Origin of the sequence: Thiocapsa rosea (assembly GCF_003634315.1) — a bacterium.
Lineage (GTDB): Bacteria > Pseudomonadota > Gammaproteobacteria > Chromatiales > Chromatiaceae > Thiocapsa > Thiocapsa rosea.
Genome location: NZ_RBXL01000001.1, coordinates 342,404 through 457,746, shown reverse-complemented (window position 1 = coordinate 457,746; position 115,343 = coordinate 342,404). Strand labels below are relative to the sequence as shown.

Annotated in this window: 89 protein-coding genes and 2 pseudogenes (2 of these 91 running past the window's edge); 51 read left to right on the top strand and 40 right to left on the bottom strand. The window is 63.8% G+C overall.

The features are described from left to right. The 7 genes from BDD21_RS01990 to BDD21_RS01960 form a co-directional block, all read left to right on the top strand. Positions 1 to 96 carry the end of a helix-turn-helix domain-containing protein gene (locus BDD21_RS01990; protein WP_120795714.1) on the top strand. Its footprint begins 186 nt before the window's first position, so the window shows 96 of its 282 coding nt (coding positions 187–282); its start codon lies beyond the left edge, outside the window; its stop codon occupies positions 94 to 96. After that, entirely contained in the window at positions 93 to 2,108 is a 2,016-nt protein-coding gene (gene hyfB, locus BDD21_RS01985; protein WP_120795713.1) for a hydrogenase 4 subunit B, read from the top strand. Before BDD21_RS01990 ends, hyfB begins: the two co-directional genes overlap by 4 nt. A gap of 252 nt (positions 2,109 to 2,360) precedes the next feature. Beyond that, a complete protein-coding gene (locus tag BDD21_RS01980) occupies positions 2,361 to 3,326 on the top strand; it encodes a respiratory chain complex I subunit 1 family protein (RefSeq protein ID WP_120795712.1) in 966 nt (321 codons plus the stop codon). Next, positions 3,323 to 4,021 (top strand): formate hydrogenlyase, encoded by a 699-nt coding sequence (locus BDD21_RS01975; RefSeq protein WP_120795711.1) that lies wholly within the window; start codon positions 3,323 to 3,325, stop codon positions 4,019 to 4,021. Before BDD21_RS01980 ends, BDD21_RS01975 begins: the two co-directional genes overlap by 4 nt. After that, the gene (locus BDD21_RS01970) at positions 4,018 to 5,514 is read left to right on the top strand and encodes a hydrogenase 4 subunit F (RefSeq protein ID WP_120795710.1); all 1,497 of its coding nucleotides are present in this window, start codon (positions 4,018 to 4,020) and stop codon (positions 5,512 to 5,514) included. The genes BDD21_RS01975 and BDD21_RS01970 overlap by 4 nt, the downstream gene beginning before the upstream one ends. Continuing rightward, positions 5,511 to 7,145: a hydrogenase large subunit gene (locus BDD21_RS01965; RefSeq protein WP_120795709.1), complete on the top strand. Its 1,635-nt coding sequence runs from the start codon at positions 5,511 to 5,513 to the stop codon at positions 7,143 to 7,145. The genes BDD21_RS01970 and BDD21_RS01965 overlap by 4 nt, the downstream gene beginning before the upstream one ends. Before the next feature lie 192 nt (positions 7,146 to 7,337). Then, positions 7,338 to 7,862: an NADH-quinone oxidoreductase subunit B family protein gene (locus BDD21_RS01960; RefSeq protein WP_120795708.1), complete on the top strand. Its 525-nt coding sequence runs from the start codon at positions 7,338 to 7,340 to the stop codon at positions 7,860 to 7,862. Between the two features lie 216 nt (positions 7,863 to 8,078). Here the strand turns inward: BDD21_RS01960 and BDD21_RS01955 are convergent, their stop codons facing one another. Beyond that, positions 8,079 to 8,540 carry a hypothetical protein gene (locus BDD21_RS01955; RefSeq protein WP_211334957.1) on the bottom strand — a complete coding sequence of 154 codons (462 nt, stop codon included), beginning with the start codon at positions 8,538 to 8,540 and terminating at the stop codon, positions 8,079 to 8,081. A 477-nt stretch (positions 8,541 to 9,017) separates the two neighbouring features. Here BDD21_RS01955 and BDD21_RS01950 point away from each other — a divergent pair, with 477 nt between their 5' ends. From BDD21_RS01950 to BDD21_RS01915, 8 genes are all read left to right on the top strand, one after another. Then, complete coding sequence (locus tag BDD21_RS01950) at positions 9,018 to 9,695, top strand: heavy metal response regulator transcription factor (protein ID WP_120795707.1); 678 nt, start codon at positions 9,018 to 9,020, stop codon at positions 9,693 to 9,695. Beyond that, positions 9,695 to 11,176 carry a heavy metal sensor histidine kinase gene (locus tag BDD21_RS01945; RefSeq protein ID WP_120795706.1) on the top strand — a complete coding sequence of 494 codons (1,482 nt, stop codon included), beginning with the start codon at positions 9,695 to 9,697 and terminating at the stop codon, positions 11,174 to 11,176. The genes BDD21_RS01950 and BDD21_RS01945 overlap by 1 nt, the downstream gene beginning before the upstream one ends. Positions 11,177 to 11,523: 347 nt before the next feature. Then, the gene (hsdR, locus tag BDD21_RS01940; RefSeq protein WP_120795705.1) at positions 11,524 to 13,896 is read left to right on the top strand and encodes an EcoAI/FtnUII family type I restriction enzme subunit R; all 2,373 of its coding nucleotides are present in this window, start codon (positions 11,524 to 11,526) and stop codon (positions 13,894 to 13,896) included. 26 nt (positions 13,897 to 13,922) lie between these two features. Beyond that, positions 13,923 to 14,336, top strand: a complete 414-nt coding sequence (locus tag BDD21_RS01935; RefSeq protein ID WP_245969361.1) for a four helix bundle protein — start codon at positions 13,923 to 13,925, stop codon at positions 14,334 to 14,336. Positions 14,337 to 14,460: 124 nt separating this feature from the next. Then, positions 14,461 to 15,930 carry a type I restriction-modification system subunit M gene (locus BDD21_RS01930; protein WP_120795704.1) on the top strand — a complete coding sequence of 490 codons (1,470 nt, stop codon included), beginning with the start codon at positions 14,461 to 14,463 and terminating at the stop codon, positions 15,928 to 15,930. A gap of 86 nt (positions 15,931 to 16,016) precedes the next feature. Next, a complete protein-coding gene (locus BDD21_RS01925; protein ID WP_120795703.1) occupies positions 16,017 to 17,177 on the top strand; it encodes a PDDEXK nuclease domain-containing protein in 1,161 nt (386 codons plus the stop codon). A gap of 3 nt (positions 17,178 to 17,180) precedes the next feature. After that, positions 17,181 to 18,701: a restriction endonuclease subunit S gene (locus tag BDD21_RS01920; protein ID WP_120795702.1), complete on the top strand. Its 1,521-nt coding sequence runs from the start codon at positions 17,181 to 17,183 to the stop codon at positions 18,699 to 18,701. A gap of 3 nt (positions 18,702 to 18,704) precedes the next feature. Then, complete coding sequence (locus BDD21_RS01915) at positions 18,705 to 18,905, top strand: hypothetical protein (protein ID WP_120795701.1); 201 nt, start codon at positions 18,705 to 18,707, stop codon at positions 18,903 to 18,905. Positions 18,906 to 18,911: 6 nt separating this feature from the next. On the opposite strand, the gene BDD21_RS01910 is transcribed toward BDD21_RS01915, so the two are convergent. Both BDD21_RS01910 and BDD21_RS01905 read right to left on the bottom strand, forming a co-directional pair. Continuing rightward, positions 18,912 to 22,073, bottom strand: a complete 3,162-nt coding sequence (locus tag BDD21_RS01910) for an efflux RND transporter permease subunit (RefSeq protein WP_120795700.1) — start codon at positions 22,071 to 22,073, stop codon at positions 18,912 to 18,914. Positions 22,074 to 22,082: 9 nt separating this feature from the next. Continuing rightward, positions 22,083 to 23,855, bottom strand: coding sequence for an efflux RND transporter periplasmic adaptor subunit (locus tag BDD21_RS01905; protein ID WP_147430966.1), 1,773 nt, complete (start codon positions 23,853 to 23,855; stop codon positions 22,083 to 22,085). A 477-nt stretch (positions 23,856 to 24,332) separates the two neighbouring features. Between BDD21_RS01905 and BDD21_RS01900 the strand changes: the two genes are divergently transcribed. After that, positions 24,333 to 24,644 carry a hypothetical protein gene (locus BDD21_RS01900; protein WP_120795698.1) on the top strand — a complete coding sequence of 104 codons (312 nt, stop codon included), beginning with the start codon at positions 24,333 to 24,335 and terminating at the stop codon, positions 24,642 to 24,644. Between the two features lie 104 nt (positions 24,645 to 24,748). On the opposite strand, the gene BDD21_RS27685 is transcribed toward BDD21_RS01900, so the two are convergent. After that, positions 24,749 to 25,051, bottom strand: a complete 303-nt coding sequence (locus BDD21_RS27685; protein WP_170164666.1) for a hypothetical protein — start codon at positions 25,049 to 25,051, stop codon at positions 24,749 to 24,751. Positions 25,052 to 25,263: 212 nt separating this feature from the next. Here BDD21_RS27685 and BDD21_RS01890 point away from each other — a divergent pair, with 212 nt between their 5' ends. Then, positions 25,264 to 25,575: a hypothetical protein gene (locus BDD21_RS01890; RefSeq protein WP_147430964.1), complete on the top strand. Its 312-nt coding sequence runs from the start codon at positions 25,264 to 25,266 to the stop codon at positions 25,573 to 25,575. 107 nt (positions 25,576 to 25,682) lie between these two features. Beyond that, a complete protein-coding gene (locus tag BDD21_RS01885; RefSeq protein WP_147430963.1) occupies positions 25,683 to 26,117 on the top strand; it encodes a hypothetical protein in 435 nt (144 codons plus the stop codon). 168 nt (positions 26,118 to 26,285) lie between these two features. Here the strand turns inward: BDD21_RS01885 and uvrA are convergent, their stop codons facing one another. Together uvrA and BDD21_RS01875 are read right to left on the bottom strand one after the other, a co-directional pair. Continuing rightward, the gene (gene uvrA / locus BDD21_RS01880) at positions 26,286 to 31,928 is read right to left on the bottom strand and encodes an excinuclease ABC subunit UvrA (RefSeq protein WP_120795694.1); all 5,643 of its coding nucleotides are present in this window, start codon (positions 31,926 to 31,928) and stop codon (positions 26,286 to 26,288) included. A gap of 89 nt (positions 31,929 to 32,017) precedes the next feature. After that, complete coding sequence (locus BDD21_RS01875; protein WP_120795693.1) at positions 32,018 to 33,127, bottom strand: GGDEF domain-containing protein; 1,110 nt, start codon at positions 33,125 to 33,127, stop codon at positions 32,018 to 32,020. 325 nt (positions 33,128 to 33,452) lie between these two features. Here BDD21_RS01875 and BDD21_RS27680 point away from each other — a divergent pair, with 325 nt between their 5' ends. Beyond that, a complete protein-coding gene (locus tag BDD21_RS27680; RefSeq protein WP_170164665.1) occupies positions 33,453 to 33,614 on the top strand; it encodes a hypothetical protein in 162 nt (53 codons plus the stop codon). Positions 33,615 to 33,809: 195 nt separating this feature from the next. On the opposite strand, the gene BDD21_RS01870 is transcribed toward BDD21_RS27680, so the two are convergent. Continuing rightward, positions 33,810 to 35,420 carry an AlbA family DNA-binding domain-containing protein gene (locus BDD21_RS01870; protein WP_120795692.1) on the bottom strand — a complete coding sequence of 537 codons (1,611 nt, stop codon included), beginning with the start codon at positions 35,418 to 35,420 and terminating at the stop codon, positions 33,810 to 33,812. Between the two features lie 182 nt (positions 35,421 to 35,602). Here BDD21_RS01870 and BDD21_RS01865 point away from each other — a divergent pair, with 182 nt between their 5' ends. Continuing rightward, complete coding sequence (locus BDD21_RS01865; RefSeq protein ID WP_120799693.1) at positions 35,603 to 36,070, top strand: PH domain-containing protein; 468 nt, start codon at positions 35,603 to 35,605, stop codon at positions 36,068 to 36,070. A gap of 153 nt (positions 36,071 to 36,223) precedes the next feature. Here the strand turns inward: BDD21_RS01865 and BDD21_RS01860 are convergent, their stop codons facing one another. Continuing rightward, positions 36,224 to 37,720 (bottom strand): leucyl aminopeptidase, encoded by a 1,497-nt coding sequence (locus tag BDD21_RS01860; protein ID WP_120795691.1) that lies wholly within the window; start codon positions 37,718 to 37,720, stop codon positions 36,224 to 36,226. A gap of 178 nt (positions 37,721 to 37,898) precedes the next feature. Here BDD21_RS01860 and lptG point away from each other — a divergent pair, with 178 nt between their 5' ends. Beyond that, positions 37,899 to 38,963: an LPS export ABC transporter permease LptG gene (lptG, locus tag BDD21_RS01855; RefSeq protein WP_120795690.1), complete on the top strand. Its 1,065-nt coding sequence runs from the start codon at positions 37,899 to 37,901 to the stop codon at positions 38,961 to 38,963. Positions 38,964 to 39,130: 167 nt separating this feature from the next. Here lptG and BDD21_RS01850 read toward each other — a convergent pair whose 3' ends face one another. After that, on the bottom strand, positions 39,131 to 39,595 hold the full coding sequence (locus tag BDD21_RS01850) for an RDD family protein (protein WP_120795689.1): 465 nt from the start codon (positions 39,593 to 39,595) through the stop codon (positions 39,131 to 39,133). Between the two features lie 304 nt (positions 39,596 to 39,899). Between BDD21_RS01850 and BDD21_RS01845 the strand changes: the two genes are divergently transcribed. The 4 genes and pseudogenes from BDD21_RS01845 to BDD21_RS01830 all read left to right on the top strand — a co-directional run bounded on the left by BDD21_RS01845 (position 39,900) and on the right by BDD21_RS01830 (position 45,787). Further along, positions 39,900 to 42,500: a PAS domain-containing sensor histidine kinase gene (locus BDD21_RS01845; protein WP_120795688.1), complete on the top strand. Its 2,601-nt coding sequence runs from the start codon at positions 39,900 to 39,902 to the stop codon at positions 42,498 to 42,500. Then, a complete protein-coding gene (gene fixJ, locus BDD21_RS01840; RefSeq protein ID WP_120795687.1) occupies positions 42,497 to 43,123 on the top strand; it encodes a response regulator FixJ in 627 nt (208 codons plus the stop codon). The genes BDD21_RS01845 and fixJ overlap by 4 nt, the downstream gene beginning before the upstream one ends. A gap of 128 nt (positions 43,124 to 43,251) precedes the next feature. Continuing rightward, positions 43,252 to 44,235: an aldolase catalytic domain-containing protein gene (locus BDD21_RS01835; RefSeq protein ID WP_120795686.1), complete on the top strand. Its 984-nt coding sequence runs from the start codon at positions 43,252 to 43,254 to the stop codon at positions 44,233 to 44,235. A gap of 263 nt (positions 44,236 to 44,498) precedes the next feature. After that, positions 44,499 to 45,787, top strand: a pseudogene (locus BDD21_RS01830) (citrate synthase). A gap of 54 nt (positions 45,788 to 45,841) precedes the next feature. Here the strand turns inward: BDD21_RS01830 and BDD21_RS01825 are convergent. After that, a complete protein-coding gene (locus BDD21_RS01825; RefSeq protein ID WP_120795685.1) occupies positions 45,842 to 46,285 on the bottom strand; it encodes a DUF7931 domain-containing protein in 444 nt (147 codons plus the stop codon). Positions 46,286 to 46,794: 509 nt separating this feature from the next. Between BDD21_RS01825 and BDD21_RS01820 the strand changes: the two genes are divergently transcribed. Further along, entirely contained in the window at positions 46,795 to 47,376 is a 582-nt protein-coding gene (locus tag BDD21_RS01820; protein ID WP_120795684.1) for an OmpA family protein, read from the top strand. 223 nt (positions 47,377 to 47,599) lie between these two features. On the opposite strand, the gene purB is transcribed toward BDD21_RS01820, so the two are convergent. From purB to mnmA, 4 genes are all read right to left on the bottom strand, one after another. After that, entirely contained in the window at positions 47,600 to 48,967 is a 1,368-nt protein-coding gene (purB, locus tag BDD21_RS01815) for an adenylosuccinate lyase (RefSeq protein ID WP_120795683.1), read from the bottom strand. 10 nt (positions 48,968 to 48,977) lie between these two features. Continuing rightward, positions 48,978 to 51,641, bottom strand: coding sequence for an aconitate hydratase AcnA (acnA, locus tag BDD21_RS01810; RefSeq protein WP_120795682.1), 2,664 nt, complete (start codon positions 51,639 to 51,641; stop codon positions 48,978 to 48,980). A gap of 332 nt (positions 51,642 to 51,973) precedes the next feature. Beyond that, positions 51,974 to 52,621: a high frequency lysogenization protein HflD gene (gene hflD, locus BDD21_RS01805; protein ID WP_170164664.1), complete on the bottom strand. Its 648-nt coding sequence runs from the start codon at positions 52,619 to 52,621 to the stop codon at positions 51,974 to 51,976. Between the two features lie 81 nt (positions 52,622 to 52,702). Further along, entirely contained in the window at positions 52,703 to 53,815 is a 1,113-nt protein-coding gene (mnmA, locus tag BDD21_RS01800; RefSeq protein ID WP_120799692.1) for a tRNA 2-thiouridine(34) synthase MnmA, read from the bottom strand. Between the two features lie 129 nt (positions 53,816 to 53,944). On the opposite strand from mnmA, the gene icd reads away from it, so the two are divergent. Further along, on the top strand, positions 53,945 to 55,204 hold the full coding sequence (icd, locus tag BDD21_RS01795; protein WP_120795680.1) for an NADP-dependent isocitrate dehydrogenase: 1,260 nt from the start codon (positions 53,945 to 53,947) through the stop codon (positions 55,202 to 55,204). Between the two features lie 126 nt (positions 55,205 to 55,330). Here the strand turns inward: icd and cspD are convergent, their stop codons facing one another. Beyond that, the gene (gene cspD, locus BDD21_RS01790; protein WP_007193300.1) at positions 55,331 to 55,537 is read right to left on the bottom strand and encodes a cold shock domain-containing protein CspD; all 207 of its coding nucleotides are present in this window, start codon (positions 55,535 to 55,537) and stop codon (positions 55,331 to 55,333) included. 301 nt (positions 55,538 to 55,838) lie between these two features. On the opposite strand from cspD, the gene clpS reads away from it, so the two are divergent. Continuing rightward, positions 55,839 to 56,162: an ATP-dependent Clp protease adapter ClpS gene (gene clpS / locus BDD21_RS01785; protein WP_120795679.1), complete on the top strand. Its 324-nt coding sequence runs from the start codon at positions 55,839 to 55,841 to the stop codon at positions 56,160 to 56,162. Positions 56,163 to 56,228: 66 nt separating this feature from the next. Continuing rightward, positions 56,229 to 58,490 carry an ATP-dependent Clp protease ATP-binding subunit ClpA gene (gene clpA, locus BDD21_RS01780; RefSeq protein WP_120795678.1) on the top strand — a complete coding sequence of 754 codons (2,262 nt, stop codon included), beginning with the start codon at positions 56,229 to 56,231 and terminating at the stop codon, positions 58,488 to 58,490. Between the two features lie 212 nt (positions 58,491 to 58,702). On the opposite strand, the gene infA is transcribed toward clpA, so the two are convergent. The 6 genes from infA to BDD21_RS01750 all read right to left on the bottom strand — a co-directional run bounded on the left by infA (position 58,703) and on the right by BDD21_RS01750 (position 64,381). Next, complete coding sequence (gene infA / locus BDD21_RS01775) at positions 58,703 to 58,921, bottom strand: translation initiation factor IF-1 (RefSeq protein ID WP_007193303.1); 219 nt, start codon at positions 58,919 to 58,921, stop codon at positions 58,703 to 58,705. Positions 58,922 to 59,136: 215 nt separating this feature from the next. After that, positions 59,137 to 59,895: an arginyltransferase gene (locus tag BDD21_RS01770; protein ID WP_120795677.1), complete on the bottom strand. Its 759-nt coding sequence runs from the start codon at positions 59,893 to 59,895 to the stop codon at positions 59,137 to 59,139. Continuing rightward, positions 59,892 to 60,632 (bottom strand): leucyl/phenylalanyl-tRNA--protein transferase, encoded by a 741-nt coding sequence (gene aat / locus BDD21_RS01765; RefSeq protein WP_120795676.1) that lies wholly within the window; start codon positions 60,630 to 60,632, stop codon positions 59,892 to 59,894. Before aat ends, BDD21_RS01770 begins: the two co-directional genes overlap by 4 nt. After that, on the bottom strand, positions 60,629 to 61,813 hold the full coding sequence (locus tag BDD21_RS01760; protein ID WP_170164663.1) for a GNAT family N-acetyltransferase: 1,185 nt from the start codon (positions 61,811 to 61,813) through the stop codon (positions 60,629 to 60,631). Before BDD21_RS01760 ends, aat begins: the two co-directional genes overlap by 4 nt. A gap of 83 nt (positions 61,814 to 61,896) precedes the next feature. After that, on the bottom strand, positions 61,897 to 62,862 hold the full coding sequence (gene trxB, locus BDD21_RS01755) for a thioredoxin-disulfide reductase (RefSeq protein ID WP_120795674.1): 966 nt from the start codon (positions 62,860 to 62,862) through the stop codon (positions 61,897 to 61,899). Positions 62,863 to 63,124: 262 nt separating this feature from the next. Next, positions 63,125 to 64,381 (bottom strand): cation:proton antiporter, encoded by a 1,257-nt coding sequence (locus tag BDD21_RS01750; RefSeq protein WP_120795673.1) that lies wholly within the window; start codon positions 64,379 to 64,381, stop codon positions 63,125 to 63,127. Between the two features lie 368 nt (positions 64,382 to 64,749). Between BDD21_RS01750 and BDD21_RS01745 the strand changes: the two genes are divergently transcribed. The 9 genes from BDD21_RS01745 to BDD21_RS01705 all read left to right on the top strand — a co-directional run bounded on the left by BDD21_RS01745 (position 64,750) and on the right by BDD21_RS01705 (position 73,345). Next, positions 64,750 to 65,211, top strand: coding sequence for a C40 family peptidase (locus tag BDD21_RS01745; RefSeq protein WP_170164662.1), 462 nt, complete (start codon positions 64,750 to 64,752; stop codon positions 65,209 to 65,211). Positions 65,212 to 65,338: 127 nt separating this feature from the next. Next, positions 65,339 to 65,707, top strand: a complete 369-nt coding sequence (locus BDD21_RS01740) for a high-potential iron-sulfur protein (RefSeq protein ID WP_120799690.1) — start codon at positions 65,339 to 65,341, stop codon at positions 65,705 to 65,707. Positions 65,708 to 65,920: 213 nt separating this feature from the next. Next, positions 65,921 to 66,775, top strand: a complete 855-nt coding sequence (locus BDD21_RS01735) for a hypothetical protein (protein WP_245969360.1) — start codon at positions 65,921 to 65,923, stop codon at positions 66,773 to 66,775. A gap of 196 nt (positions 66,776 to 66,971) precedes the next feature. Beyond that, complete coding sequence (rlmE, locus tag BDD21_RS01730; protein ID WP_120795672.1) at positions 66,972 to 67,592, top strand: 23S rRNA (uridine(2552)-2'-O)-methyltransferase RlmE; 621 nt, start codon at positions 66,972 to 66,974, stop codon at positions 67,590 to 67,592. A gap of 83 nt (positions 67,593 to 67,675) precedes the next feature. Next, positions 67,676 to 69,604 carry an ATP-dependent zinc metalloprotease FtsH gene (gene ftsH, locus BDD21_RS01725; protein WP_120795671.1) on the top strand — a complete coding sequence of 643 codons (1,929 nt, stop codon included), beginning with the start codon at positions 67,676 to 67,678 and terminating at the stop codon, positions 69,602 to 69,604. 14 nt (positions 69,605 to 69,618) lie between these two features. Then, the gene (gene glmM / locus BDD21_RS01720; RefSeq protein WP_120795670.1) at positions 69,619 to 70,983 is read left to right on the top strand and encodes a phosphoglucosamine mutase; all 1,365 of its coding nucleotides are present in this window, start codon (positions 69,619 to 69,621) and stop codon (positions 70,981 to 70,983) included. Next, positions 70,980 to 72,365: a sodium-dependent transporter gene (locus BDD21_RS01715; protein ID WP_120799688.1), complete on the top strand. Its 1,386-nt coding sequence runs from the start codon at positions 70,980 to 70,982 to the stop codon at positions 72,363 to 72,365. Before glmM ends, BDD21_RS01715 begins: the two co-directional genes overlap by 4 nt. Before the next feature lie 223 nt (positions 72,366 to 72,588). Next, positions 72,589 to 73,023 carry a type II toxin-antitoxin system RatA family toxin gene (locus BDD21_RS01710; RefSeq protein ID WP_007193316.1) on the top strand — a complete coding sequence of 145 codons (435 nt, stop codon included), beginning with the start codon at positions 72,589 to 72,591 and terminating at the stop codon, positions 73,021 to 73,023. Beyond that, on the top strand, positions 73,016 to 73,345 hold the full coding sequence (locus BDD21_RS01705) for an RnfH family protein (RefSeq protein ID WP_120795669.1): 330 nt from the start codon (positions 73,016 to 73,018) through the stop codon (positions 73,343 to 73,345). Before BDD21_RS01710 ends, BDD21_RS01705 begins: the two co-directional genes overlap by 8 nt. Positions 73,346 to 73,419: 74 nt before the next feature. On the opposite strand, the gene BDD21_RS01700 is transcribed toward BDD21_RS01705, so the two are convergent. Beyond that, entirely contained in the window at positions 73,420 to 73,914 is a 495-nt protein-coding gene (locus tag BDD21_RS01700) for an outer membrane protein assembly factor BamE (RefSeq protein ID WP_170164661.1), read from the bottom strand. A 141-nt stretch (positions 73,915 to 74,055) separates the two neighbouring features. On the opposite strand from BDD21_RS01700, the gene fur reads away from it, so the two are divergent. Further along, complete coding sequence (fur, locus tag BDD21_RS01695) at positions 74,056 to 74,478, top strand: ferric iron uptake transcriptional regulator (RefSeq protein WP_120795667.1); 423 nt, start codon at positions 74,056 to 74,058, stop codon at positions 74,476 to 74,478. A gap of 34 nt (positions 74,479 to 74,512) precedes the next feature. Here fur and BDD21_RS01690 read toward each other — a convergent pair whose 3' ends face one another. The 18 genes from BDD21_RS01690 to BDD21_RS01610 all read right to left on the bottom strand — a co-directional run bounded on the left by BDD21_RS01690 (position 74,513) and on the right by BDD21_RS01610 (position 106,957). Beyond that, complete coding sequence (locus BDD21_RS01690; RefSeq protein WP_147430959.1) at positions 74,513 to 76,957, bottom strand: hypothetical protein; 2,445 nt, start codon at positions 76,955 to 76,957, stop codon at positions 74,513 to 74,515. 225 nt (positions 76,958 to 77,182) lie between these two features. After that, positions 77,183 to 78,217: a rhamnan synthesis F family protein gene (locus BDD21_RS01685; protein ID WP_170164660.1), complete on the bottom strand. Its 1,035-nt coding sequence runs from the start codon at positions 78,215 to 78,217 to the stop codon at positions 77,183 to 77,185. A 31-nt stretch (positions 78,218 to 78,248) separates the two neighbouring features. Continuing rightward, a complete protein-coding gene (locus BDD21_RS01680) occupies positions 78,249 to 80,348 on the bottom strand; it encodes a class I SAM-dependent methyltransferase (protein ID WP_170164659.1) in 2,100 nt (699 codons plus the stop codon). Positions 80,349 to 80,478: 130 nt separating this feature from the next. Further along, entirely contained in the window at positions 80,479 to 82,680 is a 2,202-nt protein-coding gene (locus BDD21_RS01675) for a S8 family peptidase (RefSeq protein ID WP_170164658.1), read from the bottom strand. Positions 82,681 to 83,200: 520 nt separating this feature from the next. Then, a complete protein-coding gene (gene mfd / locus BDD21_RS01670; protein ID WP_120799687.1) occupies positions 83,201 to 86,689 on the bottom strand; it encodes a transcription-repair coupling factor in 3,489 nt (1,162 codons plus the stop codon). 101 nt (positions 86,690 to 86,790) lie between these two features. Continuing rightward, positions 86,791 to 89,877: a hypothetical protein gene (locus BDD21_RS01665; RefSeq protein WP_147430958.1), complete on the bottom strand. Its 3,087-nt coding sequence runs from the start codon at positions 89,875 to 89,877 to the stop codon at positions 86,791 to 86,793. A gap of 314 nt (positions 89,878 to 90,191) precedes the next feature. Beyond that, positions 90,192 to 92,552: a patatin-like phospholipase family protein gene (locus tag BDD21_RS01660; protein WP_147430956.1), complete on the bottom strand. Its 2,361-nt coding sequence runs from the start codon at positions 92,550 to 92,552 to the stop codon at positions 90,192 to 90,194. Between the two features lie 50 nt (positions 92,553 to 92,602). Continuing rightward, on the bottom strand, positions 92,603 to 93,427 hold the full coding sequence (locus tag BDD21_RS01655) for a lipase family protein (RefSeq protein WP_120795660.1): 825 nt from the start codon (positions 93,425 to 93,427) through the stop codon (positions 92,603 to 92,605). Positions 93,428 to 93,526: 99 nt separating this feature from the next. Then, positions 93,527 to 94,324, bottom strand: a complete 798-nt coding sequence (locus BDD21_RS01650; RefSeq protein ID WP_120795659.1) for a hypothetical protein — start codon at positions 94,322 to 94,324, stop codon at positions 93,527 to 93,529. Between the two features lie 117 nt (positions 94,325 to 94,441). Further along, entirely contained in the window at positions 94,442 to 95,932 is a 1,491-nt protein-coding gene (locus BDD21_RS01645; protein ID WP_120799686.1) for a c-type cytochrome, read from the bottom strand. Between the two features lie 27 nt (positions 95,933 to 95,959). Continuing rightward, complete coding sequence (locus tag BDD21_RS01640; protein ID WP_120795658.1) at positions 95,960 to 97,492, bottom strand: c-type cytochrome; 1,533 nt, start codon at positions 97,490 to 97,492, stop codon at positions 95,960 to 95,962. 62 nt (positions 97,493 to 97,554) lie between these two features. Then, on the bottom strand, positions 97,555 to 99,459 hold the full coding sequence (locus BDD21_RS01635; RefSeq protein WP_120795657.1) for a GMC family oxidoreductase: 1,905 nt from the start codon (positions 99,457 to 99,459) through the stop codon (positions 97,555 to 97,557). Positions 99,460 to 99,513: 54 nt separating this feature from the next. Beyond that, positions 99,514 to 101,901 (bottom strand): hypothetical protein, encoded by a 2,388-nt coding sequence (locus BDD21_RS01630; RefSeq protein WP_211334955.1) that lies wholly within the window; start codon positions 101,899 to 101,901, stop codon positions 99,514 to 99,516. An 80-nt stretch (positions 101,902 to 101,981) separates the two neighbouring features. After that, positions 101,982 to 102,134 (bottom strand): hypothetical protein, encoded by a 153-nt coding sequence (locus tag BDD21_RS27675; RefSeq protein WP_170164657.1) that lies wholly within the window; start codon positions 102,132 to 102,134, stop codon positions 101,982 to 101,984. Between the two features lie 50 nt (positions 102,135 to 102,184). Beyond that, on the bottom strand, positions 102,185 to 103,510 hold the full coding sequence (locus BDD21_RS01625) for an NADH:flavin oxidoreductase (RefSeq protein WP_120795656.1): 1,326 nt from the start codon (positions 103,508 to 103,510) through the stop codon (positions 102,185 to 102,187). A gap of 95 nt (positions 103,511 to 103,605) precedes the next feature. Next, the gene (locus BDD21_RS01620; protein WP_120795655.1) at positions 103,606 to 103,863 is read right to left on the bottom strand and encodes a hypothetical protein; all 258 of its coding nucleotides are present in this window, start codon (positions 103,861 to 103,863) and stop codon (positions 103,606 to 103,608) included. A 399-nt stretch (positions 103,864 to 104,262) separates the two neighbouring features. Beyond that, positions 104,263 to 105,264, bottom strand: a complete 1,002-nt coding sequence (locus tag BDD21_RS01615; protein ID WP_120795654.1) for a sigma-54 interaction domain-containing protein — start codon at positions 105,262 to 105,264, stop codon at positions 104,263 to 104,265. 604 nt (positions 105,265 to 105,868) lie between these two features. Beyond that, positions 105,869 to 106,957 (bottom strand): class I SAM-dependent methyltransferase, encoded by a 1,089-nt coding sequence (locus BDD21_RS01610; RefSeq protein ID WP_120795653.1) that lies wholly within the window; start codon positions 106,955 to 106,957, stop codon positions 105,869 to 105,871. A 206-nt stretch (positions 106,958 to 107,163) separates the two neighbouring features. Between BDD21_RS01610 and BDD21_RS01605 the strand changes: the two genes are divergently transcribed. The 12 genes and pseudogenes from BDD21_RS01605 to BDD21_RS01550 all read left to right on the top strand — a co-directional run. Next, entirely contained in the window at positions 107,164 to 108,189 is a 1,026-nt protein-coding gene (locus BDD21_RS01605; protein ID WP_245969359.1) for a GlxA family transcriptional regulator, read from the top strand. 353 nt (positions 108,190 to 108,542) lie between these two features. Continuing rightward, positions 108,543 to 108,926, top strand: a complete 384-nt coding sequence (locus BDD21_RS01600; RefSeq protein WP_120795651.1) for a VOC family protein — start codon at positions 108,543 to 108,545, stop codon at positions 108,924 to 108,926. A gap of 10 nt (positions 108,927 to 108,936) precedes the next feature. After that, a complete protein-coding gene (locus BDD21_RS01595; RefSeq protein WP_120795650.1) occupies positions 108,937 to 109,293 on the top strand; it encodes a YciI family protein in 357 nt (118 codons plus the stop codon). Positions 109,294 to 109,347: 54 nt separating this feature from the next. Then, positions 109,348 to 109,695 (top strand): annotated as a pseudogene (locus tag BDD21_RS01590) (SRPBCC domain-containing protein); the annotation flags it as partial. A gap of 10 nt (positions 109,696 to 109,705) precedes the next feature. Then, the gene (locus BDD21_RS01585) at positions 109,706 to 109,915 is read left to right on the top strand and encodes an N-acetyltransferase (RefSeq protein ID WP_425470275.1); all 210 of its coding nucleotides are present in this window, start codon (positions 109,706 to 109,708) and stop codon (positions 109,913 to 109,915) included. 60 nt (positions 109,916 to 109,975) lie between these two features. Further along, entirely contained in the window at positions 109,976 to 110,224 is a 249-nt protein-coding gene (locus BDD21_RS01580; protein WP_211334954.1) for a VOC family protein, read from the top strand. A 51-nt stretch (positions 110,225 to 110,275) separates the two neighbouring features. Continuing rightward, on the top strand, positions 110,276 to 110,893 hold the full coding sequence (locus tag BDD21_RS01575; protein ID WP_120795649.1) for a dihydrofolate reductase family protein: 618 nt from the start codon (positions 110,276 to 110,278) through the stop codon (positions 110,891 to 110,893). Next, positions 110,890 to 111,255 (top strand): DUF1428 domain-containing protein, encoded by a 366-nt coding sequence (locus BDD21_RS01570; RefSeq protein WP_120795648.1) that lies wholly within the window; start codon positions 110,890 to 110,892, stop codon positions 111,253 to 111,255. Before BDD21_RS01575 ends, BDD21_RS01570 begins: the two co-directional genes overlap by 4 nt. Continuing rightward, positions 111,252 to 112,619 carry an RNA polymerase sigma factor gene (locus BDD21_RS01565; RefSeq protein ID WP_120795647.1) on the top strand — a complete coding sequence of 456 codons (1,368 nt, stop codon included), beginning with the start codon at positions 111,252 to 111,254 and terminating at the stop codon, positions 112,617 to 112,619. Before BDD21_RS01570 ends, BDD21_RS01565 begins: the two co-directional genes overlap by 4 nt. 491 nt (positions 112,620 to 113,110) lie before the next feature. Next, a complete protein-coding gene (locus BDD21_RS27670) occupies positions 113,111 to 114,658 on the top strand; it encodes a sensor histidine kinase (RefSeq protein ID WP_170164656.1) in 1,548 nt (515 codons plus the stop codon). Next, complete coding sequence (locus tag BDD21_RS01555) at positions 114,655 to 115,089, top strand: response regulator (protein WP_120795646.1); 435 nt, start codon at positions 114,655 to 114,657, stop codon at positions 115,087 to 115,089. Before BDD21_RS27670 ends, BDD21_RS01555 begins: the two co-directional genes overlap by 4 nt. 16 nt (positions 115,090 to 115,105) lie before the next feature. Beyond that, positions 115,106 to 115,343: the 5' portion of a putative bifunctional diguanylate cyclase/phosphodiesterase gene (locus tag BDD21_RS01550; RefSeq protein ID WP_120795645.1), read on the top strand. The gene runs 1,877 nt beyond the window's last position; only the first 238 of its 2,115 coding nucleotides appear in the window; the start codon lies at positions 115,106 to 115,108; the stop codon falls past the right edge of the window.

Sequence of the window (115,343 nt, the reverse complement as noted above, 5' to 3'; positions counted from 1 at the left end):
CTGATCGGCGAGGGCCAGGTCAGCGCAGGCGGCGGGCGCGGGGTCCGGCTCAAGCAGACCAACTCCGAGGCGACCGGCACCGACGCGACCTCATGAGGATCGAGATCGCCTTGTCCATCGCCGGACTCGCGGTGGTGCTGGCCCTCGGATCGGCCGCCGTCTCGCTTCTGGCGGTACGCTTCCCCAAGGTGGTGCGCTTCGCGGCGATGCCGTTGACAGGTCTCTGCGGTCTGGCGGCGATCGTCGCGGGACTGGGCGCCTTGTTGTCGGGCGGCGTGGCGACGGCGACCTTGCCCTTGGGCCTGCCCTGGCTGCCCTGGCATGTGCGCATCGATGCGCTTGCCGGGTTCTTCCTGCTGCTGTTCGGTTTGGTGACCAGCGCGATCGGGCTCTACGGGCCGGCCTACGTGCGCGGGCTCGAGCAGGGCCGCGATTCGCTGGTCGCGCTCGGCGGCTTCACCGGGCTCTTCCTGGCCGGGATGCTCCTGGTGGTCCTGGCCGACGACGCCTTCCTATTTATGATCGCCTGGGAGGTCATGTCTCTGGCGTCCTACTTCCTGGTCGCCTTTCAGCATGAGCAGGCGGCCAACCGACGCGCGGCCTTTCTCTATCTCCTGATGGCCCATGTCGGTGGCCTGAGCATCCTGCTCGGGTTCGGGGTGCTGGCCTCCTTCGGCGACGGTTTCGCCTTCGCGTCCATGCGCGCTGCCGAGCTGTCGCCGATGTGGGCCAGCGTGGCGTTCGGGTTGTGCTTTCTCGGCTTCGGCATGAAGGCCGGTTTGGTGCCGCTGCATGCCTGGCTGCCCGAGGCACATCCGGCCGCGCCCTCGTACATCTCGGCCCTGATGTCCGGCGTCATGCTCAAGGTGGCGGTCTATGGCTTCATCCGTCTGGTGTTCGATCTGATCGGCGATGTCCAGTGGACCTGGGGGATGGCGGTGCTGGCGATCGGCAGCCTCTCGGCGCTCACGGGAGCGCTCTTTGCGCTGATGCAGACCGATCTGAAACGTCTACTCGCCTATTCATCCGTCGAGAACCTGGGCATCGTCTTCATCGCTCTGGGGTTGGCGCTGATCTTCATCGGCACAGGCCATCCGCTGCCGGGTGCGCTCGCCTTCGTCGCAGCACTCTATCACGCGCTCAATCATGCCCTCTTCAAGGGCCTGCTCTTTCTCGGCGCCGGCTCCATCCTGCACAGCACCCACGAGCGTGATCTCGAGCAAATGGGCGGCCTGCTGCGGCGCATGCCCTGGACGGGCTTCTTCTTCCTGATCGGTTGTCTGTCGATCGCCGCGCTGCCACCCTTCAACGGCTTCGTCTCCGAGTGGCTGACCTTCCAGGCCGCCCTGCAGGCTTGGCAGCTCGAGAGCGGTGTTATGCGCAGCCTCATCCCGATCGCCACCGCCGTGCTGGCGCTCACGGGCGCCCTGGTGGCGGCGACCTTCGTAAAGGTTTACGGCATCGCTTTCCTCGGTCAGGCGCGCAGTCGGCATGTGCGCCGCGCCCGGCCCGGTCCCTGGGGGATCCGCGCCGGGCAGGGTGTGCTCGCGGCGCTTTGTGTTCTGCTCGGTCTCTTTCCGACCCTGGTCATCAATCTGATCGATGCCGTTCCGCGCCAGCTTCTCGGTGGCGGGCTGCCCGACGCGGGCAGTCGAGGCTGGCTCTGGCTGGTGCCGAATGCGTTTGAAACGGCCAGCTACAGTGCGCCTCTGGTGACCGTGCTCCTCATCGCGATCGCCGTTCTGGTGGTCTGGAGCCTGCACCGTGTCGGCGTGCGCCGGGTGCGGCGCTGCGATGCCTGGGACTGCGGTTTCGCACCGCCGACGGCGCGGATGCAATATACGGCGACCGCCTTCGCCCAACCGGTACGGCGGGTCTTCGCCTTGCTGTTCCGGGTCGAGGAGGCGCAGGTGGCACGCGAAGACGGCGGGACGCGCTATCAGATCAAGATCGGCGACCGCAGTTGGGACGCGCTCTATCTGCCCCTGGCACGTCTGGTCGAGGCCGCCGCGCGCCGCGTGGTCCGTCTGCAGTCGGGCAATGTCCGCGTCTATCTCGGGTGGACCCTGGTGACCTTGCTGGTCTTGCTGTGGATCGTCTCCGCATGACCGGCCTCGTGGTTAGATCCACTAGGCGTCGGGTTTTCGGCTTTACGTTCGGTAAAGGACCGATTCAAGTCAATTAAAACAACTCGACGCGTGAAACGCGTGAACCCCTTTGCCACTTTATCGTTGTCGTTCTCGTAATCGACAACGACAACGACAACGACAACGACAACGATTGGATTCGGTGGTCACCTCACTCACCACTCACCACTCACCACTCACCACTCACCACTCTAAGATAAAACGCTGAACCCGATGGCCGAGATTCTAACCCCGTCCGCCTGGCTGCTCGCCTTCGTGCAGGCGCTCCTGTTTCCGGCGCTCGCCCCGCTCCTGGTGGGCTGGGTCCGCAAGGTCAAGGCGCGCCTGCAGAACCGGCGCGGGGCCTCGGTCTTTCAGCCCTATCGCGAGCTGCGCAAGCTGCTCTTCAAGGAGGCACGGGTTGCCCATACCGCTTCGCCCCTGTTTCGCGCCGCACCTTCCGTGGTCTTCGTCGCCACCTGGCTGGCGGCGGCGACGGTGCCGCTTCTGACCATCGATCTGCCGACCGCGGTGGTGGCCGACATCATCGTGCTTGCCGGGCTACTGGCGCTGGCACGCGTCTTCCTCGCCCTTGCCGGCATGGACGTGGGCACCGCCTTCGGCGGCATGGGCGCCTCGCGCGAGATGATGATCTCCGCCTTGGCCGAGCCGGCGATGCTGATGGCGGTCTTCACCCTGGCCATGACGGCCCACAGCACCAATCTCGGAAGCCTCATCGCCCATCATCTCGGCGATGCCTTCGTCCTGCGCCCCTCCTATCTCTTTGCCTTTGCAGGACTGACGCTGGTGGCGCTCGCCGAGACCGGCCGTATCCCGGTCGACAATCCGACGACTCACTTGGAGCTGACCATGGTCCACGAGGCCATGGTGCTCGAATACTCGGGTCGGCATCTGGCCCTGATGGAGTGGGCCGCTCAGATCAAGCTTCTGCTCTACGGTGTGCTGGTCGCCAACATCTTCTTTCCCTGGGGGATCGCGACGGACCCGGCACCCGCGTCGCTGGCGATCGGGTTGGGTGCCATCCTGCTCAAGCTGGCGGTGCTCGGGGCTGCCCTGGCGGTGGCCGAGACGGTCCTCGCGAAGATGCGACTCTTCCGTGTCCCGGCCTTTCTGAATCTCGCCCTGCTGCTGGCCCTGCTCGGGCTCTTGAGCCATGTGATCCTGGAGGTAGGGGCATGAACCTCCCGGCGTTGCCGCTGCTGCAACAGTTGGTGGTCCTGCTGGCTGCCCTGGTCCTTTTTCTTTCCTTCGTCCTGCTGGCGCAGAGTCGGCTGGTTTCGGCGATCCATGCCTTCGCCTGGCAGGGCGCCCTGGTCGCCGCGGTGACCGCGGTGGTGGCCCTGAGCGGCGAGGTCCATCATCTGTATTTCTCGGCCGGATTGACGCTGATCCTCAAGGCGTTGGTGATCCCTGCAATGCTCCATCGGCAGGTCCGCGGACTGGCGCTGGAGCGTCACACCGAGGCCCTGCAGCGTCCGACCCTGGCCATCATCGCGGCGGTCGGCCTGGTGATCTTCAGCTCCTGGCTGGTGCTGCCGATGGTGGCCGAGGAGCTGGCCTTCACGCGCAACATTCTCGCCATCAGCCTCGCGGTGGTCCTGATCGGCTTCCTCATGATGGTCGTCCGCCAACAGGCAGTCGCCCAGGTGCTGGGGTTCATGTCGATCGAGAACGGGCTCTTCCTTGCCGCCGTCTCGGCCACCGGCGGCATGCCCCTGATCGTCGAGCTGGGCGTCGCCTTCGATGTCCTGGTCGCTATGGTCCTGTTCGGGGTCTTCTTCTTTCAGATCCGCGAGAGCATCGACTCGCTGGACGTGGATCGGCTCAATCGGCTGAGCGAGACGGCGGAGATGGCGGGGGAGGAGCGTCCGTGACTGCACTCCTGCTCACACTGCTGGCGCCTTTGCTGGGTGCGCTCGCGCTGGCACTGGTCCGGCCGCCCGCCGTGGGCGGCTGGCTGAACCTCGCCGTCTCGGCGCTTACGCTTACCGCCGCCGGCTGGTTGGCCTGGTTGGTGGCCATCGATGGCGAGGTCTTCGGCCAGCTGATCGGCATCGGTTTTCGGGTCGATGCCTTCAACGTCTATCTGGTGGCCTTGACTGCCTTCGTCGGTTTGACCACGTCGATCTTCTCGCGGCCCTACATGCGCCATGTCCGTGCCGAGGGCCGGGTCTATCTCGGCGGCATGCGGGTTTATCACAGCATGTATCAGACCTTCATGCTGACCATGCTGACGGCGCTCACCACCGACAACCTCGGTGTCCTCTGGGTCGCGGTCGAGGGCGCGACACTCGCCACCGTTCTGCTCGTCTCGCTCTACCGCACGCCCGAGGCGATCGAGGCGGCCTGGAAGTATTTCATCCTCTGCGGTGTGGGCATCGCGCTGGCCCTGTTCGGCACCGTGCTGACCTATTTCGCGGCCCAGCATATCGACTTCGGCGCGCTCGCCGAGCCCGGCGCCGGTCTGATCTGGAGCAGTCTCTACACCCATGCCGCAGCGCTCGACCCCACCGTCATGCGCATCGCCTTTGTCTTCCTGCTGGTCGGCTACGGCACCAAGGTCGGTCTGGTGCCCATGCACCAGTGGCTGCCGGACGCCCACTCCGAGGGGCCGACGCCCATGTCCGCCGTGCTCTCCGGGCTGCTGCTGAACGTCGCGCTCTATGCCCTGGTGCGTTTCAAGATGCTGGTCGACGGCTCGCTCGCGGCGACCGCATCGCCGCACCTGGCGGGGGCTTTGCTGATGGGCTTCGGGCTGGTCTCCTTCACGGTCGCCGGGCTTTTCCTGCATCGCCAGCGCGACATCAAGCGCCTGTTCAGCTACTCATCCATCGAGCACATGGGGCTCATGACCTTCGCGTTCGGGCTCGGCGGCCCGCTCGCCACCTTCGGTGCGCTGCTGCACATGCTGGTGCATTCGCTCACCAAGTCGGCCATCTTCGTCACCGTCGGTCATGCCGCGCATATCGCCGGGAGTCAGGGGATCGAGAAAATCCGCGGTCTCATCCGCACCCAGCCGGCGGTCGGCTGGTCGCTGCTGATCGGCGTGGCCGCCATCGCCGGCTTCCCGCCGTTCGGGGTCTTCACCAGCGAGTTCCTGCTGCTCACCGCCACCATGCAGGCGCAGCCCTGGCTGACGCTGCCGCTGGTGACCGGCCTGGCCATCGCCTTCGCGGGGCTCTTCCGGCATCTGCACCCGATGGTCTACGGCACCCCTCCCGAGGGCCAGCAGCCCGTCAAGGCCAATATGATCCCGGTCGTCGTGCATCTGGGGCTGGTGCTCTGGCTGGGGCTCGCGATCCCCGGCTTCCTTGCGCAATGGCTGAACCGGGCGACGCAACTCATCACGGGGGAAAGTCTGCTGTGAGCCGCTTCGACTGGTTGTCCGAGTATCTGGCCCGGCTCGACGACGATCATCTGATCGCCCGACACGGTGACACTCGCGTCCTGGCCCCGGCCCATCGACTGGAACTCGATGCCGAGGACTGGGGGCCGGCAGGTCGAATCGCCGCAGCGATGGGGCTAAGGCACGCAGGTGTTTGGGCCGATCCCCTCGGGCCCGACCCAATGCAGAGAGGGGCCGAGAACGGGACCGAGATCGAAGGTCCGGCCATCCGCGTCCAGGCGTGCCTGGAGCAGGGCGGCGACTATCTGATCCTGCACACCCTGGTGCCGCAGACGCGGCCGGTTCTGGGCTCGCACACCCCGGCCTATCCGGGTGTGGATCGCCTGGAGCGCCACGCCCAAGATCTGACCGGCGTGCGCTTTCTCCGGCACCCGGATGAGCGTCGCTGGACCCGCCACCAAGCCTGGTCGGCCGACGAGCATCCCCTGCGCCAGGATTTCCCGATCGACGGGCGACGCGAGGGGCGCACCCCGGCCGATGTCGACTACCCCTTCACCCGTATCCAGGGCAGCGGCGTCTACGAGATCCCGGTCGGACCCGTCCATGCCGGCATCATCGAGCCCGGACACTTCCGCTTCCAAGCCGCCGGCGAGGACGTCCTGCGTCTGGAGGAGCGGCTCGGCTATGTCCATCGCGGGATCGAGAAGCTCGCCGTCGGGCGCGATCCGCAGAGTCTGATGCGACTCGCCGGGCGCGTCTCGGGTGATTCGACCGTCGCCCACGCCTGGGCCGCCGCTCAGGCGATGGAACGCGCTGCCGGCTGCGAGCCGCCGCCGCGCGCGACGAGCCTGCGCGCCATCCTGGCCGAGCGCGAGCGTATCGCCAACCATCTCGGCGATATCGGCGCCATCTGCAATGATGTCGGTTTCGCTTTCGCCCACGTCCAATGCGCCCGGTTGCGCGAACAGTGGCAGCGCCGCAGCGCCGCGCTCTTCGGTCATCGCCTGATGATGAACACGCTGGTTCCCGGCGGCGTCGCCCAAGACCTCTCGGAGACGGCCTTCCGCGAGCTACGTCTGGACCATGCGGCTCTGCACAAGGCGATCGAGCCTCTTTTCGATATCGTCGATGATCATCCGTCGCTCGACGACCGGCTGATCGGCACCGGCATCCTCGCGCACGCCGACGCGCGCGCGCTCGGCTGTACCGGCTATGTGGGCAAGGCCAGCGGACTGACGTTCGATGTCCGTCGCGACAGCCCCTATGCGCCGTACGACCAGGTGACGGTCGACAGCCCGGAGGAGACCGCAGGCGACGTCGCCGCCCGGGTTCGGGTGCGCATGAAGGAGGTCCGCGCAAGTCTCTGGATGCTCGACCGCCTGCTCGATGCCCTGCCGGAGGGCGAGATCGCAGCACCCTTCGCGCTACCGGAGGAGGGCGCCATGGGCCTGGGACTGATCGAAGGCTGGCGCGGGGAAATCCTCTGCTTCGTGCGCTTCGCCTCAGAGGGCCGGATCGCCCGCTACTTCCCGCGCGACCCGAGCTGGTTCACCTGGCCGGCTCTGGAGCGCCTGATCCACGGCAACATCGTTCCCGACTTTCCGGTGTGCAATAAGTCGGTTAATGGGTCGTATGCGGGGGTGGATCTCTGAACCGCGCCACCCGACGACAGGCGCGGGTCGTTGCTCGGCTCGACCTCGCGGCCATCAACGAACGCCGGAGCGGGCGCGGTTCAGGATATTTAAAGCTTTTTTTCTGAACCGCGTCAGGCAGAGGGCTTATGGGTATCTTCGGCATCGCGGCTTCCGATTAACCTCTCGAATCACGACGAGACGCGGTTCAACATGTTCCGAATTCTTAAGCAATCCTTTCGCACCGGTGTCGTCACCGAGGCCGTGCCGGTCCACGACGATGCCGAGCTGGAACGGCTCGGCATCGAGGTGCGCCGACAGATCGATGCGCGCTTTGGCGGCAGCCTCGCCATCCGCCAGGTCGACGCGGGCTCCTGCAACGGCTGCGAGTTGGAGATCCATGCGCTCAACAACCCCTTTTACGATGTGGAGCGCTTCGGCATCCACTTCGTCGCCTCGCCCCGCCATGCCGATGCGCTGCTCGTCACCGGTCCGGTCTCGCGGCATATGGAGACCGCGCTGCGCCGCACTTGGCGCGCCACCCCGTCACCCAAATTCGTCATCGCTGCCGGCATCTGCGCCTGCGACGGCGGCGAGATCGGGGTCTCGTATGCCTCCTGCGGGGCGGTCGAGAACGTCATCCCGGTCGACATCAAGATCCCCGGCTGCCCGCTGACGCCGCTCGATCTGCTGACCGGACTGCTCGGCGCCTTGGCGAGCGATGACGACAAGCGCTGATCGGATCCGCCCGACTCGACCTAAACCGCGTCCAGAGCGAGATACTGATTTTCGAGTGGGCTCGCCGTTTGGTTCGTCCACAACCTTTTGCGGGCATGCGGTTTAAAACCATCCATTTTTTAATCTCTTAAACCGCGCCGGCTCCAGCGCTCGTCAAGTCTCCCGGGGCCAATCCCATCCAAAAACATCGCATACCGCGCGAGGCGCGGTTTAATTTCAATGATGGTGAGCATGATCGTTGCTGTCGGCCGGTGCGGCGTCGGTTGCGGAATGCACCTGTCCCGCTTGGGCGCCCGGTGTGAAGCGCGCCTGCCAGGTTTGTCCGTCCGGGAAGGTCAGTGAAACGACGGCCTTCATGTCCGGCTGTTTTTCGAACGCACCCTCGCCTGCGAGTCGGTTGGAATCGACCGGTTCGAGCGCGATCGTTGTCCGCCCGCCGCTCATCAAGATGACGTTGCCGCCGACGCCCTCGCTCGGCACGGGCGCGTCGCCGTGATCGGTGAGAAAGACGCTCACGGCGTTCTCGCCCAGCACCAGCTCGAAGTGATAAGGCCCGGCCATGCGCACCTGACCGCCGTTGGGGGACTCCATTGCGTCCAGGGTGGCGTCGTCATGGGCGAGAGCGAGTGTGGGAGCGGCGAGGGCGAGGGCGAGCAGGACGGTCGTCGTTGTCTTCATGGGTGCCTCCTTGGTTTTAAACCGCGCCCAGCACGGTCTAAGATGTCTTTGGATGGGGTCGGTGACGAGCCGGCGCGTCGAATCGGCGCCCGAGGACGCGATTGCTGTCAGATCGCCCGACCGGCCCGGATTCGAGAAATCGCCCCCAATTCTCCGTCGCGGCGCTGACTCCCTCCTGACTGCATCATGACAATCGCGTCATCCTTGTCGCCGCACAAGGTTTCGAGCGGGTTAACCTAAATCCGGCATTTGGAAACGCAAAGGCGCAAAGGACGCAAAGGTCTTCAGTGCCTTGGTTCAATGACGCTATTCACCCATAGGGTGAACGTCGTGCGCATTGCAGTTTCTTGTTTTCGTTGCGTCCTTTGTGCCTTTGCGTTTTAACTGCTCTTTTTAGGGTTAAGGAACTCGCACCCGCACCCGCGCCAGCACACGCGCACGTCGGTCGAGGGCAACGAGAAGAAGAGGGGGGGAGCGATGAAGATCCTGATCGTCGAGGACGAGCCCAAGACGGGCGATTATCTGCGCCAGGGACTGACCGAGGCGGGCTTCGTCGTCGACCTGGCGCGCGACGGCTTCGACGGTCTGCATCTGGCCGCCGGCGGGGACTATGACCTGGTGATCCTCGACGTCATGCTGCCGGGTCTCGACGGCTGGCAAGTCCTCTGCGGCGTGCGGCGCAAGGATGCGGACCTACCCGTGCTGTTCCTCACGGCGCGCGACCAGGTGGACGACCGTGTGAAGGGCCTGGAGCTCGGTGCCGACGACTATCTGATCAAGCCCTTTGCCTTCGCCGAGCTGTTGGCGCGGGTGCGGACCCTCTTGCGGCGCGGCCGGGCGGCGAGCGAGCCGACCGTCCTGCGCGTGGCCGATCTGGAGCTGGACCTGTTGCGCCGTCGCGTGCTGCGCGGCGGTCGCCGGATCGAGCTGACGGCCAAGGAATATGCCCTGCTGGAATTGTTCATGCGCCGTCGCGGGGAGGTCTTGCCGCGTTCGCTCATCGCCTCCTCGGTGTGGGACATGAACTTCGACAGCGATACCAACGTGGTCGATGTCGCCGTCCGCCGGCTGCGTCTGAAGGTCGACGAGGGATTCGAGCCCCGTTTGATCCAGACTGTGCGCGGCATGGGCTACGTGCTGGAGACGCCGCAGTGATGGCGCCTTCTCTCACCGTCCGGTTGAGCCTCTTATTCGCGGTCTCGACCGTGGCCCTGCTGCTCGGCCTGGGATGGACCTTGGAGCGCGCGGTCGCGCTGCATTTCCGCGAGCTCGATCACCACGAGATCGCCGGCAAGCTCGCCCTGGTGCGCAACCTGCTCGGCAAGGCCACGACCCCCGCGGCACTGGCGAGCCTGCCCGCGGACTTGGATGCCGCGCTGGTCGGCCATCCGGGATTGGCGCTGCGTGTCCGGGCGCCCGACGGCAGTTTCCGCTTCGTCAGTGCGCGCGGGCAGCTTCCTCCCGAGACCGCGTCGGCGCGCAGCGGTCCGGGGGACCCGGACGACATCCTCTGGGTCCGCTGGGACGATGGCGCGCGCGCTTTTCGCGGGCTGATCGCCCGCGTTCCTGTCGGGGTGCCTGCGCAGACGCGGGACGCGACGACGGCTGGAATTGCCGAGCCGCCGCCCGATACTGTCGACATCGGCCTCGACATCAGCCATCACCAAGCCTTCATGGCCGAATTTCGGCGCATCCTGGTGCTGGCCATGCTGCTGGCCGCGGCGGCTGCCGCCGCCTTGGGGTGGGCCGTCACGCACGCCGGCCTGCGCCCGCTGCGACGCATCACGGCCTTGGCCGCGGACCTGGATGCGAGCCGGCTCGGTGCACGCCTGCCCGAGACCCGGGTGCCGGCCGAGATCAAGTCGTTGGTGGTCGCCTTCAACGCCATGCTCGCGCGGCTGCAGGACAGCTTCCAGCGCCTGTCGGACGTCTCCGCGGACATCGCCCACGAGCTGCGTACACCCATCTCCAATCTCACGCTCCAGACCCAGGTCGCGCTCAACGCCGCACGCGATGCCGAGCAGTATCGCGAGGTGCTGTATTCCAGCCTCGAAGAGTACGAGCGCATGGGCCAGATGATCGGCGACATGCTCTTCCTCGCCCGGGCGGACCACGGCCTGCTGCACCCGACCGCCGAAGCCCTGGACCTCGCAACCCAGGTGCGAGACCTGTTCGACTATTTCGATGCCTGGGCCGAGGAGCGCGGCGTCACGCTCGTCTTGACCGGCGCCGCTTGCGCGCAGGCCGACCCTTTGATGTTGCGTCGGGCCTTGAGCAACCTGCTGAGCAACGCCATCCGCCATACAGGTGCGGGGCAGCCGGTGCGCGTGCAACTCGAAGACGACGGGCGTCACGCGCGGATCCTCGTCGAGAACCCCGGGCCACCCATCCCGCCGGAACAGGCGGCACGTCTCTTCGAGCGCTTCTACCGCGCCGATGCGTCCCGCGGCCGTCGGGGCGACACGGCAGGATCCGGCACCGGGCTCGGTCTGGCCATCGTCAAGTCCATCGTCGAGGCTCACGGCGGTGCCGTCGAGGCGAGCTCCCGCGCGGGCTGGACACGATTTACCGTGATGTTGCCCGTCGCACGCCTGCGCTTCGCCGAGACGGCGCCGGCCCCCGGAAAATTAACGTGAAGGGGGTCGCCAGGGGCATGACGGTTCGCGCACGCTGGTATGCCGTCGCGCGTTCGGAAAACGGCAGCGCGATGAGAAAACAAGCCATGAACACCTTCATCGTCAGAGCCCAAGGTGTTGCGTTAGGTCCCTGCCCCTGTTGCTGTCGTCGAATATCCACGATCCGCACGTGTTCCGCCGGAGATTCATCATCCCGAACCGCGCGGCCACGGGCTCCCCCTTCTTCACCGAGTTGCGTACACTGCCGCCCGAGCTGCCGGTACAAGGTTGGGCTCGCATTCTCACGAATCCCAGCCCGGCTCCGCACCCCCGCGCTCCGTGAATCCAACAGGGAAGCTCATACGGGCATGAACAAGAAGGCGCTGACCGAAGCAGACATTCGCACCAAGTTCATTACGCCCGCGCTGGTCGGTGCGAACGGGGACAAGTGGGACCTCCTGACTCAGGTGCGCGAGGAGGTCTACTTCACCAGAGGCCGGGTCATCGTTCGCGGGAAGACGGTGAAGCGTGGCGTAGCCAGACGCGCCGACTACATCCTCGTCTATAGGCCCAACATCCCGCTCGCCCTTATCGAGGCGAAGGACAACAACCACGCCGCCGGCGACGGTATGCAGCAGGCGCTGGACTGCGCGGAAACCCTCGATATCCCCTTTGTCTACAGCTCCAACGGCGACGCCTTTCTGGAGCACGACCGCACGGTGTCCACCGGGCCCGTGACCCGCGAAATCCCCCTCGACCAATTCCCCACCCCGGCCGAGCTCTGGGCGCGCTACTGCAAGGCCAAGGGGTTGGTCGCGGAAGAGCAGGCCGTCGCGGTCCAAGACTACTTCGACGACGGCTCCGGCAAGGCACCCCGCTATTACCAGCGCATCGCCATCAACCGCACCGTGGAGGCCATTGCCCGCGGCGCGAGCCGCATCCTGTTGGTCATGGCCACGGGTACGGGTACGGGCAAGACCTACACCGCCTTTCAGATTATCTGGCGGCTGTGGCGGTCAGGCGCCAAGAAACGCATCCTCTTTTTGGTGGACCGCAACATCCTGGCCGACCAGACCAAGACCAACGACTTCAAGCCGTTCGGTCAAGCCATGACCAAGATTACCAACCGCACGGTGGACAAGGCATTCGAGATCTATCTCTGCCTCTATCAAGCGGTGACCGGGACCGAGGAAGAGCAAAACATTTACACGCAGTTCTCCCCGGATTTCTTCGATCTGGTCTTCGTGGACGAGTGTCATCGGGGCAGTGCCGCGGACGATGCCGCCTGGCGCAAGGTGCTCGACTACTTCTCCACGGCGACCCAGATCGGGATGACGGCGACCCCCAAGGAGACCAAAGATGTCTCGAACATCGACTACTTCGGCGAGCCCATCTACACCTACTCGTTGCGGCAGGGCATCTCGGATGGCTTTCTCGCGCCCTACAAGGTTGTCCGCATCGGGCTTGATCGGGATCTCGACGGCTGGCGCCCGGAATCCGGGCAAACCGACAGGTTCGGTCATGCCATCGAGGACCGCGAATACAACGACAGCGACTACGACAAGAACCTCGTCCTCGACCAACGTACCACCCTGGTCGCCGCCAAGATCACCGAGTTCCTGAAGGCGACCGATCGCTTCGCCAAGACCATCGTCTTCTGCCAGAACATCGACCATGCGGAGCGCATGCGTCAGGCCCTGGTCAACGCCAACCCGGACCTGGCCGCGGCCAACAGCAAGTACATCATGCGCATCACCGGCGACAACGACGAGGGCAAGGCCCAACTCGACAACTTCATCGACCCGGAATCCACCTTTCCGGTCATCGCCGTGACCTCCCAGCTCATGTCCACCGGTGTGGATGCCCAGACCTGCCACCTGATCGTGCTCGACAAACGCATCAACTCCATGACCGAGTTCAAGCAGATCATCGGCCGCGGCACCCGCATCAACGAGGACTACAACAAGCTGTATTTCACCATCATGGATTTCCGCCGGGCGACCGCGCTGTTCGCCGATCCGGACTTCGACGGCGATCCCGTGCAGATCTACGAGCCAGGTCCCGATCAGCCGCCCATCCCGCCGGACGATGAGCCGCAGGAAGGGGAAGGAGAGGCCGGCGGGGAGGGCGACGCTGATCCGTTCGGCGGCAATCAAGACCCGTCCGGCCCCGGCGTCACGCGCTACTACGTGGACGACGTCGAGGTCCGTGTCGTCACGGAGCGGGTGCAGTACCTGGATGCGGACGGCAAGCTCATCACCGAGTCCTTGCGGGACTACTCCCGCAAGACCCTGCGCAAGACCTACGCCTCCCTGGACGCCTTCCTCAACGCCTGGAACGACGCCGACCGCAAGCAGGTCATCCTGGATGAGCTTGCCACCCAAGGCGTGTTTCTCGACGAGCTGGCCGAGCAGGTCGGCCGCGACTACGACGCCTTCGATCTCGTCTGCCACGTCGCCTTCGACCAACCGCCCCTGACGCGACAGGAACGGGCCGAGAAGGTGCGCAAACGCAACGTCTTCGGCACCTATGGCGACCAGGCCCGCGCCGTACTCGATGCCCTGCTCCAGAAATACGCCGATGCCGGCATCCGCAGTGTCGAGTCCCTGGACATCCTCAAGGTCGACCCGCTGCCCACCCTGGGCACCCCCGTGGAGATCGTCAAACTCTTCGGCGGCAAGAGCAAGTATTTGGCGGCGGTGCGGACGTTGGAGAACGCGCTTTATTTGGCTGCAGCCTAATAAGGATGAAGGATGAAGGATGAAGGATGAAATCCGAGTTCAATTCTCCTTCATTCTTCATCCTTCATACTTCAAAAAGGTGTTTGAAGATGACTGACGCTGAGGACTTGCGGGGTCGGACGAAGGCGTTTGCGCTGCGGGTGATTGTCATGTATTCCGCCTTGTCGAGGCGTGATCCGGCGCAGGTGTTGGGGCGCCAGGTCTTGCGCTCCGCGACATCCGTAGGTGCCAATTATCGGGAGGCGCAACGTGGGCGCTCCAAGGCCGAGTTCATTGCCAAGATTGGAGACTGCCTCAAAGAGCTAGACGAAACCGCGTATTGGTTAGCGCTTCTCGAAGAAGCGGCCATCGTTCCTGCTGCAAAACTCGTGGCTCTCCGGGACGAATGCAATCAACTCCTCGCCATCTTCACCGCAATCTCAAAGAAAGCAAAGGGTTAAGGGTTAATTATGAAGTATGAAGTATGGAGGATGAACTAAGAGTCAACCCCGAACTTCATCCTCCCCATCATCCTTCATAATTCAACCTTCAACCTTTCCCCATCAACCTTCATCCTTCATCCCCATGCCGAATGTTTCGAATCTCGTCAAAACCATCCAGGACATCATGCGCAAGGACGCCGGCACCTACGGCGACGCCCAGCGGCTTGAACAACTCGGCTGGATGTTCTTCCTCAAGATCTTCGACGACCGTGAGAAGGAGCTGGAACTGCTGCGCGACGACTACCGCTCGCCGCTACCCGAGCGGCTGCGCTGGTCCAGTTGGGCGGCGGACGACGAGGGCATCACCGGCGACGCACTGCTCGACTTCGTCAACAACAGCCTGCTGCCGAGGCTCAAGGCCCTGACCGGTGGCGGAGACAAGATCGCCGGGCTCATCCGCATGAGCTTCGAGGATGCCAATAACTACATGAAGAACGGCACCTTGATGCGCCAGGTGATCAACAAGATCAACGGCATCGACTTCAACGCCTCCGATGACCGGCACCTGTTCGGCGACATCTACGAGAAGCTGCTGAAGGATCTGCAGTCCGCCGGCAACGCCGGCGAGTTCTACACCCCACGCGCCGTCACCCAGTTCATCGTCGAGCAGGTCAATCCCCGCCTCGGCGAGACCATCCTCGACCCCGCCTGCGGCACCGGCGGCTTTCTCGTCTGCACCATCGAGCACCTGCGCAAACAGGCCAAGACCGAGGCCGACGAACGCAGCATCCAGGACTGCTTCGCCGGCATCGAGAAGAAGCACCTGCCGCATGTGCTGTGCATGACCAATCTGCTCCTGCACGGCATCGACGTGCCGTCCAACGTCCGCCACGACAACACCCTGGCTCGTCCCCTGCGCGACTGGGGGCCGAAGGAACGGGTGGATCTCATCGTCACCAATCCGCCCTTCGGCGGCATGGAGGAGGACGGCATCGAGGCCAACTTCCCCGCCGAGTTCCGCACCCGCGAGACCGCCGACCTCTTTCTCGTACTGCTGATGAAGATCCTCAAGCCCGGTGGCCGCGCCGGACTCGTGCTGCCCGACGGCACCCTCTTCGGCGAAGGTGTGAAGACCCGCATCAAGGAAGCGCTGCTCACCGACTGCAACCTCCACACCATCGTTCGCCTGCCCAACGGTGTCTTCAATCCCTATACCGGCATCCGTACCAACCTGCTCTTCTTCACCAAAGGTGCGCCAACCACCCACGTCTGGTACTACGAGCACCCCTATCCGCCCGGCGCCAAGAGCTACAACAAGGGCAAACCCATCCGGATCGAAGAGTTCGAGGCCGAGCGCGCCTGGTGGGGCGACGAGCAGGACGGCTTCAAGTCCCGCGTGGAAAACGAGCAGGCCTGGCGCGTCTCTATCGACACCATCAAGGCCGGCAACTTCAACCTCGACCTCAAGAACCCGCACAATTCGGACACCGGCCCCGGCGACGTTGACCACCTGCTGCCCGAATACGAAAAGCTCCTCGCCCAGATCGCCGAGACGCGGGCGGCGCTGAGGCGGGAGTTGGAGCGGGCGCTCTGCGGTAAGGATGAAGGTTGAAGGTTGAAGGATGAAATCCGATCTCGCTGCCTCTTCAACCTTCGTCCTTCAACCTTCATCCTTCAACTCATGGAGGCCCTGACGCGATGAACATCCAGGAACTAGCCGACTATCGCGACCTGCTCGGGGACATCAAGGCCCGTGTCCGCCAGGCCCAGCACCGCGCGGCCCTGTCCGCCAATGCCGAGATGATCCGCCTCTATTGGGATATCGGATGCCTGATCGCCGCGCGGCAGGAGCGGGAGGGTTGGGGGGCTGGGGTCATCCCGCGACTAGCCCTGGATCTGAAAAACGAGCTGCCTGAGCAGAAGGGATTTTCAGAACGGAACATCAAGCGGATGCTGCGATTTTTTCGCGAATACCCGAGGTTGCTGCATCCCGCTACCGGTTCAGTGCCGCCGCCTGCGGCACTTTTGCAGAGACTCGACGAGCATGCATCCGCAATTGTGCCGCAGCCTGCGGCACAATTGGGCTCCGCCGAGGCTGACACCGACACGGGCGCAATGCCTGCTGCGCTCGCCTTCGGAATCCCCTGGTTCCATCACGTCATACTCATTGAAAAGATCAAGGATCCGCCGACCCGTCTCTGGTATGCCCGACAGACCCTGGACCAGGGCTGGAGCCGCGAGACGCTGACGGTTCAGATCAAGCAGCGGGCGCACGAGCGTCAAGGCGCCGCCGTGACCAACTTCGCGAGAACATTGCCGAAGATTCATGCCGGCATCGCTCAAGGCTTACTGAAAGACCCCTACCTCTTCGACTTCCTGACGCTGGAAGAGCCTTTCCATGAGCGCGAGCTCGAAACCGGCCTGCTTGCACACATCCAGACCTTTCTGATCGAGCTCGGACGCGGCTTCGCCTTCGTCGGCCGCCAGTATCGGCTGGATGTCAGCGACCGCGAGTTCTATCTCGACCTGCTGTTCTATCACCTCCACCTGCGCTGCTTCGTCGTGGTCGATCTCAAGAAGGGTGATTTCAAGCCCGAATATGCGGGGAAGATGAATTTCTACTGCTCGGTCGTCGATGACCAAGTCCGCCACGAAGATGACGCGCCAACGATCGGACTTATCCTGTGCCAGACGAAAGACCGCATCCTCGCGGAATATGCCCTGCGCGACATCAATAAGCCGATTGGCGTTGCTGACTATGAATTGACTCGGGCGCTGCCGGCGGAATTGGAAAGTAGCTTGCCGAGTATCGAGGATATTGAGGCGGAACTTTCTTTAAGTATGAAGGATGAAGGTTGAAGTATGAACTCAGACCGCGCTGCCCTTTCAAATCTTATCCTTCGACCCTCATCCTTATCCCCCCCTCTTTCATCCCTTATCCTTCAAACGTTCTTCCAGAAGTTCGACATCTTCGTTAACACTCCCCATGCGGTTGCGAAGATGCGGGAGCTGGTGCTGAACCTGGCAGTTACAGGAAGACTGTCAGAAAACACGGATGCGTGGACCGAATCGCCACTCGGAGAAGTCTCGCGGCTTCGCCGTGGTTACGATTTGCCAAAACAATATCGCAAACAGGGATCTGTTCCAATCTTCGCGGCGAACGGTACTGTCGGATTTCATGAAATCCACATGGTGAAGGGGCCTGGCGTTGTGACCGGGCGAAGCGGAAGCATTGGAAAGGTTCACTTCGTTTACGAAGATTTCTGGCCGTTAAACACTGCTCTCTACGTCGAAGATTTTTTTGGCAATTATCCTCAGTTCATAAGCCTGCTCCTTCGATCTCTTCACCTTGACCGTTTCAGCACTGCGACCGCAGTACCGACACTCAATCGGAACGTCGTGCACAAAGAGATCGTGAAAGTTCCACCCCTCGCCGAGCAGAAACGGATCGTGGCGAAGGTGGATGAGTTGATGGCGTTGTGTGATCGGCTGGAGGCGCAGCAGCAGGAACGGGAGACGCGGCACGCCGCGCTCGCCCGCGCGTCGCTGGCCCGTTTTGCCGATGCGCCCACCCCGGCCAACCTCGATTTCCTCTTCCATTCATCCTTCAGCATTAAACCTTCAGACTTACGAAAATCCATCCTCACCCTCGCCGTCCAAGGCAAACTCGTTCCCCAAGACCCCAGCGACATCGCTGTGGAAGATTCGGTCATAGCTGCGCGAAAGAAAGCGGCCTTGACGGATCGCGTGTTAACCGAGTTGGCATCTGATGAAACTCCCTTTGAAGCGCCAGAATCTTGGCGCTGGGTCACGGTTGCGGATGTTGCGGACACTCGGCTCGGAAAAATGCTCGATAAAGAAAAGAACCGAGGAGAAGAGCACCCTTATCTGCGCAACACGAACGTGCATTGGTTTCGCTTTGAGCTCGGAAGCATCAAAACGATGCTCTTCGAGTTTTCAGAACTGGGCGAGTATCGTGTCGAGCCGGGAGACGTGATGATCTGCGAGGGAGGGCACGGGATTGCCCGTTCCGCAGTTTGGAATGGGCAGCTTTCCGGCGTCATGTTTCAGAAAGCGCTCCATCGTGTGCGGCCACTGTCCTGCTTGAACGGGCACTTCCTCACATTCTGCCTTTGGGTCTATGAGCGGGATGGAGTTCTTCAGCGGTATTACACTGGAGCTGGTATCCCGCATTTTACGGGCAAAGCTCTTGCCAAGGTCACCTTTCCACTACCACCCCTCGCCGAACAACGCCGGATCGTGGCTAAAGTGGAGCAACTGATGGCCTTGGTGGACGCGTTGGAAACGCAGCTCGCCGCCTCCCGCGCTACCGCCGCGAATCTCCTTTCCGCCCTCGTCTCCGAACTCACCGCTCAGGTCTGATCGATGCCGATTCGTCCACAACCACACTTTGATCACGAAGGCACCCTTGAAGAGCTCGCGGGCTTCGGCAAGAACAGCCGCTTCGACGTGGTCATCGACAATGAGGATTTCGCGGACATTCAAGTCATCTGCAAACGGGGCACGGATGATGACGTGAGCGACAACAGTATGCCTCGGTTTCAGGCTGGCCACGCGTTCCGGTGACCTTGCCTACCGCGCATCGACCAACCGCAGCACCGGCGCCTGCCCCCAGCGCAGGAACATGACCGGGGTCAGCAGGGTATCGAGCAGCGTCGAAGAGATGAGTCCGCCGAAGATGACGACGGCGACGGGGTAGAGGATCTCTTTGCCGGGCGCCTCGGGGCTCAGCAGCAGTGGTAGGAGCGCGAGGATGGTGGTCAGCGCCGTCATCAGCACCGGGGTCAATCGGTCCAGGCTACCTTCGATGACGGTGGCGGGGCCGAAGGGGCGGCCCTCCAGCGTCATTAGATCCAGATAGCGGTCGATCTTGAGGATGCCGTTGCGCGTGGCGATGCCGGCGAGCGTGATGAAGCCGACCAGGCTGGCGACCGAGAGTGTCTGACCCGCGAGCTGCAGCGCGATGACGCTGCCGACCAGCGCGAGCGGCACGTTGGCCAGAATCATCAGGGACAGGGCGGTCGAGCGATAGCGGCTGTAGAGGACCAGAAAGATCAGTGTCAACGACACCAGCGACAGCAGACCGATCAGCCGGGTGGCCTGCTCTTGGGCCTGAAACTGGCCCTCCAGGCTCAGGAAATAGCCCTCGGGCAGCGGCAGCTCGGCCATCGTTCGGCGCACCTCGGGGATCAGGTTGGCGAGGTTGGTGCCGTCGCTGTTGGCGGAGACGACGATGCGGCGCCGGCCGTTGTCGCGGCTGACCTGATTCGGCCCGTCGGTCTCCTCCACGTCGGCGACGAGGCGCAGCGGGACGTGGCCGCCGGGGGTTTCGATCAAGAGTGCGCGCAGTCCCTCGGGGGTGCGGTCGGCGTCGTCGACACGCAACACCACGCCGATGCGGCGGTTGTCCTCGATGATCTGGGCGACCTCCTTGCCGCCAACCAGGGTGGCGAGCGCATCGTTCACCGCCGCCGGGGTGATGCCGTAGGCGGCGGCGCGGGCATAGTCGACACGCACCTGTGCCTGGGGGATGCGCACCTGTCGCTCGATCTGCAGATCCACCAGGCCGGGGGTGTCGGCAAGTCCTTGGCGTAAGGCCTCGGCGAGCGCGCGCAGGGTGTCCAGATCATCGCCGAAGACCTTGATCGCGATCTGGGCGCGAATGCCCGAGAGCAGATGGTCGAGCCGATGAGCGATCGGCTGGCCCAGGCTGACTGCGGCCGGCAGCGGAGCGAGCCTGGCGCGGAGATCGGCGAGGATCTCTTCGCGTCCGCGCTCCCCGGTCGCACCGGTCGCGGGGACCAGATCCACGTCGATCTCGGAGTAATGCACGCCCTCGGCATGCTCGTCCAGCTCGGCGCGACCGGTGCGCCGGCCGGTCTTGACCACCTCCGGCACCTGTCGGATCAGCGCCTCGGCAAGGGTTCCGACCCGGTTGGATTCGGCGAGCGAGCTGCCCGGGTTGAGCAGGACATTGATTGTCAGGGTGCCCTCGTTGAAGGCGGGTAGAAAGGTCCGCGGAAAGAAGGGCACCGAGGCGGCGGCAATCGCGACCGCCAGCACGGCGGCCCCGAGCAGGAGCCGGGAATGCCGGAACGACCACCCGAGCAGGCGCCGATCCGCCGCCTTGAGTACGCGCACCAGCGCCCCGTCGCCGCGATCCATCAGCCGCGCACGCGGCAGCAGCCAGGAGCAGAGCACCGGGGTCAGGGTGATGGAGACCAGGGTACTGGCGAGGATCGCGACGATATAGGCAATGCCCAAGGGCACGAACAGCCGGCCCTCGATGCCGGGCAGGGCAAACAGGGGCACGAAGACCAGGACGATGATCAGGGTCGAGTACAGGATTGCCGAGCGCACCTCGAGGGTCGCATCGGCGACGATCTTGAGCATGGCGAGTGTGTCCGCGCCCGCGCGCCCGTTCGGCCCGTCATGCGCCGTCTTCGCCCGCCATTCGCGCAGGCGCCGCAGCACGTTCTCGACCCCGACCACGGCGTCGTCCACCAGCTCGCCGATGGCGATGGCCAGCCCGCCCAGGGTCATGGTGTTGACCGAGAGCCCCATCCAATGGAAGACCAGCGCGGTGACCAGCAGCGCGACCGGCAGCGCGGTCAGCGAGATGAAGGTGGTGCGTAGGTTGAGCAGGAAGAGCAGAAGCACGACGGCGACGATGATCGCGGCATCCCGCAGCGCCTCCTGCACGTTGCCGACGGATGCCGCGATGAAATCGGCCTGCCGGAACAGGACCGCGTAATCCAGTGTCCCGGCGGGCAAGGTCTCCCAAAGCGTCTCCAGGGCGCGCTCCACCTCGCGCGTCAGGGTCAAGGTGTCCGCCTGCGGCTGCTTCTGGACCGACAGGATCACCGCCGGGCGACCCTCGAAGCTCGCGTCCCCGCGCTTGACCCGCGCACCCCAGCGCACCTCGGCCACTTGGCGAAGCAACACAGGCGCGCCCTCGCGCTGGGCGACGACGAGGTTGCGCAGATCGTCGAGCCGCGTGGTGCGGGCGAGATTGCGTATGAGGTATTCCTGCGCCTGACGTTCGAGAAAGCCGCCGCTGGTGTTGCGCGCGAAGCCCTGCACCGCGGTCTCGAGCTCGGCGAGCGTGATCTCCAGATCGCCGAGCATCCGCACATCCGGGACCACCTGCGCCTGGCGCACTTCGCCACCGATCGGAATGACCTGGGACACGCCCGGGAGCGTCAGCAGGCGCGGGCGCAGCACCCACTCGGCGAAATCGCGCACCGCCATCGGCGATGTTGTCTCGGTGCCGCCGGCCTTGCTGTCGGCCTCCGAGGCGAAGACCGCCACCAGCATGATCTCGCCCATGATCGAGGTCACCGGGCCCATGTGCGGGGTTACCCCCGGCGGTAGCTCCCCGCCGACCGTGGTGAGCCGCTCGGCGATCTGCTGGCGATTGCGGTAGAGGTCGCTGCCCCAGTCGAACTCGACATAGACGATCGACAGCCCGATGCCGGACACCGAGCGCACCCGCGTCACGCCGGGCAGACCCTTGACCGCTGCCTCGATCGGAAAGGTCACCAGTTGCTCGACCTCTTCCGGCGCCATGCCCTCGGCCTCGGTCATCAGGGTGACCGTCGGCTTGTCCAGCGCCGGGAAGACGTCGATCGGCAGGCCGAGCGCCTGGTAGCTGCCGTAACCGATCAGCACAAGGGCCGCGGCCAGGACCAGCAGCCGTTGCCGCAGACTGGTTTGGATGATCTGTCTGAACACGGGCGGGCCTCAGCGCACCTGACCGAGCAGCGCGGCGCCGTCGGAGACCACCCGGTCCCCGGCTGCGAGCCCGGCGGTCACCACGCTGTCGCCGGCACCCAGCGCCCGGACCCGGACGCGCTGCGGGCGGAAGTGCTCGGGCTGGACATGCACCCAGACCAGCTCGGCGCCGTCCGGGCCGCGCTGGACCGCGGCGCTCGGGATGCGCAGACCCGTGCTGCCGTGGAACATGGTGGCGACCACCGTCAATGGTTGGCGCACGACGAGCTGGTCGGGTGGCCGGGAGGTACCGGGCTTCTCCCCCGGCGGGTCTGGCTCGATCCGGAATTGAATCGGCAGGGCATGGCCGCGCAGCTCGTAGCCGCTGCCGATCGGTGTCAGGCGCAGCAGTCGGCCTTCGGTCGTGGTGGCGCTGGCCGAGGTGAAGTGGGTCGCATGGTCGGTGTCGTAGAGCAGGGCCTCGACGAGCAGACGTTGCGGGTCCACGACCGTAAACAAGGTCTCGCCGCCGGCCACGATCTGGCCCGGCGAGGCGTTGCGCAAGGCCAGCACGCCGCCGACCGCGGCGGTCAGCGGCATCCGCGCGCTGAAGCTGTCGGCGATCGCCCGGCGACGGGCGGTCAGGCTCATGTGCTCGGTCTCGGTCTCTTCCAGCTCCTGGCGCGGGGCGTTGTCGCCGAGCTGGCGCAGGCGGATCAGGTTGCGGGCGAGGTTCTCGATGCGTCCGTCGAGTTCGGCCATCTCCGCCTGCAGATCGGTGCTGTCCACCGCGTCGAGAATCGGCACCAGATAGGCCAGCACCTGACCCTCTCGGATCGAGGCTCCGAGCAGCGGCAGACCATCCTCCGGCAGCTCGATGCGGCCCCGCAGCGGCGCCTGCACCAGCGCACTGGCGTTCGGATCCGGGATCACATGGCCGGACAGGGTGAAGGTGTCCGGCCACTCGCCGGGCTCGGCGGGAGCGGTGCGGATGCCGAGCAGCCGTTGGGTCGGTTTCGGCACGAACAGGGTACCGTCCGGCAGGCGCGCGGCGGCCTGGCCGGCGGCCGACGGACCGGGCGCCGGATCGGGTGTGCCATGGTCGTGTCCCTCGTGGGCGCGGACGGGTCCGACGGCGTCCAGCGCCAGCAGCGTCGTTGCGAGGAGCGCCAGCGTCATCATCGCGGCCGTGGTCGAGGAGGGTGAACCCTTCGGCGGGGTCCTTTGGCCTGATGGCTCGCCTGGTCCGCCGCGGTCCCGGTGGTCGCGCCACAGCAGCAGGGCCAGACTGCACAGGGCCAGCAGCACGACCGCCCCTTGCAGCAGCGGAACGGAGTCATACCAGGCAGGCGATCCGGCGGGAGGCTGGGCATCGATGCCTGGATCGTCCGGCACCTCCAGGGCCCCCAACAGCAGATCCGCCAGCGTCGGCGACTCGATCGTAAAGATCAGGTCATGGCGGCCCGGCTCCGCCAGCGGACCCGGATCGAGTCGGTAGACGCCCTCGCCCTCATGGGTCGCGGTGCCCTGCCAAGCCCCGCTCTCGACCTGCAGGACAGCGTCCTCGATCGGGCGGTTGGTCGCAAACTCATCCAGATAGACCGTCAGTGTCCCGTCTTCGAGTACGGCAACCAGCTCCAGATCCGCGGACTCGGCGCTGACCCGCGGCGCCAGGGTCGCGGTGACCGGTGCCGGCAACGGAGGGCCGTGGTCGTGGCCTTCGTGGGCGGAAACCTCGGTCGTGGTCAGGACAGACAGCACGGTCGCGAGCAGGATCGGGAGGTAGGCCGGGGTTCTCTGCATGTCGTTGTCTCGATGGGCTCCCGAGTCGATGCTGACGAGCAAATCATTTCGGCCACTTCCCCTCGATAGAGGGGGGCGGGGTCGGGGGTCTGCAAGGTGACTGCCGAACCGTCACGCTCCCCGTTGTCTCCGAGAGGCGTAGCCCGCGGGGGAGACCACCGGAGTGCATGGTGGTCGATGTCTCCAGTCAGGACGCTGACGGCGAGATGACAAGGTTGTCATTGAGGCACTGGATCCCTTCCGCCTATTCGTTTTGCCGTCGACCGAAAAACTCACGCCGCACGTTCTTTCCGTTCAGGTCTCGTTCAGGCTGTCTTACGTATTCTGCATCCAACGACGGGATACAGCAGATCTCGTCGCCATAAACCCCTGACGTGAAGGCAGGGCCGATTCGCCGGGAGATACGACAGTGTTCCGAATCTCGCCGAATCCACTCAACCCGTCCGATATGCTTGATCAACCGAAGAGGCTAAACCAATGACCAACACGACCTCCAAGCTCCTTCCCGCCGCTCTTGCTGCCATCCTTGTCACGCTCGGCGGGGTCGCATCCGCACAGACCAACTTCAATACCACGATCCAGGAGGGTCGCATCAATACCAACGATACCTCTCAGCGTGGTGCGTACAACGACAACGCGACCTATCAGGAAGGGAACGACAACGCGAACCGTACCAAGCAGCGCGGGAACGAGAATTGGAACCAGACCGGTCAGTTCGGCAGGATCAATTACAACGAGACCAGCCAAGGGCCTATGTCCGACCGCAGTTCCAAGCAGCGCGATCGTTAATCTGAAGGGCTGTCGAGCCGACACCCCGGCGCGGGTGTCGGCGGCCGGGTCTACTCAACGAATGGTGTCAGCATATGAAAACCTCGATCTTGTCGGTTGGTATCCTACTGTTTTCGCTTGTTCCCTTGGCGCAGGCCGATGCGGGGCGCGACCGGACGCAGGGTCCCTGTTACAGCGTCAATATCCAGAATGACCGTGTCAATCAATCGGATGTTCAGCAGGATTGCGAGATGAACTTTAGTCGAACGGTGCAGGCCGGAAAAGTGAATCGGACGACAACGATCCAAACCGGTGATGTGAACAACAACAAGGTTCGGCAGTATCAATATCAACATCCGCGATATCGGATTTCCGGGGATGGCGATTAGTCTTGGGTGTGGTCGCTGTTCGCGATAGGCGTCGCTCATAAACCCTGACACGTCGATGATCGCAGCGGTAGGGTGAACAAGCGTAGCGCAGTCCGCCAGCGTCGGCGCGGGGCTCGGTGGACTTCGCTCTCGCTCGTCCACCCTACACCGAGGATCATGCGACTGGCGGAATCGCATCGGCCGGGATGGCGGTCGACCTTTGCTGCGGTGAATCGGCCGAGCCTGTTTTTCAACCGAATAAGGTCAAATGAATGTCGAATTCAATCTCCAGACCAATCTCCGTTGTCGCGGTCATGCTGTCGGCTTGCCTGTGCGGTCCGGTCTTGGCGCAGGACAATACCAATACGTCCGTTCAGTCGGGTAAGGTCAACATCAATCACACCCGCCAATGCGGAGACATCAACGACAATGCCACTTATCAAGACGGCAAGGTCAATATCAACACGACCAGGCAGGGCGGCTGCAACGACCGAGGGAGCGGGAAGGGGCAAGCGGGCGGGGCGAAGGCCAATGGCACACACCCGGGTCAAGGACGCTCGGCGCTCGCCGCGCGGGCGCGATAGCACAACACGCGGTGCGCCGGATCGCTGGCGCTCGGGGCACACGACCGAGGTCGGCGCTTCGGGTTGGCGCCTGTCCCTTCTGGTTGACACGCCCGTGGGAGAGACCGATGAAGATCAAACGAATCAGTGCGAGAGGCATGGGCTCGGGGTTGCTTGGCCTGGCTGTTTTATCGATGAGCGTCGTGACGGGATGTGCCGTTGCGCAGACCCACACATCCGGCGGGTCGACGGCGGTGATCCAACAGAGCGGTGGAACCCGTCCGGTCGAGTCGCGGGTCACACGTTATCGCGATGGGCAGACGATCGTCACACAGGACGGCCGCAACACCGATGTCACCATTCAACGCGATAGCGCGGCTGCGGTCTCAGGCACCGATGGACCGCGTGCGACATCGCAGGTGGAACGCTTCGAGCGGTCTTCGAGCCGGGACGGCGTCAGCTCTCGGTTTCCCGCGACCCGGCGAGGTGTCGATGAGGTGCGGGAGACGTCCGTGTCGACTCAGGATGCATTCAAGACGCGGATGCTTGAGCGGATGCGCTGAATGGTGTTGCGCGTAGGATGGGTAGAGCGCAGCGAAACCCATCCTCCCCGCTCAGACACCCAATCCGAGTGGCGGCGCGGCGCGGCGTGGAAAAGATGGGTTTCGCTGCGCTCTACCCATCCTACGTTTTGGTTGTTTTTGAATCGTTCGTTGGGGCCTGACGGACGATCAGCGCCGGAGTGCTTGGGCGGTCGGGAAGTCGCCGGCCTTCGCGACTGTTTCCGGCGTGCCTTCGGCGACGACCCGACCGCCTGCGTCGCCTGCTTCCGGGCCTAGGTCGATGATCCAATCTGCTTCGGTCATAAGATCGACGTTGTGCTCGATGACCAGGACCGAGTGACCGGCGTCGACAAGTCGATGCAGGACGTTGAGTAGGCGTTCGACGTCTGCCATGTGCAGGCCGACGGTCGGCTCGTCGAGGACATAGAGCGTCGGGCGGGCTGCACCTTGATTCGTCGTCGATCGGGCCTTGGTCAGCTCGGTGACCAGCTTGATGCGCTGGGCCTCGCCGCCCGAGAGTGTGGGGCTGGGCTGACCGAGCTGCAAATAGCCGAGTCCGACATCCCGGAGCAGGGCGAGCGGGTGGTGAATGGCGCGGTGTGCGCGAAAGACATCCACCGCCTCGTCGACGCTCAAGCGCAGGACCTGACCGATGTCGAATCCCTGGTAGCGCACCTCGCGGGTCTCGCGATCGAAACGGCTGCCGCCGCAGACCTCGCAGGTCATGCGGACATCCGGCAGGAAGCTCATCTCCAGCTTTTGCACCCCCTGTCCCTCGCAGGCGCTGCAGCGCCCGCCGCTGGTGTTGAAGGAGAAGCGTGCCGGTCCCCAGCCGAGGATGCGGGCCTCCGAGGTGGCGGCGAAGAGGCGGCGGATCGGGTCCCAGAAGCCGACATAGGTGGCCGGGCAGGAGCGCGGTGTCTTGCCGATCGGCGTCTGGTCGACCTCCAGGACGCGCGCGAGGCCCTGCCATCCGGCCAGGCGTTTGCAACCGATCAGGGTGCCTTTGACGGGTCGCGAGCCTGTCTTGCCCTCCTGCGTGAGCAGGTTGCGCAGGCTCTTGACCAGGACCTCGCGCACCAGTGTCGACTTGCCCGATCCCGAGACGCCGGTGATGCAGACCAGCCGGGCGAGCGGGACGCGGACATCAATGTCCTGAAGGTTGTGCCGGCGTGCACCCGAGATCAGGAGCCCGTCGTCGCCCTTGCCGGTCGCGCGGACCGGCCGCGAACGTCCCCGCGCGCGGGCGAGACAGCGCCCGGTGACGGAGGCCGGATCCTGCATCAGCTCCAGCGCGGTGCCGCGGGCGATGATCTCGCCGCCACGCGAGCCGGCGCCCGGTCCCAGGTCGATGACCTCGTCGGCGCGACGGATGGTCTCCTCGTCGTGCTCGACGACCAGGATGGTGTTGCCCTTGGCCTGGAGCCGGTCGAGTCCGTTCAGGAGCAAGCGGTTGTCGCGCGGATGCAGGCCGATGGTCGGCTCATCGAGGATGTAGCAGACACCGCGCAGGTTGGAGCCGAGCTGGGCGGCGAGCCGGATGCGCTGGGCCTCGCCGCCGGAGAGCGTGGGCGCGGCCCGATCCAGGGTCAGATAGCCGAGCCCGACCTCGGCGAGAAAGGCGAGGCGCTCGCGCACCTCGGCAAGCAGGTCGTGGGCGATGGCGGTCTCGCGCGTGTCCAGGTGCAGGCCGGCGACGAAGGCCCCCGCCTGCTCCACGGTCAAAGCCGAGAGATCCGCGATGGAGCGCTCGCGAAAGCGCACCGCGAGCGCCTGCGGGTTGAGACGTGCGCCGCGACAGCTCGGGCAGGGCTGAGACTCGACCGCGTCGGCCTCCTGCCATTGATCCTCTTCGCCCGACTGCTCCCCGTCGAAGTCGCGAAGCTCCAGTCCGGTGCCGAAGCAGTCCCCGCACCAGCCCTGCTTCGAGTTGAAGCTGAAGAGCCGCGGGTCGGGCTCGGGCAGTGCAATCCCGCAGCTCGGGCAGGCGCGTCGGGTCGAGTAGGGCGTCTCGGTGCCCCAGGTCCCGTCGACGACATCCACGACGCGGATCGCGCCCTTGCCGAGATCCAGGGCCTGGTCCAGGAGTGTGAGCAGCGCGTTCTCCTGATCGGGTCGGATCGCGACCTCCCCGACCGGCAGGTCGATGCTGTGCTCGCGATAGCGGTCGAGCCGCGGCCAGTCGCGAGTCTCGACCGGTTCGTCGTCGACCCGCAGGACGAACCAGCCATGCCGGACGGCCCAGTCGGCCAACTCTTTGTAGATACCCTTGCGCGCGATCACCAACGGCGCCATGAGTGCGACGGTTTTGTCCCGGTGATCGCGCCCGATCCGCTCTAGGATGGCGTCTCGGCTCATCGGCTCGATCGGCACGGCGCAGGTCGGGCAGGTCTGGATCCCGAGCCGGACGTAGAGCAGACGCAGATAGTGGTGGATCTCGGTGAGTGTGCCGACCGTGCTCTTGGCGCCGCCGCGACTGGTGCGCTGCTCGATGGCGACGGTGGGTGGGATGCCGAGCACGGCATCGACATCCGGCCGCGCGGCGGGCTGGACGAACTGGCGGGCGTAGGCGTTCAGCGACTCCAAGAACCGACGCTGGCCCTCGGCAAAAAGGATGTCGAAGGCGAGCGTGCTCTTGCCGCTGCCCGAGACGCCGGTGATGACGGTGAAGCTGTCGCGCGCGATCGTGAGGGACAGATCCTTGAGGTTGTGCTCGCGGGCGTGGATGATCTGGATCCCCGCCTGGATCGGGGCGGCAGGCGGCAAATCTGTTGCCACGGAAGGACACGGAAGACACGGAAAAGGACTGTCTTCCACCGACCAGGCCAGTTGAGAGGATCCTCCCGAAAATGCTTCTTCGTTCCGTGTCTTTCCGTGTGTTTCCGTGGCAAAAACCATCTGGGCGTTTAGGATCCGCAGATGCTCGGCCAAGGCCCGCCCCGTATGTCTCGTCGCATGTGCCGCGACCTGCTCGGGCGTGCCGCAGCAGACCAGCTCGCCGCCCGCCTCGCCGCCTTCGGGTCCCAGGTCGATCAGCCAATCCGCCGCGCCGATCAGGTCGAGATTGTGCTCGATGACGAGGAGCGAATGCCCCTTGTCGAGCAGGCGCCGGAAGGCGTTCAGCAGGACCGCGACATCGGCGAAGTGCAGCCCTGTCGTCGGCTCGTCGAGCAGGAAGAGCAGACCGCCGTCGCGCGCCTTGCCCCGGCCTGATTTGGCGAGATGACCGGCGAGCTTGAGCCGCTGGGCCTCGCCGCCCGAGAGTGTGGGAACCGGCTGGCCGAGCCGCAGATAGCCGAGCCCGACCGCGAGCAAGGGCTCCAGCGCCCGTTTCAGATCGGCGTCCTCGGCGAAGCAGACAAGTGCCTCGGTCGCCGTCATCTCCAGCACGTCGGCGATCGAGCGTCCGGGCTCGCCGGGCCGGGCGCCGATCTCGACCTCCAGCACCGGCGCGCGATAGCGCCGGCCGTTGCAGTCCGGACAGCGCAGATAGACATCGGCGAGGAACTGCATCTCCAGATGCTCGTAGCCGTTGCCGCCGCAGGTCGGACAGCGTCCGGTGCCGCTGTTGAAGCTGAAGGTGCCGGCGGTGTAGCCGCGCTCCTTTGCCAGCGGCAGGGCGGCGAAGCGTTTGCGCAGCACGTCGAGCGCGCCGACATAGCTCGCCGGGTTCGAGCGCGAGGTCCGCCCGATGCTGGATTGATCGAGCAGCACGACATCGGCGATCAGGCTGTCTCCGTCGATCCCGGCGTGCTCGCCCGGCGGCTCGTCGGGATGGCCTTTGAGCTGGCAGAGTGCGTTGTAGATGACCTCCTGCACCAGGGTCGACTTGCCGGATCCCGAGACGCCCGTGATCACCGTCAGGCGGTGCAGCGGGATCTCGACATCGATCCCTTTGAGGTTGTGGGCGCGGGCGCCGCGGATGTGGATCCGCGGTCCGTCGGACGCCGGCGGATTGGCCGGGTGGCCGGCGGCGACCTGTCGCCGACCCGCCAGATAGTCGCCGGTGAGTGATCCGGCCGTGCGGATCAGGTCCTTCGGCGGCCCCTCGAAGAGGATGCGCCCGCCTTGCTCGCCGGGTCCGGGGCCGATGTCGATGATCCGGTCGGCGGCCCACATCACCTGCGGGTCGTGCTCGACGACCACCAGCGAGTTGCCCTGGTCGCGCAGGCGCCGAAGGATGGCCACGATCCGGTCCATGTCGCGCGGGTGCAGACCGATGCTGGGCTCGTCCAAGACGAACAGCGCGTTGACCAGTGTGCTGCCGAGCGCCGTGGTCAGGTTGATGCGTTGCACCTCGCCGCCCGAGAGGGTGCGCGATTGGCGGTCCAGGGTCAGATAGCCGAGTCCGACCTCGCAGAGATAGCGCAGGCGCGAGCGGATGCCGTCGATCAGCAGATCCAACGCCGGGTCCAGCGGCAGCGCGTCGCAGAAGTCGCGACAGGCGCTCAAGGGCAGACGCATCAGGTCGTGGATGCACAGACCGGGGAGTGCCTGCCAGGTCGCCTTGTCCATGCCGATGCGTCCGTGCCGGAAGCGGCGCTCGGGCGCCGGGGCTTGATGCATGAGCGCCTGATCGGCGAGCGCCTTGTCCCCGACCCGCCAGTCCAGCGCCTCGTCGGTGAGTCTGGCCCCGTCGCAGGCGGTGCAGACATCGTAGGCGCGGTAGCGCGAGAGCAGCACGCGCACATGCATCTTGTAGCTGCGCCCTTCGAGCCAGGCGAAGAAGCGGCGCAACCCGTACCAGACGCCGGCCTCCCACTCGCCGTCGCCCTCGATGATCCAGGCGCGGTCGGCATCGGTGAGGTCGCGCCAGGGCAGATCGGTCGGGATGCCGCGGCGGTGCGCGAAGCCCATCAGGTCTTCCTGGATCTCGGAATAGCTGTCGGACTGGATGGGTTTGATCGCGCCTTCGAGCAGCGATTTGGACGGGTCCGGGACGACGAGCGACCAGTCGATCCCGATGGTGCGTCCGAAACCCCGACAGGTCGGACAGGCGCCGACGGGCGAGTTGAAGGAGAAGCGGCTCGGTGTCGGATCCGCATAGGCGATGTCGCAGTCGGCGCAGTGCAGATCGGCCGAGAAGCGCCAGGGCGGGCCGGGTTGGCGATCGGCGTCGAGCGGGTAGACCCGAATGCGTCCGTGACCGCGGGCCAGCGCGGTCTCCAGCGCCTCGATGGCGCGACCGCGGTGCTCGGCGGTCAGACGCAGGCGGTCTTGAATCACCTCGATGGCGGTCGCGTCCTCGGATAGGATCCGAACATAGCCCTGCTGGGCGAGCAGTGTTTTGACTGCCTCGACATCCAGGGACGCGGGCACCGGCACGCCGAAGGCGATCGAGACATTTCGGTCAGCGGCCTCGGGGAGTCCGACCAGATACTCCCAAATCCCCTCGGGCGTATCGCGCCGAACCTCGCGACCGCACCCGCGGCAGAACAGCCGGGCAGTGCGCGCAAAGAGGAGCTTCAGGTGATCGTTCAGCTCCGTCATGGTGCCGACGGTCGAGCGCGAGGTGCGCACCGGATTGGTCTGGTCGATGGCGATCGCGGGCGGAATGCCCTCGATGCGGTCGGCGGCGGGTCGATCCATCCGATCGAGGAACTGACGCGCATAGGGCGAGAAGGTCTCGACATAGCGCCGCTGGCCCTCGGCATAGAGTGTGTCGAAGGCGAGCGAGGACTTGCCCGAGCCCGAGACCCCGGTCACGACGATCAGCGCGTTGAGCGGCAGGTCGAGATCGATGTCCTTGAGGTTGTTCTGGCGCACCCCGCGCAGACGGATCAGATCCCGTCGCAGACTTGGTTCTGGCATTGGCGTTTAAACCGCGCTCAGCGCGTGATGTGATGTTCTTGGATGGGATCGGCCCCGGCCGACTTGACGGCGGATGGAGTCGGCGCGGTTTAGCCGAAAGGCTCTCGACGGGTATCCGGATCGTCATGCGGGGCACGGGCCATCTCGGCGATCTCGCTGAAGGCGAAGATGCGGTTGCGTCCGGCGCGTTTGCTCGCATAGAGCGCCTCGTCGGCGCGCACCATGAGGTCGTCGACCTCCGTGGCCATGCTCGGATAGGTGGCATAGCCGATGCTCACGGTTGTGGTCACCGCGTCCTTTCCGGTGTCGATCAGGGTGCTGGCGACCATCATGCGTATCCGCTCGCCGGCCTCGTGCGCTGCCTGCTCCGTGGTATCCGGAAGGAGCAGGATGAACTCGTCGCCGCCGTAGCGCGCGACCAGATCCGCGCTGCGGATGCTCCGACGGATCCCCTCGGCGACGGCGCGGATGACCTGGTTGCCGACGCTGTGGCCATAGCGGTCGTTAACCTCTTTGAGGTTATCCGCGTCCACCATCATGACGCCGAAGGGGCGGTCGCGCAGAACGGCGGCCTGCTTATGGCGCGCGAGGGCGACCGAGAAGGCGCGCATGTTCGGCAGCCCGGTGAGTTCGTCGGTCTCCGAGAGGCGCTGCACGAAGGTGCGCGAAAAACTCATGTCCGAGGCGATCAGCGAGGTGACATAGGCGACCAAGGCGACGGGCGCAAACAGCAGCATCAGGCGGCTGAAGGTCGAATAGGCGAAGAGCTCGGTTCCCGCGGCCGTGTAAGCGGCGAAGAGATAGAAGCTGGCGATGAGGGCCACCTCGAGGAGTGTAATCAGCTTGCCGAGCGTGAGGGCGCTGAAGACGATGACCAGCAGGAAGAGGCTGATCAGCGGGCTGTCGACCTTGCCCGTGTGCCAAACCACGAAGGCCGTGAAGGCCAACATGGCCCAGGTTTCGATCGTGAGCTTCCAGCGTGCCGGTAGTGTGAACAGGTTCAGGTAACGAAAGCCCAGGATGAAGACGGCGAAGACCGCGATCGCGGCGGCGATGCCCAAGGTTTGCTCGACGGGTTCGTCCGGCAGCACCAGATAGACCAGCACGAGCACCAACAAGAGCCACTCGATCTCCGCCAGGGTTCGATTGAATCCCCGCAGCTCGATGGGGTCAGGCAAGGCGACATCCTTCTTCTTCATATCCGAAGGCCCCGGCGATGGCTCGTCTGGTTTTCTATCGTTGCAAGGCATGCATTCTAAGCCGATCCGGAGCGAGCCTTATCGGACGTACGGCACATTGCGTTCGACCGGTCTCGACTCTCGGGTCCGGACCTGCGTGGACGGGTCGAACGGCGGGCGGCGCACCGATTTCCCTGAAAACTCGATTGACATTTCGCATCGCAACGCGTGCGGTCGAGGCTTGTGCTTGACTCGGATGCCCCTAGCTTACGTTAGGCGGGAGAAGCGAGCCGACCGCTCGCCGAATCCCACCTTCCCAACCTGACCCGATCGAGGATTTATGCCCATGTCCATGCGTCTCTCCACCCTCGCCACCGCAGTTCTCCTTGGTGCCATGCTGGTCGCCGGCTCCCTCATGACCGCCCAAGCCGGCGAAGGTTGTACCAAGGACAAGAACAAGGACAGCGGGACCGCAACGGCCTTCCCGACCCAGATCCGGCAGCTCTAATCTCCGAACTGCGTCCGGTGCGATAAAAAGCCGGTCGGGGCGCGATCACTCTCGCCTAGACCGGCAACGTGGCCGAGACCCAGTTCAAAGATCTTTTTTGAGAATCGTTGAACCGCGTCGCTCCGGCATTCCAAAGTTGTCCCGACAGCGACACAAGCGACACCCCGCGCATACCCTCCCAAAACGCGGTTCAAGCTAGAACCGACCTCGTATGTATTTGAGCGCACGGCTGATCGGCAGCTCGATGTTCGACGGACCGTTGCGGATGATGAACAACTCTCGATTCTTGTCATCGTGCAGAAAGGCCGGCGTGTCCGCACGCTCGCACTCGACCGCTCCCACGCGCAGATCGTCCAAATCATAGAGATCGAAGCGCACGAACCGCGCATACTCGGCCCCGATATGGTGGTTCAGCAGGTTTTTGAAGTGCAGTCTGCACTTGTCCTCGTTCTCGAACTTGTCGGCCTCCAAGCCCAGTACAGCTCCGCTGTCCGATACCCCGAGCAACAGAATCCCGCCTTCCGAATTCAGGAAGGCCGCGACGGCCTTCAGCCAAGCCATCTCGATCTCCCGACCCGTGACCTTGCTGTGCAGGTTCATGCGCATGGTGGATTTGAACTCCAGATGCGTGCTTTCGCCCGAGGCGACCAGCTCGCGCAGATCATCCTCGGCGCGACGCCGGTCGATGCTGAGCTTGGGCATGTCGCGCAGTTGGCGATGGTACTTGCGCACCACGAGCGTCGTCATGGCCAGGCTGGCCATCAGGATGCCGAGCACGGTGAGGGCGACGATATGCCACCGGCTCTGGAGGATCGCGAGGGTCTCGGAGACAGGAAGGACAACGCCGGACCAGCCGCCCGAGAGGTCCTCGGTCAGTGGTCTGAAGCCGCCCCACCACTGAACCCCCGAGCTGTTGAAACGGATCAAACCCTGTGACGGTCGGCCCGCCAGGTTCCAGGCCGACACCGCGTCGAACGCCAAGGGGCCGCCGGGTGTGAGATGGGCCGAGAAGAAGCCGCTGGCCCGTTCCGGATCCGGCGTTCGTGCGTCGTCCTCGGGAACATAGACGCCGCCCGCACCGCTGAAGAGAAAACCGCGTCCTTCGGCGGCGACGGCATGTCGCTCGATGCTCTCGACGATGGTCTGGATGGTGACGTCCAAGGCGGTCACCCGCAGCTGTCCCGACTGCATCCAACCCAAAGATGCCGTGAGTCCGGGGACTTGGGTCGACTCGAAGACATAGGGTCGGGTCCAGAGCAGGGTGCCGGGTCGGTCGGCCGCCGCGCTGAACCAGGGGCGTGTGCGCGGGTCGTGCTCGCTTGCCTCGTCGCGCGTCTCCAGCGGACGCAGCTCGGCGTCCCAGCGGGTGACGCGCACCGGCTGTCCCGTCCCGGCTTCCTGCAGTCGGCTCATCCAACCGTCGCCGTCGCGGCGCAGAAAATACTCGGCCCCTTCGGCCGAGGCATCGATCGCGGCTGCGATCTGGCCCATGTGCGCGAGGATCGGGGTCAAGCGTTGATTCAAGGCGCCCTCGTCGGCCGGGGTCAGGCCGGCGGCGACAAGACCGTCGCGAATGATCAGGAGCTGCTGCTCGACCGGCACCAGGAGACCACGAACCTCGTCGCGAACCAGTGCGGTTGCGGCCTCGATGCGGCTTTCGGCCAGATCCTCCTTGATAAGGTTGATCAAGAGGATATTGATGGCCACCAAGAGACCGACGGTCAGGAGCACCAGCAACACGAGGTCGCGAAGCAGCCGCGAGCGGACTGGACCCGAGGAGGTCCGCAACAAGGAGAAGGGTGTCATGGGGGAGGCTTAGGAACGGCTCAAAAATAAGTAAAACAACTCGACATGCGATCGCGCGAAATCTCTCGCTGCTCTGGGTATAGTAACCCCACCCGCACGGGGTGATCTCGTGCTCAGGTCGTGCGGGACGCGGCGACGAGACATGTCGACCGATCCTCCAGGCAAAGAGACAGGAGATGCCGATGTCCGAGATTCATTACGACGCTCATCCCTCGATGTTGCGAATTCGTCCTTTTTCGACCCCATTGATGATCGTCCTGTTGCTGGCGGGGATCCTGTTCGCCGTGATGGGTCCGGCATTGATCCCGGTTCCACTGCCCGAGCCGCTCGATGAGCGGATCGTCAAGATCTCGGGCCTGGTCGTCGCCGGACTCGCCTTGCTGCAGCTGTGCATCTGGTGGTTGGCCACCCGCTCCGACCATCTCGTCATCCGCGACGACGAGCTGGTTTGGACCCATGGTCTTCTCAGCAAGAGCTACACCGAGATCAAGCTGTCTTCGGTGCGTACGGTGCGACTCCATCAAAGCCTCCTGCAACGCATCCTGAATGCCGGCGACATCAAGATCTACACCTCCGGGGACGATCCGGAACTCATCGTCCGCGGCCTGCCGAACCCGAGTCTTCTGCGCGAGCTCATCAAGCGCAACTGAACCGCGTCCACAGTCCATGATGCGGTTCGGGTCGGGTTGGGCGTCGAGGTTACCAACGACGTTGTCCCTGACGCGGTTCAGAATAAAAAATCAACATTCTGAACGGCGTCTCCCGTGTCTATGGTCGATCCACTAACCACTAACCACTAACCACTAACCACTAACGCGCCGGAGCAGGAACTGTGTGAGCAAGGCAACCGGCCGTCCGGTTGCGCCCTTCTCCTTGCCGCTCAGCCAGGAGGTTCCGGCGATATCCAGATGCGCCCAGCGATAGGCCTTGGTGTAGCGCGCGAGGAAGCAGGCAGCGGTGACGGCGCCGGCCTCGCGGCCGCCGACGTTGGCCATGTCGGCGAAGTTGGTGTCGAGCTGCTGCTGGTAGTCGTCCCACAAGGGCATGCGCCAGGCGCGATCGGCGGCGGCTTGGCCGGCCGCGAGGATCTCCTCGGCGAGATGATCATCCGTGGTAAAGAGGCCGGAGGCATGTTTGCCGAGTGCGATCACGCAGGCGCCGGTCAGCGTGGCCAGATCGATCACCAGCTCAGGGTCGAAGCGCTCGCTGTAGGTGAGCGCGTCGCAGAGGATGAGTCGGCCCTCCGCATCCGTGTTGAGGACCTCGATGGTCTGTCCGGACATGCTGGTCACGATGTCGCCGGGTTTGTTGGCGTCGCCGTCGGGCATGTTCTCGGAGGATGGAACGACGCCGACGAGGTTGATCGGCATGCCCAGCTCACAGGCGGCGAGCATGGTCCCGAAGACACCCGCGCCTCCGCACATGTCGTACTTCATCTCGTCCATGTCGGCAGCGGGCTTGATGGAGATGCCGCCGGTGTCGAAGGTCAGGCCCTTGCCGACCAGGACGACCGGCTTGGCGTCGGGCTCGCCGCCGCGGTAGTGCATGACGATCAGCTTGGCCGGCTGGCGGCTCCCGCGCGAGACCGAGAGGAGGGCGCCCATCTTGAGTTCCTCCATGTCGGCCTCTTCGAGGATCTCGGTCTCCAAACGCTCGTAGCGCTCGCCGAGCTCCAGGGCCTTCTCGGCGAGATAGGTCGGGGTGCAGATGTTGCCGGGCAGATTGCCCAGTTCTTTGGAGAGTGCCATGCCGGCTGCGATGGCGCTGCCGTGTCGGATCGCCTGCTCGGCGCTTTGCGCGTCGGCCTTCTCGGAGAGCCAGACGTCGAGCCGCTTCAGCGGCGTCTTGGGTGCCTGTTTGTCGTCTTTTTTGGTCAAGGTGTAGCGATAGGTCTTGTCCTCGGCGGTCGTCACCAGGTCGCGCACGGCGGCGTAGAGGTCGAGGCCGTCGGGACCGAGTTCGGGCAAGGTACAGAGTGCGGCGCCCGCATGGGTCTGCTGGAGTGCAGCCACCGCGCCGATGAGTGCCTTGCGATAGTTGTCGCGCCCGAATTCCTTGTGTTTTCCGCATCCGACGACGAGGACCCGCTCGCTTGCCAGACCGGGCAGGTCGTAGAGCATGAGGGTGCCGCCGAGTCGACCGTCCATGTCGCCCTTCTTCAGCAGCTCGGACAGGCGACCGCCGGTGGCGGTATCGAGCGTGGCGGAGGGTCCGGCGAGCTTGCGCCCCTCGAAGATCCCGATCAGGATACAGGGCGTCTTGAGTTGCGCGATCTCGCCGGTCTTGATTCTGAATTCCATCGTCGGACTCCTGTTGAACGGATCTGGTGCTTTTGATGTCGAACAACGAGTCTACCGGAAGAGACCGCGCGGTCGAAGCCCGTCGGCATGACTGCGCCGCGGGTCCGTCGTGCCGAGCCGGGTCCGCCATCCGCGCGGCCTGCGGCCGCGCCCCGGTCGTGGCGCAAGGCCCGACGCCGTGATCATCCTCGAACGCTATCTTGCGCGTGCCGTCATCGGCGGGACCCTGCTCACGCTCGGGATCCTGCTGCCGCTGCTCGGTTTTTTCATCCTCGCCGACGAGATCGACGCGGTCGGGGTCGATGGTTACGGCCTTGCGGATGCGCTGGTGTTCATGGCGTTGAGCCTGCCGCGCTATGCCTATCAGGTCTTTCCCATCGCGACCCTGATCGGCGCCTTGATCGGCCTCGGGGCCTTGGCGAGTCGCTCGGAGCTGGTGGCGATGCGGGCCGCCGGCTTCTCGGTGGCACGGATCATTCGGGCCGGCCTGCTCGGCGGTGTGCTGTTGGCGGCGCTCGCGGTGTTCGTCGGGGAGGTGATCGCGCCGGTTGCGGAGCAGCGCGGCCTCGAGCTGCGCCGACAAGCGCTCTCGGGCGACGTCACCCAGCAGACCGCCTATGGTTTTTGGGCTATCGACGATCGCGCCTATGTCAACATCCGCGAGATCGCCTCGCCGACGCGCCTGCGCGACATCTTCATCTATCAGTTTGACGCGGATGCGGGCTCCCTGGTCGCGACCCACGCCGCGGGTGCGCGCTACAGCGAGGCCGGTTGGGTGCTGGAAGACATCGCGCGCAGCCGGGTGAGTGCGGCGGGGGTCGAGGTGGAGTGCATGGAGCGGGCGGAATGGAGCTCGATGCTGGATCCTGGGCTGCTCAAGGTCGTGGTCGTGGATCCGAAGGTGCTCCCGGTTTGGGGACTCTACAAATACATCCGCTTCATGACGATCAACAAGCAGGATGCCGGACCCTACGAGGTGGTCTTCTGGGGCAAGGTGTTGCACCCGGTCCTGACGCTTTCGATGATCTTCGTGGCGATTCCGATCATCCTCGGATCGGCGCGCACCACCGGGCTTGGTCCGCGCATCTTCGTCGGTGTCCTGGTCGGTATCCTCTATTATCTGGTCAGCCGCACCTTTGCGTTCGTCGCGCTGCTGTTCGGGTTGAACCCGCTGGTCGCGGCGATCATGCCGCCGCTGTTGTTCATCGCCGGGGCCTTGTTCTTGCTGCGCAGGGTAGGCTAGTGGAGCAGTGCAGAGATTCCGAGACCGTCCGAGGTGGTTTTATGTTGTCGTTGTCGTTGTCGTAGTCGTATTCGATAGTCGATATACGACAACGACAACGACAACGACAACGACAATGACAACGAACCGTCTCGACACATCTGCCGTGCTGCACTAGAGACAGCGCCTCAGGGTTTCTTCCCGGATGGCAGCAGAATCACCAGCCGAGTCTGCGATTGGCGGTCGTGCCAGGCCAGACCGTCACGGTCGATCAGGCTCCACCAGAGGCCGAGTCCGGCCGGCAAGAGGCTCAACACGGCCCATCCGAAGCGCTTGAGCGCATCGCCCTTGTTCAGGTTCTCGCCGTCGTCGCGGATGACGCGAAACCGCCAGGCACGCATGCCGAGGGTCTGGCCGCCATGGGTCCAGAAGTAGACGTAGAACGCGCAGATCACGATCGCCAAATAGATCTGCATGAGGGCCAGATGGATCGGATGCTCGTTCGGCGAGGCACCCGTGAGGCTCGTGTAGGGGATCACGACCAGCATGACGGCGAACATCAGAACGCCGAGCAACAGCACGCTGTCATAGAGCAGTGCCCCGATACGGCGCAGCAGGGAAGGGGTCTTGGCAAGGCTGATGTCGAGGTCCATGGTGTCCTTAAACCGCGCCCGGCGCGGTATGCGATGTTTGTGGATGGGGTCGGCCCCGGCAGACGCCACGATCGCTGGAGTCGGCGCGGTTTAAGATTCTAAAAAACAGATCATTTTAAGCCGCGTCCCTGCCAAGGGTTGTGGATGCGCCAACCGTCGAGTTCACAAGAAGACCGGCATCTCGCTCTGGACGCGGCTTAGGTCTTATGATTTTTCACTGAAACCGCGTCGAGGAAAAGGCGGCCGATAGACTGGAGGCCGGTCCTGACTCAACGTCGGTTTCGTACACTCCGGACGCGGTTTCATGCGGCTCTCCGTCAAATCCATCCTGTTCGTCCTGTTCCGGCGTGTACCCATGCCCGTGATCGCGATCCTGGTCGGGCTTGCCGTGGGACTCGCGGTATGGGGGCTTCTGGATCAGGTGCAGAGCCGTCAGGTCGACAAGATCTTCGAGCAGGAGCTTCAAGCGCAGCTCGACCAGCGTGCACGCGAGAGCCTGATTCGATTCGACCGTTATCTCTCCAACTACGGGGCGACCACGCGCCTGCTGGCCAACCACCGACGCCTTTCGGAATATCTCGAGCCGCTGTTCTGGTTCGAAGACGACACCGCCGTTCCCGTCATCTACAAGGAGTTTCGCCCTCATTGGCTCCCGGATTTCTTCGATCGCGAGGCGCTGAGTCCTCCGAGTCATGTGCTGCTCACCGATCCGCAGGGGCGTGTGCGAGAGGTCTTTCAATCCGGCAACGATCCGTTGCCCGAGGAGATCGCGACCCGGATCCCGACGCGCTTGCTCAACGTGCGGGAGGTACGCTCCGTCATCGAGCGATTCGACGACGGACTCTACTTGCTCAGCAGCGATGCTGTCGAGGATGCCGGCGGTTACGCGATGGGGCATCTGGTGGTGCTGGTGCCCGTGGACGACGCCTTTTTGGCCTCCTCTCAACGCGGCGTCTATGTCGGGCGCGCCGCGGTGGCTTTGGTGGACGGGGCCGATCAGCGGATCATCGCGAGCGTCGACTCCGAGATGCTGGTGCCCGGAAGCCTGCTCTCGGACTGGTCCGAAAGCTACCTGGTCACCTCCCAGTCCATGGCGGAGTACGAGGGTGCCGACTCCAGCGTGCTGTTTGCAACCTTTGTCCCGCATGCCGCGGTGGAGAAGATGTCGCGGCATGTCCGTATCTTCGAGCGCCGCCAGCGCGGGATCGCCGCTGCGGTCTACATCCTGGTCTTTACCGCGGTCATCTATCTGGTGTCGTCGCGACTGAACGCGGTGCTGAAGCGCATGACGCGGTTCTCGCAACGTGCGCTCGGTATTCCGGAGCCCGGGTTCCATCGCGACGGCAACCAATTGCTCTTGCTCGAGGAATGGATCCAACATTTCACGCAACTGGTGCTCAAGGCGCGCGAGGAGATGAGCATCAAGCATCAGGCGGAGATGCGCGAGAGCGAGGCGCTCAAGGCGGCCGTCATGGAGGCGTCTCTGGATGCGATCGTGACGCTCGATCACGGCGGTCGGATCATCGAGCTTAATCCGTCTGCCGAGCGGGTGCTGGGGCTTGATCGCGGCGATGCCTCGGGGACTGTCTTTGCCGAGCGTTTTTTGCCCGAGATCGCACGCCCGGCCTTTCAGCGACTCCTCGACCGCTCGCGCCACCTGCACCGCGAGCCTCAGGGCCGCGGCGAGTTGGTGGCGCTGCGCTCGGACGGCTCGGAGATCCCGGTGGAGATTTCGATCGTGCCGATCGACCTGGAGTCCGAGCGGTTCTACACGCTCTACATCCACGACATTACGGCGCGCAAGCAGGCCGAGCGCGAGATCAAGAGCCTCGCGCGGTTCGCCAGCGAGAGCCCGAACCCGATCCTGCGGGTGACGGGCGACGGCCTGATCGTGTATGCCAATCGAGCCAGTCGACCCTTGTTGCAGGCCTGGGGTGCGGAACCCGGCGAGTGCCTGCCGGAGGATTGGCGCGAGGAGATCGCCGTGGCGCTCGACAGCGGCGAGCCCCAAGAGCGGGAGCAGGAGATCGCGGGACAGGTCTATTCGCTGCTGTTCGCGCCCATTCGGGATCTGGGCTATCTCAACATCTATGCCCGCGACATCACCGCGGTGCGCCGCGCCGAGCAGGAGGCCCGCCAGCATCAGGCCGAGCTGGTGCATGTCTGCCGACTCAGCACCATGGGCGAGATGGCCACCGGCATGGCGCACGAGCTCAATCAGCCGCTCTCGGCGATCGTCAACTATGCCAACGGCTGTTCTCGCCGTCTGCAGAGCGCCTCGTCCAAGACCGAGGACTTGGTCGGCGCCATGGGCCAGATCACGGTGCAGGCGCAGCGCGCAAGCGAGATCATCCGTCGTCTGCGCGCCCTGGTCGGCAAGCAACCGCCGATCCGCACCGACGCCGATCTCAATCATCTGGTGCGCGAGGTGTGCTCCTTTGTCGAGTTCGAGACCACGCGGATGGCACTGCAGATCGAGCTGGATCCGGGCGCACATCCGATCCCCGTCAATGTCGACCTGGTCCAGATCGAGCAGGTGCTGCTGAACCTGGTTCGCAACGCGATCGATGCCCTGCAGGAGTCGCCCGAAGAGCGTCGCCGTCTGTGTATCCGCACCCGGGTGGAGGGGGATCAGGCTATCGTCGAGGTCGAGGATACCGGCCCCGGAATCACCGCGGATCGCATCCTGCATCTCTTCCATCCCTTTTTCACGACCAAGGAGGGCGGCATGGGGATGGGCTTGGCGATCAGCCAGACCATCGTGGAGAATCACGACGGCCGCATCTGGGCCGAATCCGAGCCAGGACAGGGCTCGACCTTTTATGTCTCGCTGCCGCTCGCGCAGGCCGACAGGCCCGACGCGGCGGACGCGGGTAAATCCGAGCTCCTGGAGAGCCTGACATGACCAACGACGCAACCGTCTTCGTCGTCGACGACGACCAAGCCATGCGGACCTCTCTGCAGTGGCTGATTGAATCCACCGGGATGTCGGTCCAGACCTACGAGTCGGCCGATGTCTTTCTCGCGAGCTATTATCCGGGACGTGCGGGCTGTCTTCTGCTCGATGTTCGGATGCCCGGGATGAGCGGCTTGGAGCTTCAAAGCCACCTCGCGCGCGAAGGCTATCGTCTGCCCGTCATCATGATCACCGGACACGGCGATGTTTCGATGGCGGTCAAAGCGATGAAGGCGGGAGCGGTCGACTTCATCGAGAAGCCGTTTCACGACGAAGATCTGCTGCGCAGCATTCGGCGCGCACTCGACTACGACGAGAGACACCGTGCCGACCAGGCGGCACGGGCCGATATCGCGACGCGGCTCGCCGAGCTGACGCCGCGCGAGCACGAGGTCATGGCGATGGTCACGGACGGCAAGTCGAACAAGGATATCGCCGCTGCGCTCGGCGTGAGCGCCAAGACGGTCGAGGCACATCGCGCCCGGGTCATGGAGAAGATGCGGGCCGACTCGCTTGCCGAGCTGGTGCGGATGGCCTTGATCGCCTCGGCGGAGGGTCCGGCGACACGCTGATTGCCGAATTGATCCTTGGGTTGCGCCTTGGGTTGCGTCCGGCTTCGAGTCCGTTGACGGCGGGTTTGCTCAGAAGTCGTCGGAGCCTCAAAATGCCCGATCTTCAATGATTCTCCGGAGCATGTTTGATGTCCGAAAAGGCCCCCTGGATTACCTTCCGACCCGAGCTTAAGGTGCTCGATTGCACCGTTCGCGATGGGGGTCTTGTCAATGCCCACCGCTTCGACGACGCGTTCGTCGCCGCCATCTATGGCGCCTGTGTCGAAGCCGGCATCGACTACATGGAGATCGGCTACAAGAATTCGCCGCGTGTCTTCCCGAAGGACAAGTTCGGTGCTTGGCGCCACTGCGACGAGGCCGATCTGCGTCGCGTCGTCGGCGATCACGATGCCGAGACGACCGGGCTGAAGCTCGCCGCCATGGCCGATGCGGGCAAGAGCGACTGGCAGACCCAGCTCATCCCCGCAAGCGACAGTGTGCTCTCGATGATCCGCGTCGCCTTCTACGCCCATCAGGTGTCCGAGGCGGTCGATATGATCCGCCATGCCACCGAGCTCGGCTACGAGACAACCGCGAACCTGATGGCGGTCTCCAACATCAGCGAGACCGAGATCGATACCGTGCTCGAGGCCATCGCCGAGACGCCGGCCAGCACCATGGTGATCGTCGACAGCTTCGGCTATCTCTACCGCGAGCAGATCGACCGGCTCTACCGCAAGTACACCGCCGCACTCGAAGGCACCGGCAAGGAGATCGGCATCCATGCCCACAATAATCTCCAATTGGCCTTCGCCAACACCATCGAGGCCATCATCCTGGGCTGCAACCGGGTCGACGCGACGATCTTCGGCTTCGGCCGCGGCGCCGGGAACTGCCATACCGAGCTGCTGCTCGGTTTTCTGCGCAATCCGAAATTCAACGTTCGCCCTATCATCGAGGTCATCCAGAACCGGATGCTGCCGCTGCGCAAGGAGTTGGACTGGGGGCCGTCCGTTCCCTACAACATCACCGGGCAGCTCAATCAACACCCGCGCTCCGCAATCGAGTGGCGCGAGGGCGCGACGCCGGATGACTATTTGACGTTTTACGATAAGGTCGTTTCGGAGATTTGATGGTTGCTCGCGGGCAGCCTCCAGCCTCCAGCCTCCAGCCTTCAGCCTTCAGCCTTCAGGGAACGGATGAAGCCTGATAGCTAACAGCTAACAGCTAACAGCTAACAGCTAACAGCAGGAGGCAAGAGGCAGGAGGCAGGAGGCAGGAGGCAGGAAGCAGGAAGCAGGAGGCAGGAAGCAGGAGGCAGGAGGCAGGAGGCAGGAGGCATGACAAGCCCGAACACCGATCCGCATGAATTCCCCCTCAACCCTTGGAGACTGTCATGTCCAACGAAGCGACCTTGACCGTGGGCGACGCGACCTATCGTTTCCCGATCATCGAGGGAACGGAGGGGGAGCGCGCAATCGACATCCGAAACCTGCGCGCGGAAACGGGCTTGATCACCCTTGATCCGGGGTACGGCAATACCGGGAGTTGCCAAAGCGCCATTACCTTTATCGATGGCGAGCAGGGGATCCTGCGCTACCGAGGTATCCCGATCGAGCAGTTCGAGGCGGCGCCGAACTTCGTCGAGGTGGCCTGGCTCCTGATCTTCGGGCATCTGCCGAGCCCGGAGGAATACGACACCTTTGCCGCGGATTTGACCGGGTGCGCCAATCTCGACGAGGGGATGAAGCATCACTTCGAGGGTTTCCCGCGCGCGGCGCCGCCGATGGCCATCCTCTCGGCCATGATCAATGCCTTGTCCTGTTTTCATCCGGAGATCTTCGAGCTCCAGGACAAGGATTCGGTGCGGATCGCTGCCGCCGGACTGATTAGTAAGATCCGCACCATCGCCGCCTACGCCTACCGCCACTCCAGAGGTCTGCCTTATATCTATCCGGATCCCAAGCTGAGATACGTGCCGAACTTTCTGCACATGATGTTCTCCCAGCCCTTCGAGCAGCATGTCTGCGAGCCGATCGTTCGAGACGCGCTCAATCTGATCCTGTTGCTGCACGCCGATCATGAGCAGAACTGCTCGACCTCGACGGTGCGTATGGTCGGCTCCAGTCAGGCCAATCTCTTCGCCTCCTGTGCAGCAGGCGTCTGCGCGCTTTGGGGGCCGTTGCACGGCGGGGCGAACGTCGCCGTGCTCGAGATGCTCGAGCAGATCCATCAGGGACAGATGACCCCGATGACTATGTCCGGTTGGCAAAGGACAAGGACAGCAAGGTCCGGCTGATGGGTTTCGGTCACCGGGTCTACCGGAATTTCGACCCGCGCGCACGGATGCTGGCGAATGTCGCCGAGCGTCTCCTTCCGCAGCTCGGCGTCAAGGACCCGTTGCTCGACATCGCGCGTCGGCTCGAGGAGATCGCGCTCGAAGATCCCTACTTTATCGATCGGCAGCTCTATCCCAACGTGGACTTCTACAGCGGGATCATTCTGCGGGCCATCGGGATCCCCGTGAACATGTTCACGGTCATGTTCGCGATCGGCCGGCTCCCCGGTTGGATCGCCCACTGGTGGGAGCAGGAGCAGGTGCCCGGCAACAAGATCGCCCGCCCGCGTCAGATCTATGTGGGACCGCGAGAGACCGATCGCGTGCTGTTGAGCGAGCGACGCTGACCCGCGACGCGGGTCGGACGCAGCACGCGCACCGGAGCGCCCGGTGCGGAGTCTTCAGAGGTGGAGGCGGCGGATCTCGATGTCGGTCTCGGCGTGCTCCCACATCTGCTCGAAGTCGACGTGCAGCCGATGGGCTTCCCGTCGCCCGTGCATATCGACGAGGCCTTCGCTGTCGTCCGCGAATGGCCGTTTGAGGTAGGCGTGTCGGTCGGCGATCAGAAAGGCATCGGGACGATCCGGAGCGTCGTCGGCAAGGCGCCGGATCGCGATCCTCGAGCTCAGCCGCTGCGTCAGTCCGACGATGCGGTTCCCGGTTTGGTGGCGTTTGTCCGGGAGGCTCAAGAGGGCTCGTACTGGAGAGTCCGGCCGTGCGAGCGCAAGCGACTTCACGGCATCGATGAACTCTTGGGTGTTGTACAGATCGAGGTCGAGCGTACGATCGAACACAAGCAGCTCCCTTCGCGCCCCTTGTGCGATCGCAATCCCCGCGTCGCGCATCTCGCCTCGTGTTGCGAGTCTTCTGGGGCCGGGTTGTTGTTGGCGAGACCCATTCACGTCATTGTGCTCCTGTCCTATCTTACCGTGCGTCGATGTCTACCGGGTCCGACCGGGAAAACACGTCCCGCCCTGCTCCGATGTTGAAGTTGTGAATTAACAACAATGCTTGTCGATCCTTTGCATGCCACGTCGCTGCTGGGTTCGAGGATCGCTTTTCCGTCGGCTGATGTGGTATTCGGGAAGCGGTCGTTGCAAATATGTTTCGCACGGCGAAAAAAGTTGCACTTTTGTGCCTGTTGTAGGCTAAAATGTCGTTGTCCCAAGTGCGGTCTGTCTATGCTGTCCGCGCCCAATCTTAATCGATGAGCTGAAGTAAGACGGCAGACCCGCGGCGAACGAGCGATACAAAGACGATGATGTTGCTTTTTCCTGACATGTCTTCCGCCTAAGGCCAAAGCCAAAGCCGACGCTTGAATCATCATCCATCCACCTGAACAGGAAACCAAAAGATGCGCAAACAGAAAAAGACCTCAAGGCTGGCCGCGCTCGCAGCCCCGCTCGCGATGGCCGTCACATTGGCCGCTCCGCTGTCGGTTCAGGCCGACTACAACTATGAGCACTTCTGGTCCGCTCAGCCCGTAGGCACGGCGTGGGTGACCAGCTACGGTGAATGCTGGCAGAGTCTGCATGGCCCCAATGACTTGGAGCCCTGCGTCAAGGCTGCTATTGTTCCGAAAGAATTTACCGTCCGTCTGAACTTCGAGTTCGACAAGTATGAAATGGCCAACGTCGTCAACGATGCCGAGCTGCAACGCCTGGACGACTACATCGCTCAGGTGAAGGCGACGCCGGTCCGGGAAGAGATCTCGCTTGTCGGTCATACCGATGCCAAGGGCTCGGACGAGTACAACATGGCGCTCGGCATGCGTCGCGCGGAGTCTGTCCGGAACTACATGATCAGCAAGGGTATCCCGGCGAGCGATATCGTGTCGGTCACAAGCGAAGGCAAGCGCAATATGCTGCCTGAGTACGACATCTTCTCGGTGCAGCAGCGTCGTGTGAGGATCCTCGCCGAGTACGAAGGAAGCTGACACTCTGCTCCAAAGCCGGGTCTGTATCGATCGCCTAGCCTTGTGCCGGGCGAGCGATCAATCCCGCTCATCTCTTCGACCTCTCGACTGTCCCCGTTTAAGACCGCGCAGATCACTGAAGTGATCTGCGCGGTAGGGTCCAATAAGCCTCATCCCCCCGACCGGGGCTTATGGGAGAGCCGTTCACGTCTCGACGTGAGCGGCTTTTTTATTGTCCCACTACTCAGATTTCACGTGCAAGCCGAGCGGCATCCCCGAGATAGGTTGCGGGTGTCAGTGCCGCGAGCTCGGCCTTCGCCTCTTGCGGGATCTCCAATCCATCGATGAAAACCTTGAGTGCGTCCGGTCCGATGCGCTGCCCGCGCGTCAGCTCCTTCAGCCGCTCGTAAGGGCGGTCGACGCCGTAGCGGCGCATCAGGGTCTGAATCGGCTCGGCTAAGACCTCCCAGTTCGCATCCAGATCGGCCGCCATCCGTGCGGGATCGGCTTCCAGCTTGCCGATTCCGCGCAGCGCCGACTGCAACGCGATGCTGGTGTGGGCGACGCCGACACCGAGGTTGCGCAGAACGGTGGAGTCGGTGAGGTCGCGCTGCCAACGCGAGATGGGCAGCTTTGCCGTCAGATGTCCGAGGATGGCGTTCGCGATCCCGAGGTTGCCTTCGGCGTTCTCGAAGTCGATCGGGTTGACCTTGTGCGGCATGGTCGAGGAGCCGACCTCGCCCGCGACGGTACGCTGCTTGAAATAGCCCAGCGAGATGTAGCCCCAAAGGTCGCGCGAGAGGTCGATCAGGATGGTGTTGAAGCGCGCGAGGGCATCGAACAGCTCCGCCATGTAATCATGGGGCTCGATCTGGGTGGTGTAGGGATTCCAGGCGAGCCCGAGAGACTCGACGAAGCCACGGGTCAAGTCCGGCCAGTCGACGTCCGGATAGGCGACACGATGGGCGTTGTAATGTCCGACCGCGCCGTTCATCTTGCCCAACAACGTCACCCCGGCGACGTGATCGCGCTGGATGCGCAGCCGGTGGACGAGGTTCGCCATCTCCTTGCCGAGCGTCGTCGGCGTGGCCGGCTGTCCGTGGGTGCGCGACAGCATCGGCTGATCCGCGTAGCGATGCGCCAAGTCCCGCACGGCCGCGATGACGGCGTCCATCTCGGGCAGCAGGACCTGCTCCCGCCCGGCGCTCAGCATGAGCCCGTGGGCGAGGTTGTTGATGTCCTCGGAGGTGCAGGCGAAGTGAATGAACTCGCTTGCCGCGTTGAGCTCGGGGTGCCCGGCAACCCTTTCCTTGAGGTAGTACTCGACCGCCTTGACGTCGTGGTTGGTGGTGCGCTCGATGTCCTTGATCCGCTGCGCGTCCGCGATGCCGAACTGCTCGGCGATGGCGTCGAGCAGCCGGTCGGCCTCGGCCGAAAAGACCGGCACCTCCGGGATTCCGGGGTGCCGCGACAAGCTTTGCAGCCAGCGGATCTCCACCAGCACCCGGTAGCGAATCAGCCCGAATTCGCTGAAGATCGGTCGCAGATCGGTCGTCTTGGTGCCATAACGCCCGTCGACGGGCGAGATGGCGGTCAGGCCGGTGAGATCCATCGCCATCGGATCAGGCCGCGAGTCGACGCAGGACGTAGGGCAGGATCCCGCCGTGCCTGTAGTAGTCGATCTCGTTGGGGGTGTCGATGCGCACCTTGGCCTTGAAGGTTTTCACCGACCCGTCGGGTGCTGTCGCGCTGACGGTGACCGCCTTCGCCTCGGCGTTGTCGAGCCCGGTGATGTCGAACTGCTCGGTTCCGGTCAGGCCCAGCGATTGGGCGTTGTCGCCCGGCAGGAACTCGAGCGGCAGGATGCCCATGCCGACCAGGTTGGAGCGATGGATACGCTCGTAGCTCTCGGCGATCACGGCGCGCACGCCCAAGAGACGCGGTCCCTTCGCCGCCCAGTCGCGCGAGGAGCCAGAGCCGTATTCCTTGCCGGCGATGACGATCACCGGCGTGCCCTCGGATTGGTACTGCATTGCCGCGTCGTAGATCGACATCTCCTCGCCGCCCGGCTGATGCAGGGTCACGCCGCCCTCGGTGCCCGGCGCCATGAGGTTGCGCAGTCGGATGTTGGCGAAGGTGCCGCGCATCATGACCTCGTGGTTGCCGCGTCGCGAGCCCAGGCTGTTGAAGTCCTTGGGATCCACGCCCTTTTCGATCAGATATTTGCCGGCCGGCGAGTTGGGCTTGATGGAGCCGGCGGGGGAGATGTGATCGGTGGTGATGGAATCGCCGAGCACGGCCAGACAACGCGCACCCGCGATGTCCTCGGCCGGGGATACATCCAGCGTCATCCCGTCGAAATAAGGCGGGTTGCGGATATAGGTCGAGTCGGCCGGCCAGGCGTAGGTCTGGCTGGCGGCCACCTCGATCGACTGCCAGCGCGCATCCCCGGCGTAGACGTCCGCGTAGGCGGAGGTGAACTCATCGACGGTGACGTTCTCGGTGATGGCCGCGTTCACCTCGTCCTGGGTCGGCCAGATGTCCTTGAGATAGACCGGTTGGCCGTTCGGGGCGGTCGTCAGCGGATCCTTGTAGGGGTCCAGGTCGATCCGCCCGGCGATGGCGTAGGCGACGACCAGCGGCGGGCTCGCCAGATAGTTCATGCGCACCTCGGCATGGACCCGGCCCTCGAAGTTGCGGTTGCCCGAGAGGATGGACACGGCGCAGAGGTCATTGTCCGCGATGGCCTTGGAGACGGGTGCGGGCAGCGGGCCGGTGTTGCCGATACAGACCGTACAGCCGTAGCCGACGTTGTGGAAACCCAGTGCCTTGAGCGGCTCGGTGAGCCCGGCGCGATCCAGATAGCGCGTGACGGCCATCGAGCCCGGGCCGAGCGAGGTCTTCACCCAGGGTGCGGCCTTGAGCCCCAGCGCGGCGGCCTTCTTGGCGACCAGGCCGGCGGCGAGCATGACGCTCGGGTTGGAGGTGTTCGTGCAGGAGGTGATGGCTGCGACCACGATGGAGCCGTCGGAGAGCTCGACCTCGTGCCCGTCCATGACCACCGTTGCGGGACCCTTGCTCGGGATGTTGCGCTCCTTCTTGAGCGCGGCCAGTGCGGCCGGGAAGTGGCTCGCCATCTCCGTGAGCGGCACTCGGTCTTGCGGACGCTTCGGGCCGGCGAGCGAGGGCACCACATCGCCCAGATCCAGCCCCAATGTCTCGGAGTAATCGGCCTCGGCGGCATCGGCCGTGTGCCAGACGCCCTGCGCCTTGCAGTAAGCCTCGACCAAGGCGATCTGCGCCTCGTCGCGCCCGGTCAGGCGCAGATAGTCGAGCGTGACCTGATCGACCGGGAAGAGGCCGCAGGTGGCCCCGTACTCAGGCCCCATGTTCGCAATGGTGGTGCGCTCGCCCATCGGCAGGGTCGCGATCGCCGGGCCGTAGAACTCGACGAACTTGCCGACCACGCCGTGCTTGCGGAGCATGTCGACGATGGTCAGGACGAGGTCGGTCGCGGTGACGCCTTCGCGCAGGGTGCCGGTCAGCTTGAAGCCGACGACCTTGGGGACCAGCATCGAGACCGGTTGGCCCAGCATGGATGCCTCGGCCTCGATCCCGCCCACACCCCAGCCCAAGACGCCGATCCCGTTGACCATGGTGGTGTGGGAATCGGTGCCGACACAGGTGTCGAAATAGGCTTGGGTGCGGCCGTCGAGCGGATTGGGGAAGATGACGCGCGAGAGATACTCGATGTTGACCTGATGCACGATGCCGGTGTCCGGCGGAACCACCTTGAAGCCGTCGAGCGCCTTCTGGCCCCACTTGAGGAAGGTGTAGCGTTCCTGATTACGCCGGAACTCAAGCTCCGCGTTGAGCGCGAACGCATCGTTCGAGCCGAAATGATCGACCTGCACCGAATGGTCGATGACCAGCTCGGCGGGCTGGAGCGGGTTGATCTTGCGCGGGTCGCCGCCGAGCGCCTTCATCGCATCACGCATCGCTGCCAAATCGACCACGGCCGGAACCCCGGTGAAGTCCTGCATGAGCACGCGCGCCGGGCGGTACTGAATCTCCTTGGAGGGCTCGGCCTTCGGATCCCAGTTGGCCAGGTCATCGATGTCCGAACGGGTGACGGTGACATCGTCCTCGTTGCGGAGCAGGTTCTCCAACAGGATCTTCAGCGAGAAGGGCAGTCGCGCGCTGCCGGGGACGGCGTCGAGCTTGAAGATCTCGTAGTCCGTACCGGCGACGTCGAGTGTGGCTTTGGCGTTGAAGCTATTGGTCATGCGGTGCTCCGGGTTCGGCGAACAGGTTGGACCCGATTCTAGCGGCCAAGCCGGTGCGGCGCTATATGCTGCGGTGCAATATGTTCGGGCGGGGTGGGGGCGAGCTTCTAGCCTCCAGCCTCCAGCCTCCAGCCTCCAGCCTTGAGCTGACAGCTAAGGCGATTTCCGGGAATCAACATCCAGCTATCAGCTATCAGCTAACAGCTAACAGCTAACAGCTAACAGCTAACAGCTAACAGCTAACAGCTAACAGCTAACAGCTAACAGCTAACAGCGATGCTCCGGCGTCGGATAATGCCGGCGGATGATTGCTGCCTCAGGCTCCGCGTTCGTCAGGCATTCGGATTGGCCGTGCGGTCGGCCAGGCTGTTGAGATAGCGGCGGGCGTCGGCGAGGATCTGCTTGTTCTTTAAAAGTAATTGCCAGCGGGTACCGCCGACCTGCCGCCACAGCATGGCGGAACGGATGCCGGCGAGCAGAAGTGCGCGCACCCGGTTCTGGTTATCTGGATTCTGCAGATGCAGCGGGTCGCCGCGCACGATGATTCGAGGTTCCAGGGTGCTGACGGTGTCGGTGTAGATCGCCGCGAAATGGGCCAGCATATTCGGATGCAGGAGTGCAAAGTGCTCCTGCTTTGCCTGTCCTGCCTCGATGCCTTCGCCGATGCGCGCGAGAAGGTCGGGGCGCCCCGCAAGGGCCCGCTCCAGTTTCATCACGAGGACCACGTAGCGGGTCAGCTCCAGGTTGCGCTCCGGTTTGCCGGTGAGCTGCGCAATGATCTGGCGTGCGCCGTTCGCGACCCGTCCCGGCTCGCCGAAGACCGCACCCACGTCGTCGGCATTGACCTGAAGTAGGCTGTAGATACAGGGCTCCATCGCGTCGGTGTCGGCCGAGCCGGAGCGGGCGACACGCATGACGCAATTGACGGCTTGATAGATGCCGGCGAGGGCGATGAGGCGGTCGAGATTGTCGTGAGGCATTCGGCTGGGGATCTCCTGAGGGGCTTGAAGGTCATTTGAACCCGAACCGGGCGGTTGCGCCAAGTGCCGGTTCTCAACCGCTCAGCGCCATCCGGCGTCGATGATCGCGCCGCCGAGACAGACGTCGTCGCGGTAGAGCACGACCGACTGACCCGGCGTCACCGCGCGCTGCGGTTGGTCGAAGCGAATCCGGCAACCCGCCTCCCCGGTCTCTACGACCTCGCAGTGCTGCAGAGGCTGGCGATGGCGTAGACGCGCCAGGCACCGAAACGGCGTGTTGTCTGGCTGCTCACCGGCGATCCAATGCGGCGCCGCCGCATGCAACCCGGACGACATGAGCAGCGGATGGTGCGTGTCCTGGACCAGCACCAAGGTGTTGCGCTCGGCGTCCTTCGCGGCGACGAACCAGGGCGCCTCGCGACTTCCGTGAATGCCGCCGATGCCGAGTCCTTGGCGCTGCCCGATCGTGTAGTAGGCGAGCCCCCGATGCTCCCCGATCACAATCCCTTCGGCGGTCTCGATGGGGCCGGGCTCGCGCGGGAGGTAGCGGGCGAGAAAGTCCCGGAAGCGACGCTCGCCGATGAAGCAGATCCCGGTGCTGTCCTTCTTCTCGGCATTGGCGAGTCCCAGACCCCTCGCGATCTCCCGGACCTCTCGCTTGGTCAGATCATGAAGCGGGAAGAGCGTGCGCTCCAACTGAGATTGATCGAGCAGATGCAGGAAATAGGTTTGATCCTTGTCGGGGTCGGCGCACAGACCCAAACGCGCGCCCTGCGCATCGCCCGTGACCCGTGCGTAGTGGCCGGTGGCGATGAGGTCGGCACCCAGCCCCAGTGCGTGATCGAGGAAAGCGGCGAACTTGATCTCTCGGTTGCACAGCACATCCGGGTTGGGGGTGCGCAAGGCTCGATATTCGCTTAGGAAGGACTCGAAGACGCGATCCCAGTATTCGGTGGCGAAGTTGACGGTATGCAGCCGTATCCCGAGCCGCTCGGCGACGCCGCGCGCGTCGGCCAGGTCCGCGGCGGCGGCGCAGTAGCCGGGGTCGTCGTCTTCTTCCCAGTTCTTCATGAAGAGTGCTTCGACCGCGTAGCCCAGCTCGAGCAGTCGATGGGCTGCGACAGCCGAATCGACACCGCCGGAGAGGCCGACGATCACGCGGGTCGAGCGGGGCTTGTGCGATACGGCGGTCATCGGGGGATTGTATACCGAGCGCGCGTGGGTCCGCGTCGCGAACGGGTGCGCTCGCGCCGCATCGAAGGTCTGCGCAAGCTGCGAAGCCGGTGTTAGCATGACGGCTTTTGGGCAACGAGAGCACTGCACATGGCCAACGACAACATCAAGATCCCTGCGGGCGGAGAAAAGATTCAGGTCAACCCGGACCTGTCTCTTCAGGTGCCGAACAACCCCATCATCCCCTACATCGAGGGCGACGGCATCGGTATCGATATCACTCCGGTGATGTGTGCGGTGGTCGACGCGGCGGTGGCCAAGGCGTATGGAGGGTCGCGCAAGATCCATTGGATGGAGATCTTTGCCGGCGAGAAGTCGACCCGGGCCTACGGCGAGGATGTTTGGCTGCCGGAGGAGACGCTTGCGGCCGTGAAGGACTACGTGGTCTCGATCAAGGGGCCGCTGACCACACCGGTCGGCGGCGGTATCCGATCGCTGAACGTGACCCTGCGCCAGGAGCTCGATCTCTATGTCTGTCTGCGTCCGGTGCGCTATTTCACCGGTACGCCGAGCCCGCTCAAGGAGCCCCAGCATACCGACATGGTGATCTTTCGCGAGAACTCCGAAGACATCTATGCGGGCATCGAATGGCAGGAAGGCACGCCGGCGGCCAAGAAGGTCATCGATTTTCTGCGCAACGAGATGGGCGTGACCAAGATCCGCTTCCCCGAGACCTCCGGGATCGGGGTCAAGCCGGTCTCGCGCGAGGGGACCGAGCGTCTGGTGCGCAAGGCGATCCAGTACGTCATCGACAACGATCGATCCTCGTTGACCCTGGTACACAAGGGCAACATCATGAAGTTCACCGAGGGTGCCTTCAAACAATGGGGGTACGATCTGGCCAAGTCCGAGTTCGGTGCCGAGGAGATCGGGGCCGGACCCTGGTGCAGTTTCAAGAACCCGAAGACCGGTAAGGAGATCGTGGTGAAGGACGTGATCGCCGATGCCTTCCTGCAGCAGATTCTGCTGCGCCCGAAGGATTACGACGTGATCGCCACACTCAACCTCAACGGCGATTACATCTCGGACGCCTTGGCCGCGCAGGTCGGCGGCATCGGAATGGCTCCGGGGGCGAATTTGTCCGACACCGTCGCCATGTTCGAGGCTACGCACGGGACTGCGCCGAAATACGCCGGCAAGGATCAGGTGAATCCAAGCTCCTTGATCCTGTCCGCCGAGATGATGCTGCGGCATATGGGTTGGACCGAAGCGGCCGACCTCATCATCAAAGGCGTGGAAGGTGCAATTGCGGCCAAGACCGTGACCTACGATCTCGATAGACTCATGGACGGAGCGACGAAGCTGAGCTGCTCGGGCTTCGGGGATGCGGTGATCGCGCGGATGGATTGACGGAAAAGACCGCCGAGTCTTCGGTAAAAACGGGGCGCGGAATCAGGATTCCGCCCCCGGCTGTGGTCGAATGTCGGCGCAAGGACCCGGCCGGGCCGACAATCGCGAGCGGTTATCCCGGGGCGATCAACTCACGCGGTGCACGTTGGCCGCATGAAGGCCCTTTGGGCCCTGGCTGATCTCGAATTGGACTTTTTGCCCCTCGCGCAAGGTCTTGTAGCCATCCATGTCGATGGCCGAGAAGTGGACGAAGACGTCCTCGTCGCGGCCATCGGGTTGCACGAACCCGTAACCCTTGGCGTTATTGAACCACTTGACAACACCGGTAATCATTTAAGGGCTCCTCCAGGAGTTGCAGGTTTCTCGTTGGTGGTCATCGTTGTTGTTGTCTGACGGGTGCCTTGAAACCTCGGAACCGCGCCATAACTGCGTAGTATAGTAAGGTGATTTCGGGGGTCAAACCGACATCGTCCGGGGCACTCCAAACCGATCCGCGTCACGGGTCGGCCCGGCCCGAATCCGAACGCTGGCGTCATCGCTCGGACTCGGGATCAACCCGAACCCGGATCGGATACCGCGACGAAACGTGCGACCGACATCGCAACCCTCAAAATTTTGCCTAGAATCCCGAATCATGAGTGACGACCTTCCAAGCGAGGAGCGCGAATCAGGGCTGACCGTACAGGAGGCGAAGCCGAAGCTTCGTCGGCCGCCCCTATTCAAAGTCCTGTTGCTGAACGATGATTACACCCCGATGGAGTTCGTGGTGCAGGTGCTGGAAATCTTTTTTGCAATGAACCGCGAGAAGGCGACCCAGATCATGCTGCACGTGCATACGCGCGGTCGAGGGGTGTGCGGCGTTTTTACCAAAGATATCGCCGAGACCAAGGTGTCGCAGGTGAATGACTTTGCACGCAGTCACCAACACCCCTTAATGTGTACGATGGAAGAGGCTTAGAGCCCGACACACCTGGTCGCTGCAGCGGCTCACACCGTTTCGTCAACCCCTGCTTGGATTAGGCCAATGCTGAGCAAAGAACTCGAATTTACGCTGAACCGGGCCTTCAAGGAGGCGCGCGCGAAGCATCATGAATACATGACGGTCGAGCACATGCTGCTGTCGCTCCTCGATAATCCGACCGCTGCGAAGGTGCTCAAGGCGTGCGGTACGGATGCCGAGAAGCTGCGTCGCGAGATCACCGCCTTTATCGACGAGACCACGCCGCTCATCCCCGACAGCGAAGATCGGGACACGCAGCCGACGCTGGGATTTCAGCGTGTCCTGCAACGAGCGGTCTTCCATGTGCAGTCCGCCGGCAAGAAGGAGGTCACCGGGGCAAACGTCCTCGTGGCTCTTTTCAGCGAGCAGGACTCGCAGGCCGTTTATCTGCTCAATCAACAGGATGTGACTCGGCTGGACGTCGTCAACTATATCTCGCACGGGATCTCGAAGGTTCCCGGCGAGAGTCAGGACGACGAGATTTCCGGTGATGTCGACGAGCCGCGCGGCGAGGAGAAGGAAGGCAGCAGTCCGCTTGAGACATTTGCCACGAACTTAAACGAGATGGCGCGCCTCGGGCGTATCGATCCCCTGATCGGCCGTGCCGCCGAGGTGGAACGCACCGTCCAGATCCTCTGCCGGCGGCGCAAGAACAACCCGCTGTTCGTCGGCGAGGCCGGTGTGGGCAAGACCGCGATCGCCGAAGGTCTTGCGAAGAAGATCGTCGACGGCGAGGTCCCGGAGATTTTGAGCGACGCCGTCATCTACTCGCTGGATCTCGGCGGCTTGGTGGCGGGAACCAAATATCGGGGTGATTTCGAGAAGCGGCTCAAAGCGGTGCTCGCTCAGCTGAAACGCCAGCGTCACGCGATCCTCTTCATCGACGAGATCCACACCATCATCGGTGCCGGATCCGCCTCGGGCGGGGTGATGGACGCCTCCAATCTGATCAAGCCCGTGCTCGCGTCGGGCGATCTGCGGTGCATCGGCTCCACCACCTACCAGGAGTATCGCGGGATCTTCGAGAAGGATCGCGCACTTGCGCGTCGCTTCCAGAAGATCGATGTCGAGGAGCCCTCGGTCGAGGAGACCTTCGAGATCCTCAAGGGCCTCAAGAGTCGCTTCGAAGAGCATCATCAGGTGACCTACACCAATCCGGCCTTGCGCGCCGCCGCAGAGCTGTCGAACCGCTACATCAACGATCGTCATCTCCCGGACAAGGCGATCGACGTGATCGACGAGGCCGGTGCACACGTGCAGCTCAAGAGTCCGGCAAAGCGCAAAAAGCGCATCGATGTCGGCGATGTCGAGGCGATCGTCGCCAAGATGGCGCGTATCCCATCGAAGAAGGTCTCCGCCTCCGACACCGAGTCGCTCAAGAACCTCGATCGCGACCTCAAGATGGTCGTCTACGGTCAAGACGCGGCGATCGATGCCCTGACCGCCTCCATCCGCATGAACCGCTCGGGCCTGGGGACCGAGGAGAAGCCGATCGGCTCCTTCCTGTTCACCGGCCCGACCGGTGTGGGCAAGACGGAGGTAACCCGTCAGTTGGCGCGTATTCTCGGGATGGAGCTGTTGCGCTTCGACATGTCCGAATACATGGAACGGCACACGGTCTCGCGTCTTATCGGCGCACCGCCCGGATACGTGGGCTTCGATCAGGGCGGTCTGCTCACCGAGGAGGTCAACAAGCATCCGCATGCGGTGTTGCTGCTCGACGAGATCGAGAAGGCGCATCCCGATGTCTTCAACCTGCTCCTGCAGGTCATGGACCACGGGACGCTGACCGACAACAACGGTCGGAAGGCTGACTTCCGCAACGTGGTCTTGGTGATGACGACGAACGCAGGGGCGGAAGACACCGCGCGTCGCTCGATCGGTTTCACGGAGCAGGATCATTCGACGGACGGCATCGAAGCGCTCAAGCGCTATTTCACGCCGGAGTTTCGCAATCGGCTCGACGCGGTCGTGCAGTTTGGCTCCCTGAGCGAGCAGACGATTCGCAGCGTCGTGGATAAGTTCGTGTTCGAACTCGAGCAGCAGCTCGAAGAGAAGAAGGTGAGCTTGACGATCGACGCCGATGCGCGTGCCTGGCTGGCGCAGAAGGGCTACGATCCGACGATGGGCGCGCGGCCGATGGCTCGGGTGATCCAAAACCACATCAAGAAACCCTTGGCCAACGAGCTTCTCTTCGGTGATCTGGTCGCAGGCGGGAACGTGCGCATTTATGTACAGGGAGAGACGCTCGCGTTCGACATCAACGGCGAACCCCGCTCGCTATGAACGACAGCCCGGCGACAGGCGTCGCCCGGCGCAAGCATCGATCATCGTGTCCCCGGCAAAGGAGTGCCGGTGAACGCGCAAACCTCTGAGGCAGCATCTTCCCGGTGGCCAGGACGACGACCCGCTCGTGGCCACCGACATGCCAGCCCGTGTTCTGCTACACCGGGTTACCGTCTTCCGGCGCTTGCGATGTCTTTTCGCTTCGAGCGTGCTTATCGCGCTCGATACACGATACGGCCTTTCGTAAGGTCGTACGGGGTCAGTTCGACAGTGACCTTATCCCCCGTAAGAATGCGGATATAGTGCTTGCGCATCTTGCCGGAGATATGAGCCGTGACGGTGTGACCGTTCTCCAGCTCGACCCTGAAGACAGTGTTCGGCAGGGTCTCGGTGACCGTACCTTCCATTTGGATAACGTCGTCTTTTGACATAGTTTTTGTATGTTGTACTGCGTGATCGGATCCGGGCCATGAAGCTCCGGGAGTGTACCATAGGTTGAGCGTCCCGGCGGGGCAGCAGGGAGTGTTGAATCGTTTCGTACCGCGTCGATTGCCCGATGTGTCTTAAACCGCGCCGACTCCAGCGGTCGCCAAATCTGCCGGGGCCGATCCCATCCGGAAATATCGCATATCGCGCGGGGCGCGGTTTAACCGAGGTCCAAGGGTCGCGTGCGATCGAACCTGACCCACCTGTGGCCGTCCCACGCCTCGATCGGGCGGAATCGCTCTTTATACCGCATCTTCGGCGAGTCTCGAAGCCAATACCCGAGATAGAGATAGGGAGCGCGGATGCGTCGAGCCGCTTCGATCTGCGCCAGGATGGCGAAGGTCCCCGGCGAGCGTTCCGAGAGCGTCGGGTCGAAGAAGGTGTAGACGGCGGAGAGCCCCTGCTCGAGGAGGTCCGTCACGGCCACGCCGACCAGTCGCTCCCCGAGCCTCATCTCGATAAAGCGCGTCGATCCGCCCCAACGCTCGACCAGAAAGCGGCGGTAGCTGCCTTCGGAGGCATCGTCCGCCATACCGCCTTGCGGATGGCGCTCCCTGAGGTAACGTCTGTAGAGTTCGAAATGGCTCGGCTTGAAGGTCGCCGGGGTATCGAGCAGGCTCAGCTCGGCCGAATTACGGCGCCAGTTGCGACGTTGCGAGCGGTTCGGGACGAAATCCGCAACCGGCACCCGGACCGGCACGCAGGCCGCACAGCCGCGACAGGCCGGTCGGTAAACATGGGAGCCGCTGCGGCGGAACCCCTGATCGACCAGGGCCTGGTAGGTCGCGCCGTCGATGTGGGCGGTGGGGTCAACGAAAAGGGTCCGTGCCCGGCGCTCGGACAGATAGGAGCAGCTGTGCTCGCCGGTCAGGTAGAGGGCGAGATGGCGCCCTGCAAGGGGGCCGTCCGCGGCGTTCATAGTGTCTCCGCGTTGCCGTCGAGAAGGGGGAGGTGCTCGCGTCCGTCGTCCCAGTGCCGACCGGGCGTTGCCGGAGCGGCCAAACGGCAGAGCCGATCCAAGCGACGCACCAGCTCGTCGCGAGGGATCTCGACGGCGCCCAAACGCATCAGATGCTCGGTGCGCATCTGACAGTCGATCAGGCCGAAACCCCACTGCGTCAGGCGCTCGCACAGATGTACGAGTGCAACCTTCGAGGCGTCGGTCGCCCGGCTGTACATGGATTCTCCGAAGAATGCGCCTCCGACGGCAACCCCGTAGAGGCCGCCTGCGAGCTTCCCGTCCTGCCAAACCTCGACCGAATGTGCGCTCCCGCGTCGATGCAGGGTTTCATATGCCATCACCATTTCCGGAAGGATCCAGGTGCCGCCGTGCGCGTCTCGCGGTGCCGCGCAGCCGCGAATGACCGCGCCGAAGTCGCGATCCATGGTGACCCTGAATGTCTGCTTGCGCAGTCGTTTGCGTAGGCTGCGCGGCACCTTCAAGGCTTGAGGAAAGAGCACGGTGCGCGGGTTCGGGGACCACCACAGGATGGGGTCGCCTTCGCTGAACCAGGGAAAGATGCCGCGTCTGTAGGCGCTTTCGAGGCGCTCCGGCGACAGATCGCCGCCGAACGCCAGCAGGCCGTCGGGATCGCGCAGTGCGTGGCGAACATCCGGGAATGCGGACCTGTCGTACGGGTCGAGTCGCGGGATCATGATGAACCCTGTCCGGCCGGTGCCGAGGCGGCCGATAGGCTGTTGTCTCGGCGGTGGGGACTGTGGGTCTGCATCTCGGCGATGTAGTCGTCCATGCCCTCCGCCTCGAGGGTCACGAAGCGTGCGATGGCGTCGCGAAAGGCCGAGTCGGCGATCCAATGGGCCGACCAGGTCGGGGTCGGCAGGAAGCCGCGGCTGACCTTGTGCTCGCCTTGTGCACCCGGCTCGAAGCGGGTCAGGCCCTGCTCGATGCAATAGTCCAGGCCCTGGTAGTAGCATGCCTCGAAATGCAGGCTGTGGAAGTCCTGAAAACATCCCCAATGGCGTCCGTAGAGCGAGCGTGCGCCGACCAGGTCGAAGGCGGCGGCGACGATGTCGTTGCCGTAGTCGGCCAGCACCAGCAGGAGATTCTCGCCCATCGTCTCGCCGATGGCCTGGAAGAAGGGCAGCGAGAAGGTCGGGATCCCGCCGCGCTTGTCGAAGGTGTCGCAATAGAGGCGATGGAAGGTGGCCCATTCCGCCTCCGTGACGGCGTTGCCGGGGATGCGTCGAATCCGTACGCCGGATTCGACGACGCGGCGCCGCTCGCGTTTGACCTTTTTGCGCTTCTCGGCCGTAAAGGTCCCGAGATAATCCTCGAACGTGTTGTAGCCCCGGTTGTTCCAATGAAACTGACACCCGACGCGTTTGATCAGGCCTTGATCCTCGAGCAACGCCTGCTCGTCGTCCGCCGTGAACAGCCAATGCAGCGAGGAGACCCCCGCCTCCTCGGCCACCCGGATCGCGCCCTGAATCAGTGCGCGTGCATGGTCTCGGCGCGCGGGCGAATCCCCGGTCAGGAGTCGCGGTCCCGTCGCGGGCGTATAGGGCGACGCGATAACGAGCTTCGGATAGTACCGCAGCCCTTTGCGCCGATAAGCGTCGGCCCAGCTCCAGTCGAAGACGAACTCGCCGTAGGAGTTGAACTTCAGGTAGCAGGGCGCGGCCGCGACCAGATGTCCCTTCGTATCGTGCAGCGCGAGATGCCGCGGCAACCAACCGAGCGACTCGCCCACGCAGCCGTGACGCTCCATGGCATCGAGGAATTCATGCCGCAGGAAGGGGCTGTCGTCCCCGACGAGCCGGTTCCATTGATCCGCGGGGATGTCGGCAATCGCCGAGTGGGTCGTCAGTCTATACATGGACATCGATCGGAAGGCCGGGCCGGTATCAGGCACATGAGGGCGCCCGATCGGTGCCCAAGGCATCGGGGTGCTCGGTTGCGCTATTTGTCCGCGGCGGCCAAGGCGTCCAGATACTTCTCCGCATCCAACGCGGCCATGCAGCCGGTTCCGGCGGAGGTGATTGCCTGACGATAAACGTGGTCCATCACATCGCCTGCGGCAAAGACGCCCGGCACGGAGGTGGCCGTCGCATTGCCGTCGATTCCGCTGTTGACCTTGATGTAGCCGCCGGCCATCTCGAGCTGACCGTCGAAGATCTGGGTATTGGGCTTGTGACCGATGGCGATGAAGACGCCTTGCAGATCGATATCCTGCGTCGCGTCGTCGAGCGTGCTCTTGATGCGCATCCCGGTGACGCCGGTCGCGTCGCCGAGGATCTCCTCGAGCGTGTGGTTCCAGGCGATCTTGACGTTGCCGTGCTCGGCCTTCTCGAACAGATGCTTCTGCAGGATCTTCTCCGCGCGAAGGGCGTCGCGTCGATGTACCAGGATGACCTCGGAGGCGATGTTCGACAGATAGAGTGCCTCCTCGACCGCGGTGTTGCCGCCGCCGATGACGGCGACCTTCTGGTTGCGATAGAAAAAGCCGTCGCAGGTTGCGCAGGCCGAGACCCCGCGGCCGCGAAAGGCCTCCTCCGAGGGCAGGCCGAGATACATGGCGCTGGCGCCGGTGGCGATGATGAGTGCATCGCAGCTGTAGACGGCCGAGTCGCCGGTCAGCTTGAAGGGACGCGTCCCGAGATCGACCGCGTTGACGTGGTCGAAGATGATCTCGGTCTCGAAGCGCTCGGCGTGGCGACGCATCCGCTCCATCAGCTCGGGGCCTTGGACGCCGTCGGGGTCGCCGGCCCAGTTGTCCACGTCCGTCGTCGTCATCAACTGGCCGCCCTGTTCCAGGCCCGTCACCAGGACCGGGCTCAGGTTGGCGCGAGCGGCGTAGACGGCCGCCGTGTAGCCGGCGGGGCCGGACCCCAGGATCAAGAGCCGGCAGTGTTTGGTTTCGCTCATATCTCGATTCTCCAGTTAAACCGCGCCCGGTGCGGTATGCGATGTTTTGGATGGGATCGGCCCCGGCAGACTTGACGATCGCTCGAGCCGGCGCGGTTTAAAAGATTAAAAAATATATCATTCTCGACGCGGTTGAGTTGCGCGTTGTGTTCGGGTCGGGCGACGCCTCGAATCCGGTCGGGATTCGCGGTCCCTCACGGCGATGCGGCGCTCGAGGTCCTGCGCGACACCCCGGCAATGCCGTGCCGTCCGCGCGCGGCGTTCAGGGGTTCTTCGTCCCCTCGGTCCTCGCGGTCACACGGCGGACCAAAGGTCCCAGTGTCAGGCCCTGCACCAGCACGGAGAAGACCACGATGATGTAGGTCACGCTCAGGAGCAGATCGCGCGGCTCGCCCTCCGGCAACGACAGGGCCAAGGCAACCGAGATCCCGCCCCGCAGGCCGCCCCAGGTCAGGATCGAGAGGAAGCCGGGCTCGAAGTGGCGATGGCGGCGCAGCAGGTGGAAGGGCAGACCGACACTGGCCAGTCGGGCGAGCAGCACCAAGGGGATCGCAAGGAGACCGGCCAGCATGAACTGCCCGGTGATGCTGATCGCCAAGACCTCCAGTCCGATGATCACGAACAAGACGGCGTTGAGGATCTCGTCGACCAGCTCCCAAAAGTCGTCCAATCGATACCGGGTGGCCTCGGTCACGGCGATGGCGCGGCCCCGACTGCCGATGATGAGGCCCGCGACCACGATGGCGATCGGTGCCGAGACGTGCGCATGCTCGGCGATGGCATAGCCGCTCATGGCCAGCGCCAGGGTCACCATGATCTCGACCTGATAGTTGGCGGTCTTGCTGATCATGTACAGCGCGATCCAGCCGATCACGAAGCCGAACGCCAGCCCTCCGACGATCTCGGTGGCGAAGATCATCAGGGTGTTGCCGAACCCCGGCGTCGTCTCGCCGGCAGCAAGGCCGGCCAGCAGTATGAAGACCACGACCGCAACGCCGTCGTTGAAGAGCGACTCTCCGGTGATCTTCATCTCCAGCGACTTCGGGGCCTTCGCGTTCTTCAGGATGCCGAGCACCGCGACCGGGTCGGTGGGCGAGATAAGCGCACCCAGGAGCATGCAATAGATGAACGGGATCTCGATCCCGAGCGCGTGGAACAGGAGCCAGCTACCGCAGCCGATGAGGACGGTTGCTCCGATGACGCTCGCCGAGGCGAGGATCGCAATCGCCCACTTGTGTCTGGCGAGCTCGCGTAGGTCGACGTGGAGCGCGCCTGCGAAGAGCAAAAATCCCAACATCCCCTGCAGCAGGGCCTCGCTGAAATCGATGCTGGCCAGCATGCGTTGAACCTCGTGCTCCAACTCCCGGGCAAACGGGAACGGCAGCAAGAGCACGAGTGAAAACACCAGGGCGATCAGCATCAGGCCGATGGCGTTCGGGAGCTTGAGATAGCGATCGTTCAGCCAACTGAAGAGCGCCGAGAATCCGATCAGGACGGCGAGAACATCAAAAAGTCGCATCGTTTTGGGGTCCTTGTTCGCTGGGCCGTGGCGTTTTCGAATCGGCGAGCCTTAAGCGGTCCGCTGTTTGTTCCGCACGCACATCCCGGAGTGATCGCCTGTGCATCGACCGCAGGGGAAGGCCAGGCCGGATTCGCGTCCGGTCCGATGATGGCCTGCGATGCGCAGCCGCAGCGCGATTATGCCGCGTCTTCGCCGGTTCGGCGCGCGGTGACGCAGCCGCGCTCATGCGAACTCGCCGCCGGCCGAGGCGTTTTGGGCACGGGGTCGCGTTCCCGGCAGACGCGCCGATGCTCACTTGACACATGGCATTCGGCAGTCTAGAAGTCTCGTTTACAGGAGATTGCGAAACATATCGAGTGTAGATCATGACGTGTCGGCAAGGCGGTTGCATTCTCTGCGTCCTTTTCATTGCCGGGATCCTGTCCGGCTGCGCCACTTCGCGCAACGATCTCGGCGGCCCGCGCGCCGACGTGGTGCTGGCCGGCTTGTCTCAAGTCGGAACGCCCTATGTTTACGGAGGAAACACGCCCGGCCAAGGCCTGGATTGCTCCGGGCTCACCTATTACGCGCACCATGTCGCCGGGGTGCAGATCCCGCGTGTCTCGATCGAGCAGCTGCGCGCGGCCACACCCGTGCCGGGTCGCCAGCCGCGGGCCGGCGACATGGTCTTCTTCCGCACCGGACCGGAGCAGCACCATGTCGGCCTGATGGTGGACAACGAGCGTTTCGTGCATGCCTCGACATCCCGCCGAGAGGTCCGGCTCGACCGCCTCGAGACGCCGTACTGGCAGGCCCGTTACCTGGGTGCCGGAACCTACCTCGACTGATCCGCCCGATCGGACGCGGCCTTCCGCTCGCGTTTTTTGGCCCAATGTAGCACAATGCGCGACAGCTTCCGGTCGAGCCGGGGGTGTCGATGTCACCACAATGAAATACTCGAAGGAGTTGACAAACATGTCCGATAAGCCAATGAGCACGAGCCGTCGCGACGCTGTCAAGGTGATGCTGGGTACCGCTGCCGCGATCCCGGTCATCAATTTGGTCGGCTTCGGCACCGCGCGCGCCGAGGTTCCTGCAAACGCAGTTGCCGCGAACGATCCCACCGCGGTCGCGCTCAAGTACAGCGCCGATGCAACCAAGTCCGATCGTGCTGCCGCCGCTCGTCCCGGTCTTCCGCCCGATGAGCAGATCTGCTCGAACTGCCAGTTCCACCTCCCCGACGTCGCCGGTGCGACCGAGGAATGGCACGGCTGCAGCCTGTTCCCCGGCAAGTTGATCAACGTCAACGGCTGGTGCGCGTCCTGGACCCTTAAGGCCGGCTGATCGCGTCGATCAATCGGCTCGGATCGTCCGTAACGGGGCCGTTTGGCCCCGTTTCTCTTTGCATGGCCGAACCTTGGGATGCCCAATGCGCCCGGGCTCGTGTCACCCCCGACAGCCATGTTCCCCTGATCGTCCGACTCTGCTCCTTCCAGGTCCAGTTTTTGCTTTGATTTCGAGAACGCAATCCTTCCCAGACGTTCTCCGGTGATCCTCATGACCTTCTCGCAACACCCCTCGTCCTCGAGTTCCGAGATTGCCCAACCCTTCGGCGGTTCGATCCGTTCTCCCGATACCTCGGCCCCGAGTTGGCGCATGGCGGTTCTGCGCGGTATCGTCTGGGGCCTGATCGGGATGATCTATGCGCCCTTGTTTACGGGTCTCGCAGAGTTGTTCCAGGGCCTCGGCTTCGGCCACGGGACCTACATCGCTGCCGCAGCCTTGGCGGGTGCCGTCGGGGCCGCGCTCTACGGAGCGCGTGAGGTGGCCCTGATCGCGACGGGCATCGGTGTCCTGGTCGGCGTCCTTGTCCTGACGCTCTTTGCCGAGCAAATCGCTGTTTTCCATGTGGTTTTTGTAGCGGCTGCCGTCGCCGGTCTGGTCGGTCTGACCGTGAGCTTTCCGGCACGTTGCTCGAGACATGTCCCGGGGAAGACCATGGCGGGCCTGGCGACGGGTGCGATCGGCGGCGGTTTTCTGGCGCTGGTCGAGCCTTTTCACCCGAATCCATTCTCCTCGTTCGCGGTCCTGGCGTTTCTGGTCAGTGTCAACGGGGTACTTTATGTCGCGACCGTGCGCTGGTGGCTGTCGGTGTCGCATCGGTTGCATTGCGAGTCGCGGCCCTGCTACATCATCGAGTCCTTGGTGATGGCGACGCTGGCAGGTGTGGCCGCCGGCAGCGTTTGGATGATGATTGGTCCTCTTATCGATATCGAGAGCGGGTTGTGGGAATCCGCGAGTGCGGCCATGCACGATCGCATCCCGATGGCGATTCTCGGGGGGCTGTTCGGTGGCGCGATCGCAGGCATGCTGCTCGAGCTCTTTCGGTTCTCCTGGGTGCACGACATTTAAACCACGTCCAGAGCGACACGCGTCGTTTTCATGTTGCGGTTGGCTTCGGAGATGTCCTCGATCTCGGTGAGACGCGGTTTAAAGTTTAATATTTTTGAATACTTTAAACCGCGCCGGCTCCGACACGTTGTCGGAGCCGGCGCGGCCAAGACACTCCAACACACGACGCATATCGCATCGGGCGCGGTTTAAAGACATGGCGAAAACAGCCTCAAGCCGGAAATGGCTCGATCGGCAGCACAGCGATCCCTACGTCAAGCGCGCGCAGCGCGAGGGGTATCGTTCACGCGCCGCCTATAAACTGCTCGAGATCCAGGAGAAGGACCGGATCTTTCGCCCGGGGATGAGGGTCTTGGATTTGGGTGCCGCTCCGGGCAGTTGGTCCCAGATCGCCGCACGCCTCGTCGGGGCGCGCGGCAGTGTCGTTGCGCTCGACCTGCTGCCGATGGATCCGCTGGCCGGCGTCGTCGTCATGCAGGGCGACTTCCGCGAGCCCGAGATCCTCGAGCGGCTCTGTGAAAGCTTCGGCGGCGAGCCGCTTGATCTGGTGCTCTCGGATATGGCCCCCAACATAACCGGAATGACGGTCGTGGATCAGCCGCGCTCGATGTATCTTGTGGAATTGGCCTTGGATCTTGCGCGGTCGCATCTGCAACCCGGAGGGTCTCTGGTCGTCAAAGTGTTCCAAGGCACGGGCTTCGACGACATCCTGACCGAGCTGCGACGGAGCTTCTCCAAAGTGGTCAGTCGTAAGCCCAAATCGTCGCGATCCCAGAGCCGGGAGCTTTACCTCGTCGCCAAAGGCTTTCATCCTTGAGGCGTCGGTGCTAGTTTCGATCGTCCGACCTCGACACAATCGCGTCGGTCCACCATCAGCAGGGGCAAGCGGCCGTGAATGACATGGCGAAAAATATACTTCTTTGGGTGGTCATCGCCGTCGTGCTGATGTCCGTCTTCAACAATTTCACCACTGCGCCGACGACGCCTCGGACCCTGACCTATTCCGAATTTATCGAGCAGGTCCGGGGTGGCGAGGTCAAGGAGGTCACGATCCAGGGTCGCACGATCGAGGGCATCAGCGGGTCGGGGCAGCGGTTCACGACCTTCAGCCCCGGTGACGACGGACTCGTGGGGGACCTCCTGAATCACGGCGTCGTGATCAAGGCCGCGCCTCCCGAGAAGCAATCCGTCCTCATGCAGGTCCTGATCAACTGGTTCCCGCTCCTGATCCTGATCGCGATCTGGATCTTCTTCATGCGCCAGATGCAGGGCGGTGCCGGCGGTCGCGGTGCCATGTCTTTCGGCAAGAGCCGCGCCCGGATGCTCTCCGAGGATCAGGTCAAGGTCACCTTCCAGGATGTCGCGGGTGCCGAGGAGGCCAAGGACGAGGTCTCGGAGATGGTCGATTTCCTGCGCGATCCGAGCAAATTTACGAAGCTCGGCGGCAAGATCCCGAAAGGCGTCCTCATGGTCGGTCCGCCCGGAACCGGCAAAACCCTGCTCGCCCGCGCGATCGCAGGCGAGGCGAAGGTGCCCTTCTTCACCATCTCGGGCTCGGACTTCGTGGAAATGTTCGTCGGTGTGGGCGCCTCGCGCGTGCGCGACATGTTCGAGCAGGCCAAGAAGCACGCTCCCTGCATCATCTTTATCGACGAGATCGACGCGGTCGGCCGGCATCGTGGTGCCGGTCTGGGCGGCGGTCACGACGAGCGCGAGCAAACCCTCAACCAGCTCTTGGTTGAAATGGACGGGTTCGAGGGCAACGAGGGCGTCATCGTCATCGCGGCGACCAACCGCCCCGACGTTCTGGATCCGGCCCTCCTGCGTCCGGGTCGGTTCGACCGCCAAGTGGTCGTCCCGCTCCCGGACGTGCGCGGTCGCGAGCAGATCCTGAAGGTGCACATGCGCAAGATCCCGGCGGGCGAGGACGTGAAGGCGTCGGTCCTGGCGCGCGGCACGCCCGGGTTCTCGGGTGCGGATCTCGCCAACCTCATCAACGAGGCCGCTCTCTTCGCCGCTCGATCGAACAAGAAGATGGTCGACATGGACGACATGGAGAAGGCGAAGGACAAGATCATGATGGGCGCCGAGCGTCGCTCCATGGTCATGTCCGACGACGAGAAGCGGTTGACCGCCTATCACGAGTCCGGCCATGCCATTGTCGGTCGACTGGTCCCCGACCACGATCCGGTGCACAAGGTCAGCATCATCCCGCGGGGTCGGGCGCTGGGCGTGACCCTCTTCCTGCCCGAGGATGACCGCTTCAGCTACAGCAAGCAGCGCCTGGAGAGCAGCATCTCGAGCCTCTTCGGCGGACGCTTGGCCGAGGAGTTGATCTTCGGCCCGGAAAGCGTGACCACCGGCGCGCAGAACGACATCCATCGTGCGACCGAGATCGCGCGCAATATGGTCACCAAGTGGGGTCTGTCCGACAAGCTGGGTCCGCTGACCTACAGCGAGGAGGAGCAAGAGGTCTTCCTCGGGCACTCGGTCACCCAGCACAAGAGTGTCTCGGACGAGACGACGCATCTCATCGACGAGGAGATCCGCAACGTCATCGAGCGCAACTACGAGCGTGCCCGCGGCCTGCTGACCGCCAACATGGACAAGCTGCACGCCATGTCCGCCGCGTTGATGAAATACGAGACCATCGATGCGGAGCAGATCAACGACATCATGTCCGGGCGCCCGCCACGTCCGCCGAGTGACTGGGAGGACGAGGAGACCGGCGGCCGCCCGGCCGGTCGTCGCTCCGATCGCGCTCGACAGGCGGATCCCGAGTCGGGTCCCGACGACGGGACACTTGGACGACCTGCCAGCGAACACTAGGCACGGAGGCCGATATGTCGGGACGTCGTTATTTCGGGACGGACGGGATCCGTGGGCGCGTCGGGGAGGGGATGATCACCCCGGACTTTGTCCTCAAGCTCGGTTGGGCGGCCGGACGCGTCTTCGGCCAGGGCAATGGCGGAAAGGTCCTCATCGGAAAGGACACGCGGATTTCGGGCTATATGTTCGAGTCGGCCTTGGAGGCGGGCCTGGTGGCGGCCGGAGTCAATATCCGGCTGCTCGGGCCGATGACCACGCCCGGTGTGGCCTATCTCACGCGGACCTTTCGCGCCTCGGCCGGCATCGTCATCACCGCCTCGCACAATCCTTATCAAGACAACGGTATCAAATTCTTCTCGGCCGACGGCGACAAGCTCCCGGACGAGGTCGAAGAAGCGATCGAGGCCGAGCTCGAGCGGCCCCTGCGCACGGTTGATTCAGCCGCGCTCGGCAAGGTGAAGCGGATCGACGACGCCAACGGGCGTTACATCGAGTTCTGCAAGAGCACCGTTCCGACGAGTATGAATTTCCGTGGACTGCGTGTCGTCGTCGATTGCGCCCACGGCGCGACCTACAACACGGCGCCCTATGTCTTCGAAGAGCTCGGCGCCGAGGTCATCCGCCTCGGCGCCGAGCCTGACGGGTTCAACATCAATCGCGATGTCGGCTCCACCCATCCGGACGCCCTGTGCCGAGCGGTCGTGGAAGAAGGGGCCGATCTTGGCATCGCCTTCGACGGCGACGGCGACCGGGTGCTGATGGTCGACGGCAAAGGCCGGCTGATCGACGGCGATCAACTCCTGTACGTCATTACCAAGGACCGCCTTGCCGACGGGGCGATGCGCGGCGAGGTCGTCGGCACCCTCATGAGCAACCTGGGCTTCGAGCATGCCTTGCAACGCCTCGGCGTCGGATTCGTGCGGGCCAAGGTCGGCGACCGCTACATCATGGAGCATCTGAAGCGCTCGGACGGCATCCTCGGCGGCGAGCCCTCCGGACACATCATCTGTCGCGACCGCACCAGCACGGGTGACGGCATCGTCGCGGCACTGCAGGTCCTGGCCGGGCTAAAACGTCTGGACAGAGAGCTGCACGAGGTCTGTGCGGAGGTTGCGCCCTACCCGCAGGTCCTGATCAATGTCAGGTTGGACGCTCAACGCGACGTCGTCGGCTTGTCCGCCGTGCAGGATGCGGTGCAGACCGCGGAGCAGGCGCTCGCGGGCCGGGGACGCATCCTGCTGCGTCCCTCCGGAACCGAGCCGCTGGTTCGGGTCATGGTCGAGGGTGTCGACGCGAGCGAGGTCCGGCGCCTTGCCGAGTGGCTGGCCGATGTCGTGCGTGCCCAGATCGCGCCTTGCGCGGACGGGCTGCCCTCTTGAGCGCGGCCGACTCGATACATGGAATGTGGTCGACTCGGCTCGCCTTTATCCTGGCGGCGAGCGGATCGGCGGTGGGTCTCGGGAACATCTGGCGCTTTCCCTACACCGCCGGCGAATACGGCGGCGGCGCCTTCGTGTTGGTCTACGTGCTCTGTGTCGTCCTGATCGGCGTTCCGATCATGATGGCGGAGATCATGCTCGGGCGGCGTGGTCGGCGCAGTCCCATCAACACCATGCGCGCACTGGCCAGTGCGGAGGGCCGGTCGCCCGCGTGGCAGTTATTGGGCTGGATGGGGATCCTCGCGGGTTTCCTCATCCTCTCCTTCTACAGCGTGATCGCGGGCTGGACCATGGGGTACATGTTCCGCGCCGCCACCGGGATGTTCACCGGCATCGACGGTGCGGGTGCCGGCGAGATGTTCTCCGGCCTGATCGGCGATGCCGAGCGACTGCTCGCCTGGCACACCATCTTCATGATCATGGTGGTGCTCGTGGTCGCGCGCGGTGTCGCCGGCGGGCTCGAGAAGGCCGTGCGCGTCCTGATGCCGGCGCTGTTCGTGCTCCTCGTGGTCATGGTCGGATACGGCATGCAGGCCGGAGATTTCGACAAGGCGGTGACCTATCTCTTCGAGCCTGACTTTGCCGAATTTCAGGGCAAGGCGGGCGAGGCGATCCTCAGCGCCATGGGCCAGGCGTTCTTCAGCCTGAGCCTCGGGATGGGCGCCATCATGATCTACGGGTCCTACCTGAAACGCGACTCCTCGATCGCACAGAACACCATGATCATTGCCGGCCTGGATACCCTGGTGGCCCTGTTGGCCGGGCTTGCGATCTTCCCCATCGTCTTCGCCCACGGCCTGGCACCGGACAGCGGCCCCGGTCTGATCTTCCAGACCCTGCCGATCGCCTTCGGAGACATGCCGGGCGGGCCTTTCTTCGGGACCCTGTTCTTCGTGCTGCTCCTGTTCGCGGCCTGGACCTCGGCCATCTCCCTGTTGGAGCCGCTCGTGGCCTGGCTGGTCGAGAATCTGAGTTTCAGCCGGGTGCGTGCCTCCGTGTTGGGCGGCCTGACTGTTTGGCTGCTGGGCATCGCCTGTCTGCTCTCGTTGAATGCCTGGTCGGAGGTCAAGATTTTCGGCAAGGGCTTTCTGGATCTCTTCGACTTTCTGACCGCGAACATCCTGTTGCCCTTAGGAGGTGTCCTGATTGCAGTCTTTGCCGGCTGGATACTCGCGCGGTCCTCGTCCTCCGATGAGCTTCAGATGGGCGAGGGTCTGGCATACCGGCTTTGGTGGGTGCTGATCAGGTACGTTGCCCCCATCGCCGTCGGCATCGTGCTGCTGAATGCCGTCGGCGTGCTCAAATGGTTCGGGTTGGGGTGAATCGGACGGTGATCAGCTTCGAGAGATCCGCTCGGCTCGGACCCGGGCGGAACGATGCGCACGCAGGATGTGCGTGTATCGAGGGGCCTGAGTCAATGCTCGTCGAGCGACGGAATTGGGATCTTTTCATTCTCTAAACCGCGTCACGCAGACGGCTTTCGATGCCCTTGAGGGGGCAGGGGCTTTCTAAACGTCGGTTTTTCACTCGGGACGCGGTTTAGCTGTGGCTATCGTCAGAAAAAGTGCTCTGGTGCCTTACTCGGCATCGCAGATGTTCGACCTCGTCTACGATGTCGGCTCTTACCCGAAATTTCTGCCCTGGTGCGATAAGACACGCGTCATCTCGGAAACAGACGAGAAGATCTGCGGCCAGATCGAGGTCGCTCGCATGGGGATTCGCCAGACCTTCAGCACCTGTAATCGGTTCGAGCGCGACCGGCGGATGGACATCGATCTGCTCGACGGCCCCTTCCGAAAGCTGGTCGGCGGGTGGCGTTTCGTCCCGTTGCGCGAGGATGCCTCCAAGGTCGAGCTGGAGCTGGAGTTCGAGTTCTCGGGACATCTGATCGACAAGGCCTTCGGAGCCGTCTTTCACCAGATTGCCAATACGCTGGTGGATGCCTTTTGTCGGCGTGCCGAAGAGGTCTACGGTGACTGACTATCTGAAGGTGTCCGTGGCCTATGTCGGTGCCGACGACCAAATGCTCCGTCCGCTCGAGGTGCGCATGGGGGCGACGGTGCGCGAGGCGATCGAGCAATCCGCCGTGCTCTCCAGGTGCCCCGAGATCGATCTGGCGGTCAACCAGGTCGGCATTTTCGGAAAACTGGCTAAACTGGATCAGATCTTAGAGGATGGCGATCGCGTCGAGATCTATCGCCCCTTGATTGCCGATCCGAGGGAGGCGCGCAAACGCCGTGCAGCGGAGGGCAAGGTCATGCGCAAGGGCAGCGCGGATGCCGATACGAGCAGCGGAACCTGAGCCGGCGCGTCACGGATCGCCGAGCATCCTCGGGGTGCATCGCGATCGCACCGGCCTCCTCGAACGGGCTGACGTTACTCCTTCGGCTCCAAGCCGATTGTTTCCAGGGCGCGTGTAATCAAGCCCTTACGTTCCTGATAATCGGGAACGGAGACGACCATTTCCTGCGGCTCTCTCGCCTCGGCGCGCGCCGGATTGGGGCGAATATCCCCCTCGATCCGCGCAAGGCTATCATCGTCCTGAAAATGCAGAGTCAAGAAGCGGATCTCCATAGGATCGTGCCCGCGCTGAATGGTATAGGTGTAGTCCCAGCGATTGGCCTGGAAGAAATCCGTGAGCAAGGGCGTACCAAGCAGAAACTGGACCTGGCGCTTGTTCATCCCGAGCTCCAGGCGATCGACCATCTCCTCGGTGATGATATTGCCTTGTTGCACCGTCATCTTGTAGACGAACGGGAGATCCTCCAGGACAGAGCCCCGATACTGCTCGGGCTTTTTGTCACGGGAGCAGCCGGCCGTTGCAAGCGCAACCAGGCAGCCGAGAATCGAGATATAAACCAACTTTCGCATGTCTTGAAAACAGCGCATTTGCAGTGAACCCAGGCATGATACAGCAGCGCCCGGATCCGATCATCGGGGCGACGAATCAGAAGACGAATCGGGCAGGCCCGCGCACCGCGCAGGACCCGCCTTAAGACGGGGAGATGGGATTTGGAAATCGAGCAGATCAAACAGGCAGGTCTCAAGGTCACCGCCCCGCGGGTCGCGATCCTCGCCATTCTCGAGAACTGCGGCAAGCGCCACTTAAGCGCCGAGGATGTCTACAAAGAGCTCCTCAACAACGGCGAGGAGATCGGGCTTGCCACCGTCTACCGCGTCTTGACCCAGTTCGAGGGCGCGGGGCTGGTGTGCCGGCGACACTTCGAGACCGGGCAGTCGGTCTTCGAGCTCAACAGCGGAGACCACCACGACCATCTGGTGTGCATCAAGTGCGGCAAGGTCGTGGAGTTTTGCGACCCGGTCATCGAAGAGCGCCAATCCAAGATCGCCGAGGAGCGCCACTTCCGGATCGAGGATCACTCGCTCGTGCTCTACGGGATCTGCGCGGAGTGCGAGAAGACGAGGAAGCGGTGATCGGCGACGCCAGGACCGATCACCTCGGACTTCCCTAAGGGGTCGTCACCGCGACGTTGGTGGCGCCGACGGTCACGCCGGCCGTCTGCAGGCGAAGAAACAACCGGTTCGTGGCTGGATCGAAGGCGACTCGCTGACCCGAGCCGCTGACCAGAACGGTGTAATAGGCGGTTTCGTCTCTTGCAAGGCTGCGGGTGAGACTGTTGCCGCAGGCGATCCACTCGCCTTGAGCATCGGTCTCGCACACTCGGAGGCTTAGCGGCAGGCCGCGCCCGCCGTCGTCCGCGCTGGCGGTAACCGTCCCTCCGCTGCCGATGTTGACCGCCGCAACGGCAAAGAAGCCGGTTCCGTCTCGACTCGGAAGCCGCACTACGCCGTCGCCGCTCGGGGTTACACCGACCGCAAGCAGATCGGGCGGTGCGGTCGACGCCGCCGAGAGGATAAAGGTGTTGAGGCCGGTGTGGCTGGGTGCCGGAGCGGTATTGGTGCAGTCAAATACCGGGGCGATCTCGATAGCCCGCAGGGCGCCGTGAGGCGTCAATGCGAAGACGAAACCTTGGGTCGCACCCGGGGCGATGTCCATCGGGGTATCGGGTGTGCCGGTAGCGATATTGAGTGCGTTGGTCGCCTGAAAGCCGAAACTCGCCGGAATGCCGCCCGGCAGGGCGATCGAGCAACCGCTGGCGATGCTGTCCCCGCTGTTGATGACGCTCGCAAAGGCGGTCGCAGTCTCGCCGATGCCCACGGCGCGGGCGTAGGGAAGCACGGCCGCATGGATGGTCGTGGCGCCGACGGGAAGGGTCTCGAAGGTCGCAACGCAGCGCGTGTCTCCATTCAGCGAATGGATGTAGGGGCAGGATGCGTCTCCCGACCACCCCGTGAACACCGAACCGGGTGCAGCCACGGCAGCAAGACTTACCTCCGATCCAAGATCGAAGTCAGCGTCGCAGATCGCGCCGCAGTCGATACCCGACGGGGTCGATGTCAGGGTCCCCCGACCCGTGCCCGCCTGCGAAACGGTGACACGCCCGCTTCCTCCGATGAAGCCGGCTTGACGCCCGAGCCAGTACGCCAAGAGATAGTCGACACCCGCAAAGGCCATGTCGGGCGCTCCCGGATCGACCAGCCTCCAAGGCTGGCGCTCCCAAATAAAGGTGGCACCTGCTCGATCGTCGACATCGGTGGCAACAGCCGACAGACCGGGACATTCCGGATCTTCGGGATACTTCCAGCGCACATCCAGCGGCTCGGCCGTTTGAGGCGGGTTGGGGAACAATCGAAGCTGAGCGAGATGCTCGGCGATCACGGCCTCGACGGAATCCTCGGGTGCCGCCTGCGTGGCATAGATAAAGCTGAAGAAGACGTTCTTGTGGTCTTCGACCGCGGACCAGAGCGCATCTCTCAGGACATCGCGTTGAAGTCGCTCGCGTCGCACCGGGTCATCCTCAAGCCTGACCCAGGTGTACATCGGCATAAAGGCGATATTCAGCCCGTGATAGCTGGCGCCGCATCGATTCGTATTCTCCCAACCCGTCGCGATCGCAAGCCAGTTTTCGACCTGCTCGTCGTAATGCGCCAGCAGGGCTGCATGACGCGCCTCGTATCCCGGAACCCCGGCGGTGACCTGCAGCGCAACCCGAAAGGTTGCGGCAAGCTGGATCGCCTGACTCGGCAAGAGGACATCGGGCAGCCATCCGAGGCCGGGGATTTGACGCGCGATTTCGGTCGGGTTCGGCCAGAACCCCAACATTCCAGAGCCCTCCGCCTCGAATGGGCTGGTGCGAATGTTGAGGATCGGTATTCCGTCCGGGGTTTCGTCGTCGGTGTAGACCGTATGCTGTAGCTCAATCGTGGTCGAGAAGTTGCTCGCCCCGTTGATGATGACCTTCACGCGCTTGCGTTCGCGCCTCATGAGCTGCTCGGCGAAGGTTGCGACATCTTCCCGAATGAGCTGACGAATGCCGGGATCGGATGTCGCCTCGTAAGCGAGCGACATGCCGAGCAGCACGCCTTGGTATTGATCGCGACTGACCCGGCCACGCCAGTGCCAGAGTGCATCCTCGTAAGGAACGTCTCGAATGACCTCTGGATCTTCGGCAGGCAGTGTCGCTAGGATGGCTTCCGAACTGTCGGCCGGTGCCGCGAACCGAGCGAGATAGCCCGCATCCCCCGAGATCCGCCACCATCGATGCAGCACCCTGACCGTCTCGGCAACCTGGTCTACCGCATCGGCCGCGCCGGTCACCTGCAGACGCAGCGCTTGCGCGGCCAGATAGGCGCCGGTCCAGATCGCAGGATCCCGCCTACCGCCGTAACTGCGCACCTGCGAGTAGGTGTCGTCGGTGAACTGCGCGGACATGACCCCGCCGGCCGGCATCAGGTGCTCGCGCATCCAGGCGTCGTGCTCGACGGCGCGCCGATGCAGGTCTTCGAGATCCGAGCCGGAATTGAACCCACCGGAGAAGGCGGCGCTGCTCATCGTCCATATCAGCAGTGCGGCAAAGCCCAAGAAAAACGATGTTGGCAGTGTTTTCATTGTGAACATCTTCTTAACCCGTTCGGCTGCCGCGCAGGGTGCGGCGACGATTGTCATCTAAACTGCGCCCAGTGCGGTATGCGTAGTGTGTTGGCTTGGCCGCGCCGGCTCCGACGGCCGTCGGAGCCGGCGCGGTTTAAGACCCGGTCCTGGGGTTTCGGTTTCCGTTCAAATGCTACGGTTACGCAAGACATGCTGCAGGTGTCGGGAGATTAGGCGAGTATCGTATCCGCTCACTTGGCGAATCGCACTCTCCCAGTATTGGGTCAGCGGCACGCCGCAGGGGTTGCGTGTGAGCAGCTCGCGTTTTAGGAAGGGGTAGCCGTGCCGACGCAATAAGGGCTCCCAGAAGAAGTGGCTGGGGTTAACGGGCACACCGGCCATCAATTTCTCGAACAACCATTTGAGATAATCGCGCTGTGGTAACCGCGCGGCCCAATCGGGATTGTCCAGCCAGCGGCGTTGCAGATCGTCGATTAGCTCCATCGCCACAGCGCGGTAGGGATAGAGCGCTTCTAATTGCAGTCCGGCGGCCAGCATTCGCCGCGAGAAGCCGATCTCGTGATGATGGATGACCAGCTCTTTCGTTTGGGTGTAGCAGACATCCCTCCAGAACCGGTGGAACTCGGTCGCTGCCAAGGCCGGGCGATGGAGGAGGAGGAAGTAGCTCTGCAGATGATAGTGGTGCTCAAAATTATCCGTAATGCCCCAGATGTCGGCTTGAGTCGGGTCGGCCTGTCGCAGGAGCTCACTCAGCGAGTGAAAGGGGCCGTAAACACTGTCATTGGCCAGGATGAGGCTGTCGAGCGTGGCGAGGTCCGGGATCTCCCGTATGGCATCCTTATAGGCCCCGAAGTCGTAGCCGCGGTTGCGCCGCCGCAAGATCAAAGCGCAGTGCGGACGCAGCACCTCGACCGCAGACGGCAAGAGCCGAGGGCTGTTGGTCACGAACAGGATATCGTAGCCGGCCTCTCGCAATTGCTGCAGATAGAAAAGCACGTACTGATGGACGAGACCCTTGTCGTCGTAGTGGACGAAGACGGCGATCCGCTTGGTCTCGGCCAACCCGCCATCGCCGTCCCAGCGTTGGACAACCCAACTCGGGTCACGCGCAAAGCGCACGCGCATCCAACAGGTTCGGTGCTCGATGAAGTTGCCGAGTCGGCGCCCGGTGAGTGCTTGACGAAATTCGCGCAACCCCATAGAACAATCCTTTAGTACTGCGTGAGTCGGGCTACTTGGATCTGCTCGGGTCTGCGCCGATGCCGGCACCTTCGATGCCGGCTGCCGCCGCGGCCAGGCGTGCATGGGAAATTGCGAGGTCGTTCAGCGGACTCTCGGGAGATGTTAATTGCGCCGCTCGCGAAAACCACCCGAAGGCTTCGGCTGGATCCGCCGCATGATTCAAGGCGAGAATGCCCAGCACAAACGCCAGTTCGCCCGTCAGCATCTCGGGCGCCAGGGTCAGTTGCCGGGCGATGGCGGGCTCGAGCGTCGCCGCTGCAGTGTAAGCTCCGCTGTGGACCAGACGCTGAAAGACCTCGCAGCAGAGGCCAAGGACATGAGGGGCCGATGAAGGCGTGACCGCCAAGCGCTCTTGACATGCACGGGCCGCAGCCTCGGGCTCGGCAATGGCTTGGGCCGACAGGAGGGCGCTTTCGATTGCTCGTGCGAGGTCGTCTTGGTCTGCGTCGCCGGCAGCGGTCGAGGCTTGCAGGTGTTCGCCGGCAGCCCGGAACCAAGTGAGCGCCGCCTCCGCATCGTTTCGGTCATTCAGGGCAAGCAATCCACGGGCATGACAGGAACGGGCATAGTCGTATGCTGCGAGGCCGAGCGCGTCGAGTACACCCGGCGCATCCGGCCACTCGGTGCAACGCGCGTCAGCCAAGGCGTTCGCTGCCGCGTAGTCACCGCTGAAGGCCAGATCGACGAAACACCGTTCCAGATCGACTTCGAAGCGACGTCGTGAGTTCGCCCCGCTGCCGTCGGCTCCGACGAATGCCTCGCGAGCGGCCTTCAAGCGCATCGGAGCTTCGGATGGAGACACGCGGGTCGAAGCCTCGAGCGAACCCAATCGGCACAGCTCGACGAGATGCTCGGTCTCGCCGTCGTCGCAGCCGATCGATTGCAGAGCCTCGCGAAGGGCAACCCCGGCACGCTCGCCGAGCTGGAAACAGGACAGCGCGCGTCCGGGTTCATTCGCATGACGTAGCGCGATGAAGGCACTCCGATAGGCTAGACCACAGAGATTGGCCGGGATCACTGCGCCAAATCTCCCGAAACTCTCGATCTCGATCGGCCCGGCCAAGACCGTCTCGGGGCGCTCGAGATCGATGCCGTAAAGACGCCGATAGGTGTCGGTCAGGCCGCGCAGCTCCGCCTGTGCCGCCTCGATGTCGCCCGCGTTGACATACTCCTTGATCAATCGCCCGGAAAACCCGTGAGCGAGCGGTTCGTCCGGATCCAGCGAACCGAGTCGGCGCTTTAGATAGTCGCGGTAGAGATCCCGGTCGAGTGTGCGAGAGAGATCGCAAGGCCGTGACTGACGGCAGGCCAGTGCCGTCAGATTCGTCGCCGACGCTCGGATGTCGACCTGCGTGAAGCCATGTTCCTCGAGCAGCCGGCGCAGCGCCGCCTCGCTGAAGAGTACAAGGTGATATCCGGGGGTCAGAATCGGCAGCAGCGCGCCGGGAGACGCATCCGGGCTGACCCCGGCGGCATTCGGCGTGCTGATCACCAACCATCCGTCTGGAGCCAAGATCGGCGTGATGTCGTCCAGGAAGCGGTGGGGGTCCACGACATGCTCGATGACCTCGGAGGCGAGCAGTACGTCGACCGGCGGCTCGCCGCGCAAGGTCTCGGGACCGAGATACGCCGATGTGATGGGAAGATTCAGGAGGTGTCGCCCGGCGCGTGCAAGCGGCGAGGGATCGAAACCGCGAACCTTCCAACCCAGCGCCTCGCGGGCGAAGTCCAAACCGAACCCGAAGCCGCAACCGACCTCCGCATAGCGCCTGACATTGGTCCGATCGAACCAGAACAGGGGTTCGACCATGGTGTCGGGCGCCGCGCCCTGCTCCACATAGAACTTGATGGCGGCCTGCGAAAGAGACGTCCCGGTGTCGGCATCCGCATCCGCCCCGTCCTCCTCATAGGCTGGCGGCGTCAGCCCCGGAAAGCTCAAGGTTCCGCACACGTCGCAGGCGTGGAGTCGCAAAAGATCTTTGGAATTGAAAGGCGACTCAACCGCCAGGACGGAGCGCTTGGCGCCGTCCGAACGGCAGACCGGACAGGCGAACGCCATCGCCGGCGCGGGTGTCCAGTCGATCGTCATGCTCAACCCTCCTGAATGGTTCGGTGTACCTCCACCCTGCTCGAAGCTGCAGCCAAGGGTGCGACGGCAGGATAGCCGATGCGACATGCCGGTGGACACCGGCACTCGCGATTCGCCGCACCGCGCGCAGCTACGGCGCCGTCACTGCGACATTGGTTGCACCCACCGTCGTTCCGTTCGAGGCGAAGCGCAGGAAGAGGCGGTTGTTGGCCGGATCAAAGGCAATCGGCTGACCGGTGCCGGTGGCAAAAACGGTGAAGTAGGCCGTTTGGTCGGCACCGACCAAACGGGTCAGGCTGTTTCCGCAGACGATCCACTCCCCTGCCGGGGTGGTCTCGCAGACCCGCAGGGTTAAGGGCAGGCCGCGCCCGCCGTCGTCGGCGCTGACGGTCACCGTGCCGGCGCTGCCGATGTTCACGGCTGCCGTGGCGAAGAAGCCGATGCCGGTGCTGCTCGGCAGCCGCACGACGCCGTCCCCGCTTGGCGTTACGCCGATTGCGAGCAGATCGGGGGGTGCGATCGCCGCGGCTGAGAGGATGAAGGTATTGAGGCCGGGATGACTGGGCGCCGGGGCGGTGTTGGTGCAGTCGAACACGAGCGGGATCTCGGTCGCGGCCATCGATTGGCTCGGTGTGATGCCGAAGACAAAGCCTTGGGTTGCGCCGGCGGCAATGTCGACAGGGGTGTTCGGCGTCCCTGTCAGCACGTTGGCTGCGGTGGTCGTCTGATAGCTCAAGGTTGCGGGAATGCCAGTGGGAAGGGCAATCAAGCAACTTAATGCCGTCGTGTCGCCGCTGTTGATGACGCTCGCAAAGGCGGTGGCGGTTTCGGCGATCGCGACGGCACGGGCGTAGGGTAGGACAGCAGTGTTGATGGTCGCTTGTGGTCCCGCGATTTCATCGACTGCTCGATCAACCTGGATCCGAGACGTCGTGATGTCGTTGACATCGGTTAGAGCTATCCCGGTTGATTTGAGCATGTTCAGAATAGCATCGGGGTCTGCGGCGGGTTGGGCCGATTTGATCACCGCCCAAGCTCCGGCGACGTGAGGTGTCGCCATCGAGGTTCCGCTTTTTGACGCATAGCCCGTGCCTGGGACTGCTGAATAGATCGATGCTCCGGGCGCCAGTAGATCGAGAAAATAAGCACTATTGGAGAAGCCCGAGATCTGGTCCGCTTTGGTTGTGCTTCCGACACTGATCGCGCTCGGAACGCATGCGGGCGCACTCATCGCATTTGCATAGCCTTCGTTTCCACTTGCGGCGACGGTTGCAATGCCAGCGCTTCGCAGCTGGTCGATAATCGTCCGTCTTGCGTCATCATTGCAAGGATCTTGAAAAGCACCGCTACCGAGACTCATGTTAATTGCAGCAATCGGGTAACTGGTTCGGAGAAGGTAAATTCGCTCTAATGCACGGAGTGAGTCGGATGTGAAAGTCGCAATGCAAGGCGCTGCAATCCCGCAGAAACTGGCTGAATCAAAACGCGAAAATACCTGAGCGGCGATGATGTCAGCGTCTCTGGCAACACCGGAAGCGTTGGTGCTTCGTCCAGCTACAATTCCCGCTACATGAGTGCCGTGATCACAACCCGCCAAGGTGATTGGACAATTGACCCCGGAGCCATCGGCCGTAGATTCAGAGACACCCCCGGGGCAAAGCGAAGTCGCACCGAGTGCCGGGACATTCGACGAGTAGCATGCCTCCGAAATCACCTTTCCTTTCAAAAAAGGATGATTTTTATCCACGCCGGTATCCAGAATGGCAACGACCTGGCCCAGGCCGGTGTATCCAAGGAAAGCACCATCGAGGCCCCCAATCAGCGGAACACTATCCATGAGGAAGGGGAGCATGATGCTATCCTCCACGACGTCGATAACGTCCGGATGCGCCAGAAGCTCCAGAATGTCTGACTCGCTCGCCTGCATTGCGAATGCAGGTGTCAGAGCAAAGCGCTTGATGCCCATGGCCGCTTGATCCCGCCCGTTCCTCGAGGACAATTCATCCAGAACGCGCTGTTGTATCGTCGAGAGCGCTTCGCGCTGTTGCACGATTCCGTCATCGTCAAGCATTGATTCGGGCTGCACCCAGGTCTTGAGCTTGACGATGACCGGGATTCGACCTAAGGAATGAGCTTGATCCAACAACTCACGATGAGCTGAGGCTTTTTCGGGTGGACTGCCACGCAAATCTGCGCTCTGCCCCGTTTTGGTCTTAAGCTCCGCGCTCTTATTTGGCGCGACAGGTGGATCGATTGCGTTGTTGGCCGACGGGGTCGGCATCGCAGCGAACACGGCGACGAATGCCAAGATGACCGAGATTGAGATGCTCATGGCTTGTCTCGCAGCGCTCAGTTGTTTTCGTACCGTGGGGCGAATGTTCATGGTGATGTTTCTCGCGATGATTGGCAGGCTCAGCTGAAAACGATGCCTCCGAGCATCGCTCGGTGAAGTTGTTCGTCCGTGATGACGGATTATCACGTCATCGCCCTTTTTCGTAACTCCGGCCAAACCGCCACATGGCATGCGTGGCGCCGCGGAGCGGTATCAAGAGTCCTCCGAGCATCTGGGGGGGCGATCTAAAGAGCGATGCCCACGGCGGGGGTAGTCAGTGATGCCGAGGGCTGGCAAACGCGTGGCGCTGGGCCGGCGGGAAGTACGGGTAGGCCGTTGTCTGGGTCATGAGGCTTTCTTCCTTGATTCGATTCGTCGGTGTGGTTCCTGATCGCGACAGCGTACGCAAGATGGACCGTCTGATGAACCAGGCCGTACAAAAGACATAAACATGCGCGCAAGAAGAAGCGGTCTGCACTTTCCGGATGGCCCTCGCGATCGTTTCGACTCCTCTTCCGTTTTATCCTGCGCCAACCAACTGCGCAATCACTTCGTTCACCTGCCTCAGCCGGCGTTGCGGCTCGGCCATGTCCCGGTAAAACCGCAGCTTGTCGCTGCCGTCGAGCTTGAACTCCTTTGGCTTTTGCTGAATCAGTCGGATCAGGTTTCCGGGGTCGATGCTCGGCGTCTCGTCGAAGAGGATCCGCCCGCTCGCCGGCCCGGCTTCGATCTTGCGGATTCCGTAGGGCTGGACCTTCAGTTTCAGCTCGGTGATCTCGAGCAGGTTCTTGGCCGGCTCGGGCAGCAGGCCGAAGCGGTCGATCATCTCCACCTGCAGCTCCCTGAGATCGCCGGCCGTGGCGGCGCTCGCAATCCGTTTGTACATGACGAGGCGGGCGTGCACGTCGGGCAGATAGTCGCTGGGCAGCAGGGCGGGTAGGCCGAGATCGATCTCGGCGCCGTGACTGAGTGGTCGGTCCAGCTCGGGCGTGCGTCCGGCCTTGAGCGCCTGGACCGCGCGTTCGAGCAGGTCCATGTAGAGCGAGAAGCCGACCTCGTGGATCTGGCCGGACTGCTCGTCGCCGAGCAGCTCGCCGGCTCCGCGGATCTCCAAGTCATGGGTGGCGAGCGTGAAGCCGGCCCCTAGATCCTCCATGGACTCGATCGCCTCCAATCGCTTCTTCGCGTCCGCAGTCATGACCTTGGTCGGCGGCGTGATCAGATAGGCGTAGGCGCGATGGTGCGAGCGCCCGACCCGTCCGCGCAGCTGATGCAGCTGCGCCAGCCCCAGCTTGTCGGCACGATTGATGACGATGGTGTTGGCGCTCGGCACGTCGATGCCGCTCTCGATGATGGTGGTGCAGACCAGCAGGTTGAAACGCTGGTGATAGAAGTCGCGCATCACCCGTTCGAGATCGCGCTCGCGCATCTGTCCGTGCGCGACCTGTACCCGCGCCTCCGGGATCAGGGCCTCGAGCTTCTGCGCCTGGTTCTCGATGGTCTCCACCTCGTTGTGGAGGAAGTAGACCTGACCGCCGCGCTTGAGCTCGCGCAGCACCGCCTCTTGGATCAGGCCGTCGTTCCAGGGGCTGACGAAGGTCTTGATGGGATGACGCTCGACCGGCGGTGTCGCGATGATGGACAGATCCCGCAGGCCTGACATGGCCATGTTGAGCGTGCGTGGTATCGGCGTCGCCGTGAGGGTCAGGATGTCCACCTCGCTGCGCAGATTCTTGAGCTGCTCCTTGTGGCGCACACCGAAGCGGTGCTCCTCGTCGATGATCGCCAGTCCCAGATTCTTGAATTTCAGACTGGGCTGTAGGAGCTTGTGGGTGCCGACCAGGATGTCGACCGTGCCGTCGGCCAGACCTTCGAGCACCTTCTTCTGCTCTTTGGCGGTGCGGAATCGCGACAGGCTCTCGATCTTGATCGGCCAGTCGGCGAAGCGGTCGGAGAAGTTCTCGAAATGCTGTTGGGCGAGCAGGGTGGTCGGCACCAGCACCGCGACCTGCCGTCCGCCCTGTACGGCCATGAAGGCCGCCCGCATGGCGACCTCCGTCTTGCCGAAGCCGACATCGCCGCAGACCACCCGGTCCATCGGCTTGGCGTCTTCCATGTCGGCGATTACGCCCTCGATGGCGCGCAGCTGATCGGGGGTCTCCTCGAAGGGGAAGGCAGCGGCGAAGGCGGCATAGTCGTCGCCCGGTGCCGGGCAGGCCACGCCCTCGCGGGCGGCGCGTCGCGCGTAGATATCGAGCAGCTCGGCGGCCACGTCGTGCGCCTTCTGCGCGGCCTTGCGCTTGATCCGATCCCACTGCTCGCCGCCGAGTCGGTGCAGGGGCGCGTTCTCGGGCGAGGCACCCGTGTAGCGCGAGATCAGATGCAGCGAGCTGACCGGGACATAGAGCTTGTCGCCGTTGGCGTATTCGAGTGCGAGGAACTCGGTGGTCATCCCGCAGACCTGCAGGGTCTGCAGCCCCAGATAGCGCCCGACGCCGTGCTCCTCATGCACGACCGGCGCGCCCTCGGTCAGCTCGGTAAGGTTGCGCACGATGGCGTCGCTGTCGCGCTCGCGCGCGCGGCGCCGACGCTCCTGGCGCACCCGCTCGCCGTAGAGCTGGGTCTCGGTGACCAGCGCGATGCCGCGGTCTTCCAGCAGCAGACCGCGCTCGAGCGGCGCGACGGTCAACGCCAGATCGAGATCACCCTCGACGAATGCTTGCCAGCCTTCGACCTGACGGGCGCGGATGTTGAACCCGGCCAGATGCTCGGAGAGCATCTCGCGCCGCCCCGTGCTTTCGGCGACGAACAGGACCCGGCGATCCGGCATGCTCAGGAAGTCCTGCAAGGCTTGCGCGGGTTCTGCAGCGCGCGCCTGGATGGCGAGCGGGGGCAGGGTGGTGGTCGCAAAGTTGTGGAATGCCGCATACCCCTTGCGCCGATCCGGAACCTCGGGGGACTGATAGAGCACGCCCGACAGTCGGTTGAGTGCCCCGGCCATCTCGTCGGGATGCAGATAGAGCTTGGCCGGCGGCAGGAGCGGGCGCTCGATGTCGTGACGACGCTGCTCGTAGCGCTGGGCGACACCGGCGATGAAGGTCGTGGCGGTCTCGCGACAGGCGTCCGACTCCAAGGCCAGGACGCCCGCGGGCAGATAATCGAAAAGGGTTGCGGTGGTCTCGAAAAAGAGCGGGAGATAGTATTCCAGCCCGCCAGGGGTGCGCCCTTCCGACACCTCCCGATAGACCAAGCTCGCCTGCGGGTCGCCCTCGAAGCTCGCCCGATAACGTTGGCGAAATCCGGAGATCGCCTCTTCGGTCAGCGGGAACTCACGCGCCGGCAGCATCCGGACCTGTTCCAGCTTCTCCTGCGAGCGCTGGGTCTCCGGGTCGAAGGTGCGGATCGTCTCGACCTCCTGGTCGAAGAGGTCGATGCGCAGCGGGGTCTCGCTGCCCATCGGGAAGACGTCGAGCAGGGAGCCGCGCACCGCGTATTCGCCGTGGCCGATGACCTGGGAGACACAGGAATAGCCGGCACGCTCCAGCCGGCGCCGGGTCGCATCCAGGTCCAGCCGATCCCCGACCGCAAGGACCAGCGATTGCCCGTCCACATACTCGCGCGGCGGCAAGCGCTGCAACAGGGTGCCGACCGGGACGACCAAGACGCCCTTGTCGAGCCCCGGCAAGCGGTGCAGCGTCAGGAGCCGTTCCGAGACCAGCTCCGGAAGCGGCGAGAAGACGTCGTAGGGCAGGGTCTCCCAGTCCGGAAACCCCAGCAGCGGTAGGCCGCTCCCGGCCAAAAAGAATCCGAGCTCCGCACGCAGATGGGCCGCGGCTTGGACGTCCGGCACGACGGCGAGGATCAGCCCCTCATGCGCGCGGGCGGCCTCCGCAATCGCAAGCGCGACGCTCGCGCCGTACAACCGCCCCCACAGCAGGCGCTCGCCGGGGCGACCGGGCAGCGGCGGGCCGAGCGGAGACGGCATCTTGTTCAGGGCCACCGGGTGCATGGACGGCATTACCTCGCGACGACGACAGGGCGAGGATTCTCGCACAGCGTCGCCGCGCTTGCAGTGCGCCCGATCCCTCGGCCCGCGGTTATTAGGTGCGGTTACCGCAGCGAGTCGATCGATTGGAGTAGTCCGTACAGTCCCGATAGCGCATCGGGAAAGAGCACCGGAATCAGAATGACGGCTGCCGCGATGAGCTTACCCCACAGCGCGCCGATGACCCCACCGAACGACAACTTGTCGCGATTGAGCGTGAACAGCGGACCCAACAAGGGATGCTGCTCCAGCTTGATGACAACAGACATGGTCAATGCGAAGGCGACGAAAACCAACACGACCGACGCGGTCGTCATGAGTCGCTCACCGTAAGGCGGATAGAGACCTATTCCGAGTAGGATTGTCGTCGGCGCCAGAATGGCTGCCCAGGCGCAGCTCCGGATCGCGGTTGTACCATAGCGCATCTCGGCGACCAAGCGTGCCTGCCAGATCCGAAAGGAATCATTCGATTCCGCCTTGATCGGTGATCGACACTCCAACAGCTCGCGTGTTTGCGCTCGCCAAGTCTCATCCGAAGAAGCGGCCAAGGCAGCCAAATCGCGCTCGCGGAAGTGGAGATTGAATGGCGACTGTGGCAGCGAGTTGAGTTGTATCGGGTTTGCCCAGCTCTCGCTCGGCGGGCTCCCGTTGGACAGGGCGGGTTTCGCTGCCGCCGACTCGGCCGAGAGGCCGGCCGTCGGCGCAAGCAATTGGGCAAACCAAGCAAGGCGTCTCGATTCTGTCCAAAGCTCGGCAAGAAACCAGAACCCGAGCAGCAACAGGATTGAGTTGACGAACAGCGACGTCAACGCCGAGTCAACCGAGTTCGGAATGCCGCTGAACCAGGCTAAAAGCAATAACGCGACAACCACAACCACTGCCGCACTGAGCGCGACTTGACCACGACTGCGATCCGGCGATGGGATACCGGCGGTCCCGGCCAGGCTGCTCAGATGCCCGATGCAGCGTCGGCGCCAGAGAGACAGCTTCCATCCGGCAACAATCGCCACGCAGAGATAAAGCAAAAAGAGGCCGATCAACATCGCGACGTCGCGGCCATGGGCAAGGCTCCACGTCTGTTGGCGCGTTGGTAAGAAGAGTCCGTAGAGATGCGTTCCTGCAATCACGAGAACGGCAAGGCCGAGCACCAAGAGCCCTATCGAAAGAAAACGGTTCAGGCGTAATAATTTCCGTTTCGCACCGTCCGGGTCCTCGCCTTCGTCGTTTTCCCGATTGAACCTCGCCTCCCGTATCCCGCACAAAGGGTTGGGATGGCGTAGCGGAGAGAACATCACCAAGTGCGCGCGGCCGAAGACGGCTAACCACGAGGAGCTTGCAACCACCACGATGGCGGCGATCAGAAAGAAGATCGTAATCGGGCGATCCAGCAACAAACGTCCGTCTGCAGCGAGCAATCGGCTGCGCGGCGCAGCGGGCTCCGTCGGCCGACCGTCGTCTTTCATCCCTGACCCGACATCCGGATAGACCTGCTGAAATCCTGCAAGTGTCGTGACATACAGGGAGACCGCTTTTTGATCGCAATTCGACCCGCCGGAGTGTGTTTGATCCTTGGGGCTGGAACCAGTGTCGATCAGATTGAGCGCTGCTCGGAACAGGTTGGCCGCATAGTCTGCAGGGAAGGACAGATATGACTTCCTATCGCCGTCGGAATCGGTTTTGCCGCCGGCGCACGGCCCCGTCCCGCCCTGACCGCAGGATGTCAAGCAACCATTCGAATCGACACGCAGGACCGTGTCCCCATTCGGGACGACAAGCGCGCCGCGACTGATCTTGCGGTAGTCAGGATGTGTCGTCAGATAGTCCATCTCCATCAGGACCGGCAGAGCATTGGGGAGCGATTTACGCACTTCGTTCAACAAAAATAAGCGGTCGCGAACATCGGTCGCGACGATGACGACCATGGCCGGATTGACCCGGACCCGAAGCGCGTCAAAGGTGCCGTAGAGCATGAGTTCGTCGGAACGGGAGCTGAGCAGGCGCCGATAGGCCGGCGGTCGGTCGGTGACCAAGTCGATCCCGGATAGATCCAGTTCGAGTAGTCGATTCCGTACCTTGAGAAGATCGCGCCGGGATTCGCTCTGCTTCTGGTCGATTCGGGAATGTTCACCGCGAATTGCCGCAATGTTCTGCGGGAAGCCCGCGACTCTGGTGATGTCGAGAAACGTGGACCAAGCTTCGCTGTCGGCGAGCGCATCTTTGTCTGAGGTCGACTTAGCAATGTCGTGACGCCGTTCGCTTCTCAGCAGCTCGGAAACGCCGTGCCCGAAGGTCGACTCTTCAGCCAGAATCAGGACTCCCCCTTTTTTGCCCTTGTTGCCCTTCGGCTTTAGCATATTCTTTCCGTATGCATAGCGCGCAAGGGCACCAAGCTGATCGTTGAGACTGCTCGCCAGCGAGGTGTATTGAAGGTCTAATGGTTCGCCTACGATCCGATGAATCAGCTCGGTGACCCGGTGATTGCTCTGCACCGTGGCCGATGGGGATTGGAGGTTGACCTTGATCTCCGCGCCATTGGAAGACAGCGAGGCGAGAACCAGCGCCAGCGAGTGCATGGAGCCGGAAAAGGTGGGGCCGATGATCTCCAGAGTGGCTCGTTTCCGGGCCAGGTCGCTCTCGTTGCAGGCGCAGGGCTGCGCGAAGCGCTCGGGATCGCTCGCGTCGGCAAGCCGAGCGGCGCAGGTGATCGCGCACCGGAACGCATGCGGCTGAACACCGAAGGTCGGCGACTCGCCCACCAGAAACACCACGAAGTATTCGCTGCCGGGTCCTGCTGCCCCGCCATCGCCTGCGCCTTCCACGTGCCTCCAGAGATCCCTGCGAAACACCAGCACGCTCGGCCGGCTGCGCTGATCATCGGTGAAGGATGTGGAGCCATTCACGGGGATGTCGCCGCCGTCCTGCACGGCCTCGGCGCGGCTTAAATTCCACGTCAGTGCGAAGCCGTCGAGGACGAAATCCTTGGTGTGGAAAGCGCGGATCAGTGCCGATACCTGAACGTCGAAGGCACGCCCGAGATGGGTTTCCAGCGGATCCGCCACCGTCACGACCGCAGTGCGGACCCCTATGCTTCCGGCCGCATGCTCGGCGTGCGCCAGTGGAGCAAGCGGGTCGGTGATCTGCGGGGTCGACAACAGATATCCGCTCCGAGTCGAGCCCGCGAATGAAGGATTCGGTCCCTCGGTCGCGGCGACATCGATCGAGACGAACAACAGCCAGACCACCAGGGTCAGGCCGCACGGCATCAAGATGAGTCTTCGCCTGCGCCGTTCCGTCTGCGCTGTGGGGAGGTTCTCGGAGCGCGCGACAATCATGCCCATTCTCCAGTTGATCCCGTTGATCCCGTCGACTGCCGGATCTAAACCGCGCCCAGTGCGGTATGCGTAGCGTGTTGGATTGGCTTGGCCGCCCCGGCTCCGACGGCCGCCGGAGGCGACGCGGTTTAGGGTCAAGCCCCGCTGGCCTTCACCACGTCGGCAAGGGTCGACGTCGCTGCGTCGCTGCAATAGGGAAGCCCTGCACCAGCTGCAGATGCGGGGGTCTCCGCGTCGAGCATGTCGGCCGCCAGGCGATAGCCCAGCTCCCGATAGGCTTCGAACTGAACGTCGTCGAAAAACTGATCGGCGGTGCTCTGGTGGGGAAACTCCGGATGCTGGGCGGCATAGCCCTTGACCTTGAAGCTCACGGCCGCGGTCAGCGTGGCCTTTAGATAGATCAGCCAGCCTCGGGTGTCGTCCGGGTAGATGATGCACCCGACCAAGTGGCCCCGTTCGGAGAAACCCGCGTCCATGGGGAACATCGGCGTCGGTGCCGGAGCGGGCACCACGAAATCCGGGGAGGCGTCGTCCAGGGCCTTGATCCGCACACCGAAATCCTGTTCGATGCGCCTTAGGGTGGTCTGGAAATCCGAGAACGAGAAGGCACCGTCGGCACCCCCGTCGCAGACGAGGATGAGTCGTGCCCGACGACGCACCAGCTCATAGACCCCGATGTTCTCGAAATGCCCGCCGTCGCTCAGTTGCAGAAAAGAGCGGTGCTCGTTGAAACCGAGCAGATCCAGGCCGAGCAGGTTCCCGGCCGTGTAGGCGCCGGGGCGGAAGTGGTTGGGGGCGTGACGCGGACGTTTGTCCGGGGCGGGATGCCCGGCCCAATAACCCAGACGCAGATTGAGCAGGGCCATGACGAACGACACCAGCCGGGCGCGGGTCAAGCCGGTGCCGCCGACGCCGGTGTTCGGATTGACCGCCGCCCCGGAAATGGCTACGGCGGTGGCCAGGGTCATGTGACCGTTGCAGAAGTCTTCGGTACGACACCAGCCCGTGGCATTGCTTCCGCAATATAAAGGGGAAAGCATAAAGCTATCGCCTCCGCGGTTGCGGTAGACACACTCACGCGAGTCCGCCAGAACGACATTGGTATTGATGATGTGATAGGGACTGCGCGGGTTTCGGGGATCGGTTACATCATTCAATCGGGCGACATCGGCACCCAGCGCCGCGCCGGTCTGGCTGTCGAGCGCCCGATCGATGTCGGGCATGAAGGTCTCCATCAGCCGATCCCGATAGAAGCGGTGGATGGAGATGTAGTTGCAGTTCACCAGCCAGCCGAAGACGAGCGCGAACGCCATCAGAACGGTGACGGCCAGGATGGTCAGCTCTTGGAAGGAGAGCCAGAAGGCGATCTCATAGGTCACGAGCAGGGTGCCGAACAGGAAGAGCGCGGCGCCGAGATTCGCCATTAAATCGGGTCCGGGGCGCAGTGCATTGGTTTGGGGGGTGAGAAAGCGACGCATCGCCACGGCCATACCGGAGAGCATGGCGATCGGACCCACGGCCTTGAAGGAATCCTTGAGGTGGTCGCCGATCGCCGGAAGACTGCCGATCAGGAGAAACAAGACGATGGCGGTGATCAGCATTCCGCCCAAGCGCTCCACAAGGCGGCGCGAGGCATACCAGAGGCGTGCGATCCCGGGCATGGTGTTTTCCCGTCGCACCCTGGTCAACAAGGCGTAGATCAGGGTGCCGAGGACCGTCAGCCCGGACAGCAGGACACCGATCCGGAGAAACAGCTCGAAACCGAACAGCTCCGCGTGGCCCTGGAGATCCATCAGCATCGGCAGCAGGATCATCCCCTCGACTCCGGGGTTGAAATGACCGAAGAACCAGAGACCGAAGAGAAAAAAGAGAATGTAGACCGGTATCCAGACGATCAGGTTGAGAAAGGTGCCGCGCAGCACGATCCCCAGCAGCGATACGGCGGTGATCCCAGCCCCCGGCGTCAGGTAATAGCCATGTTCGCGCAAATAGCTGAGCATGCGCCTCTGTCGTTCGTCGGCACGCCGCACGGCGTCCGGCCGAGGGTCGTCGGTGCCGAACGGGAAGTTGTCGCGGCCGAGGCCGAAGTGCGGCGCGTCTGGACCCGGGGCGCCGTCGCCCTGAGCGTCCTTGCTCAAGAGCCAGGTCAGCGCGCCGCCGATGTAGCCGCCACCGGACACCGTCGACAGATAGTCGAACTTTTCGAGCAGGCCCCGGGCAGCGAGTGCCTGCATGGCACCCAGCGCAAAGGTTGCCGAACGAATACCTCCGCCCGAGAGGGCTAGGCCCACCCGTTTGTCGCTGGTCACTTCCGGCTCGTCACAGCCGCGCTGACGGCGCCAAGCGTGAACGTAGTCCGTCTCGGCCTGCTCCAGCGCGACCGGAAACGGCGCCCGCAGCCGCTGTTCCTCGCTGGCCTCGTTGTGCGCGGTGAGCGCCAGATCCTCGAGGTCGATCGGATCGACGTAGCCTGCCGGTTGCGCTTGCGGTGTCATGAGGGTTGCCTCTCTCCGGATGTCTTGTTTGAGATCGAGGAACGGCCCGTTCACCCGGGCTCTCGATTCCAGGCCCGGATCGCGTCGAGATAGTCGATCATGGCGTGATCCTCGACCGCGTCGAGACGGATGGCGCTGGCCGCTTCGACGGCGCCCCCCACAGTGTCGAGGAAGCGGAACCACAATCCGATGTCGTCGTGTATGCGCTTGTCCTGGGCGATATAGAGACAGATGCCGACATGGCTGTAGCCCATCAGGCGGGACGGTACGCGCGTCACGATGTCGCCGTTGTTCTGGAAGCGGAAGAACCGATCCCTGGCCTCGTTGTTGAAGATGCGGGCGGTCTCGAGGGTCATGGTCCGGGGCTGCCCGAAGGTATAGACCGAGGTGAAGGGGTGGTCGACGTGCAGCAACTTGGCGGCGGCCACCGTCGCCATCGCCCCCCCGAGACTGTGGCCGACGAGAAAGATCGGGCGCGGACGACCGGCGGCTCGGTCGACTTGGCGGCCAACCAGATAGCGCTCGAACAGCGGTTCCCAGACGTCATCCGTGGACCGCGCGAAACCGCGGTGAAACTCGCCGAACAGGATGCGGGTCGGGAAGGCATTGACATTGTCGAGCCAGTCACGCATCTCATCGGAGCCGCGGAAGGCGAAACACCAGTAGTCGCGGTGTTCGATCAGAATCGCCTGCGCGCTGTTCTTGTCGGCGCCGGTAACCTTGATGAAATCCGGATCCTCGTCTTTCAGATCTTTGAGGATGCCCGCTTCGTCAGGCGCATGACTGGGCGTCTTGATGAAGACACTCTGGGCGATCCGCGCCATCCAATAGGCGTTGCCTCGGGTGAGCCGGGTGGTGTAGGGGTCGACGTGCATGTGTCATTCCTCCGGGAGGTGGGTCATGATGTCGGCGATCCGCTCGGCCAGCGCACCGATCGTCATTGAGGGATTGCGTCCGCTGCGAGACCACGCAGATCACGCAGCACGCGGTTTAGGCCAATAGGCCATGACCAGAAACGGGACCTGAGCCAGGAAGAAGACTGCGTCCAGATAGCCAAAGGCGGGATAAAAACCCGCCCATAGCCAGAGGAAGAAGAGGACGCCGACCAAACGCGACAGCACCGCCATGACGGCATTGAAGCGGTAGCGGTAGGGCTGGATGGCGCCGGGCATGTAGAAGATGCTCAACAGCACCAGCATCAGGGCGGCGAAGGCGCTCCAGACCGGATCCAGGGTCTGACGCGCACCGATCAGGTCCAGCACCTGTTCCGGCCAGAAGATCGTCGGTATCGCGAGCACCAGATTGGCCAGAATGCCCGCCCAGAGGGTGCGTTTCAGCCAGAGCGCGTGACGGTCGGTTGGCGGTGCCTGAAGCGTTTTTTCCAGCGGCTCATCGGCCGGGCGTCGACGCATCGTCAGCAGCAGCAACAGGGGGAGCTGAATCAGGAAGAGGACGCCGTCATAGAAGACGAAGATGGAATAGAGTCCAGGGTAAAGAACTAGAAAAAACAAGACTTCCAGCGGACGGGCAAGCACGGCGAGCCAGGCGTTGAAGCGATACCGATAGGGTTGATTTGCTCCGGGGATGTAGAAAACAGTCACCAGGAAGACCAACAGGGCGGCGAAGGCGGTCCAGACCGGATCATGGGTGGCGCGCAGCCCGAGCAGATCCAGAGTCCATTCGGGGGCAAAGATGAGCGGAAGCGTCAACATCCAGTTGCCGATGATGCCGAGCCAGATCGCGCGACGAAACCACTTGACGGGTGTCTTCATGTCGGGCCTCCCCGAATCGAGCGCATGTGAATCTCTTAAACCGCGTCCAGAGCGAAATGCGTCATTTTCACGCTGTGCCCAGCGTCGGGGGCTTCCTCGATCTTGGCGAGACGCGGTTTAAAGCAGCTTGAGATACTCGATCAGCGCCTGCTTCTGCTCCGGTTCCAAATCGGTTCCCCAAAGATGGCCCTGGTTGCTGTTGCCGATCACGCGAGTGTCGTAGCGGCTCCCCAGACGCTCGGCATCCGGTCCCTCGGAGACGAAACCCATCCGGGCCGGGTCATAGACATCCAAACCCCGGTGGAAGACCTCGGTGCGCCGCTGGGGTGGCTCCAGCAACTCACCCAGGTAAGGCACGGAGCCGTTGTGCAGATAGGGCGCGCGCAGCCAGAGCCCGTCCAGGGGCACGTTGACATAGCCGCCGGTGGAGCGGAAATGGCTGAAATCCCAAGGGTAGTCAGCGGCGTATGCGTTGTAGGCGGCGGCGGCTTCGGGTGTCCAGAGGTCGGCGCGGTGACGATCGGTAAAGGGCGGAAGGCCGCCTGTGTCGGTCCCGGCGTCGGCCCACTCGGGATCGTCCAAGGTCAGCACCTGACCGGTCTTCTCGCCGTCCATCGCATGACAGCGCGCGCACGCTTCCCGATAGATCGGCTCGCCGGCGGCCGCGAGTTGGCGGTCCACCGGGAACCGATCAGTGAACTTGGGCGCCGGCAATGCCTTGAGCCAATTCTCCAATTCCTTGAGTTTCTTGACCGGCAGAACCTTGGGCAGCGTGCCGTCGCCGATGGCCGAACTCAGGACGACCTCGGTCAGATCGGTGTTGAGTCCATCCCAATGCAAGGCCATGCCATGCTCGACGCGTGGCGCCAGGTTCCAGATCGATTGCATGTCGGAGTTGCCGGTGGTCTCGCCCGGATCGACCCCCAGGGCGCGCACCTTGACCGGGTTGAAGGGATCGATACGGCCGCGTCCCCAATCCGGTCGGCTGTCGGTCCAGGCGAACTGTTCACGCTGTTCGAGGATCGCCTTGCGGGTGGCCGGGATCAGGAGATAGCGGTAGAGCAGGCGGTCGAGGAGTGACATCTCGTAGACCTGAGCGATTTGCCCCAGGATGTTGCCCGCGTCGAAGCGCGGATCGGCGGCGCTCTTGAACAAGAAGCGCTGATAGCCAAGCACATCCACCCGGTTGGGCGGACCCCCGAGATAGATGGTCGGGGTACCGGTCGGCGTCTCGCGCAGGGTGGCAGTGTGACAGAGTGCGCAATTGACCCCGACCCGTTCGAAACCGATGACCTTTTTCGAGAAGCCGACCGGCAGGTCGCGACCCTGCTCCCAGCCAAACCCGAGCGAGGCCCACCCTCCGGCTCCGGGCAGATACTCGGGGAACATCTTGGGCAGAACCAGCCAGATCCAGTAGGGAATACCATCCTGTTGCTCGGTGCCGATGGAGCCGTATTTGAAATACTCCTCCATCGAGTCATCGGCCAGCTCCTGCGCGGGCTCGCGGAACAGGTTCCACCAGACGAATCCGCCTCCAAGCGCCGCCACGATCAGCAGGACCGTCAGAACCCGGCGCCACTTACTTTGCTTGGGATGCTTGTCCGACATCGTCATGCCCTCCGGCGCGCGGCCGTATCAAAAGGTTTTCAGGTACTCAACGATGGCGTCCTTGTCGTCCGACGGCAGATCGACGGCATAGCGATGTCCCTCGTTGCCGTTGCCCGGAAGCGCGGTGTCATAGAGGGCGTGGCGTCGGCCGTTTTCCTCGGGCACATCGGCGATGAACCCCACCCCGACCTGGTCGAAGACGTCGTAACCACGGTAGAACCGCGCCGGCCGGTCTTTCGGATCGTCGAGCAGTGCCCGCAGGGTCGGCACCGAGCCGTTGTGCAGATAGGGTGCCCGCGCCCAGATGCCGTCCAGCGGATGGTTCGCATAGCCCTGGGTCTTGCGGAAATGCGTGAAGCGGTAATTGGAGTCCGGATAAAGACTGTACTGATTCGCCGCGAAATCGAAGGTGTAGGAATCCAGCCGATGGCGATCGGTTCCGATGTCTGCGATCGGCACGACGGTGCCGATGGACGTGCCGCTGCGCACGCCCTCCTTGAAGCGGTGGTCGGCGTGGCAATCCATACAGTATTCCGCATAGAGCGGCATGCCCCGCGCGGCCTTGTCCTGATCGATCGGGTAGGGGTAGGGAGGCGGCGGCAGGGTCCAGATCCAGTCGCGCACCCGTTGCAGGCGTGGATGATCGATGGTGACGGGCGTGACGCCGGCCCCGAGCGCGGCGCTCAGATTGCGCTCGTCCACCGAGTCGTTGTTGCCGTCCCAATGCAGATACATCCCGTCCCTGGGCTGCTGATTCCACAACGACGGAAAGTCCGAGGCGGCGATCAGCTCGCTCAAGGGCAGGCGGGCCAACGGCCAATTGAACTGGAGTCCCTTGTAGGGATTGAAGGTGTCCACCCGACCCGGCCCCCAATCCGGCACCTCGTGCCTCATGATGCGTTCCAGACGCTTGGCCAGAATCAAGGTTTGCTCACGGGTGCGCGGGATCACGAAGAAGCGGTAAAGAACGCGATCGAACCAGTCTAGCTCGGCACCGTTGCGCGCCATGAGACCCATCAGGTTGTCGGCGGTGAAGCGCTCGTCCAGCGTGCAATCCAGGACGAACCGGAAAAAGCCCTGAAGATCCAGTTGATGGGAGGGCATTCCCAAGACGATCCGGCGTGGGCCGTCCGTCGTCTCGCGCACCGTTCCTGCGTGGCAGACGGCACAATTGAGGCCGACCTGATCCACGCCCAACCGATGGCGTCGCGAGATTCCGATCGGGAACGGCTGCCCTTCTTCCTCCAGCAGACCCAGCGAGGCATAGCCGCCGGGCAGCTTGTCCGGGCAGACGTGCGGCAGCACGGCGAAGATAGGTTCGGGCGGCAGCAGACCGCCAACGGCATCAAACACCGATCCGCCCGGCTCACTGCCGATGGAGCCGTACTTGAACTGATCCTGGATGTCGGCGTAGTCCACCGGCCGATCCGCCGTGAAGCGCGCAGACAGCCAGACGGCCGCCCCGATCAGGAGCACGAGCGCCAACAGCCACCGCAGCCGGCGCAGCCCGCGTCTGACAGCCTCGCTCAGCGTTGCCGAGTTGCTGCTGTTGTCATGCATCCCGTCATGGCTCATGGCAAACCCCCGTGTGTCGCGATACCCGACCAAACCGCACCCGGCGCTCAGCCGGCGCGCGCATCGGCCAGGATGTCGTCGCTGGCCTTCTCGGCGATCATGTAAACGGCTGAGACGATGAAGAGACCCGGCGCGCGCGGGAAGACCGAAGCGTCCACCACGCGCAGGTTGCGGACGCCGCGAACCCGGAAACGGCTGTCGAGCACCGCGTCGGGATCGCTCGCCGCACCGATCTTGCAGGTGCAGGCCGCGTGGTGACCCCAGGCTTCGTCCCTGACGAACTGGCGGATCTGTTCCCTGGTCTGAACCTTGCCGCCAGGCACTGTCTCCTCGGCGACCAGATGTCTGGCTCCATCCATCATGCGGCGCGCCAATCGGACGGCCTCGACCACGGCCTCCAGATCCTCTCCCGAGGCATCGTCGCCTTCATCGAAATAGCGGAAGTCGATCTCCGGAACCTCGGTTGGATCGGCCGACCGAATCGCGACGGTTCCGGCGCGATTCTTGGTCCGCGCCTTGAGCACGGCCCAGCTGAAATACTGCGTGGCGGCCCGAACCTCCTTGGAATACCCGGGGAAATAGCCACGGAAGTTGGTCAGCAAACCGAAGAGGACCAGATCGGGCGGCCCCTTGACGGACTCGGCAGCAGCCGAGCGCCGGACGATGGAGATCACGGCGCCGTTCGTGGCGTAGGGGCCACGGCCCTTTTGCTGCCACTGGCGAAACTGCGGATCGGGTGTCTCGCCCGGACCGGGGGCCTTCATGGTCGCCCCTTCGAGCAGGGCGAACGGCGCCTTCATCCGGTTGACGACGCTCACCTCGTAGCGATCCTGGAGATTGGCGCCAACCCCGGGCAGATCGACCCGTACAGGAATCCCGTGGCGTTTTAGGAGCTTGGCCGGGCCCACGCCGGAGAGTTGCAGCAGTTGCGGGGTATTGAAGGCGCCGCCGCAGAGGATGACCTCCCGCGTGGCGAAAATCCGACTCGGTGCCAGTGCCGGTGCCGGTGCCGGTGTCCGAGCATCGCGCAGATTGGGATCCGCGCCGTAGAGATGCTCGCCGCGGAGATACTCGACACCGGTGGCGCGGTTGTCCGCGTCGAACAGCACGCGGGTCGCCAGCGCCCCGGTCATCAGATGCAGCCGATCCGGATAAGCCTTCTGCACGGTCGTGATGCGCTCGCGGGCTCCGACGCGACGGCCCTTGGCGATCGATAGAGGCGTGACACGCAAGCCGACCCGCTTGCCGTTGGCCATCGCCCAATCATTGGGGTCGAATAGTCCTGTGAGGCTGTGCCAGATCTGCTTGAGCCAGTTGTCGTTCGCGAATAGCGCCTTTCGGACGGCCCTGCGGATGAGCCGCAACATGGGCCTATCGTCGAGGATCATGAGTGGATCCGCCTTGTTGGTCTCGAGCCAGCCATCGAACCCGTGACGGCTGGGGTTCCAGCGCAGCAGCCGTTGCAGGATGCGTTGGACGGTGCGGTAGCGGCAGTTTTCGATGCGCTGGAAGTAACGGCGCATCTTCCGGGCACGCCAGGAGTCGTCGCCGGTGATGCGGGCGATCTCGTCCCAATCGCTGTTGTCCGGATAGATCAGGATCATGGCATGGTGGGCGGTACAGCCGCCCAAGGTGGCGGCCCTGGGATAGAAGACCCCCTTGCGCTCGGGTGTGTACTTGGAATCGCGTCGCTGCTGGTCCTCGTCCGCGTAGTGCCGGACGAAGAACGCCCAGGACATCGCTTTGTCCTCGGACGCCGCGGGATGAAAGGCCGGCACCTGATAGTCGTAGCTATCCGGCGACCCGCCGGCCTCCATCAGCAGCACCCGGTAACCGGCCTCGGCCAGATTGGCCGCGACCGGCCCACCGCCCGCGCCGGACCCGACGACGATATAGTCATACGCAAGCGCGTCATCCCGGGTGATGCCGTTGTCGAGTTGATCGGACGCCATCGATCGATCTCCGTCGGACGTTTGGACAAGGTCGCGGCCCGTTTCAGTCCGGGTTCAGAGTGTCTTCACGAACTCGATCAAGGCGTCCTTGTCGGCGTCCGGTAGATCGCTCCCGAAGGGATGCCCCCGGTCGACCTCGAAATCCGGGCAGGTGCTCAGCGCTATCAGGTCCGGGGCCAGTTCCTTGAGCCGCGCGGTGGTTTGGGCGGCGTCCAGTCCCTCGCGTTCGACCTCTTGATAGGCCCGCTTGGCGCTCTTGAGGAAACGCAGCATCCGCCACAGACCGACGCCCTCGTCCCCGAGGTCGACATTCAGATTGGAGATGAGATTGACCGGCGTGCCTGCGGGGATGGGTCCAACCACGATGTTGCTCCCCTCGACCAAGCCGCCGAGTCCGACCACCGACCGCAGCAGACTGGACAGGGGGTTGCCGTCCACCAGCGGCTGGGTGTACCAGGGCAGCGTCTGGGTCGCAGCCTTGAGGAAAGTGACCTGGGTGGTGCGGTTGATGATACCCGGGCGAGTCTCGGGCCACAGTAGCTTGCGAATGCCGTCGTCGAAGGCGGCCATGCGACCTTCGGTGCTCGGATCGCTGTTGAACAGACCGACCTCGTTGTTGTGCAGATAGGGCGCGGTGGACCAGATGGCGACCAGCGAGGGAACCCGTTGATAGCCGCGCCCGCCGGCCGGGGTTTCCCAGTCGAACTCGGTGTTGGTGATGGGATCCTTGAGCGTGACCGTCCCCGCGGCGGGAAGGTTCTTGTAGGTCTGGGACGAGAAATCCGCCCAGACATGACCTTCGATCGCGTTGCTGGCCATGGAGCTGCAAATCTCGGTCTCCAGGGTCGTGACCGGGATCCGTGCGTCGGTGGACAGATAGTTGTCCTCGAGGAAATCGTCCGCCATCACCAGCGCGCGCATCTTGCCCTTGAAGTCGTCGGTCTGGGTCCAGTCCGAATACTCCTTCCAGCACTCCAGATAGTCGCGCTCGCCGCAGTTGAGCTTGGGCGCATCGTCCGGAAGCTTGCTGGAATGGCAGGCGGCGCAGTTCTCGGCGAAGACGATCTTGCCCCTCTCCATGACGCTCGGATCCGAGCTGATATAGTCCGCGCCTCCGGGTGCATCCCGCAGCGGCATGGGGCCACTGGCCGCGATCAGATACTTGGCGAGATTGCCTGAGCGTTCCTGGGTCGCATTCCAATAGACCGAGTTGTCCTGCGCGACCTTGACCTTGATCGGGCTCTGGGGTCTGACGCCGATCAGCGGGCGGATATGGCGGATCCATTGCTGATGGTATTCGCCGATATTGATATAGACGCGCGTCAGGGCGGCATCGATCCCGACCGAATCGGCGCCATCCCAGAGAACACGCGGCACGCCGAAGGTCGGCCCGCGCTTCTGAACCTCGGGCAGCGCCAGCGCCCCGCCTGCGCTGGTCTCCTGATGCCAGCGCTCGGCGGCCGCGAGGCGCGCGCTCACATCGAAGATGGCGTTCATCGCCCGCGGATTGTTGATGTAGTCCGTGGGGACCAGCGAGGTATCGACCGCGCCGGGTTTCTGGCTGTCGAGGATGTGCCAGACGACGTTGTCCTTCTCCACGTTGACCCCGAAGACACGACCGAACCAGAAATACTGGGCACCGATGGTGGCGGAGAGGTTCTCGAACTGCGGCGACTCCGGATCCGCCGGCGGATGCAGCGGGTGGTGACTCACATGGCAGAAGGAGCAGGCCATGCCGACCCGATAGGGGCGCACCAGTTTGGGGTTGGAGTAATAGTCCGGGTCGTTGTAGAACTTGTCCGCGTCCCAACGCGCGGCGGCTTTTTTATCGAAATTGGGATTGGGATAGATGCGTAGCCCCAGAATGCCGGATGCCTTGCCGTAGACCTGTTCGTCGAAGGGCTCGGGCGGTGCGGTGCGCTCGTCCAGGCAGAGTCCGAACTTGTCGGGCGTGGTGGCCTGAACGAAGCCGGGCTCATTCATCAGGCCCAGATAAGCGAAACGGTTGGCACGGCTGTAGTAGTTGGTGTAATTCCCGCCCGGATACCGCGACGTGTCGGTCTCGGATCCGGCATAGGGCGCCGGCGCGCCGGGGGTCTCGGGACCCGGCGCCTCGGCGCCCGGGGCACAGGGATAGGATCCTGCCGCCTTGAGTAGATCGAAGGTGCCGAAGCTGTTGCTGGCGAGCCAGTCCCAGAAGGCTTCGTTGCCGCCGGTCCAGATCATCCAGGTGTTGCGCCCCTTGACCTGATCCTCGTCAAGCGCGATGCCGTTGTCCATCCCCTTGAAATAGTCCACAGCCGATTCCGGGAAGTCGGCGGTCGTCTTACCGGCCAGCTTCGCCTCGTCTTGCGCCGGGCGCGCGTTCCTGAGAGCGACAAAGATCGCGATGACAGCGACGGCGACGATTGCAATGACGAGTGGGCGGCTGAGTATTTTCATGAGGTCTCTCCCATCCAGCGCCGAGGTAACGGCGGTAGCGAATGTCGATTGAGGTCGGCGTGATCCGGCGTGGTCCCGGATCAGATCACCAGGAGGATGAGCAGCAGAATCGCGATCAGGACCCAGAAAATGCGTCGGTGTGCGCGTTCCAGATACGCATCGACCGGGCTGGAACGAACCACGTCGGTCAAGACGCGCGTGGCGGTCTTGGTGGTTGTCTGCTTCGTGCTCATCGCCGCGAACCTCCAACGGGTGAAAGGGGCAAGGGATCGGCGCCTGCGTCTTAGTGGAAGGGCTGCGGCCTGAAGACCGACATGACGTCCGCGATCATCTCCTCGTGGTTGGCGTAACGCCGCTCGTCGTAACAGCCAAAGGGGTTCGCGGGCGCGTTGAGCAAACAGCGATTGCAGAACGAGCAGGGGCGGTCCGGTAGATCCTGCCCCGAGGCGAGGATCCGGGGCAGATCATTGTTCGCGACAAGTGGTCGTGCGATCGCCACCCCATCGAAGTAATTTTCCTCGATGCCCCGGCGGATCAGCGCGCCATCCTGGAATCCCCCGGTATTGATGACTGGGATCCCGACCCGCGCCTTGATTTGGCGGCAGCCATCCATGCTCACGCCCTCCAGCGGGTAGTCCTTCTTGGTGCGATTCCACAGCCAGAGAAAAATCGGCCGCAGCGATGTGAAATGAAACAGAAAATAGTTCGGGAAATAGGCGCGGACGCCGTTCGAGACCATGGCCCCATAGGCGCTGTTCGCCTCGTCCGCAGGAAAGGCGCCGGGCGGAACAAGCGGATGCGGGAAGATGCTGCCCGCGGAGATATGCAGGCCGTCGACACCGTCTTGCTCAAGCCATTCGCAGATCTGGATGTAATCCGTGATGTCGTTGCCCTTCTTCTCCCAAGGGAAGAGGGCATTATTGAGATCGAAGGCGTTCATCTTGACCTGCAAGTGGAAATCCGTACCCGCCTCCGCACGCACGGCCTGAATCACCTCATGCAGAAAGCGGTAGCGGTTGCGCAGCGAGCCGCCATAGTCGTCCTTGCGGTCATTGATCGCCGAGCTGAGAAACTGCGTAAAGAGATAGCCATGCGAGGCGTGCAGCTCGATACCATCCAGTCCGGCCTCCCTGGCGCGTCGCGCGGCCTGGCCGAAGAGCTGAACGAGCTCCTTGATTTGATCCAGGGTGGCGGCCTCGCACAAGAGGCCATGAAAGGTATCCATCCGAGAGGTGGACGACAGCCCTGTATTGAACCGATTCTCGACCCCGCCGATGTCGCGCTGACGCCCGGAGTGACTGAGCTGGATGATGAACTTGCAGTCGTATTCGTGGACCTTCTCCCCGAGCTTGCGCCAGAACGGAATCTTGTCGTCGTCATCGATCATCGCGTAGTTGGGAAGGATGCGGCCGCGGATATGGACCGGGGCGAAGGATGAAATGATCGCCCCGACGCCGCCGCGAGCGAATTTCTCCTCCCAGTTGATGCGCGCGAGAGAGCCGGATCCGTCGTAGTTATCCCAGCGACCGGAGATGCTGGAGCGGAACAGGCGGTTCTTGACGGTCAGGTGGCGAAACGCGAGCGGCTGAAAGATGACATCGCTCTGCATACGAGAATCTCCATTCGACGCGGACAACGGGGTTGGGCGCTCGTCGCCTTGCCTCGAGCGACTTCCGGATGCAATCGGACCTTGTGTCGGCGCTTTCATTGCCGGGTATTCGAAGAGGGCTCAACGGCACGGTAGATCACGGTTCCGTCGCGCAAGACCTCTTTTCGCACCTGCCCCGCCGCCTCCATGACGTCAAGCGCCTGTTGAACCTGCTCGGACGCCTCTTCGAAGCGCTGGCGTAAAAGCCACCAGCGTCGAATGCCTTCCGCACTATCTGCTGCCGATGGATGCTCAAACAGGTACCGACCAATCTCCTCGGCGAGCCGATCAATCGCATCGTCTTGAGTTGCCATGTCGACCCGGAAATATCCAAAGCGGCACACTTGACGAGAGCTTCGCAAAGGCCGCGCCAATTCGAATAAAGAGGCTAACGTACTCAGTTATAACGTTTTTTACTGCGGTCTATGATGGGTGCCTGCGGGGAATAATCCCCATGGTTTCGGTCAAGAAAAGCGATAAGGAGGGCGCTGCATGCAGCAATCGAGACCCTGGGATTTTTCCCGCGGCCCGGGGGAAAAACACCCCGGCGAAACGCTCGGGACGATGGACGCCGCGTCATCGATGGACGCTCGCTGAAGGTTTGCCCGCGAGTCGCGCTCGCTTCAAGTGAGATATGCAGACGGGGATTGGGCCGATTGATTTGAACCGGCTTCCGGGACGAGGAGTGTGCTCGCTAGCCGACAGGCGGAATGTCAAGGTCTGTCGGTACAGCCTTGAAAACTTTGGCGGGACAGCCCGTGCTTCTTGAGTAATTTGCCGAGATCGCTTCTGTCCTTTCCGGCAATTTGTGCTGCGAGTGTCATGTTCCCGGCGGTGCTAGCGAGGAGGCGCGACATGTAGATGCGTTCAAACTCGGCGACGGCAGATGCCTTCGCGACCTTATAAGTCTGTTGCCCCGACTCCTGAATGGCCCCGGGCGGATCGACATCGGCGGGGCCTTCCTCGATCCCCCCGATGTCGATGACGGTACCCGTTGCCAAAAGCCATTCACGGTAGATCAGATTCTCGAGCTCGCGGACGTTCCCGGGCCATGAATGGGCCTCCAGCCGACCCATGGATGCCCTGGAGAGCGTCTTGACGGGCGTATCGAATTCGCTGCTCAGTCGCCTTAAGAAGGCCGCCGTCAGGAGAGCGATATCCCCTGTCCGAACACGCAGCGCAGGAAGTCGGACGCAAAGCACATTGAGCCGGAACAGCAGGTCCGACCGAAATAGCCCCCGGGCGACCATCGCCTTCAAGTCGGTGTTGCTGGACGCGAGCACCCGAACCTTCGCCTCTCGGACCAGAGTCCCGCCAACCGGACGATACTCCCGATTCTGGAGAAAGCGCAGAAGCGCGGCCTGGGCGCGTGGACTGATCGCCTCGATCTCGTCGAGAAAAAGTGTCCCGCCTTCAGCCTGCGCGATAAGACCGATCCTGGCCTCTTTGGCGTCCGTGAAGGCACCGCGGACGTGCCCGAAGAGCTCGCTTTCGACCAAGTTGTCCGGGAGCGTGGCGCAGTTGATCGGGATAAACGCGGCATCGCGGCGCGCGCTCAGATAATGGATTGCGCGTGCGACCAATTCCTTGCCGGTGCCGGTCTCGCCTTGGATCAGAACCGTCGCGTCGCAAACGGCGAACTTTGCGACAGCGGACAGCGCTGCAAGAAAAGGCGGCGACCGGCCGACTAAATTGAGCTGGGTGAATTCATCCATTGGCCAACCTCCAAGCGGCGGTTGAGGACGTCTCGTAACTGACGATCGGTAAAATACTTGCGGGGTCACCGGAGTACGCCTAGGTGCTTCCCGATAACTCTTGACTTCGCTGCTGGGTTACCCAAGAAGATAGCAGATCGACCGGGTTTCGGTATGGATTAGGGCGTTCCGGATATTTTCCTGACGCCTTGTCGTGTTCGTCCGGAATCCGATGACGACAACGACAACGACAACGACAACGAAATATTCTGCGACGGTTTGCGCAAGACTGACGGCATCAGGGCCTCGATGCCTTCCAGGTGCTCGCTGTCGGGATGACTCTTCCCGGAAATCACCCAAACCGCGTCCAGAGCGAAATGCGTCATTTTCATTTTGTGTTTAGCGTCGGAGACTCCCTTGATCTTGGCGAGACGCGGTTTAGAATTTAAGCTTTTTTAATGCTCTAAACCGCGTCAGCTCCGACACTCGTCGGAGCTGACGCGGCTAAGCCATTCCAACAAATAACGCATACCGCACCAGGCGCGGTTTAACGTCATACCTGGTCGCGGTCGGTCAGGATACGTCTCGTGTACAAGAGGAATGGCCGGACCGGATTCGCTGCTCCTCACGCCTTGCGCGACACGAACCAGACATTCATCGGATCGTGGGGCAGCACATGCCGCTCGATCTGCGCGAAGCCGGCCTCGCGCAGCATTCGCTCCGCGGTCTCCCAGCCCCACATGGTGCCGAGCCCCTCGCCGCCCTGACCGAGCGAGACGGGCGTGCAGTGGACGCAGGAGATCGCGTAAAGGAGCGACGCCATCGGGAAGTCGAGATTCTTCTCCAGGTGTGCGGAGCCGCCGATGTCTTGCATCAGATAGACACCGTCGTGGCGCAGCGCACCGCAGAGGCGGCGCAAGAGGTCCTGCGGGTCTTTCTGGTCGTGCACCGCATCGAAGGAGACAACGAAGTCGTAGCGCTCCCGCTCTTGGAAATGGGTCAGGTCGCGCACCTCGAAACGGACGTTCTTCGTGCCGTTGGTCCGTGCGTTGCGTGTCGCATCCGCGATGGCGTCGGCGCAGAGGTCGTAGCCGGTAAAGCGGCTGCGCGGATAGCGCTCGGCCATCGCGATCAAGGCCCGGCCGCGTGCGCACCCGGCATCCAAGACCTCGATCCCGGCCTCCAAGCGCCGTCTGAGTCCGGGAACGAGCGGGAGCAGCGTGTCGAAGAGCTGCGCGACCACGGTCTGGTTGCTGTCCTCGCACATCACCTGATGAAAGTCCGGGAAGTCGCCGTAGTCCAGACCATCCCCGGTCTCGAAGCAGGCAAGTGTGCGATCCTGGACCTGACCCATCAGGGTCACATACTGGGCATACACGGCGAAGTTGCCTAGGGCGCCGCCGCGCGTGAGACAGGCGGCATGCTCGGGCGGCAGCGCGTAGGTTCGACGCACCGGATCGTATTGGACAATCCGCCCGGTGGTCATGGCCGCGAGCCATTCGCGCACGTAGCGCTCCGACAGGCCCGCCTCCGAGGCGATGCGCTGGCTCGTGCTCGGCGGCAGCCTCGCCATCAGGTCGAACAGCCCGGTGCGATGCCCGATCGAGAGCATGACGGCGACGGCACCGGAATCGAGGATCTGCCCGATACGTTCGGCAAAGCTTTCGGCGTTCTGCTGATCGAAGCTCTGTTTCTCTGCGAGAGACAATGACATGGTTGTACTCCGGCGTTGTTGAGGGGTAGGCTCAGGATCCCCGAGATCGCCGGGTCGCGGCAGAGGCATGCTGGACAAAATCGGGGCATTTCGGTCAAGATTTTGCGATGAGCCGCGAACGAGACCCGAAACCCGTGTCCGCCCCCGTCTCCGCCCCCGTGTCCGCCCCCGTGTCCGCCCCCGTGTCCGCCCCCGTGTCCGCCCCCGTGTCCGCCCCAGTGTCCATCAGCCTGCTGGCCTTGCCCGAGAGCATGCCGGCTGCACTCTATGGCCTGTTCGAGGTCTTCTCCTCGGTCGGTGTGACCTGGTCCGAGCTGACCGGCGAGCCGGCCGCTGCGCCCCGTCTCGATGTGCGGATCCTCGCCGCCCGCGCTGCACCCTTCCCGAGTCCGCTCGGCATCCCGATCGCCCCGCATGCGGGCATCGATGCGGTCACCGAGACCGACATCATCGTCGTGACCGATTTGGCCCTTGCCGCCGACAGCGACCCGCGCGGTCGCTGGCCCGAGGAGTCCCGCTGGCTGCGCGAGCGCTACCGCTGCGGCGCAACCCTCTGCTCGGTGTGTACCGGCTCCGTCGTGCTGGCCGACGCCGGCCTGCTCGACGGTGAGGAGGCGACCAGTCATTGGAGCGTCACGGGTCTCTTCAAGCACTACTACGCCGGGGTGAGACTGCGCCCGGAGCGCATTCTCTCTTTGAGCGGAGAAGACGGACGCCTCGTCACGAGCGGCGGGGCTGCGGCTTGGGAGGACCTGGCGCTGTATCTGGTCGCCCGATTTTGCGGCGAGGCCGAGGCGGTACGCCTGGCCAAGCTCTTTCTGTTCGGCGACCGCAGCGAAGGCCAGATGCTCTACGCCGCCGGCGCGCGACCTCGACGTCACGAGGACGCCGTTATTGCACGCTGCCAGGCGTGGATCGCCGAGCACTACAGCCTGGACAATCCGGTGGCGCGCCTGGTGGCTGAATCCGGTTTGGCCGAGCGCACCTTCAAGCGACGTTTCCAGGCCGCTACCGGCTACTCGCCGGTGGAGTATGTCCAGACCCTAAGGGTCGAAGAGGCCAAACACCTGCTGGAAACCACCCGCGAGACCACCGATCTCATCGCCCATCGCGTCGGCTACGAGGATCCAACCTTCTTCCGGCGGCTCTTCAAACGGCGCACCGGCGTCACCCCGGCGCGCTATCGACAGCGTTTCCAGTCCATCGGCAAGCTCCCGCGCTGGCAGGGCTGAGCCGTCACCGACGCGCGAGATGTGTCTATCCCGTCGGTGAGCTCCCGGCGATTTTGCTGCTGCGGGGAGGGCGGGGAACTGGCCTGCGCCCGTAGGTGCGCTGAGGTGGCTCGGATCCACAATCCAACGGCCGCTCGGTGGGGATGGATCAGTGGCGGGTTCGACTGCCTGAACGCCAAGTGTCGATTTTCCCGATTCCCGTTCGTCTACAGTTAAACCGCGTCCAGAGCGAGATGCTCACTTTCGAGTGAGCTCGACGTTTGGTGCATCCACGACCCTTAGCGGGGACGCGGTTTAAAAGGGATCGCTCCACCGGTCCCGTCCGCCCCCATCCAGCCACAGGAGAGATCGCTATGGCCACCAACCCCGTCGTCTGGTTCGAGATTCCGACCCGGAATATCGCCCGAGTCCGCGCGTTCTACGAGGCCGTGCTGGGTGTCGCGCTCACACAAGCCGACACCAGCGCGTTTGCGCCCACCACCGAGGTGTGGATGTTTCCGATGGATGAGAATCTGCCGGGGTGCGGCGGTGCGCTGGTGCAGGGGCCGGAGAACCCCGTAGGCCCTGGAGGCAGCATGGTCTACTTCGCGTGTGAGGACTGTGGCGTCGAGGCCGAACGTGTCGCGACCGCCGGCGGCTCGATCGAGAGCCCGAAGCAACCGATCGGCGAGTACGGGTTCTGCGTCGTCGCACGCGACCCGGACGGCAACCGCTTCGGCCTGCACTCGATGCGCTGAGGGTCTCGCGATGAATTTCCTGCTGCTGATCCTCGAAGAACACGGCGACCGCGACGCCCGCAGCGACGCCGAGGGCCAGGCGCTTTACGCCGAAATGCTCGCCTTCGGCGCCGAGCTCGACGCCCGTGGCCAGTTGCTCGCGAGCGAATCGCTGCGCCCCGACCGCCACGGGGGGCGCGTCCGGCGCCGCGAGAGCAAAACGCGTTTCATCGATGGCCCGTTTGCCGAATCACGCGAGATGATCGGTGGATTCTTCCTGATCGACTGCGCCGACCGCGACGAAGCGCTCGAGTGGGCCGCGCGCTGCCCGGCCGCACGTTTCGCGACGGTCGAGGTGCGCGAATGCGCGCCCTGTCATCAGCGCTGAAGGCTCCGCCCGAGATCGCTCCCGACAGTCACCTGAACCCGGAGGAAATGTGCCATGTCCACCGACCGCACCGTCCGCCTGCATCGCATCCTGCGCGCGCCGCCCGAGCGGGTGTATCGCGCGTTTCTCGAACCCGACGCCATCGCCAAGTGGAATGCACCGCACGGCTTCACCGCGCGTGTGCACGAGATGGACGCCCGCGTCGGCGGCGGCTATCGGATGAGCTTCATCAACTTCGCCACCGGCACCCGCCACGACTTCGGCGGCCAGTACCGCGAGCTCGTCCCCGGCCGGCGCATCGTCGTCAGCGACCGCTTCGACGATCCGGCGCTGGACGGCGAAATAACGCTCACGATCACGCTCGAGCCGGTCTCCTGCGGCACCGCGCTGCACATCCTTCAGGCGACGCGGCATCGCCACTGCGCTGATCCGGCGCACGCAGGCGATTGCCGCCGAGCTCGGGGCCCGGGTCGTGTTCGTGCAGGCCGACCGCACCGACGATGCGGCCATCGCGCTTTACAGTGGCGTTGGCCGGCGCGAGGACGTGCTGCACTTCGACCTGCCCGTCGCGGATTCCTCCGGCGCACCTCGGGGTTCGCCCGGGCGCACCCCTCCCGAGTGAACAAACCGCCCGCATGGCGCCCTGTGCCGGCGATCCGTGATCGCCACGAGGACAAATACGATGGCCGAGATCCAGCAAAAGATCGTTCCACACCTCTGGTTCGACCAGGACGCCAGGGAAGCCGCCAGCTTCTATTGCGCGGTCTTCCCCGACTCCGGCTACGGGCTCTCCTGGCAGATCGTCCCCGGGGAACTGTCCACCATGATGACGGACGCGGATCCCGAGCGGGTGAACCGGGTAACCCGGGCCGTTCTCGAGATGAAGAAGCTCGATCTCGCTGCGCTGCAAGAGGCCTACGATGGCCGATAGGCAAGACCGCAACGCCGCGCTGCAGCGCCACGGTGTCGGAGGTCCCCCGCGATGAAGACGATCTACTACACCGCCAGCAGCCTCGACGGCTTTCTCGCCACCGAGGATGACTCGCTCGCCTGGCTCTTTGCGCTCGGGACTTCGCTCGACGGCGAACAAGGCAGCGATTCGGGTTACGCCACGTTCATCGCCGGCGTCGGCGCGCTGGCCATGGGCTCCGCAACCTATGAATGGCTGTTGCACAATCCGGAGCAGGTGGCTGCGGCGACCGGAACACCGTGGCCATACACGCAGCCGACCTGGGTGTTCACGACGCGCAGCTTGCCGCGGATCGACGGCGCCGACCTTCGCTTCGTGCGCGGCGACGTGCGCCCCGTGCATCGGGAGATGCGCCGCGCCGCCGGGGCCGGCAACGTCTGGATTGTCGGAGGCGGCGAGCTGGCCGGGCAGTTCCACGACGCCGGGCTGCTCGACGAGATGGTCGTCCAGATCGGATCGGCCACGCTGGGGCGCGGCAAGCCGCTGTTCCCGCGTCGCCTGGTCGGCCCCTCGTTGCGACTGCTCGGCCTGCGCCGTCCGGGCGCCGAGCTGGTCGAACTGCATTACGCACTCAAGCCTGACCCACCCGACCCATCAGCTTCACCCCACCCCAGAGGAGACGCCCCATGAGTTACGTCGATGGCTATGTGATTCCGGTTCCGCAGGACCGACTGGAGGAGTACCGCAAGCAAGCCGACCTGGCCGCGCAGATCTGGCGCGAGCACGGCGCGCTGGAGGTCGTCGAATGCGTCGCCGACGACGTGGCGCCGGGCGAGGTTACCTCGTTCCCGCGTAGCGTGCAGGCACGCGACGGGGAAACGGTCGTGTTCTCGTGTATCCGCTACGCATCCCGCGAGCAGCGCGACCGCGTCAACGCTGCCGTCATGGCCGACCCTCGCCTGCCTTGTCCGCAGAAGATGCCGGAAAGCGAAACACCGTTCGACCCCCGCCGCATGTTCTGGGGTGGCTTCGGAGTCCTGGTGGAACGATGACCGACGGGGAGCGCATCGATCCCCCCAGGGATGACTCCGGCGATCCGCCTGGCGTTCAGCACGTCCGCCGCCGGATCGAGGCGATCTGGCGTCTCGATGCGGGACGCATCATTGCGGCACTGGCGCGCTGGAGCGGCGACTTCCAGCGCGCCGAGGACGCCGCCCAGGATGCACTGATCGCCGCGCTGGAACACTGGCCGACGCGGGGCGTGCCCGAGCATCCGACGGCGTGGCTGCTGCGCACCGCGCGCAACCGTGCGATCGACCACCTGCGGCGTGAACAGCGGGGCGACGCGCTGGTCGGCGACTACGGCCGCGAGATCGCGCGCAGCCATCTCGCATGCTCGACGCTGTTATGCAGCGACGACGCCCACCACGATGCGCTGGCCCTGCTGTTCATCGCCTGCCATCCGATCCTTTCGGCCGACGCCCGCTGCGCGCTCGCGCTACGCATCATCGGGGGGCTGGACAACGCGGCGCTGGCACGCGCCTTTCTGGTGCCGGAGGCAACCATCGCGCAGCGCATCGTGCGCGGCAAGCGCAAACTTGCCGCAGCGAACATCCGCTTCGAAATCCCCTCCGCGGCGGAATGCCGCGAACGCCTCGGCTCGGTACGCGAGGTGATCTACCTGATCTTCACCGAGGGCCACGTCCCCAGCCAGGGCGCCGACTGGGCGCGGCCCGACCTCTGTCATGTCGCACTGCGCATGGCGCGCGTCCTGGCGCAGGCCGCTGCCGATGACACCGAGACACAGGCGCTGCTCGCATTGATCGAGCTGCACGGTGCGAGGCTGGCCGCACGCATGGACGAACAGGGTGACCCGGTGCTGCTCGAGGATCAGGATCGCGGAAAATGGGATCGCGGCGGCATCCGCCGTGGCCTCGCCGCACTGGCGCGCGCCAACAGGCTCGCGTTGACCTGGACTACGGCCCAAGATCAGGCCCGGGGTGCAGCACCGACGGTTGCACCGGGGCCGCTACGCCTGCAGGCAGCGATCGCCGCCTGCCACGCGACCGCGCCCAGCTTCGCCGCCACCGACTGGCGCCAGATTGCGGGGCATTACGCGACGCTGTTCGCGACCACCGGATCACCGGCGGCGCGCATCCACGAAGCCCAAGCGGCAGCCCGGTTCGACGATCCGGTGCGGGTGCTGGCCGCACTCGACGCTGCCGTCGACGCGCAGGCACTCGCCGGTTACGTGCCGCTACACGCGGTGCGCGGCGACCTGCTGGAACGTTGCGGCGAGCGGGCGGCCGCTGCGGATGCGTTTCGGCTGGCCGCCGAACATTCCGGCAACGCTGCCGAAGAGCGCTTGCTCCGCGCCCGCGCGCAGCGTGCGGGGGACGGTGCCGGATTCACATAAGGTGGTTTCCGGACAAGGATCTACCGGCAGAGCCGCAGCCAGGAAAAGTGGTTGAAGGCTCTACTCGTTGTCGTTGTCGTGTTCGTCGGGAATCCGATTACGACAACGACAACGACAACGACACATTCTGCGAGGGTTTGCCCGAGACTGACGGCATCAGGGGCTCGATGCCCGCCAGGCACTCGCTGTCGGGATGACGATTCCCGATCCCCAGTCGGGTTGCGCGGGGGCAATACAATCCTAGGAGCATCGAGCGCTGTTGGTCTATCATAGACTTACCTTGAGCCCACTCCTCCGCACCCAGAGTTTGGGGGACGCATGTTGACCGTCACCCGAGCGTCCTCTATCCCCCGGGCGGGAGGCGCCCTCGCCATGTCGATCGCCGCCGGACGCACATCCGGCACCGCGGTGCCGGACTCCCCGGGGCTTTTCGGAACGTCCTTTCCGGCCCGGTCGCGCTCAGACGCCATCACCCCGGTACGGCGGCGGCCATGACGCTCCGACGCCGCGCCCAGCTGATTGCCCTGATCTCTGCGCTGGGCTTTCTTGCACTGCTCGGTCTGTCGGTGGTCAACCACCGGAACTGGAGCCAGTCCGCAAGAACCCTGGCGTTGACGAATACGTTGAACGTCGAGATCATCCAACTGCGAACCTTGCTCTTCGGCTATATCCTGCGCGTGCAGGGCCATCCCCGCGACCTGGTGGAATCCCAGTTCGACACCATCGACGATCTGCTGGCGCGAGAGTCCGCGTCCATCGCCGAGGCGATCCGCGACGACCAACGGAGCCAGGATGCTTGGGAGGAGTTGCGTCGGCTGCTCGACCGGATGCGAAGACTGTTCCCCGAGGTGGATGGCCCGGGGTCCGAACCGCGCTTTGCCGAGCGCGACGAGCGTGCGGCCAATCTCCTGTTGGTCGATAGCCATGCCCTGACCGAGCTCGTCAAACATATCCGGGTGCAGGCCAATGCGCGGATGCTGGTGGCGAGCGAGCGGACAAACCTGACGCTGGGCCTGCTGCTGTTCGGCGTGGCCGGGCTTGGTCTGTGGATCTTCGGCACCCTCCAGTGGACGATCCTGAGTCCGGTGCAAGCCTTGCGCGATGCCGCGCTGCGGGTCGGCGCAGGCGCGCTGGAGCAGCGCCTGCACAGCGCGCGCCGGGACGAGCTGGGCGAGCTTGCGAACGCCTTCGACACCATGTTGGACCGGCTCCAGGAGAATACCGTCTCGCGCGCGCGGCTGGAGACCGAGATGGTGGAGCGCCAGCGCGCGCAGGCCGAGATTCAGCGTCTCAATGTCGGTCTGGAGGAGCGGGTGCGTCAGCGCACGGCGGAGCTTTCCGCCGCCAATCTCGAGCTGGAATCCTTCGCCTATGCGGTCTCCCACGACCTGCGTGCGCCGCTGCGGGCATTGAGTGGCTTCAGTCAGGCCCTCATGGAGGACTACGCCGATCGGCTGGACGGGGAGGCACTGGACGATCTTCAGCAGATCGACCTCGCCAGCCGGCGTATGGGCGAGCTGATCGACGGCATCCTGACCCTGTCGCGCAGCACCCGCGGCGTGTTGCGACACGATACGGTGGATCTGGGCGCGCTCGCCCATTGTCGGCTCGCGCAACTGGCGGCGGCCGAGCCGCAACGCCGGGTTACCCTGGAGATCGAGCCGAGGCTTACCGTTTCGGGCGATCCGACCATGTTGGAGGCGGTCATGGTCAACCTGATCGACAATGCCTGGAAGTACACCGGCCGGACACAAGACGCGACCATTCGGGTCTATTCTATGGAGAGGGACGGGGCGCGCTGGTGCTGTGTGAGCGATAATGGCGCCGGCTTCGACATGGCCTACTCCGAACGGCTGTTCAAGGCGTTCCAGCGACTGCACCGGCAGGACGAATTCGTCGGCATCGGCATCGGACTTGCCACCGTGCAGCGCATCGTTCACCGTCACGGCGGCGCCGTCGCGGCCGAGGGCGTGCCGGGTCGGGGTGCCACCTTTCGCTTTTCGCTGCCCGAGGCGGCCAGTGAGGAACCGTCGGTATGAAGCACCTCGCGATTCTCATCGTGGAAGACAACCCCCAGGACGAGCGTCTGATGCTCCGCGCCTTGCGCAAGGCGAATCTGGCCAACACCATCGACGTGGTGCGCGACGGTCAGCAGGCCTTGGACTATCTGTTTGCCGAGGGCGAGTTCGCCGGCCGTGACGGGGGGCTTCCGGCCGTCGTGCTGCTCGACATCGGGCTGCCCCGACTCTCCGGCCTGGAAGTGCTCGAGCGTCTGCGCGCGGACCCACGCACCCGTCTGCTCCCGGTGGTGATTCTGACCTCCTCGGACGAGGAGAACGACCGGCTGCGCAGCTACGAGAGCGGCGCCAACAGCTTCGTGCGCAAGCCGCTGGAGTTTGCCGGCTTCGCCGAGACCGTCGCCCGCCTGGGCAGCTACTGGCTGCTGATCAACGATCCGCTGAGGCTCTGAGCATGGAACCGCACAGATGAACGCATCGCCCAAGCCGCGATTGAACGTGTTGGTCATCGAGGACGACCCGGCCGATTTTCGGCTGCTCGTGCGCCATCTGCGCAAGGAGTGCTTGGCGGCCGACTGCACCCGGGTCGCCAGCAACGAGGAACTGGAGGCGGCCCTGGCGGAGGGATGCTGGACGCTCGCGCTGGCCGACTACAGGATCCCCGGCATGGAGTTCGAGTCGACCCTGGGGATGCTTCGCGCGCGCT

Coding starts and splice junctions, on each gene's coding strand:
- hyfB (WP_120795713.1), top strand. CDS start 93: ATGAGGATCGAGATCGCCTTGTCCATCGCCGGACTCGCGGTGGTGCTG.
- BDD21_RS01980 (WP_120795712.1), top strand. CDS start 2,361: ATGGCCGAGATTCTAACCCCGTCCGCCTGGCTGCTCGCCTTCGTGCAG.
- BDD21_RS01975 (WP_120795711.1), top strand. CDS start 3,323: ATGAACCTCCCGGCGTTGCCGCTGCTGCAACAGTTGGTGGTCCTGCTG.
- BDD21_RS01960 (WP_120795708.1), top strand. CDS start 7,338: ATGTTCCGAATTCTTAAGCAATCCTTTCGCACCGGTGTCGTCACCGAG.
- BDD21_RS01955 (WP_211334957.1), bottom strand. CDS start 8,540: ATGAAGACAACGACGACCGTCCTGCTCGCCCTCGCCCTCGCCGCTCCC.
- BDD21_RS01950 (WP_120795707.1), top strand. CDS start 9,018: ATGAAGATCCTGATCGTCGAGGACGAGCCCAAGACGGGCGATTATCTG.
- BDD21_RS01945 (WP_120795706.1), top strand. CDS start 9,695: ATGGCGCCTTCTCTCACCGTCCGGTTGAGCCTCTTATTCGCGGTCTCG.
- hsdR (WP_120795705.1), top strand. CDS start 11,524: ATGAACAAGAAGGCGCTGACCGAAGCAGACATTCGCACCAAGTTCATT.
- BDD21_RS01935 (WP_245969361.1), top strand. CDS start 13,923: ATGAAATCCGAGTTCAATTCTCCTTCATTCTTCATCCTTCATACTTCA.
- BDD21_RS01930 (WP_120795704.1), top strand. CDS start 14,461: ATGCCGAATGTTTCGAATCTCGTCAAAACCATCCAGGACATCATGCGC.
- BDD21_RS01925 (WP_120795703.1), top strand. CDS start 16,017: ATGAACATCCAGGAACTAGCCGACTATCGCGACCTGCTCGGGGACATC.
- BDD21_RS01920 (WP_120795702.1), top strand. CDS start 17,181: ATGAACTCAGACCGCGCTGCCCTTTCAAATCTTATCCTTCGACCCTCA.
- BDD21_RS01915 (WP_120795701.1), top strand. CDS start 18,705: ATGCCGATTCGTCCACAACCACACTTTGATCACGAAGGCACCCTTGAA.
- BDD21_RS01905 (WP_147430966.1), bottom strand. CDS start 23,855: ATGCAGAGAACCCCGGCCTACCTCCCGATCCTGCTCGCGACCGTGCTG.
- BDD21_RS01900 (WP_120795698.1), top strand. CDS start 24,333: ATGACCAACACGACCTCCAAGCTCCTTCCCGCCGCTCTTGCTGCCATC.
- BDD21_RS27685 (WP_170164666.1), bottom strand. CDS start 25,051: ATGAGCGACGCCTATCGCGAACAGCGACCACACCCAAGACTAATCGCC.
- BDD21_RS01890 (WP_147430964.1), top strand. CDS start 25,264: ATGTCGAATTCAATCTCCAGACCAATCTCCGTTGTCGCGGTCATGCTG.
- BDD21_RS01885 (WP_147430963.1), top strand. CDS start 25,683: ATGAAGATCAAACGAATCAGTGCGAGAGGCATGGGCTCGGGGTTGCTT.
- uvrA (WP_120795694.1), bottom strand. CDS start 31,928: ATGCCAGAACCAAGTCTGCGACGGGATCTGATCCGTCTGCGCGGGGTG.
- BDD21_RS01875 (WP_120795693.1), bottom strand. CDS start 33,127: ATGAAGAAGAAGGATGTCGCCTTGCCTGACCCCATCGAGCTGCGGGGA.
- BDD21_RS27680 (WP_170164665.1), top strand. CDS start 33,453: ATGTCCATGCGTCTCTCCACCCTCGCCACCGCAGTTCTCCTTGGTGCC.
- BDD21_RS01870 (WP_120795692.1), bottom strand. CDS start 35,420: ATGACACCCTTCTCCTTGTTGCGGACCTCCTCGGGTCCAGTCCGCTCG.
- BDD21_RS01865 (WP_120799693.1), top strand. CDS start 35,603: ATGTCCGAGATTCATTACGACGCTCATCCCTCGATGTTGCGAATTCGT.
- BDD21_RS01860 (WP_120795691.1), bottom strand. CDS start 37,720: ATGGAATTCAGAATCAAGACCGGCGAGATCGCGCAACTCAAGACGCCC.
- BDD21_RS01850 (WP_120795689.1), bottom strand. CDS start 39,595: ATGGACCTCGACATCAGCCTTGCCAAGACCCCTTCCCTGCTGCGCCGT.
- BDD21_RS01845 (WP_120795688.1), top strand. CDS start 39,900: ATGCGGCTCTCCGTCAAATCCATCCTGTTCGTCCTGTTCCGGCGTGTA.
- fixJ (WP_120795687.1), top strand. CDS start 42,497: ATGACCAACGACGCAACCGTCTTCGTCGTCGACGACGACCAAGCCATG.
- BDD21_RS01835 (WP_120795686.1), top strand. CDS start 43,252: ATGTCCGAAAAGGCCCCCTGGATTACCTTCCGACCCGAGCTTAAGGTG.
- BDD21_RS01825 (WP_120795685.1), bottom strand. CDS start 46,285: ATGCGCGACGCGGGGATTGCGATCGCACAAGGGGCGCGAAGGGAGCTG.
- BDD21_RS01820 (WP_120795684.1), top strand. CDS start 46,795: ATGCGCAAACAGAAAAAGACCTCAAGGCTGGCCGCGCTCGCAGCCCCG.
- purB (WP_120795683.1), bottom strand. CDS start 48,967: ATGGATCTCACCGGCCTGACCGCCATCTCGCCCGTCGACGGGCGTTAT.
- acnA (WP_120795682.1), bottom strand. CDS start 51,641: ATGACCAATAGCTTCAACGCCAAAGCCACACTCGACGTCGCCGGTACG.
- hflD (WP_170164664.1), bottom strand. CDS start 52,621: ATGCCTCACGACAATCTCGACCGCCTCATCGCCCTCGCCGGCATCTAT.
- mnmA (WP_120799692.1), bottom strand. CDS start 53,815: ATGACCGCCGTATCGCACAAGCCCCGCTCGACCCGCGTGATCGTCGGC.
- icd (WP_120795680.1), top strand. CDS start 53,945: ATGGCCAACGACAACATCAAGATCCCTGCGGGCGGAGAAAAGATTCAG.
- cspD (WP_007193300.1), bottom strand. CDS start 55,537: ATGATTACCGGTGTTGTCAAGTGGTTCAATAACGCCAAGGGTTACGGG.
- clpS (WP_120795679.1), top strand. CDS start 55,839: ATGAGTGACGACCTTCCAAGCGAGGAGCGCGAATCAGGGCTGACCGTA.
- clpA (WP_120795678.1), top strand. CDS start 56,229: ATGCTGAGCAAAGAACTCGAATTTACGCTGAACCGGGCCTTCAAGGAG.
- infA (WP_007193303.1), bottom strand. CDS start 58,921: ATGTCAAAAGACGACGTTATCCAAATGGAAGGTACGGTCACCGAGACC.
- BDD21_RS01770 (WP_120795677.1), bottom strand. CDS start 59,895: ATGAACGCCGCGGACGGCCCCCTTGCAGGGCGCCATCTCGCCCTCTAC.
- aat (WP_120795676.1), bottom strand. CDS start 60,632: ATGATCCCGCGACTCGACCCGTACGACAGGTCCGCATTCCCGGATGTT.
- BDD21_RS01760 (WP_170164663.1), bottom strand. CDS start 61,813: ATGTATAGACTGACGACCCACTCGGCGATTGCCGACATCCCCGCGGAT.
- trxB (WP_120795674.1), bottom strand. CDS start 62,862: ATGAGCGAAACCAAACACTGCCGGCTCTTGATCCTGGGGTCCGGCCCC.
- BDD21_RS01750 (WP_120795673.1), bottom strand. CDS start 64,381: ATGCGACTTTTTGATGTTCTCGCCGTCCTGATCGGATTCTCGGCGCTC.
- BDD21_RS01745 (WP_170164662.1), top strand. CDS start 64,750: ATGACGTGTCGGCAAGGCGGTTGCATTCTCTGCGTCCTTTTCATTGCC.
- BDD21_RS01740 (WP_120799690.1), top strand. CDS start 65,339: ATGTCCGATAAGCCAATGAGCACGAGCCGTCGCGACGCTGTCAAGGTG.
- BDD21_RS01735 (WP_245969360.1), top strand. CDS start 65,921: ATGACCTTCTCGCAACACCCCTCGTCCTCGAGTTCCGAGATTGCCCAA.
- rlmE (WP_120795672.1), top strand. CDS start 66,972: ATGGCGAAAACAGCCTCAAGCCGGAAATGGCTCGATCGGCAGCACAGC.
- ftsH (WP_120795671.1), top strand. CDS start 67,676: ATGGCGAAAAATATACTTCTTTGGGTGGTCATCGCCGTCGTGCTGATG.
- glmM (WP_120795670.1), top strand. CDS start 69,619: ATGTCGGGACGTCGTTATTTCGGGACGGACGGGATCCGTGGGCGCGTC.
- BDD21_RS01700 (WP_170164661.1), bottom strand. CDS start 73,914: ATGCGAAAGTTGGTTTATATCTCGATTCTCGGCTGCCTGGTTGCGCTT.
- BDD21_RS01690 (WP_147430959.1), bottom strand. CDS start 76,957: ATGAGCAGCGCCGCCTTCTCCGGTGGGTTCAATTCCGGCTCGGATCTC.
- BDD21_RS01685 (WP_170164660.1), bottom strand. CDS start 78,217: ATGGGGTTGCGCGAATTTCGTCAAGCACTCACCGGGCGCCGACTCGGC.
- BDD21_RS01680 (WP_170164659.1), bottom strand. CDS start 80,348: ATGACGATCGACTGGACACCCGCGCCGGCGATGGCGTTCGCCTGTCCG.
- BDD21_RS01675 (WP_170164658.1), bottom strand. CDS start 82,680: ATGAGCATCTCAATCTCGGTCATCTTGGCATTCGTCGCCGTGTTCGCT.
- mfd (WP_120799687.1), bottom strand. CDS start 86,689: ATGCACCCGGTGGCCCTGAACAAGATGCCGTCTCCGCTCGGCCCGCCG.
- BDD21_RS01660 (WP_147430956.1), bottom strand. CDS start 92,552: ATGACACCGCAAGCGCAACCGGCAGGCTACGTCGATCCGATCGACCTC.
- BDD21_RS01655 (WP_120795660.1), bottom strand. CDS start 93,427: ATGCACGTCGACCCCTACACCACCCGGCTCACCCGAGGCAACGCCTAT.
- BDD21_RS01650 (WP_120795659.1), bottom strand. CDS start 94,324: ATGAAGACACCCGTCAAGTGGTTTCGTCGCGCGATCTGGCTCGGCATC.
- BDD21_RS01645 (WP_120799686.1), bottom strand. CDS start 95,932: ATGTCGGACAAGCATCCCAAGCAAAGTAAGTGGCGCCGGGTTCTGACG.
- BDD21_RS01640 (WP_120795658.1), bottom strand. CDS start 97,492: ATGCATGACAACAGCAGCAACTCGGCAACGCTGAGCGAGGCTGTCAGA.
- BDD21_RS01635 (WP_120795657.1), bottom strand. CDS start 99,459: ATGGCGTCCGATCAACTCGACAACGGCATCACCCGGGATGACGCGCTT.
- BDD21_RS01630 (WP_211334955.1), bottom strand. CDS start 101,901: ATGAAAATACTCAGCCGCCCACTCGTCATTGCAATCGTCGCCGTCGCT.
- BDD21_RS27675 (WP_170164657.1), bottom strand. CDS start 102,134: ATGAGCACGAAGCAGACAACCACCAAGACCGCCACGCGCGTCTTGACC.
- BDD21_RS01625 (WP_120795656.1), bottom strand. CDS start 103,510: ATGCAGAGCGATGTCATCTTTCAGCCGCTCGCGTTTCGCCACCTGACC.
- BDD21_RS01620 (WP_120795655.1), bottom strand. CDS start 103,863: ATGGCAACTCAAGACGATGCGATTGATCGGCTCGCCGAGGAGATTGGT.
- BDD21_RS01615 (WP_120795654.1), bottom strand. CDS start 105,264: ATGGATGAATTCACCCAGCTCAATTTAGTCGGCCGGTCGCCGCCTTTT.
- BDD21_RS01610 (WP_120795653.1), bottom strand. CDS start 106,957: ATGTCATTGTCTCTCGCAGAGAAACAGAGCTTCGATCAGCAGAACGCC.
- BDD21_RS01600 (WP_120795651.1), top strand. CDS start 108,543: ATGGCCACCAACCCCGTCGTCTGGTTCGAGATTCCGACCCGGAATATC.
- BDD21_RS01595 (WP_120795650.1), top strand. CDS start 108,937: ATGAATTTCCTGCTGCTGATCCTCGAAGAACACGGCGACCGCGACGCC.
- BDD21_RS01580 (WP_211334954.1), top strand. CDS start 109,976: ATGGCCGAGATCCAGCAAAAGATCGTTCCACACCTCTGGTTCGACCAG.
- BDD21_RS01575 (WP_120795649.1), top strand. CDS start 110,276: ATGAAGACGATCTACTACACCGCCAGCAGCCTCGACGGCTTTCTCGCC.
- BDD21_RS01570 (WP_120795648.1), top strand. CDS start 110,890: ATGAGTTACGTCGATGGCTATGTGATTCCGGTTCCGCAGGACCGACTG.
- BDD21_RS01565 (WP_120795647.1), top strand. CDS start 111,252: ATGACCGACGGGGAGCGCATCGATCCCCCCAGGGATGACTCCGGCGAT.
- BDD21_RS27670 (WP_170164656.1), top strand. CDS start 113,111: ATGACGCTCCGACGCCGCGCCCAGCTGATTGCCCTGATCTCTGCGCTG.
- BDD21_RS01555 (WP_120795646.1), top strand. CDS start 114,655: ATGAAGCACCTCGCGATTCTCATCGTGGAAGACAACCCCCAGGACGAG.